Origin of the sequence: Roseburia amylophila, assembly GCF_025567465.1 — a bacterium.
Taxonomy (GTDB): domain Bacteria; phylum Bacillota; class Clostridia; order Lachnospirales; family Lachnospiraceae; genus Roseburia_C; species Roseburia_C amylophila.
The window spans coordinates 1-110,067 of sequence record NZ_JAOQKI010000002.1 but is presented as its reverse complement, the minus strand read 5'-3'; the positions used below and the strand labels follow the sequence as shown (position 1 = coordinate 110,067).

The window sequence follows — 110,067 nt, the reverse complement described above, 5'->3', positions numbered from 1 at the left end:
TTGAGCGAACTTCTTTTCTGCTAGACTTTGGTGAGCGCTGCGATAACTTTAGAAAAAATTAATAGTTGTTTCGGGTATTTTCTGATATGATAGAAAAGTAAGAAAAATAAACTTATGAGGAAAGTAAAAGATGAATCCATTAGATTTTAGCAGAATAAAAGACGAGGCACATCCGGAGGATTTTTTAAGTGAGATGAAACCCTTTGGGGATTTGATGATGTATTACCGGTGTGCCATGATGGAAGTGGAAACAAAGTTTAAGGTATTAAATGAGCAGTTTTCCACACAATATAACAGGAATCCGATTGAGTCCATAAAAACAAGACTGAAGAAACCGGCAAGTATTATTGAAAAAATCAAACGGAAGAATATTGGATTTTCCATGAAAGCAATTGAGGAGAATATGTTTGATATTGCGGGAGTGCGTGTCATCTGTTCTTTTCAGGAAGATATTTATACTATGGCAGATTTGCTGCTGCAGCAGGATGATATCATTTTGGTAGAGAAGAAAGATTATATTGCACATCCGAAGGATAACGGATACCGTAGTCTGCATCTGATTGTGGATGTGCCGATATTTTTATCGAACGAGAAGCGCCATATGAAAGTGGAGGTGCAGCTCCGAACCATTGCCATGGATTTCTGGGCGAGTCTTGAGCACAAGCTTCGCTATAAGAAACATATTAATAATTCAGAAGAAATAGCAGATAAATTAAAGCATGTTGCAGATGTAATTACAGAAATGGACTGCGAGATGCAGGATATCCGTCACATGATAGAATTTATAGACGATAATACAGAATCGTAGTATACTATAGATATCTGGCACAAGGAGGAGGTAATAAGATGACAGAGGGTGGACTTCTGATTTTCCTTGGAATTTTAATATTATTTGTAATAATTGTAGCTGTAATAGCGGTAGTAGCCGCAGTATCCGGGGCAGCAGCGGCAATTGCAGATGAGGACAAAGAAGAAGAGTAGAGAAAAAGAACGTTCCTGAATGGAAATTATTCCAGACGGGAACGTCCTTTTTTGTCTTTTACAATGTTATAAATCGATACCAAGTCCTTCAAAAAGCACTTTCATAGAGTCTATTTCAAGAATCAGAATCATGGCACTTTTAATCTGGGTATGGGCAAAACTTAACCGTTCATCAATAAAGAGAACCTGATAATCCAGTTTTGTAAATTCTTTTTCCGGGACAGCCAGAATTTCACCAATGGTACCAAGATGGTTCTGCGGTGGTTCAATATCAATAAAGGTATTTGTCATTTTTGCAATAGAATTTACATAAGCAGCAGTTGTGATGTTTGCCATTTCGCGCAATACGGATAAATCCATATCATTCAGTGAATCAATGGAATCGACATTTTTTTCATAAAAGGTGTTGATAAGCCGGCTGGTAAATTCTTTCTCCACAATCTGAAGCATAACACCATTCATATCACCTTTTACATTTACAGTCATACCAATAGCAGTTTTATCTGCCCCACCAAGATAATCTGCAACTTTGGTATAATCCATCAGGCAGATATTTGGCACTTCAATATCTACCGGTGTATTTAAGAGACCTGCCAGTGCAGTAGCAGCATTACCGGAACCGATGTTGCCAATTTCAGCTAGAACGCTTAAATGCATAGAATCCAGTTCTTTTAAATTTAGCATAGACATAAAAACTCTCCCTTTGTCATTACAGTATAAATTTTTCTCGTTTTTGTTTATTATAACATAGGATACAGGCAATGAGAATGGATTTTTATGGCATTTCGAAAGGAATTATAAAGAATTTTGAAGAGAATTTGAAGAATAAAAATTCTGCTTGTATTCTCCCTTTTTATTTGTTACAATCAGCACAAAGCATATATTCTATTTTTCGAATGGCAAAAGCCAATCTAAATTTCTGGTAACAATTCAATGAATTCTATGCTTTCAAATTCTAATTACAATTAACAAACGCATAGTGCATTGAATGGACGGAACATCAGAGGAAGAAATAGTGTATGCAATCCTGCTTTTCTATGTGCTATGGGAAAAGGAGGAAAAATGAAAACTTTAGAAGAACTGAATCTGGTGGATGACTTTCTGGTAAACAGCCTGACCAGCCACAAAGTTTATGGGGAACAGTCAGCAAGGTATATTTTGGAATGCATTCTGCACCGTCCGATTGGAAAGCTTACAGTGGTGCCGCAACGATTCTTCGGTGGAGAAAATACAGAAGCCCATGGTATCCGGCTGGACGTATATCTGGATGAAGAGAATGGAGAAATTTTTGATATTGAGCCGGACCAGAATGACGGAAAGGGAGATCTCGCAGCACTTCCCCGTAGAGCACGTTTTTATCATGCAAAGATCGATGCAGGAAATTTGCCGGCAGGCGAAGAATATGGAAAGCTTCGAAATGTAATTGTGATTTTTATCACAACCTATGACCCTTTTAGTGAGAACCGAATGGTATATACCATTAAGAATAGCTGTGTAGAAGTGCCGGAATTAGAGTATGAGGATGGTGCAAAGACCATATTCTTGTATACAAGAGGAAAAGAAGGAAACCCACCGGAAGAATTAAAGCAGCTGCTGCATTACATGGAGCATTCGTCCATAGAGAATGCTTCCACCGAAAGCCTGAAAAAGCTTCATCGGATGGTAACTGCAGTAAAGCGGGATGGAGAGGTAGGTCTTGCATATATGAAGAGTTTTGAGCGAGAAGCGAGAATCAGAAGAGAAGGTCAGACACAGGAAATCATAAGACTTGGTCGCAAATTCGGAAAATCAGAGGAAGAGATTTTGGCGTTATTGCAGGAAGAGTTACAGATAAGTGAAGAGTGGGCAAAAGAGTTGTTGGAAAAGTATACTTTATAAAACTCACCCTTGACAAAAGTGCCTGGCAAATTTAATATAATGCCTAGAGATAAAGGTAATGAGAAAGAGGAGTACATCGGTACGGTTCTAAGAGAGGACGGCTCATCGGCTGAAAGGTTGTCTGAATACGACAGATGGAAGGTAGCTTTCGAACCGGAAGACCTAGAAAGCCTGTAACCGGAATCATATAAAAAATTTCAACAAGGCATAAGTTTTCCCGACACTCCACGTTACGGAGAAGAGATATGCATAGATACTATGCATAACGAAGGTGGTACCGCGCTGATTCGCCCTTCTTATCCAGCTGGATAGGGAGGGCTTTTTTCTGCATGAGTATAGTATTTGTGGAAGATAGAATATTTATTTGAGGCATTTCAGTTATCTGAAAGATGTAGGACTTTATCTGACAGGAAATACTAGCTGCTCTAAGGTACATGTTTTTCTTGCTTGCAGGCTGTCTTTCCGTTACTTTGACAGGACGGCGGTACTGTCCGACAGAGGCGGATGCGGGACAGTGCTTGTAGACAGCTTATAGGAAACTAAAATAGCATCCGCATATTGGCGAACAGTGAAGCTGGCTTGTCAAATATTGGAAAGACAGCCTTTATAGCAAAAAGAAAAACATGTGCCTTTAGAACATCAGTATTTCCTATCAAAAGTCCTATACCTTTCAGATGACTGAAATGTCCACTAATAAAGATAGCACTTTTACAAATTACGAAACGTCCAATTTAAAAAAAGGAGAACAATTATGAGCAAAGAACTTGCAAAAACCTACGACCCAAAAGGGATTGAAGACCGACTTTATAAGAAATGGGAAAACAATGGATATTTCCATGCACAGGCTGACCGCAGCAAGAAACCGTTTACCATTGTAATGCCGCCGCCAAATATTACCGGACAGCTTCATATGGGACATGCATTGGATAATACCATGCAGGATATATTAATCCGTTACAAGAGAATGCAGGGATATAATGCATTATGGCAGCCGGGAACAGACCATGCAGCCATTGCAACAGAGGTAAAGGTTATTGATTCCTTAAAGAAGCAGGGAATTGACAAGAATGACCTCGGAAGAGAAGGCTTCTTAGAAAAATGCTGGGAGTGGAAGGATGAGTATGGCAGCCGCATCATCAACCAGTTAAAGAAAATGGGTTCTTCCGCGGACTGGAGTAGAGAACGTTTTACCATGGATAAAGGATGCTCTGATGCAGTTCTTGAAGTATTTATAAAATTATATGAAAAAGGTCTTATTTATAAAGGCTCCCGTATTGTAAACTGGTGTCCTGTCTGCAAGACATCTATTTCCGATGCCGAGGTAGAACATGAAGAACAGGATGGCTTCTTCTGGCATATCAATTATCCGGTAGTAGGAGAAGCGGGAAGATTCGTAGAAATCGCAACCACCCGTCCGGAGACTTTATTTGGTGATACTGCAGTAGCAGTAAATCCGGATGATGAACGTTATCAGGATATTATCGGAAAAATGTTAAAGCTTCCGATGACAGACCGTGAGATTCCGGTTATTGCAGACTCCTATGTAGATAAAGAATTTGGAACCGGATGTGTAAAGATTACACCGGCTCATGACCCGAACGACTTTGAAGTTGGAAAACGTCATAATCTGGAAGAAATCGTTGTTATCAATGATGATGCAACCATGAACAGCAAAGCCGGCAAATATGCGGGCATGGACAGATACGAATGCCGGAAAGCACTGGTAGAGGATTTAGAGAAGGAAGGACTTTTGGTAAAAGTTGTTCCGCATTCCCATAACGTAGGAACCCATGACCGCTGTGGCACAACCGTAGAGCCAATGATTAAACAGCAGTGGTTTGTAAAAATGGATGATTTAATCAAACCGGCAGTAGAAGGTGTAAAGAATGGAGATATCAAGCTCCTTCCAAAACGTATGGAGAAAACCTACTTTAACTGGACGGATAATATCCGTGACTGGTGTATTTCCAGACAGCTCTGGTGGGGACATCGTATTCCTGCATATTACTGTGATGAATGCGGAGAAATGGTAGTATCTAAGAATGCACCGGAGAAATGTCCGAAGTGCGGCTGCACCCATATGACACAGGATCCGGATACTCTGGATACCTGGTTCTCTTCTGCATTATGGCCATTCTCAACCTTAGGCTGGCCGGAGAAAACAGAAGACTTAGATTATTTCTATCCGAATGATGTATTAGTAACCGGATACGATATTATTTTCTTCTGGGTAATCCGTATGATTTTCTCAGGATATGAGCAGATGGGCAAAGCACCATTCCATACTGTATTATTCCATGGACTGGTTCGTGATTCCCAGGGCCGTAAGATGAGTAAATCTCTTGGAAATGGAATTGACCCGTTAGAGGTTATTGATAAATATGGTGCAGATGCCTTGAGACTGACACTGATTACCGGAAATGCACCGGGAAATGATATGCGTTTCTACTGGGAGCGTGTAGAAGCATCCCGTAACTTTGCCAATAAAGTGTGGAATGCATCCCGTTTCATTATGATGAACTTAGAGGGTATGGAAGTAACAAAGCCTGCAATTTCTGACCTGGCACCGGAAGATAAATGGATTCTTTCAGCAGTTAATACATTGACCAAAGAAGTAACAGAAAATATGGATAAATTCGAACTTGGTATTGCAGTACAGAAAGTATATGACTTTATCTGGGATGAATTCTGTGACTGGTATATCGAGATTGCCAAAGTTCGTACTTATAAGAAAGACGAGGATGCCAGGGCTGCCAACAGTGCACTCTGGACACTTCGTACTGTATTAGGACAGGCATTAAAATTATTACATCCATATATGCCATTTATCACAGAAGAAATCTACTGTACCTTAAATCCGCAGGAAGAGACCATTATGCTGGCTGACTGGCCGGTTTACAAAGAAGAGTGGAATTTCTCGGCAGAAGAAGAGATGCTTGCTCATGTAAAAGAGCTGGTAAAAGGCATCCGTAACTTAAGAACAGAGATGGATGTTCCACCATCCAGAAAGGCAAAGGTATTTATCGTATCTGAAGACAAAGCACTTTGTGAGACCTTCGAGAGCATGAAGAAAACATACCAGAATCTTATCAGTGCCAGCGAGATTGATGTCCAGTCCGATAAGGCAGGCATCGGAGAAGATGCAGTATCCGTAGTTATTCCGGGAGCTGTTGTATACATGCCGTTGGAAGACTTGGTAGATATGGAAAAAGAAAAAGAGCGTCTTTTGAAAGAAGAAGAGCGTCTTAAGAAAGAACTTGCCCGCTCCCACGGCATGTTAAATAATGAGAAGTTTGTAAGCAAGGCACCTGCTGCAAAGATTCAGGAAGAGAAAGATAAGCTTGCAAAATATGAGCAGATGATGGCTACCGTACAGGAGCGTCTGGCTCAGATGAAATAGTTACAAAAGTTAAAAGACAGGTATTGTCGATTCGCCGCAGTTTCTGCGGCGAAAACTTTTTATGGAAACAGGATAACCTCTTGAAAAAATTTTCCACTATATTATACTTAGAAAAGTGGTGACAAAAATGACTTATGAAGAGATTTGCAATTATATATATGAAATACCAAAGTTCACAAAGAAAAACAGTTTAGAGCATACGAAAGAAATGCTGCAGAGACTTTCTATCAGAGAGCATCAGTTTGAAATCATCCATGTGGCAGGAAGCAATGGCAAAGGAAGTGTCTGTGCATTTATCAATCAGGTGCTGGTGGAACATGGATGTGAAGTGGGACTCTTTACTTCTCCGCACCTTGTATGCATGGAAGAACGTTTCGTAATCAATGGCGAAAAGTGCAGTCAGGAAGAATTTGTAGAAAGCTTTGAGGCAGTGCAGAAGGTGGTAGAGCAGATGGAAGCAGAAGGACTGCCGCATCCAGCATTTTTTGAATATCTTTTTGCCATGGGCATGTATCTTTTTCAGAAGCGGAAAGTACATTATCTTATTTTAGAGACCGGACTTGGCGGAAGGTTAGATGCAACGAATGTATTTGAGGAACCGTTGCTTACGATTATTACATCTATCAGTCTCGAACATACACAGATTTTAGGAGATTCCATTGAAGCAATTGCAGGAGAAAAGGCAGGGATTATCAAAGAAGGCGTTCCTGTTATCTTTGATGGAAGTAATGAAACAGCGGCAGAAGTGATAAGGCAGACTGCAAGGGCAAAAAGAGCACCTTATTACTGTATTTCTTTAGAAAGTCTTAAAATTCATAAAATAACCGGGAAAACTATTGATTTTTGTTATACCAATGGGTATGATGTTGTTGATTTGAAAATCCCGTTTCCGGCAGAATATCAGATGATGAATGCGTCACTGGCATATCGGGCGTTATCTGTCCTTCAGGTGGAAACCGGAATTGGAAAAGCAGAGATTATCTCTGCAATGGAACATACCAGATGGATGGGCAGAATGCAGCAGGCAGAACCATTTATCTATTTTGACGGAGCACATAATGCAGATGGTATAGCCCACTTTGTGAAAAATGTGCAGAAGATTGCGGAAGAAAAGCCGGTTCTTCTTTTTTCCATGATGGAAGAGAAGAATCATAAAGAAGCAGTAAAAGTACTGTGCAAGGAAGTTTCGTGGGATAGTATTGTGCTGACCCGCATCCCGGACAGCCGTGGAATAGACCCATTGAAATTGCAGGATGAATTTATGGCAAACGACCGGGAAACAGTAGTAATAGAAGACTGTGCACAGGCATACAGATATGTAAAGGAATACAGGAAGGACAACCAGATGGTATTCTGTGCGGGTTCCCTGTATTTGATTGGAGAATTGGAAAAGATAGCAGGAGGAAATGAAGCATGATAGATTTTGAAGAAGAATTAAAGAAATTCAAACCAAGCCTGGAAGTAGAAGAGGCAGAGGAAGCTATTTACAATCAGGACTTAACGGATATGACAGACATTTTAAGAGAAATGATGAAAGAAGCAAGACGACAGTAGAATTCGTTAAGTGAGGTAAAGTATGAAATGTTATAATTGCGGAGCAGATCTGACAGGGGACAACCGTTGTCCGAACTGTGGAATTGACGTAAAAGTATATAAGAAAATTGTGATGACCTCTAATTATTATTATAATCAGGGATTAGAGCGAAGCAATGTCCGTGATTTATCCGGAGCGATTGAAAGTCTTAAGAAGAGTCTTCGGTTTGATAAGACGAACATTCAGGCAAGAAATCTCCTGGGACTGGTACTTTTTGAGACCGGTGAGGCGGTATCTGCCATGGGTGAATGGGTGATTAGTAAGAGCCTTCAGCCAAAGGATAATGATGCAGGACGTTATCTGGACGCTGTGCAGAAGAATCCGGCACAGTTAGAAACGGTAAATCAGACCATTAAGAAATACAATCAGGCATTGTTATATTGCAGACAGAATAGTACAGATCTTGCAATTATCCAGTTGAAGAAGGTATTGTCCTTAAACCCGAAACTGGTAAAGGGACATCAGCTGCTGGCTCTTTTGTACATGAAAGAGAATAAATTCGAGCAGGCAAAGAAGTCATTGCGGGCAGCTATGAAAATTGATTCCAGCAATACGATTACACTGCGTTACATGAAAGAGACCAATCAGATGCTGCGCAGTGCCAACAGCAGTAAGAAGAAAAAGAAAGAAGATGACCTTATTTCCTATAAGAGTGGAAATGACCTCATTATCCAGCCGACAAAATTCAAAGATACTTCAGGTTTTGCCACGATACTGACCATTTTGCTTGGGGTGGCAATTGGTGTTGCAGTCACCTGTTTCCTTGTAGTGCCAAGTGTAAGACAGAAGGCAAAGAGTGATGCCAATACATCAGTGATTCAGGCAAATGATACCATAACCACGAAGAATCAGCAGATTACCAATCTGGAAAATCAGATTGATGACCTGAACCAGCAGGTGTCTTCTGCAAAAAGCGATTCCGAGGAGACTTCCAATAAGATTAACAGCTATGACCAGCTGCTTTCAGCATATAAATCCTTCCAGGAGGGAGATATTACAGCAGCAGGAGATGCACTTTCCGGTGTGAAGGAAGAAAACCTTTCCGATACCGCAAAGGAAATTTATCAGAATATCAACGCAACTGTAAATGACCAGTATCTTCAGGTGACTTATGCAGACAGTTATCAGGCATACAGTAATTATAACTATGAAGAAGCGAAGACCGGATTTGAAAAGGTAGTAGAGATGGATGAGACATATCAGGATGGCAATGCGATTTATTATCTGGCACAGACCTACCGGAATCTGGGCGAGAATGAAAAAGCCATCGAATACTATCAGAAAGTGATTGATGGTTATCCGAATACGGAACGTGCAGCCAATTCTTCCCGCTATCTGGAAGAATTACAGAATGCAGAACAGTAACAGAATAAAGAAAAACAGTTTACAAAAGACGTCAGGCAGATTGCCGGGCGTCTTTTGTAGTTTACAGGAAATTGCTTTCCTGTAAACTACAAAACGCACCGCGAGGATGCACACTGCGGCGTATAAGGTAGATGTCGCAAGCGACCGCCGCAGGCGCGAGAATGTGCCAGGGCACATTCTTTTTACGTAATGTATATGGAGGATAGAAGAATGGAATTTAAGTATGAATTAGAAAATGGATGTCTTACCATCCGGGTGCCAAAGGAGTTGGATCATCATTGCGCCACACAGCTGCGGGCAGAGGCAGATTTACTGATTGATTCTTACCGGGTTAACAAACTGGTTTTTGATTTTGCCGGTACAGAATTTATGGACAGCTCAGGGATTGGCGTGGTAATCGGAAGGTGCCGGAACATGAATTACAGCGGCGGAAAAGTGGTGGCAGAGAATATGAATGAGCGGATCCGGAAAATTTTTGTGGTATCAGGTCTGCATAAACTGGTTCAGATGAAAGAAGGGGAGAAGAAGTAGGTATGAAAATGGAGGCTATAAATATGGGAAGAAGAAATAAGATGAAACTGGAATTTGAGGCATTATCCGTAAATGAAGGATTTGCCAGAGTAGCGGTAGCAGCATTTTGCGCCCAGATGAATCCCACACTGGATGAGTTAGAGGATATTAAAACTGCGGTATCGGAGGCGGTAACCAATGCCATTATCCATGGTTATGAAGAAAAGGAAGGAACGGTAGTGATGCAGTGCTGTCTTTCCGGAAGTACCGTACATATTACCGTAAAAGACAGCGGGAAGGGAATTGCTGATATTGAACGGGCAAAGGAGCCGTTTTTTACAACAAGGCCGGAGCTGGAGCGGTCCGGTATGGGCTTTTCTTTTATGGAGGCTTTCATGGATGAAGTAGAAGTACGGTCAAAGGTCGGAGAAGGAACTGTTATAAAAATGAAAAAAAATCTGGTGCGGGAAAGTTAAGTGGAGAATGGAACAGACAATTGCTTATATCAAACGGGCACACAAAGGGGATAAGCAGGCAAGAGATACGCTGGTGCTTGGAAATCAGGGGCTGGTCTGGAGTGTGGTACAAAGATTTTTAGGAAGAGGACATGATAAAGAAGAACTGTTTCAGATCGGATGCATTGGACTGATGAAGGCAGTGGATAAATTTGATGTAAGTTATGAGGTATGCTTTTCCACTTATGCAGTGCCGGTGATTATGGGAGAAATACGCCGCTTCTTAAGGGATGATGGCATGGTGAAGGTCAGCAGGAGCATGAAAGAAAAAGGCTATCTTATCAGCAATGCAAGAAAGGAACTGACAGACATGCTTGGAAGGGAGCCGGAGTTAAAGGAACTGGCAGAAAAAACCGGGCTTTCGGAGGAAGAGATTGTCCTTGCAGTGGAAGCCAATGGAGAAGTAGAATCCATTTACCAGAGCGTCTATCAGTCGGATGGCAGTGAAATCTATCTGTTGGACCGGTTAAAGGATAAGAAGAATGCGCAGGAAGAACTGGAAAATAAGCTTCTGATAGAAGAATTGCTGCAACAGTTATCCGGAAGGGAGCAGCAGCTGATTAAGATGCGTTATTTTGAAAATGCCACGCAAAGCCAGATTGCTGCAAAGCTTGGCACCAGTCAGGTACAGGTCAGCCGCATGGAGAAGAAAATATTACTGCAGATGAGAAAATACATGAGTCAGGGTTGACAAACAAAGGGGGTGGAAATATACTAAAAAAGGATTAAGCGAGATTCCCTTGTCAAAGTGTTCCGGCTTTGATGGGGTTTTTTTTTACAGGAAATGAAGAGAAAGGAAGTGGAAAGATGATTAAGTACTATTGCAGTGAACAGAACCGTATCACCGAAATTGAATCACCAGGGGAGGATTGCTGGATATCCCTTGTAAATCCAACAGAGGCAGAAGTCGCAGCAATGGTAAATCAGTATGGAATTGATGCAGATGCCATGCGTTCCGCACTGGATACGGACGAGCGCTCGCGTATTGAAACAGACGAGAATTATACCATGGTATTGGTTAATATCCCGAATATTGAAACCCATAATGATAAGGAACTTTATGATACCATTCCACTTTCTATTTTTGTGGTAAAAAAAGCAGTCATTACAGTAAGCCTTGAGAAGACTCCAATATTAGAAGCATTTGCTAATGGCACGGTGCGGGATTTTAATCCTGCCATGCGTTCCCGTTTTGTGCTTCAGATTTTGTATCGGACATCCTCTCTTTTCTTACAGTACTTAAGAAGTATTGACCGCCAGAGTGAAATTGTGGAAAACAAGCTGCACAAGTCCACACAGAACCGGGAGTTAATTGAACTTTTGAAATTGGAAAAGAGTCTGGTTTACTTTACGACAGCACTCCGCTCCAATGAGGTAGTACTGGAAAAATTATTTAAAAATGACAATATTAAAAAATATCAGGAAGATGAAGAACTTCTTGAGGATGTTATTGTTGAAAACAAGCAGGCAATTGAGATGGCAAATATTTACAGCGGCATTTTGAGTGGAATGATGGATGCTTTTGCATCAGTTATTTCCAACAATCTGAATGTGGTAATGAAGGTGCTTGCCATAATTACAGCTGTACTTTCTGTTCCGACTATGATATTCTCAGCGTATGGCATGAATGTGGCTGCAAAGGGAATGCCATTTGCAGAGAGTCCGTATGGATTTCTTATTATCGTATTAATCGCAGTGGTATGCAGTCTCATTGTTGCATTAATCTTTGCTAAGACAAAGATGTTTAAATAAAAGTAGGAGATGGAAGGTAATATGTACGACAATTATGTGTTTGATCTGTATGGAACACTGGTAGATATCCACACAGAGGAAAACGATGCCAAGGTATGGGAAAAACTGAGTCTGTTTTACGGATTTCATGGAGCTTTATATGACCCGCAGGAATTACAGGAATCTTATCTGGCATTGATTCAAAGCAAAGAGACAGATTTAAAGGGAGAGTTGGAAAAGGAACCACACTATGCCCATGAGGCATTTCCGGAGATTCGTATTGAAGAAGTATTCAAAGAGCTTTATGCGAAGAAGGGGATAAAGGCTGATGATGCGCTGGCCGTTCATACCGGACAGTTCTTCCGGGTACTGACCATGGAGTATGTGCGGATTTATGATGGCGTAAGAGAATTATTAAAAGCATTGAAAAAATGTGGTAAAAAGGTATATCTTTTATCCAATGCCCAGAGAATCTTTACGGAATATGAGATGAATTATTTGGATATTACAAAATATTTTGACGATATTTTAATTTCATCCGATTATGGAACCAAGAAACCGGACATCCGTTTTTTTGAACAACTGATAGAAAAGTATCATCTGGATGTGAAGAAAACACTGATGATAGGAAATGATGTACGCTGTGACATCAACGGGGCCAAAGAGGCAGGTCTTGACACTTTTTACATTCATTCGAATATTTCTCCAAAAGATGACAAAAAGCCGGACAGTACCTATTACCTGCCTGCAATGGATATGAAAAAAGTAAAAGAACTTATCCTGCAAAACGCTTCCGGTACTCACGGGGTGTAACATAAAAGCGTTTCTTAAACAGCCGGTTGAAGTAAGAGAGGTTGTCAAAGCCTACTTCAGCGGCAATGTCTAATATAGAAGCTTCAGACGAAATAAGCAGCCGGCTGGCCATGGTCAGCCGGTAATCATTTAAATATTCTGTAAAAGTAGTTCCCATGGTATTTTTGAAAAACTTCATAAAATGAGACTGGCTTAAGTCCAGCGCATCTGCCATTTCTTCAATGGAAATTTTACTGGCATAATTTGTCTCAATATATTTAATGATGCGTTTCATCTTTTCCAGGGATTTCTGGTTCTTGCGGGAGGCACTTGTTTCGCAGCAGTTAGAAATCAGAATGGAAAAGAGCAGGAAAAGCTGTCCTTTAATTACAAGCTGGAAGGCCGGGGGATTGGTCCTGCAGACTTCATCCGCAGCATTGATACAGCCGGCAACCTCGTTATAGAATGGCATACCCGGTGTAAAATGTGTGGTAAGCCGCAGTGTGCCGTCTAAAAGCGGTGTAAAGTAGCGGCTGTTACAGATGTCTGTCTGTTTGGCAAGGAGCATTTCCAGTTTAAAAATAATATTAATATATTCCATTTTGTAATCGAGATACTGTTCAATGGAATGAACCTGTCCCGGAAGAATCAGAAGAATACTTCCTTCCTGAACCGGGTATTCTTCCAAATCTACGGTAATCAGTCCGCAGCCTTTTTTGATGTAGATAATTTCCGTTTCATCATGCCAGTGGGCAGGCACCCGCTCAAAATCTAAGGGAATTGAACAGGGATAGGTGATATATGGGAAACTTTCTGAACCATGTGATTTCTTTTCCTGGTAATTTTCATATTCGAGAATATTCATGGGAAACGCCTTTCGTCAAAATGTACAAAAAAGTGATTTTTTCTAAAATCACCGAAATATGATAGTATTGTACCACTTTTGACCGGTATATTACAAGAAAATGTAAAAGAAATGTTAGATAATGCATACATAAGAGAACGAACTGAATTCAAATTTTACGGAGGGTCAAAAATGAATTTACAGGAAATCGTAACAAAGAAATATAACAAGGGAATTGCTGATTGCTCTAATGAAGAATTATACTTCGCATTATTAGAGATGACAAAAGCAATGGCTGAGAAGAAAGAAAACCACAACGGAAAGAAAAAATTATATTATATTTCCGCAGAGTTCTTAATTGGAAAACTTCTCTCCAACAACCTGATTAATTTAGGTGTATATGATGAAGTGAGAGATGTACTTGCAGCAAATGGCAAAGACATCTGTGCAATTGAAGAGGTTGAGCCGGAACCATCACTTGGTAACGGTGGTCTTGGAAGACTTGCAGCATGCTTCCTTGATTCTATTGCAACATTAGGATTAAACGGTGATGGAGTTGGACTTAACTATCATTACGGATTATTCAAACAGGTATTTGAAAACAACCTTCAGAAAGAAACCAAGAATCCTTGGATTCAGGATGAAAGCTGGCTGACAAAGACAGATAAGAGCTATCAGGTACAGTTTGGTGGATTTAATGTAACTTCAAAATTATATGATATTGATGTTACCGGATATGAAAACACAACCAACAAGCTTCATTTATTCGATATCGAAACAGTAGATGAGAGCATCGTTGGGGATGGAATTGACTTTGACAAAGAGGATATCAAGAAAAACCTGACATTATTCTTATATCCGGATGACAGCGATGACAAGGGACGTCTCCTTCGTGTTTACCAGCAGTACTTCATGGTAAGCAACGCTGCACAGTTAATCTTAGATGAGGCAGTAGAAAGAGGATGTAACTTACATGATCTTGCTGATTATGCAGTAATCCAGATTAATGATACCCATCCATCTATGGTAATCCCGGAGATGATTCGTCTGTTAATGGAAAGAGGAATCGGCATGGACGAGGCTATTGCAATCGTTTCCAAGTGTTGTGCATATACCAATCACACCATCTTAGCAGAAGCATTAGAGAAATGGCCAATCTCTTTCTTAGAGAAAGTTGTTCCACAGTTAATGCCAATCATCTACGAATTAAACAACCGTGTAGTTGCTAAATATGATGACAAGTCTGTATACATCATTGATGATGAAAAACGTGTACACATGGCTCATATGGATATCCACTACGGATTCAGCGTAAATGGTGTTGCATACCTTCATACAGAAATCTTAAAAGATTCTGAGTTAAATAACTTCTACAAGATTTATCCTGAGAAGTTCAATAACAAGACAAACGGTATCACATTCCGTCGTTGGTTATTACACTGTGATAAGGGATTGACATCCTTAATCGAAGAACTGATTGGACCAGGATTCAAGAAAGATGCAATGGAACTGGAAAAATTAGGACAGTTCGTAAATGATGATGCAGTATTAGATAAATTACTTGCAATCAAGACTGAGAACAAAGTTGTTCTTAAGAACTACTTAAAGGCAACACAGAACATCGACTTAGATGAGAACTCAGTATTTGATATTCAGATTAAGAGATTACATGAGTACAAGAGACAGCAGATGAATGCACTCTATGTAATTAACAAATATTTTGAAATCAAAGCAGGAAAGAAACCGGCAAGAAAGATTACTGCAATCTTTGGTGCAAAGGCAGCTCCGGCTTACATCATTGCAAAAGACATTATCCATTTAATTCTCTGCTTACAGCAGTTAATTGCAAATGACCCGGAAGTAAGTCCGTACTTACAGGTTGTTATGGTAGAGAACTACAATGTTACTTTAGCTGAGAAATTAATCCCGGCAGCAGATATCCATGAGCAGATTTCCTTAGCTTCTAAAGAGGCATCCGGAACATCTAACATGAAGTTCATGTTAAATGGTGCAGTAGCAATCGGAACCATGGACGGAGCAAACGTAGAAATGCATCAGTTAGTAGGAGATGATAACATCTACATCTTTGGAGAGTCTTCTGACGAAGTAATTGAGCATTACGCAAAAGCTGATTATGTATCACGCAAGTATTATGATAATGATGCAGATATCAAACGTGCAATCGACTTCATCGTAAGTGATGAAATGAAAGCAATCGGAAATGCAGAGAACTTAGAGAGACTTTTCAATGAGTTAATCAACAAAGACTGGTTCATGACTCTTCCGGATTTCGAATCTTATCGTGCAAAGAAAGATGAAATGCTTGCAGATTATGAAGATAGAAAAGCATGGGCAAAAATGATGCTGACAAACATCAGCAAAGCCGGCTTCTTCTCATCTGACCGTACAATTGAGCAGTACAACAAAGATATTTGGAAATTAGACTAAATTTTGATAAAAGTATTCTCCAACCTTTAAAAACAATGAGGGACAGATAGAAATATCTGTCCCTTGTTGCGTTTTATGAAATACGACTTAGAGCTTCAATCCCTTTAACAGTGCGCCAAGGCTGGTAGAAGCACTTTCATCAGAGGTGTAGGCGGATAAGTCTTCTTTTTCTTCTACAGAAGTATCTACCATTTCTTCTTCCAATGCACGCATGCTTAAGCTGATTTTGCCATCGTTGGTATTTAAAAGCTTGGCTTTTACATGCTGTCCTTCCTTTAATACTTCGGAAGGCTTATTGATACGGCGTTCACAAATCTGGGAAATGTGGACAAGTCCCGTAAGTCCGTCCCCAAGGTTGATAAATGCACCATATGGCATCAGGCTTTCCACGGTTCCTTCTACAATACTGCCCGGAACTAACATGGCAATCTTGTGATTCCTCTCTTCTGCTTCTTTTTCAAGAGCAACGGATTTACCGGAGAGCACCAGACGGTCATCTTCCTCATCGACAGTAATGACACGGACTTCTAATTCTTTGCCAACATAGCTTTCGGTATCTTCTACATAGGCTGTGGTAATCTGTGAAGCCGGAATAAATCCGCGAATGCCATAAAGGTATGCAACCACACCGGCTTTTACCGCCTCACTGACCTTTACGGTAACAATGGTTTCGTTTTCCAACAGCTCTTTTAACTTATCCCAGGCAAGCACTTCGTTGGCTTCTTTCATGGAAAGTAAAATGTTGCCTTCTCCATCATCCCGGCGGATGACCGTTGCTTCTAAGACATCTCCCGGATGAATGTGCTCGTCAATGACAAAGGAGGGGTCGTTGCTGACTTCATCTGCTTTGATGATTCCCGGGGCATAATACTTTAAGTCCAATGTGATGGCGTCTTCATCCACAGAGATAACGGTTCCGGTTAAGATGTCTCCTTCGTTGATTTTCCGGAAGGAAGCCTCAAGCTCTGCTTCAAAGTCCTGCATGGTTTCTTTTGCTTCGTTTTCTGACATAGTAAAACCTCTTTTCTTATCTGATTCTGGTTAGGCGATTGCGAAAGGGGACAGGAGCTGCCGGTAAAGAAGTTTTGCGGTATTCCAAGACACTGTTTTTCGGATGATGAAATACCACCGTTCTAAGTGGTTCGTTTTTCTTTTTACGATAAAAACAGTCTTTTCCATGTTTGAGCAGAATCGGGACACTGTCCGTCAAAGTACGGATGCCTGATAAGGGCTGTTAGGGGCACCCGGAATTTCATCTGGCAGCAGGCAACGCTGGTACAGGGATGTACCAGCGAGGCACAATTGAACATGGATGTGAATTTGTGCCGGTTGCCAGATGAAAGAAAAAGTATGCCGAAATTCCCAGTGCCCCTTGCAGACATTATGTGGCATCCGCCCTTGATGGACAGTGCCCCGATTCTGTCAAAGCAAGTGAAAAGATAGTTTATAATCAAGAAAAATAAACCACTAAGAACGGTTGGCATTTCACATCAAAGAAAATCAGATTCCCTTGGAATGCCGCAAAATTTTTTTGCCGGAATCCTTTCTGTCCCGCTTCGCAATCGCCTAACCATATGCATGAGAATAACTCATGATTTTTCTTGCAGTGTATCACAGGAAACGAAGAAAAACAAGCCGGGGCGAGGTTGAAAGAAGAGTCTTAATTTGCTATACTAAAGCGGATGAAAGCGAGGCAATTATGAAGAAAATAAAATATATGGCAGTTGTACTTGCCACAGGACTACTGTTGGCCGGCTGTGAGGAGGATGAGACACAGAATAATAAAGATGCATATCGGCAGATAGGCATCAACTGTATGCAGGAGGGTGACTATGAGGGCGCCATTGATGCATTTCAGAATGCACTGGACCAGTCGCTGGCAGTTGTGGGAGAAGAAGAAATAGATACCTGTTATTATAAAGCAGCAGCACAGTATGCCGCAGGAAAGAAAGAGGATGCCATTGAGACCTATCAGGCATTAATCAATTATGACAAGAAAAATGCCCAGGCATATTTCCTGTTAGGAGAACTGTACCGGAAAGAAAATGACATGGATAAAGCAAAAGAAAATTTTAATCTGGCAGCACAGTATGCCGGCAGTGACTATGAAATGTATATTGCTTTGTACCAGGAGTGTTATGCCGCAGGAATGCAGACCGAAGGTCAGGAGTATCTGAAAAAAGGTATTGAAGCAGGTGGTAAATCAGCGGAGGACTATGCCCAGAGAGGCAGAATTTATCTATTACTGGGAGATTATGATAATGCGGAAACAGAGCTTACGACAGCCATTAATAAAAAGAGCACGGAAGCTTCTTTGTATATGGCACAGCTCTATGAAGTGAAAGGCGAAGATGAGAAGGCAGCCGGATTATATAAAGAATATATCGATGAAAATCAGGATAATCCGACAGCATTGGTCTGTCTGGGAGGAATGGAATTAGAAAAAGGTAATTATGACAGTGCAATAAACTATCTTAAGATGGCACTGGATTTAGATGCAGGCTCACAGAAGCAGGAGGCGCAGCGTAATCTGATACTGGCATATGAACAGAGCGGAGATTTCGCATCTGCAAAAAGCGAGATGGAGGATTATACAAAGAATTATCCGAATGACGAAGAAGCTGCCCGGGAATACTTGTTTTTGATGACACGTTAAGCAAAAAGGGCAAAATGTATGGGACAGGAAAACGAGGGAAAAAGGCAGAGAGGAACAATACGAAAATGAGCGAAACCTATGAGATTATCGTGCTGGATTTAGATGGCACCTTAACCAATTCAAAGAAAGTCATTACACCAAAGACGAAAGACGCACTGATGCGGATTCAAAAAGAAGGGAAAAAAGTAGTGCTGGCATCCGGCCGTCCTACCGGGGGCATCGTAAAGCTGGCAGACGAACTGGATTTGAAGAGCTATGGCGGATTTGTACTGGCATTTAATGGTGGAAAGATTATTAATTATGAGACCGGAGAGATTGTATACAATAAGACAATACCGGTAGAACTGGTGCCGGCAGTGTATGAGCAGGCATGCAGACTGGGTGTGGGCGTGCTTACTTATAAAGGAAATACCATCATCCATGGAAACGGAGTGAATGAATACAGCAGTATCGAGGCAAAAATTAACGGAATGCCGATGGAAGAGGTAGATAATTTCGCAGAATATGTAGATTATCCGGTAAATAAATTCCTGATGACAGGAGAACCGGAAAAGATTGCAAAAGCACAGGATGTGATGCGGCAGACCTTTGGAGAACAATTAAACATTTTCCGCTCAGAACCGTTTTTCTTAGAAATTGTTCCACCATCCATTGATAAGGCTTATTCTCTTGGAAAACTGTTAGAATATCTGGGAGAAAAGAAGGAGCAGATGATCTGCTGTGGAGATGGCTTTAATGACAAGTCTATGATTGCATTTGCCGGGCTTGGTGTGGCAATGGCAAACGCACAGCCGGAGGTAAAAGAGGTCGCAGATTATATTACCACTTCCAATGATGAAGACGGAGTGGCGCTTGTAATAGACAAATTCATGTAAGGAAGGCGTATGGCATGCAGAAAATAACAGAACTATTGTCAAAGGGAAAATCACCATATCATGTAACAGAATGGACAGGAAAGCAGTTACAGGAGGCAGGGTATGAAGAATTAAAGCTGCAGGAATCCTGGCGGCTTCATGCAGGCGGTAAATACTATGTAAGACCGTATTCCGGTATGGTAGCAGCATTCGCTGTTCCGGAACAGCTGGACAGAAAGACGGCACTCCGCCTGATGCTGGCCCATACAGATTTTCCATGTTTTAAAATAAAACCGAATCCTGAAGTGAAGACGAAGGATTACAGGCAGTTAAATGTGGAGCCATATGGCGGTATGCTCAAAAATACATGGTTTGACCGTCCACTTGGAATTTATGGGAAAGTGGTATTAGAATCGGAACATCCATTTGCACCGGAAGTAAAGCTTTTCGGAAGTGAGGAACCGGCAGCAGTGATTCCGTCATTAGCACCACACCTGAACCGTGAGGCAGGCGGAAAACAGGAATATGATATGCAAAGAGAACTGCTTCCACTGCTTGGAATAGAGCAGGACGGAGACGTTACAGAGAATTTTTTCACGGATTACTTAAAAGAACAGTTTGGGGCAGAGGCAAATAAGGTTTTAAGCTATGATTTATTCCTTACCAATATGGATGAACCGGAATTAATAGGAAGTGATAAGAAGCTTCTTTCTTCTCCGAGAATCGATAATCTGGCATCGGTAGCAGCAATTCTGGAGACAATGTGTGAAAAAACGACCGGAGATTCACTGGTTGTGGCAGGATTATTTGATAATGAGGAAATCGGCAGCCGCTCCAAGCAGGGAGCAGACAGCAGTCTTCTTAAGGATATCATAATGAAGATTGGTGCAGCCTTTGGAATGGCAGAAACAGAGGTAAATGATATGCTCCGGGGAGGCTTTCTCTTGTCTATAGACGGAGCTCATGCCGTACACCCGAATTACACAAATAAATCAGATATTACGAATGATGTGATATTGGGAAAAGGAATTACCGTAAAGACTTCTGCCAGCCAGCGGTATCTTTCTGACAGTGAGGCAACAGCGGTGGTGATGCAGCTTTGTAAAAAGACAGATATTCCATATCAGGTGCAGGTAAACCGTTCCGGCATGCCGGGTGGACAGACCCTTGGACCGATTGTGGTTTCCTATCTGCCGATGCAGGGAGCGGATATTGGAATTCCGATGCTTGCCATGCATTCTGCAAGAGAACTGGCAGATATGAGAGATTATCAGGCATTGGTAATGTTTTTGAAAATATTTTCTGCATAAAGAAATTGCAAAAAAAGTTGAATTTTTTGGAAAAATATCACAAAATGTCGTTGACAATCGGTAAGATTCAGTACAAAATTAGTAGTATAGCGTAATGCACAGAAAGTGCATTGATTGGAGGAAATATATGGCATTGGGAAAGAATAAAAAAATTATAAATCTGGTTCAGTCAATCAGTGAGATGAAAGAAGAGAATTATGCTGCAGGTTCACCGGAACTGCAGAATATGTATGAACGCATGAGCGCTGGCAGACGTCAGCTTGCACAGGTATATGGGGAAGATATGCAGGCAGTTATGACAATGAGTGCCTTAGGCCTGAAAGTTGGACATGATACCGTAAAGATGACAACGACAGCAGAGGATGTCAATACAGCAACAAAGGCAATCCATGATGCAGCAGCAGAAACATCCAGTATTGCAGAGGAAGTAAGAAATGCCCATGAGGGTCTGACCAATACAATTGTTGATGTATCAGAGAAAACTACTGATATTTATAAGAAGATAGAGAATGGCCAGGAAGAACTGACAGCTATCCGGGATTTATCCAAAGATGCAATCTCAGAATCCACAGAAATGAAGAAGAATATGGATGCATTGATGGATGTTATCAATCATATGAATGAAGTCATTGAAGGTATCAATGCAATTTCCGAACAGACCAACCTGCTGGCATTGAACGCATCAATCGAGGCAGCAAGAGCAGGAGAAGCAGGAAAGGGATTTGCCGTTGTAGCGGAAGAAATCCGTCAGCTGGCAGAGGGAACCAAACAGTTAACCGGAAATATGGGTGAATTCGTAGAAGGAATCCGCGATGCTTCTGAGAAGAGTTCTAAGAGTGTGGATGTTGCAATTACATCTCTTGACAATATTGATCAGAAGATTAATGCTGTATGGAATATTAATGACGAGAACAAGAAAAATGTTGGAACCATCAGCGAATCGATTGGTTCCCTTGCTGGTATCAGTGAAGAAATCAGCAGCTCCATGAATGTGCTGGAAACCCAGGTGTCCTGTATTGAAGACCAGTGCGGTAATCTCAGCAATGATGCAGAATTGCTGACCGTTATAAATGGAAATTTAAAAGGTTCGGTAGAACCATTAACCCAGGTTGAAACGGGTATGGATAATGTGGCGAAGGTTATAGGAGAAATGAGCCGTGATGCATTTTACCGTATGGATAATGCAGTTTTTGATGCTTATGTACAAAAAGCAATGGAAGCACATAGGGCATGGCTTGAGACTTTACATACCATGGTAACTGAGAAGAATGTCCTTACGTTACAATTTGATGATACAAAATGCGGCTTTGGTCATTTTTACTATTCCATGCATCCGGAAAATCCGGCAATTGCACCGGTCTGGAATGCACTGGCAGAGAAACACAGAAGATTCCATGGATATGGAAAAGAAGTGCAGCAGGCACTGTTTGATGAGAACGCGGAAAAAGCAGAAGAAATTTATCTGGAAGCAGAGAAATGCTCAAATGAATTACAGAATGATTTTGCTGCAATTTTAAATATTTCTGCAGGATTATCCCAGAACGGACAGAGTGTGTTTGCATAAACAGAAAGTAAGAAAAGGATATTTTATGCCTGAATTTTTTGAAAACAATGAAATGGAAGAAAGAGTCATCCTGGTTGGCGTAAGCAGCCAGGATGGCGATGATACAGAAGACTCCCTGGATGAATTGGAGGAGCTGGTGAAGACTGCCGGAGCAGTAACGGTGGGCAGGGTAATCCAGAACCGTCAGACAATACATCCGGGGCTTTATATTGGTAGCGGAAAAGTAGAAGAGCTGCTGGATGAAATTGCATGGACCAATGCAACAGGAATTGTCTGCGATGACGAACTAAGCCCGGCACAGCTTCGGAATCTTTCAGATACCCTGAACGTAAAAGTGATGGACAGAACCTTAATTATCCTTGATATTTTTGCTGCCAGAGCATCTACCAGTGAAGGAAAGATACAGGTGGAACTGGCACAGCTTCGTTACCGCATGAGTCGTCTTTCCGGCATAGGAAAGAGTATGTCAAGGCTGGGAGGAGGAATTGGAACGAGAGGTCCGGGAGAGAAAAAGTTAGAGGTAGACCGTCGTCTGATTGCATCAAGAATCAGCCAGCTCAAACGGGAGTTAGAGGAAGTGAAACGGCACCGGGAAGTGAATCGTGTGGCAAGACAGCGGAATCATGTTCCGGTGGCAGCGATTGTAGGGTATACCAATGCCGGTAAATCAACCCTTTTAAATGCTCTGACCGGAGCTGGAATTCTTGCAGAGGATAAACTTTTTGCAACCTTAGACCCGACTACCAGAATGTTAGAACTTCCGGGAAGCCAGAAGCTTTTGCTTACGGATACGGTAGGGTTTATCCGAAAACTGCCGCATCATCTGATTGATGCCTTCCGTAGTACTTTAGAGGAAGCTAAGTATGCAGATTTTATCATTCATGTGGTGGATGCATCCAATCCACAGGCTGCCAAGCAGATGCATATTGTATATGAGACATTGCACCAGTTAGAGGTTACAGATAAAAAGATATTGACATTGTTTAATAAGCAGGATGCTATTACAGACCGGGAACCATTGCGGGATGGCAGGGCAGATATTACTTTACGGGTATCTGCAGCAAGAGGTGATGGACTAGAAGAACTGAAAGACTGCCTCGCCCGGATACTACGGGAGAACAAACGATATCTTGAGACAGTGCTGCCATATGACAAGGGTGGATTGCTGCAGCAGATAAGAGAAACAGGAGAATTAATAGCAGAAGAATATCTGCCGGAGGGAATCCGTATAGAAGCATATGTACCTCCGGAGCTATTTGAGAAAATACATGCATGAGCAGATTGCCCCAGAACTGCTTGTATGCTAAAATAGGAGCAACAGGAGGTATTCCACATGACAATCTTAATAAAAGGTGGCCGCATTTTAGATCCGGCTACGAAAACAGATGATGTAATGGACCTTTTCATAGAAGATGGAGTCATTACCAAAAGAGGAAAAAATATCAAGAAAAAGGCAGAGAAGACTATCGATGCCAAAGGACTGTATGTAATGCCGGGACTCGTTGATATGCATGTGCATTTGCGGGATCCAGGATTTACTCATAAGGGTGATGTTGAAACAGAAACCCGTTCCGCAGCAAGAGGCGGATATACCACGGTACTTGCAATGCCAAATACCAAGCCGGTGGTAGATAATGCTGATGTGGTACGTTATGTACATCATAAGGCAGAAAGTGTCGGACTGGTGCATGTATTACAGGTTGGTGCTGTAACAAAAGGACAGCAGGGAGAGGAATTAGCTGACATCAAAGAGATGGTGGAGGCAGGAAGCCCTGCAATCAGTGAAGATGGCAAATCAGTCATGAATTCACTTCTTGCAAGAGATGCCATGCTGGTAGCAAGAGACTGTAACATTCCGGTACTGTCACATTGCGAAGATAAGAATCTGGTTGGCTCCGGCGTGGTCAACGAGGATGAGAATGCAAAACGGTGGGGACTGGCTGGAATTACCAATTCCGTAGAAGATATCATGATTGCAAGAAATATCCTGTTATCCAAAGATACCGGTGCACACCTGCATCTTTGCCACTGCTCCACAAAGAACAGTGTAATCATGGTAAAATATGCCAAGTTAGAGCATATTCCGGTATCCGCAGAGGTATGTCCGCATCATTTTACACTGACATCAGATGATATGGTAGAGGGAGATACTAATTATAAGATGAATCCGCCACTCCGCCGGAAAGATGATGTGGAGGCATTGAAAAAGGGACTTTCCGACGGAACCATGGAAGTCATTTCTACAGACCATGCACCGCATACAGCAGATGAAAAAAATAGCAGCATGGTAAAGGCACCATTCGGAATCGTTGGAATGGAAACTGCAGCAGCACTGACTTATACAGAACTCGTGCTGGGTGGATACTTAACACCGATGCAGATGGTAGAGAAGATGAGCTATAACCCGGCACAGATTCTTCATTTGAAGAAAGGAACTTTGGAAGAGGGAAGAATGGCAGATGTCATGCTTTTTGATCCGGAATGCACTTATGCCATTGATAAGAACAAGTTCTGGTCGAAAGCAAAGAATACACCATTCCACAGCAGAAAAGTAACCGGTAAAGTAATGATGACTATCTGTGACGGCAAAATTGTATATGATGCAGCAGAAGAATAAGAAAAAGAAAGGCTTAAAGATATGATTAACAAATTAATTAAAAAAATCGAGAAAACCCATGCACCAATCGTTGTCGGCTTAGATCCGATGTTAGATTATGTTCCGGAACATATTAAGGCAGCAGCATTTAAGGAGCATGGTGAGACTTTAGAGGGTGCAGCAGAAGCAATCTGGCAGTTTAACAAAGCAATTGTAGATGCCACTTATGATCTGATTCCTGCTGTAAAACCACAGATTGCCATGTATGAGCAGTTTGGAACAGAGGGTGTGAAAGCATATCAGAAGACAGTAGATTACTGCCACTCCAAAGACCTTGTGGTAATCGGAGATGTAAAACGTGGCGATATCGGTTCTACATCCGCAGCTTATGCAGTGGGACATCTTGGTAAAGTCCAGGTGGGAAGTAAGAAGCTTTCTGCTTTTGATGAAGACTTTGCAACCGTTAATCCATATCTTGGTTCAGACGGAATCAAGCCTTTCCTGGAAGTATGTAAAGAAGAGAAAAAAGGTATCTTCATTTTAGTTAAGACCAGCAATCCATCCAGTGGAGAATTCCAGGACAGATTAATTGATGGCAGACCACTGTATGAATATGTCGGTGAAAAGGTAGCACAGTGGGGCGAAGAAGTCATGGGAGATAACTACAGCTATGTGGGAGCAGTAGTAGGAGCAACCTATCCGGAGATAGGAAAAGTCCTTCGTAAAGTAATGCCAAAGAGCTTTATCCTGGTTCCGGGATACGGTGCCCAGGGTGGAAAAGGAGCGGACTTAGTACATTACTTCGACGAAAACGGACTGGGTGCAATTGTCAATTCATCCCGTGGAATCATTGCAGCATATAAGCAGGAGGCTTATGCATCTTTTGGAGCAGAACATTTTGCAGATGCATCCAGAGCAGCAGTAGAGGCAATGATAAAAGATATCGATGGAGCTTTACAGGCAAGATAGGAGAAGAAGATGGCAGAGAAGTTTAAAGAACAGGCGATTATTATCCGCCAGGAAGAAATTGCGGATGACATTTACAGTATGTGGCTGCGTACGGAAGAGATTGCAGCGCATGCAAAAGCAGGTCAGTTTGTATCTGTATATTGTAATGAAGGAAGCAGGCTGCTTCCAAGACCAATCAGTATCTGTGAAATTGATAAAAAGGATAATGCCATCCGTCTGGTATACCGTAAAGTTGGAAAGGGAACAGAAGAGTTTTCCGGTATGCATACCGGCGGAATTCTTAATATAACAGGACCGCTGGGAAATGGATTTCCGAAGAAAGAAAAGAAAGCGTTCTTAATTGGGGGTGGAATTGGTATTCCGCCAATGTTAGAGCTGGCAAAAGAAATGGACTGTGAAAAGCAGATGGTACTTGGTTTCCGGGATGAGCTTTTCCTGATGGATGAATTTCGTGAAGAAGGAGAAGTCTATGTGGCAACTGAGGACGGAAGTGCCGGGACAGAAGGAAATGTATTGGATGCCATCCGTGAAAATGGGCTGACAGCAGATATTATCTATGCCTGCGGACCAAAGCCGATGCTGGCAGCTATTAAGGAATATGCAAAAGAGAAACAGATTGAGTGCTGGATTTCCATGGAAGAACGTATGGCTTGTGGAATCGGAGCCTGTTTAGCCTGCGTGTGCCAGTCTAAGGACAAGGACGAACATTCCAATGTCAATAACAAACGTGTATGTAAAGAAGGACCGGTTTTCCGGGCTGAGGAGGTGGAACTTTAATGAATACAAGAGTAAATCTGGCAGGAGTATTATTGAAGAACCCGATTATGACAGCATCCGGAACCTTTGGCTCCGGTCAGGAATACAGTGAATTTGTAGATTTGAATAAACTGGGTGCAGTAGTGACGAAAGGTGTTGCCAATGTACCATGGCCGGGGAATCCGACCCCTCGTGTGGCAGAAGTGTACGGTGGAATGTTAAATGCTATCGGTTTACAGAATCCTGGTATTGATGTATTTGTACAGCGTGATATTCCATTTCTTACCCACTATGACACACGCATTATTGTAAATGTTTGTGGAAAAACAGCCTCCGATTATATAGAAGTTGTGGAAAGACTGGCCGAACAGCCGGTAGATATGCTGGAAATCAATATTTCCTGCCCAAATGTCAAAGAAGGCGGTATTGCCTTTGGACAGAATGCAGCTTCTGTAGAAGAAATTACAAAAGAAGTGAAAAAATATGCAAGACAGCCGGTTATTATGAAATTGAGCCCGAATGTAACGGATATTACAGAGATGGCAAAAGCGGCAGAAGCAGGCGGAGCAGATGTGATTTCCCTGATTAATACACTGACTGGAATGAAGATTGATGTAAACCGCAGAAAATTTGCTTTAGCAAACAGAACTGGTGGGATGTCCGGACCGGCAGTGCATCCAATTGCAGTGCGTATGGTATATCAGGCAGCCCAGGCAGTGAATATTCCGATTATCGGAATGGGAGGTGTACAGAGCACTGAAGATGCATTGGAACTGATACTGGCAGGAGCAACCGCAGTATCTGTGGGAACTGCAAACTTTACTAATCCTACCGCAACGATTGATATTATCAATGGTATACAGGATTATATGGAAAATAATGGAGTTGAAGATATCAATGAACTGATTGGTGCAGTCACTGATTAATGGGACTGTTTTTGGTGCTGCCGGAGAGATAAAATGATGTCCAGGGATAAAATGTAAGTAATGTAATTGACGGAAAGGATAGAAACAGTGGAAAAGATTTGGAATTTCTTTGAAAATCTTAATGAACTTGTATATGTCTCAGATGTTGATACCTATGAGCTTGTGTATATGAACCGGAAAACACGGGAAAACTTTGGATTTCAGACCCAGGAGGAAATAAAAGGAAAGAAATGTTATGAGGTGATGCAGCATAATGCCGCCCCTTGTAGTATGTGCAATAATCAGGAACTGGTAGAAGGTGAGTTTAAAGAATGGAAGTATTATAATCCGGTTCTTGGCAAACATCTGTTGTTGAAGGATACTATGCTGGAACAGGATGGTCGACGTTACCGGGTAGAAATTGCACTGGATGTCAGCAACGAAGAAAAACAGGGAAGTCTGATTCAAAACTATGAAAATATGGAGGCTATTATAAATGAGGGCATAAGAATTTCGTTAAATGCCCCTACGTCAGAACAGTCGCTGGAAATTATTCTGGAATATCTTGGAAAGGCATTGAATGGAGAACGTACCTATATTTTTGAAAAAAACTTATTGGGAAATGACGATAACACCTATGAATGGGTAGCGAATGGTATCAGGCCTGAGAAAGATAATTTGCAGAATGTTCCGGCTGAAGTATGCGAGAACTGGTACCGCAATTTTAGGGAAGGCAAAAATATTATCATTGGTAATCTGGAAAATATACGTGAGAGTGATCCACTGCAGTATGAGAATCTGAAACAACAGAATATTTCAACGCTGGTAGTAGTTCCACTGTATGAAGGGCAGAAAATCATCGGTTTTTATGGAGTTGATAATCCTCCCGAAAAAATGTTGGATTATACTTCTAATATGCTTCAGATTATGGGATATTTTATTGTCTCCAGCATCAGAAGGCGTAATCTGGTGCGGGAATTGGAACGGATGAGCTATAGTGACCAGCTTACGAAACTTGGAAACCGGTTTGCCATGGAACAGTATGTTACAGATGCATCAGGGACTTCAGGCTTTGGTGTGGTGTATTGCGATATTACAGGACTGAAAAGGGTAAATGATACTTTAGGTCATCAGGCAGGTGACCAGCTCATTCTGCGTGCCGGCGAATTACTCCGTGAGGAATTTTCAGACTATGGACTGTTCCGTATTGGAGGGGATGAACTTCTGGCACTGTGTGCAGGTATCGGAGAAGAGGAACTGAAGCAGCGGATAGAACGTATGAAGGCTGGCATGAAGAAAAAAGATGTAGTAATGGCAGTCGGATCAGTATGGCAGGAAAGCTGGGAGCGTGGATTTGACCTCTTGCTGATGGAAGCTGAACGCAGAATGTATCAGGAAAAAGCAGCTTATTATAATAATGCCGGTATAGACCGGCGACATTAAGAAAAACGCATTGAGGTTTTCAGGGAAGTATGGTAGCATAAGAAATTAGGTAAAAGAAAAAAGTGTGTAGTAATTCGTAGGAAGGATACGCCAAATATCAAGAGTGGCAGTGAATTCGTCCATGTGTTTGTAGAGATACAGATGCATGGACTTTTTTTATTTTGGTTACCGGCACAGAGCAGTGAACAGCCGATAGAAGCTGGAAAACAGGAGCAAATGGAGCCGGAAGAGAATGAGTTTCTGGATTGCTCGTTTGGTGTGTCATCCGTGTGGGCTTGCTTTTTATTCGGATATTCGTATATAATGTATTGTATTGAGTATTATCCATGCGGATCCTCTCCGCATTGGAATTGGAAGCATCCGCAAAAAGGAAGTGAACGCTATGACCTGCGACGAGGCTTTATACCGCCAATATCTGAGCGGCGACGACGAAGGACTCAATGCCCTGATGAAAAAATACGGCGACCCCCTGACCCTGTATATCGACGGCTATCTGCACGACGTTCACGAGTCCGAAGAGCTGATGCTGGACGTTTTCGCCTATCTGTTCACGAAAAAGCCCCGCATCCGGGACGGCGGCCTCAAGGCGTATCTCTATAAGGCGGCGCGGCACATGGCGCTGCGCCACAAGAGCAAACGAAAGCCACTGTTTAGCCTTGATGCGCTGACCAACGAGCCGGACGGACGGCTGCTGACGGAGGAGATCATCCGGACGGAGGAGCGAAACCGCATTCTGCATTTCTGCATGAGCGAAATGAACCCGGACTATCGGGAAGTCCTGTATCTCACCTATTTTGAGGATATGAGCTACGCACAGGCGGCGGAGGTCACGGGAAAAACGGTAAAACAGATCACCAACATGGTGTATCGCGGAAAAGAGAGCCTACGAAGGCTCTTAGAACGGGAGGGAATCACAAATGCGGAGTCATGAGGAACGGGTCACGGAGACCAAGCGGCGCATTGCTAAAATTGAACAGGAGAAACGGCTGCGGCGCAATACGATCACCATGGCTTCCGCTGTGGCGGCGTGCCTTGTGCTGCTCATAGGCGCGTCCCTCGCCATGCCCGGCATTGCCGCAAGCATCCAGACAGGCGATTATTGCGGCTTTGAAACTGCGGCAAGCATCTTTCACAGCGGCGTAGCTTTGGGATATATTGTCATCGGGCTTCTGGCGTTTTTACTGGGCGTGTGCGTGACCGTTTTGTGCTTCCGGCTGCGGCAGATGAACCGTGAGGACGGGCAGGACAAAGAAAGCGAGGGAATTCATGGAGCTGATTGAGAACCTGCTGCAATTACTGACCACATTCGTCGGTGCGCTACTTTCGGGTATCTCTTGCCGAAAAAGTGGGCGGCAGGCGTACTTCCTGCTGCTGTGCTTCTACGGCTGCTTTGCCCTCGGTGCGCTCTACTGGACGCTGTATCTGCTGCTGTTCGATACCACGCCGCGGGTCTTTTATGTGTCGGAGTTCGGCTGGGTGGCCAGCGTAATTTTCCTACGCATTTTGCAGGCCACGCTGACCGGAACAAATGAGCGCAGTTTCCACTGCCGCAGGGCATGGCTTGCGCCTGTGTTCGGCGTGCCGCTGCTGGCGTTCTACTGCACTTTCGGGGACATTTTCTCCAACCTGATCTGGTGCGGCATGATGATATGGCTCTCCTTCTGCGCCATTCGAGGGCTTGCCTATGCGAAAACGCAGACGGGCACAGCGCGGAATATGCGGTGGTTTCACATCGGCGTGCTGTGCTTTGTGTACGCAGAATACCTGCTGTGGACGGCGGGCTGCTTCTGGCCGGATACCTCTCCGGCAAGTCCAACCTTCTGGTGCGATATGCTGCTGACGCTTGCGATTCTGGGGCTGCTGCCTGCCACGAGAGAGGCGGTGGAAGCATGACCTACATCGAAAACATCTTCATCTGCATGGTATCTCCCCTGCTGGTGGCCGCTCTGTGCATGGGCAGGCGGCAGCTCCGCTTCTTCCTGTTCTGCATTGCCGGAATGGGGGTGTGCCTGCTCTCGGCCTATATCAACACCTTCCTCGCGGCGGTGTGTCAGGCGGACGCCCTTGCCGCCACGGCGGAGATCGCGCCGGTGGTGGAGGAAATGATGAAGCTGCTGCCGCTGATGTTCTATCTGCTGGTGTTTGAGCCGGAGGGGGATAAAATCAAGGCTGCCGCCATCACGGTTGCCCTCACTTTCGCCACCTTTGAAAATGTGTGCTATCTCATCCAGAACGGCGCGGACCGCTTCTCCTTCATCTTCTTCCGGGGCTTCGGCACGGGCGCGATGCACGTCCTCTGCGGCTTGATCGTGGGCGGCGGGCTTGCCTACATGTGGCGGCGGACGTGGCTGAAGGTTGCAGGCACCTGTGGGCTGCTGGGCGCAGCCATCACCCTCCATGCCATCTACAATCTGCTCATCGCCTACGGCGGCGCGGCGCAGTACATCGCCTACGCCCTGCCGGTGCTGCTGGTGGCGGCAGGAAGGCTATCCGTTTTCCGATTATCACGGAAGTAATAACCGAATATCCACTCTTTGAGAGCTGCTTTTTGGCAGCTCTCAAATTTTTGTGAAAAATTATGCGTTTTGGGTGAGAGTTTTTTCGTTTTTTTGTACCTATATAAGTGAAAGGGTTTTTATCACAGTTTCAGACAAACCGGAAGGGGGGTTCAAACGAAATGTACGATACCGCAAGACGGGTCGCACTCGTCAAGCAGCGGGTGCGGGAAAACAACCGCCGAAGGCAGCAACGCGGCATATATGGACTGAGCGCCGCGTGTATGCTGCTGTTCGCGGTGCTGATGCAGGCGGCAGACGCATTTGCAGTGCAGGGACAGACCGCCGCATGGGGCAGCTTCGGCGCGATGCTTCTGCGGGAGGACGCAGGCGGCTATGTGCTGGTGGGCGTCGTCTCCTTTGCTGCGGCGGCAGCGATCACTGCGCTGTGCTTTCGGCTCAGAAACAGAGAAAACTGTAGAAAAGGCGGAGAGGATAAGCCCGCCCGACACGAAAAGGAGGAGAAAAGCCAATGAAAAAACGAATACTCAGTATCTTGCTTCTATGCTGCATGGTGCTGACCATGCTGCCGACAACTGCGTTTGCATCGGTGAGCGATTCGCTGGGCAACACACCTGAGGAAAATCAGGCGATTTTGGAGCAGCTCGCCGACCTGACTGGCGGTAGCAGCGACCAGGTGCTTTCCATGCTGAACGCTTTGGGGCTGCTGGATGAAGACGGCAATTTCAAGGTGGATCAAACCATCACGCTGGACGGCCAGGTGTTGACACTGGCGGCCGTCATGGAACTGCTGGAAAATCCCGCCACGGATCTCACCCGTATAGCCGACGTGGATGGGACTCCGGTGGCGCTGGGCGATTTGAAGACCATGATCCAAATCGAACAGGAGCTGCAGCGGATCAAGGACACCTATTTCTCCGGCAGGGAGTTTACTGGGGAAGCACTGGAGAATCTCAACAGCCTGATGGAGCAGCTGGAGCTGCAGGGTATCAGTTTGCAGTATTCCGCCTCTGCCACAAAGCCTGAGGGCGTTGAGACGGTGGATATGAGCGGCATGATGAGCCAAACACTGGAGAGACAAGCAAACAACGAATGGAAATCCGGGACTTTTACTGTATACCGCGGAAAACCGGCCGGCTTTTCCTACCGCATTCAAGGAGGCCAGCTCAGCAAGTATATCACCGATGTGGAGGTCTCGATAGGCGAGACGAGTAAGGTCGTCGAGCAAAGCGACGGGTCCTACAAGCTGACCTATGACGTAGGCGAAACTTACAGTTTAGGTGGTTGTAAAATCACTGTCAAGGTTCAAACCAATGGAGGGAACCCAGACTGGCTCAAGGATTCTTATTCCTATGGCGACCTGCTGGGGATGATCGAATTTTACGATGCGGAAAATCTGGTGTTCTATGACGGCGCCGCTTATGCCGACCACTGTCAGCTCAAGCTAAAAAAGACGGTTGACGCCCCCGCAATAAAAACATCAATGACCGCGCCGGACTATGAGAAAACATACAAAAGTGAAGGCACAATACAGGGGGATATGTATATTCCTTTGCTGGCGGATGAATACAATGCCGGCGAGGGTGCCAAAAATCCGGATTTCGTTGCACTAAGCGATACCATCGGAATTCTGGAGGGCGCCCGCAACTCGGTGCTTCCCGGCGGCTCATCCAAATTTTATCAGCCATACCAAATCGACGCCAGCATCAAGTTTGACTGGAACCCCGGCAAAGAGACCTATACCGGCCCTGCGCCGTATGGCTATGATAGTGCCACACAACCCCATGCCCCGTTCTATCTGATGGAGTACAAGTTCGATGAAGCAGATCTGACGCCCACCAGCGGCGACAGAAAGAAACCGGGGAACTGTACGATTCAAAAGGGCAGTACGGTCAAAATCTCCCTGCAGTCTACCACGCAAAACAGAGGGGATCAGAAGTACTGGCTGCCCTTCCGACTGTATATGAAGAGTGTAATTGACGACCAACCATATGCCTCCGCCACCGTCAATACCAGCAGCGTCACCGCCAGGCTGTTGGACACGGACGCCCCCATCATTCAAAGCGTCACGGCCCCGGCGGGAACCTATGCCAGCGGACAGCATGTGCCCATCACAGTTACCTTTAACGAGTTCGTGGATCTTAGAAACGCCAGCGTGACCATCAATGGCAAAGAGTATACCGCCGCTGCTCTTTCCATGAACAACTACGGTGTCACGGCAATGCTCTGGTACCCGGTGCAGGATGCGGATGCCACCACGGTCACCGTCAATGGTATGACCGGTGTGGAAGATGTTTTCGGCCATATGCTGGATACCACACTCTATCAAGGCGATTCGATTATCGACGTTACGCTGAAGAGCGTCTTGATGCGCAACGCTTCCACCGAACTGACGGCCACCTACGCCAACGGCAAGGCATCGTTCACGATGCAGGCCAACATGGCGCAGGACTACGAGACCGCATACAGCAATTATCACACCCCGGAAGGAACAGAGCCGAAGGAAGCCCCTTTCCGCCTCGAGCTGAGGTACGACTCCGCGGTTGAACCAATCCATCTGCAGGTCTATCTGGACACAGAGAAGGAAGCCTTCACCATTAGCGACTACGCAATCGCACCCGCGGCTAACACCCGCACCTATACGGTGACGCTGCAGGCCAACGAGGGCACGAAAGACGCTCCTGACTGGGTGAATGTTCTTCCCCTGACCCGGCAGTTCACGGTGCCAAAGAAAGTTTCCGCGCACACGGTGACCATCGTCCCGGAAGCGAATGACGCCGACTATACGATTTCCCTCGGCGAAACCACCCGCCCCACGCTTAGGGCCGAGGTTTTTGGGGAAGGCGGTGAGCAGGCAAGCTACACCACCGGCAAATGGAGCAGCAGTGACACGCTCATTGCCACCATCAACGAGGATACCGGCGTTGTTGCCACCACAGGAACCAAGGTGGGAGCCGTCACCTTTACCTTTACGGCGGACAACGGGACTGAGGACGCTACCGATGATGTGACGGGCGAGTCAGAGCCCTATACCGTGACGGCAGGCGATTCCTTAGCACTGGTGATTCCCGGCGGATCGTCCATCGTGACGCGGGTAAATCAGCCCGCCACCGTGCTGTGGAGCTCCAACGCCGCGCTGATGGCACCGGACAAAGAGTTCAATTACAGGATTGACCTGTATGAGGGCAACTACGCGAATGAGGCGGCGCTGAGCGGCCTCAATCCCGTTGCGACTTATACCGCCGGCAAGGATAAAAACAGCGTGCGGATCGAGGAGAATGTGCTCTCCAGGCTCTCCAACGGCGATACCCCTGCCTACACGGTATTGGTCTCCATGCCGCACCCCAACGCCGAGGGTGAGAACGTCCGCCTGTCGGCACTTGCCTGGATCATCGTGCAGGCACCACCTGCCACAGCCAAGCTGACACCGCCCCAGAGCATTTACCTCACGGATACCGACAGCGCCGTCAATATCGACTGGTCGGTGGAAAACGCCACTGACGGGGCCTCTCAACAGCCCACGCTGACCATTACCCGGGTCACAGAGGACAACACCACCCAAGAGGTGGCCAGAGAGAGCCTATCCGGTACCTCCGGAAGCTTCTCCCTGTCATTGCAGAGTGTGAAGGACGGCAATCTAAAGGACACCTATCAAGTGGTTTTAAGCGTGGAGAACCCTGGTGAGGAATCTCCCAGCACAGACTCCTTCCCCCTGTATGTCTACGATGCCGACGCACTGAAGGTGCAGGACGACAAAGGAGACACGATTTCTAAGCTGACCATGGACAATACCTCCAAGGTCAGCGGCAGCCTGCCCACTGATACAGCTGAAATTTTGCAGCTGCGCCAGGAGTTGGGGCTGATCGAGTACATAGGCATCAACTATGACGAGTACGGATGGAACTCCTTTAAAGACGGCATCCGGTGGCTCTCCAGCAACAACAATGCCATTTCCGTCAACTACAAGCAGGGCGGACTGTATGAGGACATCAGAAACTTCTCCTTTGATTCCTACCTTCCCGAAACCAAAATGGCGCTGTCCGGCTTGGCCAACGGTACCGCAACCGTCACGGCTACCCATGCCGCCACGGGCATGCGTGCCGATGTACAGGTGACAGCGAAAACGCTGCAAAATAAGTTCTATCTCTTCCAGCTGACGCCTGCAGCGGAAACTACGCTGCAATACACCGATGGCAAAGGTGTGTCCAAAACGGTCACGACCAACAGTGAAGGCGTGCTGGCGCTTTACGAACCCAACGGAATCGCCAGTGAGGTGTCTCTGCAGTCCGGCTCCGGCGCGGATATTTATCTGGGCACCATCTATAAAGAAAATCTGCGTTCCGGCGAGCAGGATGCCACAAAACTGCAGCTTTATCCCTTGAATACCTTCAGCCTTCGGCGAGTCGCCCGGGCATCTGTGACGCTCATCACGCCGGGCGGCGATCCGCTGGCGAACAAGACGGTGACCGTTCGCGGTGGCGTTTATAAAAACGGAGGCTACTGCGAGACAGCTCTGCTGGGCTCCGGGGCAGGAGCACTTGTCAGCGGCATCACCGGCGACACCTATACCACGGATGCGGAGGGAAATATAACCGTCTATCTGGATTCCACCCAGTTCTGGTCGGCCGAAAAGGGCGAGTGCAACACCACGGTGCTTTCCGCTCTGGATCAGCTGGAGTACATTCTGGAGATCAGCGCAATTGACGGCGACAAGTACTATCCGCTGCTGCTGACCGTCAACGGCAAGCTGGGCGTGGATGATGTAATGCGCACCGCAGAGGGCGTTGTCTCTCTGGAGTGCGTGCCGGAAGGGGAGGAAAACAAACCCTTCATTGTGGCGCAAAGCGTTGATTACGGTCTTGCCAACGGTCAGAAGGTGGATGTCCGCAACTCGACTGGGAAGATTGGCCCTAACAGCAGCTTTAAAACAGCAACCCTGCACACCACCATGTTCCTCTGGGGCGAGAAGATTGCCAACGCGAAGAATTACAGTCTCAAGCTGGCGGACGAATACGGCGTTCTTCCTGCCGCCCAGAGCAGCAGTACCACGCAGTATCCCTTCTCATCCATCCCTGTAGCGGAAAACGATCTGACCCTCACCGAGGCCACCATGACCACCTCTGGATGGATCGCCGACGGCAAGGATGTAGGTATGAAAACGCAGCTGAGCCTGAACGGCAGCCTGCTGCAAGAGAAAATAATGCCCTTCCGGGTCGTTGATCTGACCCGAGTGCCCAAGGTGACAGAGGATGAGCGCGTCACCGGTATTCTGCTGACGATGAAGGACTCCAGTGGAGTGAATGACGTTGACTTTGGCGGAGTGGGCGATAGTAACATTCTCAAGGTGCTGACCGGACGGCTGGATGATCTGAGCGGTCCGGTGGACACATCCGTGTTCAAAATGATTATCACCCCTAGCGAAGATCCCTCCGTGTTCCGTGCCATGATTTGGGCCGGGTACAATACGCTGGAGATGGAGGACATGGACTATTCCGAGGACGGCGTGGCCTTGGGTGCGAATGTGCTGACACAGAACCTGGAAGTGGGCGTGCCCGGGACCGGGGATCTGAGTCAGATGGCCAAAGGCACCTATAATCCCGAGGGGGAGTACAAAGCCAACTCCATGGCCGGCAAGGTCACCAACACGGATCTCAACTTGCAGTTGGAGGGCTTTTACGAAGCGGAAATCCGCTATAACGCCGAAAAAAAGGAGTGGGAGGTTTTCACCGTAGGCGGCGGCTTTACCGCCGGCGTTGGCGTGGGCTTCACCTTCAGCGTGAACGCCATGGCTGGCCCCGTACCGTTGACAGCAACCTTTGAGCTGGGTGGTGCCATTCAGCTGGATTTCCGTACCGCAGTGCGCTACGGCCGGCAGGGCGAGGGTACAGAGCTTGCCTGGAGCGATCCAACGGCCACGGCAGTGAATGACTTTTTGACCACGCTGCGTATCAACGCCTATGTCCACGCGTTTGGCGGCATTGGATTTGACTATTCGGTCGTGGCGCTGAAGATCGGCCTATTCGGCAATTTGGATGTGGATAGTCAGAATAAGTTCCTTTCCCGCGCCTATCTTGCCGACGAGACAAAGCGCCAGATCAACGGTCAGGCCCTGGGGATCCAAAGCGAAGTGGGAATCAAATTTGTGGCCAACTTCCTGTTTATCTCCTACGAGGCGGTGATCGCCTCCGGAACCCTTGGAGCTACCAGGACTTTTAATGACTGGAAAACAATCGACAACTACTGGAATAACGCCACCAGTGGGCTGAGCCTTGCCTCGCTGCGGATGGCGGCGGCCCAGAGCGGAATGCAGGTGGCTTCTGGCAGTGCAACGCTCCAAAGCCGGGACTATCTGGAGCAATATGCCCGTACTTGGGGCCAGCCCCAGCAGCGGATGATGCTGTTCTCTCTGAACTCCACCAGTGGGCTGGAAAACATCCAGACCAATGCCAACCCCACATCCTATCCACAGCTCAGCGATGACGGGAAGGTATTGGCCTACATCAACGACGGCAACAGCAGCAGTATTTACGACAGCCGGGCGCATTTCTCCACCCTCAATGGCGGCGTCTATACTCTCTCCAGTGAAATTGACGCTTCCACAGAGTTCCCCGGCTACGGTGACACGAGCGTTTCTTTGTCTGGCACTGGCAGCTTCGCGGCGGCGGCTTGGGTTCGCATGGGCACCGACCTGCCGGGTAAAAATGCCGGTGATTCCGTGACATTGGAAGAGCAAAACCTGCTGATGAACAGCACGGAAATCGTAGTGTCCGTCTATGACGGCACAACCTGGACTTCCACCCGCCTAACCAACGACGGCATGCCGGATCTGGCCCCAGCCACGGCAGTGGGCGGCGACGGCAAGGCCATCGTGTTCTGGCGCAGCGTCTACACCCCCGATCCCGGTACGCAGGACAGCAACAACCTGCTGAACTTCACGACCAGAGATTGTATCATGTACCGTTGCTATGACAGCAGTAACGGCACCTGGAGCGAGTCCAAAATGCTTTATAACGGTGCTACTGGCAGCGTGAAGGCGTTGCAGGCGGCCATGCTGCCCGACGGAACCGCTATGGCGGTTTACTCGCTGGACCGCAGCGGAACCGGAGATACCTCCGCCTACGAGATCGCCTATTGTACCGTGGCTGCTGACGGAACTCCCGGTACAGCCATGCTGGCGACCTGTGACAGCAATCTTGACGAAAACCCCCAGGTCGTTGCAGCCAACTTCGGCAGCGGGGATGACCGATTTGTCATCGGTTGGCATAGTGTCCGAGACGGCAGCAGCGATATCCAGCTGTTGGCTGTGGACGGCAGCGGCACCATGTCCAACAGTTTCCCCGGCTCTCTGTCTGCCCTGACCAGCAGCGGCAACGCCGTCGTGGGCGGAGACTTCCGCTTCGCTTCCCTCAGTGGGGATCATCGCAGCCTCAATGATCTTACCATCGTCTGGAATGAGACTGTCAATGATGCCAACGGCGCGGTAGATCACGGCATTTTGAAGGCGGCCAAGCTGCGCTATGCCACAAATACCTACACTCTGTCTGCACCATTGGAACTGGCAGAGCTGCCGGATCGCACGCTGGCTGACCATTTTGATGCCTATGTCAGCGGCACCAATCAGGTGCAGGCTGCCATTCAGGCAACCCGGTATGACGATAAAAACCCAGAGGTAATCGGCGGCGTGACCGTTCCGGGGGAGGAAACGATCCTCTATACTGCTACCTCTAATTTTATCACCGATGCGGTGGCTGTGGAACAGATCGGTGTGGATTATGCAACGCTGGCATTGAACAGCCTGACACCCATTCGCTTTACCATCCGCAACACCGGGCTGAACGATGTGACAAGCTTAACGGTCAGCCTTGACAGCGGGGAAACCGTCACCCTTACGGAAACACTGCTGCCCAATGAAAGCACCACCCTTACCGTCTGGCACCATGTGAAGGATCGCGTGACCGACCCGAGCTATACCATCACCGCCGCCGGCGGCATCAACGAAAACGGCACAGTGTATCTGGATTATCCAGACATTGGCATCTCGCAAATGGAAGTGATTGCGGAGAGTGCCGGCAAACGCACGGTGCGCATGACCCTATATAATTCCTCTGCCGCCACGCTGGCCGGCGGAAAGAACCGCGAGGTGAAGCTTGCGTTCTATGCGGACGATCTGCATACCCAATCTGCAGCGGTAGACTGCGCCACAAACGGCGTATCGGTTCGCGATAATGAAATTACCATTTCCGAAGACAGCGCCCTCGCCCGCATCGATCAGGGAACCTTTACACTGGACCTGACCTATGATCTGGGCGGGTATATGACATCCATTGGCAAAACCGAGATCCCCAATGTGGGTACCTATCTGTACGCCGAGGCGTGGGTGGAAGGTCAGATCGGTGGAACAGGAAGCAATCAGCGCCTGCCGGAGTATGACGGCAGTGACAGCGAGGCCAGCGTCCATATGACCGGCGCACTGGCCCGCACCGGAGAGCGGATGACTATGGATGTGACACAGGGGAACGACGGCAACGGTCACAGCACCGCCGCCATTACCCTGCGCAACAACTCCCTGCAGTCTCAGACTAGCGCAACGCTGGTGGCCACGCTGCTGGATGCTGCCGGGACCGTTCTGGAAACGAAAAAGACCAGTATTGGCGGTGCCATCTCCGGGGAAACCTTCCGGACGGAAACCGTCACCTTCTCCCAGCTTGGCACCCGCGTAGTGGTGCGAGTCGCAGTGCCCGGTAATGACCTTCTGACCTTTGAAGGTCTGGCAGTGGGGATCGGCGATTTTACCGCCAACGGAACGAACTATACCTATACGCTGCAAAATGATAGCGGAGCAACATCTACGCTAGTCACAGCGGTGTCTGGAAACGGCGAGCCCGTGAGCATCAACGGACAGGCTCTGTCCACCGGCGGCAGCGCAACCGTTGCCATCCCCGACAGCGGCACAACCGACATTGTCGTGGAAATCGGTGCTAAAACCTACACGCTGACGATTCTGCGCAATAGTGGCACAGGCGGCGGTGAGCATACTCACAGCTACGGCAGCGAGTGGAAGTACGACGCCGACAACCACTGGCATGAGTGCTCCTGCGGTGACAAGGACGATGTTGCAGTACATAGCTTCAAGTGGGTGGTAGATAAGGAAGCGACCGCAACCCTAAAGGGCTCCAGGCATGAGGAGTGCAAGGTTTGCGGCTACAAGAAGGCGGCAGTTGAGATTCCGGCTGCCGGCTCCACAACAAAACCGACCGATCCTACGCAAACCAACCCGGACACCGGCGCAGAAAGCCCGAAAACCGGTGACAACAGCAATATGATCCTCTGGATCGCACTGCTGTTTATCAGCGGCGGCGCAGTAATCGGCATCAACGTTTACAGCAAAAAGAAGAAAGAAAACGCTGAATAAATCAGCTGCGAACCTTTGAGCAAAGGGCGGTGACGGACATTGCCGTCATCGCCCTTTCGCTTGGACTGGAGAAGAACCACATGATGCAGGATTATCAATCGAACCGCCCCATCAGGCAGCAACCGCCGGGACGATTCACGAACAAGTCAGATCAAACGGTAGAGAGAATCAGAAAAAGGAAGAAAAAACAGACGCAGCGCCGTATGGTGCTTTGCGGTGCGATCGCCGCACTGGAGCTGCCCTCCATATCCTACGATTTCGCCTATACCATCGACGGCAACAAGCTCATGATCGATTACGCCAACGAGTCGGTGCGGGATTCCGAATATGAATTTACCGTTGATGGAAATACCCTTACCTTGATCGGTGGCGAGGGCACGGTCGGCAGGACATACGAGCTGAGCGGAGTATGCGTTACAAGATGTCCGCCTATGATGATTTTACGGAGGAATATGATTATCGTGTGAAATACAACAGAACACACAGATAACAGGGTGGAGATTGTATGGAATTTTAAAGAGATATGATTGTGAAAGAGGTTATTAAAATTTCACAAATTAATTAGTAGGCAGGAGGTGTTTTTTCGTGTATACTATAACCAGAGGTCAGAAATACAGGAAGAACACCGAAGAGATTTGGAGGTGATAAGAATGCTGACAAAGCAACAAAAACACGAGCAGGATATGCAGAGAATAAGAGAATTTCGCCTGTTTGATGACGATTTTTTGAAGAAATGCTTTGAAGATCATGATGAATGTGCGGAGCTTGTTCTGCGTATTATAATGAATAAAGAGGACCTTAAGGTTCTTCATTCTAAAACGGAATATGTCATCCAGAATTTGCAGGGGCGTTCCGTTAGGCTGGATGTAAAGGCTACGGATTCTGAGAATAAGGAATACGATATAGAGGTGCAGCGAGCGGATAAGGGAGCAGGACGAAAGCGTGCAAGACACAACAGCAGTATGTTGGATGCCAATGCACTTGCACCACAGGAAGATGTCAATTTTCTTCCGGAAACATATGTGATATTTATTACGGAGCATGATGTGATAGGAAAAGGAGAGCCGATATACAGAGTAGAGAGAAAAATTCTGGAAACCGATGAATTTTTTGATGATGGTTCCCACATCCTGTATGTGAATGGAGCATATCGAGGGGATTCGGATATCGGGAAGCTGATGCATGATTTTTCCTGTACCGATGCGGATGATATGTTTTATGGAAAACTGGCAGACAGAGTCAGATACTTCAAGGAAGATGCGAAAGGAGTTGAGAGTATGTGCAAAGCAATTGAAGAAATGAGAAATCAGGAGCGTGAAGAAGTAACACGTGAGTTCGTTGTTCGTATGATTCGTGATGGCGAAACATCCGTTGAGAAAATGGCACGTTATTCCGGCTTGTCTTTGGATGAAGTGAAAGAAATCGTAAAGCAGGAAGCAGTTCTTGCCTGATTATAAGGTGTGCGTATGGGGCAGAGAAATCTGCTCCATATTTGTTGTAAAGGAAGAAAAACAATTTTCAGATACCACTTCGAACGGTGGAAGAGTGGGAAGCAAAACAAGAAGGAACACGATGATACTGTTTGAGGTCACAGTTTGTGACCTCAAAAGAAGGGAGAGGTGGAAGAAGATATATATGTCAGCTCTTACAATGTCAACCATAAGATTTAATGGAATGGAAAGTTGACTTGAAACCAGAACTGTCATATGAGAATAGATTTGGAAACAATGAATATGAACAATGAATATGATGATTTGTCAGTTGAAAAAAAGTGAATTTGGTGGTATGCTAAGAAAGTATATCTATGCTTAACTTTTTGGTTTGCTGAACAAATCAGAAAGGATTGATATATATGGGTAAATCGTTAAATGGTACAGTTGTGGCACAGTAAAGCAAAATTTAAAATACAAAATGCCGAAGAATGGCTTAAAATCAGGAGGTTTTAATAAAATGGAAGCATATAAAAAAGAGTTTATCGAATTTATGGTGGAGAGTGAGGTTTTGAAGTTTGGTGACTTTACATTAAAGAGTGGAAGAAAGTCACCATTTTTTATGAATGCAGGTGCATATGTAACCGGTTCACAGTTATCCCGCCTTGGAGAATATTATGCAAAAGCAATTCACGACCACTATGGTACTGATTTTGATGTACTGTTTGGACCGGCATATAAGGGAATTCCGCTTTCTGTTGCAACAACAATCGCATTCAGTCGTCTTTATGGCAAAGAGATTCGCTACTGTTCTAACCGTAAAGAAGTAAAAGACCATGGCGATACCGGAATTTTGCTTGGAAGCAAAATCAAAGATGGTGACCGTGTTGTTATTATTGAGGATGTAACGACATCCGGAAAATCTATTCAGGAGACATTCCCAATCATTCAGGCACAGGGAGATGTAACCATTCTTGGACTGATGGTATCCTTAAACCGTATGGAAAAAGGACTTGAGACAGACAAATGTGCACTCGATGAGATTCAGGAGAAATATGGTTTCCCTGCAAATGCAATTGTCAGCATGGCAGATGTGGTAGAGTGTTTATACAACCGTCCATGCCAGGGCAGGCTTATCATTGATGATAAGATGAAAGAAGCAATTGATAAATATTATGAGCAGTATGGGGCAAAATAAACAGCAAAAATGAAATGGGGAAAAGAAATTGAGTCAGAAGACGAGAAAACTGCTTCGTATCGGAGCATGGATTTTATTCGTAATATATCTGGGTCTGCTTTGCTATTTCCTGTTCTTCTCAGAAATGATGGGAAGAACCTATTCCGAAAGAAGCTACCATTATAATCTTATGCCCTTAAAAGAAATCAAGCGGTTTATTATTTACCGGAAGGCACTGGGCGCGAAAGCAGTCTGCTTTAACCTTCTGGGAAATATTGTCGCTTTTATTCCTTATGGAATGCTTCTGCCATTACTGGCACATAACCAGAGAAAGTTCTACCGGGTAGTGCTTTTGAGTTTTGACTTCAGTCTGCTGGTAGAACTGGTACAGCTTGTATCCAAGGTAGGAAGCTTTGATGTAGATGATCTGATTTTAAATACCATCGGCGGGGCAATTGGATATGTTGGATTTTTGCTGGCAAATCATATCCGGTGTCACAAATTTGAGCAGAAAGAATAGACTTCGGTACAAAATGTATCGGGAGAAAGAACATGAGAAAAAGACGAAGAGGATACAGAAAATATAAATTTACAGAAAAGACACTTTCAAAAAGAGGAATTACAGCACTTGTTCTGGCACTACTGTCACTGGTCAGTTTTGTGGTGATGGTAGTTCTTGCATTCAGAAGTGCCGGTAATTTAAGCATATACATAGCCTGCTATGGAATCCTTGCCTTTTTTGCAGCATTAGCCGCAGTGATTCTTGCAATCATAAGCCTGAAGGAGGAAAATTCATTTCGCAGCATTCCGTATGCTGCTACATTTTTGTCAATTTTTTCACTGCTTATCTGGATTGCTGTCTATGCAGGCGGTATTCTGTTGTAGGCAAAATTAGAAATATAAAGGATAGAAAGTATGGAATATCAGAATTTAAACGCAGAAGAAAGAGAAGCAATTACAGAACGACTGGATTTGGTGACGGAGCGGATACATGAACTTGCGGCAGAACCGGAGGTTTGTGAGCCGTTCCGTGCTTATTTTAAAGGAACAGCAGCATTTATTGTAAAAACGGAAGAAGTATTGCGGCAGGTATTAAATGACAGCTTCTGCAGCCAGAGCAGGGAAACATTACAGAAGATAAATGAAGCATTGTATGAGGACATTCTGCCGGAACATTATAAAGAAAGCTATGCCAACCCGGATTATGCCTGTGAAACCCTGGGCGAGGAATACGGCACACTCCTTAGCATGCTCTATGCAGAGCTTCGGAGCCTGATTCCTTATGCTTATGAGGGCGATGTGGAAGCCTATACCTGCTTCTGTGAATTGTTTATCCAGGTTTATACCTGTTTTAATGACGAAGAGGGAACAACCCCGAAAGAAGTGCAGCAGGCAATTTACTGGTTTTTCCACGATTACAGTGAATTGTTTACCGAGCGCAGCGTCTGTGAAATGGTAGATGCCAGCCGGGATTTCTTTACCCGGATAGTAATGGATTCTGATTTACAGGATTTAAAATACCTTTATTATTATGGAGAGCCTATCGGAGAAAATGAAATCCGTATGGCAGAGTATATGAACCAGCTTCCGCAGGAGAAGATTCAGGCAATGGCGGATACTTATACGGAAGGCTACCGGATTGGATTTGTTACTACCGGAAAAGACTTATCCATAAAATCTACCGTAAATGTGGAGTATGCCATCGGAATGGAACGTATGGTGCGGGCAGCAATTGCAAATTTTGAGAAGATGGGATTAAAACCGACGATTTACCGGGAGGCGTTTTCTTCCTTCCGTAACCGCGGCAACTCCAAGCGGGGCTGCTATGCGACTTCTGTGAACCGTCAGTTTGATTATGACCATAAAGCAGATAAAGCAGTATATTTAGACAAAGCCTTTGTGGAACGCCGATTAGAGACACTCCGGACTGTATATGAAGATAAGAAAGAACTTGCAGCAGGCTACGCAGGTCCGGCTGTAATCGAGGTGTTCGGAGAAACGTTATTTGAACCGGAAAATAAAAAAACTGCCTGCCATTACAGCGACAAGCAGAATGAATTAAATGTCTATTATGCGTCACAGGCTGGGCAGATTACCAATCAGTATATTAAGGGAGAGGAAAGAAGCTTTACGATTATTGCTTATCCGCTCCCGCAGATTGGCAGCAACTTTGAAGAAATTTTTGATAAGACGGTAGAATTAAATACACTGGATTATACCCTGTACCGGGATATGCAGGCGAAAATTATTGAAGTATTAGACCAGGGAGTCAGGGCACATATCAGAGGAAAAGGCGATAACGAAACAGATATGACAGTGGAATTATACCGCCTTAAGAATCCACAGAAAGAGACTATCTTTGAAAATTGCGTGGCAGATGTCAATATTCCGGTAGGGGAAGTGTTTACTTCACCGGTGCTGACCGGAACCCACGGAGTACTGCATGTATCTTATGTCTATCTTAACGGACTCCGTTATGAGAACCTGAAAATGACGTTTGAAGATGGAAAAGTTGTGGATTACAGCTGCAGTAATTTTGACAGTGAAGAAGAGAACCGGAAATATATTTATGATAACGTACTGATGCATCATGATACGCTGCCGTTAGGGGAGTTCGCTATCGGAACCAATACCACGGCATACCGGATGGCAAAGGACTTTGATATTGCAGATAAATTGCCGATTCTGATTGCAGAGAAGACAGGTCCACATTTTGCAGTGGGAGATACCTGTTATTCCCAGGCGGAGGATACGCCGGTTTATAATCCGGATGGAAAAGAAATTGTGGCAAGGGATAATGAAATCTCAATTCTTCGGAAAGAAGACGAAAGTAAGGCATACTTTAACTGCCATACGGATATTACGATACCGTATGATGAATTAGACTGCATTTATATCGAACGGGCAGATGGCAGTACCGGGGATATTATAAGAGATGGCAGGTTTGTAGTACCGGGCACAGAAAAACTGAATGAGCCGTTGGAAAATAAGACTTCATTTCCGGCGTAAAACAGTGTATACTAAAAGGACAAGTATCTATGAGAAAAGGAGAAAGAAAATGGCAAAAGTAGGAATTGTAATGGGCAGTGATTCAGATATGCCTGTAATGGCAAAAGCAGCAGATATTTTGGAACAGCTTGGAATCGAGTATGAGATGACAATTATTTCCGCACATCGTGAGCCGGATGTATTTTTTGAATATGCAAAGAGCGCAGAGAGCAAAGGATTTAAAGTAATTATCGCAGGAGCAGGAATGGCAGCACATCTTCCGGGAATGTGTGCAGCAATCTTCCCTATGCCGGTAATCGGAATTCCAATGCATACCACATCTTTAGGCGGAAGAGATTCTCTTTATTCTATCGTACAGATGCCGACCGGTATTCCGGTAGCAACCGTTGCAATCAATGGTGGCGCAAATGCAGGAATTCTTGCAGCAAAGATTCTTGCAACATCAGATGATGCATTATTGGCACGATTAAAAGAATATTCTAAGAATTTAAAAGAGCAGGTAGAAGCAAAGGATAAGAAGCTTCAGGAAGTCGGCTATAAAGAATACATGAAATAGCAGGCACAAGTGAGTCAACACGCTTTTAGAGCTGGCGAGTGGAGAAATCATTAGGTAAGAACAGTGAAATAGAGGAAAAAAGAAAAGGGTAGAGAGAAAAAAGTTTTAAAATAAGGTTGAGGAGAATACGAATGAAAACAACACTGATTATTATGGCGGCAGGCATTGGCTCCCGTTTTGGCGGCGGAATTAAGCAGCTTGAGAAAATGGGACCGAACGGCGAGATTATTATGGACTATTCCATTTATGACGCGGTGGAAGCAGGTTTTGATAAGGTTGTATTTATCATTCGCAAGGATATTGAGGCGGATTTTAAAGAAATCATTGGAAACAGAATCGGAAAACAGGTAGAAGTAGATTATGTATTCCAGGATATCAATGATATACCGGAAGGCTTTACAGTGCCGGAAGGCAGAACAAAACCATGGGGAACCGGTCAGGCAGTATTATGCTGCAAAGGCGTAGTGAAGGAACCATTTTTAGTCATCAATGCAGATGATTATTACGGAAAAGAAGCATTTGTAAAGATGCATGATTTTCTGGTAAATCATGAAGAGGATAAGGAAAGATTCCGCCTTGGAATGGCTGGATATGTCCTGAAGAACACACTGAGTGATAACGGAACCGTTACCCGTGGTGTCTGTGTGGTAGATGAAAAGAGTGGTTATCTTGAAAAAATTTTAGAGACACACAGCATCTATGCCGATGAAAAAGGAAAAGTACATTGTGAAGAAGCTGATGTGGCAGAATGGATTCACCCGGATGTAAATGTATCTATGAACATGTGGGCTGGCTATCCGGATTTTATTGATTATCTGGAAGAGGGCTTCCGTGAGTTCTTGGCACATATTGAAGACAATCCGATGAAGAAAGAGTATCTGCTGCCAAATATTGTGGAATTGCTTTTGAATCAGGATAAGGCAACCGTAAAAGTTTATGAGACAGCAGACCGCTGGTTTGGAGTTACTTATTTAGAGGACAAACCATTTGTTGTGGATTCCATCCGCGGACTGATTAAAGACGGTGTCTATCCGGAAAATCTTTGGGCATAGAATTGGAGGATTGTAACATGAAAAAGAAGAGAATTGTGATTGCATTAGGACATGAAGCATTGGGAACAACACTTCCGGAACAGAAGAAAGCAACCAAGCTTACCGCAAAAGCAATCGGAGATTATATTAAGGATGACTGTCAGGTAGTTCTTTCCCACAGCAATGGACCACAGGTGGGAATGATACATACTGCAATGGCTGAATTCGCAAGAATTTATCCGGAATATACTGCTACTCCGATGTCTGTCTGCTCTGCTATGAGTCAGGGCTATATCGGATACGATTTGCAGAATGCCATTCGTACCGAATTATTAAACCGTGGAATTTACAAACCGGTATCTACTGTTTTAACACAGGTAACCGTAGACCCATACGATGAAGCATTTTATCATCCAACCAAAATTATCGGCCGTGTCATGACAGAGGAAGAGGCAGAAGCAGAAGAGAAGAAAGGTAACCATACGGTAAAACAGGGCGATGGATACCGCCGTATCGTAGCAGCTCCAAAGCCAATGGACATCGTAGAAATTGATGCCATCCGTGCACTTTCCGATGCAGACCAGGTAGTAATTGCCTGTGGTGGTGGCGGTATTCCTGTATTAGAGCAGGATAATAATCTAAAAGGTGCCAGCGCAGTCATTGAAAAAGACCTTGCAGCAGGCAGACTTGCAGAGCTTTTAGACGCTGACCAGCTTATTATCTTAACCAGTGTTGAGCATGTGTGTTTAAATTATGGCACAGCCAATGAACAGCCATTGGATGAGATGACAGTAGAAGAAGCAAAACAGTATATGGACGAGGGTCAGTTTGAAGAAGGAACCATGCTTCCGAAGATTCAGGCAGCAATCGATTACATTGGTAATTCTGCAGTCCGTTCCGTACTGATTGCCAACTTGGAGGAAGCATTAGATGGCGTCAGCGGATTAAAGGGAACTTTGATTCATAAGTAAGATGATATAAGGGAAATGTGAGGAAATCTATGAGAACATCAGAAAGAAGCACATTCCATAAGGGCAGCAGGCACTCGGCAGTTACCGTATGCCTGTTGCTTGTTATGTGTCTGGTATTTCTGACCGCTTGCGGGAAGGATAAAAAAGACGATACAGTTGCGAATGTGAATACCGAAGAAACATTAACAAATACAGAGGTACCAACAACAGAAAGTGTAATTGACACCGAAGAAGTTGTAGATACGGAAACAGAAACAGAGACGGAAACAGAGCATGTTCCGGCAGTATTGAATCCGGATACGGTAGTTTATGCAGAAGAGACTGTTTATACGACAACAAGAGTCAATGTGAGAGTAGAACCTTCTACCGATGCAGAGGTTTATAAGAAATTATCTGCGGGAAAAGAACTTACCCGCACTGCAAATGATGGAAGCTGGAGCCAGGTTTCATTGGATGAAGGAACTTATTATATAGCATCCGATTATCTGACCACAGAGAAGCCGCAGGAGCCGGTAGCATTGACTGGAAGTGCAGGAACCGGAATTACATCCGGAAGCGGCGGACATGTCATCTGCATTGACCCGGGACATCAGAGCAGAGGAGACAGTACACCGGAGCCGGTAGCACCGGGATCTTCTGAGACCAAGGCAAGAGTAACCGGAGGAACATCCGGTGTTGCAACCGGACAGACAGAGTATCAGCTTAATTTATCCGTCAGCTTAAAATTGCGGGATGAACTGGTAGCAAGAGGTTATACCGTAGTCATGACAAGAGAAACCAATGATGTGAATCTCAGTAACAGCGAGCGGGCAGCCATTGCAACCAATGCGGGAGCAGAAGCATTTGTCCGTATACATGCCAATGGATCTACCAACAGCGGAGCCAATGGAGCTATGACAATCTGCCAGACGGCGTCCAATCCGTATGTAGGAAGCTTTTACAGCCAGAGCCGTTCTCTTTCCCAGAATATACTGGATAGTCTGTGTGCACAGACCGGTGCAAAAAAGGAATATGTGTGGGAGACTGATACCATGAGTGGAATTAACTGGAGTACCGTACCGGTAACAATTGTAGAAATGGGATATATGACAAATCCCACCGAAGATTCCAATATGGCAACGGACTCTTATCAGACTCAGATTGCACAGGGAATCGCCAATGGGATTGATGCTTATTTTGCCGGTAATTAGGCAAGATAATTAATGACAGCAAAGAGAATGAGATCTTCTTTTGGAGAAGCATTTGCAATGCTGTGGGACTCTCCGCTTTTGCAGACGCAGGTATCACCGGCTTCTAAAGCAACGATGGTTCCGTTATCGTCATAGGCTGCATGACCGGAGAGAATGGTGATGATTTCTTCTTCCCCTTCATGCATATGCTTTCCGAGAGAACAGCCCGGTCTTAAGATGAGTTTTGCAATCATCTTGGCTGGGCTTTCATAGTCTATAGGATTGACGGAACGGATAATTTCAACAGTGCCGGTTCCGCCTTTCATATTTTCGTTAAAAATATGTTTTAATTCAGATGCTCTATGATACATATATTACCTCCTGAATAGTTGTGCTATGCATTACAGTATAGTCAGTGAGCAGTCAAATGTAAATATGTATTGTGATAGAAAATTATTGCCAATAAGAATGAAAAAGAAATACAGGAGACCTTTATGAATTTATTATCAGCAGAGAATATAACCAAGACATTTACCGGAAGAAAGTTATTTTCCAATGCCTCCTTTTATTTGCAGGAAGGAGAGAAAGTCGGAATTGTGGGAATTAACGGAACCGGAAAATCCACTTTACTGAAAATGCTGGCAGGCTTAGAGGAACCGGATGCCGGAGAAATCACCAAGGCAAATCATGCGGTAATCCGCTATCTTCCGCAGATGCCGGAATTTGGGGAAGAAGAGACGGTCTTAGAAAGTGTACTGGTAGCGGCACACCGGAAAAATCAGGCAGATGCTTCCGGGGAAGATTATCAGATGTGGAATTTAGAGAGCAAGGCAAAGTCCATGCTCACAAGACTTGGCGTATATAATTTTGAAGAAAAGACGAAAAACTTATCCGGTGGAGAAAGAAAACGTCTGGCTCTTGTGGCAGTACTTTTAACACCCTGCGATATTCTGCTGTTAGACGAGCCTACCAACCACCTGGATGCAGATATGGCAGAGTGGCTGGAAGGGTATTTAAAGGGCTTTAAGGGAACACTGATTATGGTAACCCATGACCGGTATTTTCTGGACAGCGTATGTAACCGTATTGCAGAAATTGATAAAGGCTCCATTTACAGTTATCAGGAAAATTATTCCGGTTATCTGAATCTGAAGCAGGAGCGTATGGATATGGCAGTTGCCGGGGAACGGAAGCGGCAGTCCATCCTTCGCAAGGAGATCGCCTGGATGCAGCGGGGCGCAAGGGCAAGGTCTACCAAGCAGAAAGCCCATATCAAACGTTATGAGAATCTTAGAGACCAGTCGGGACCACAGTTTGATAAGCAGGTGGAATTAAGCTCGGTTTCCAGCCGTATGGGAAAGACGACGGTAGAGCTTCATCATATCAGTAAATCCTATGGAGAAAAAAAGCTGATTGAGGATTTTTCCTATATCTTTCTTAAGAATGACAGAGTCGGATTTGTGGGACATAATGGATGCGGTAAGACCACTTTGATGAAGATTATCGATGGCAGGGTAAAGCCGGATGCCGGAGAACTGGTTATCGGACAGACCATAAAGATAGGCTATTATTCCCAGGAGATTGAAAAGGATGCATCGGCGGGAGTTGCCTATATGGATCCGTCTTTAAAGGTTATTGAATATATCCGCAATACTGCAGAATATGTCCGGACAGAGGATGGACTGGTATCCGCATCAGCCATGTTGGAGCGTTTCTTATTCCCACCGGAAGAACAGTATGGCGTTATCGGAAAACTTTCCGGTGGAGAAAAGCGGAGACTGAATCTGCTTCGTGTATTGATGGAAGCACCGAATGTACTGATTTTAGACGAGCCGACCAATGATCTTGATATTACCACACTGGCAATCTTAGAGGATTATCTTGATAATTATGATGGAATCGTCATTACAGTATCCCATGACCGGTATTTCCTTGACCGTATCGCAAAGCGGATTTTTGCATTTGAACAGGGAAACATAAGACAGTATGAGGGCGGTTATACGGATTATCTTGCCAAGCGACCGGAGGATGAGACAGCAGTGGGAAATGCAGGCACAGAGACTTCCGGGAAGAAAGCAGACCAGACGGAAAACGCAGATGCCACAGAGAATGCCGAAAAGAAGGATTCCAGGGCGACCTGGAAGAGCGGCAGGAAGTTGAAATTTACCTGGCAGGAGCAGAAGGATTATGAGACCATCGAGGACGATATTGCAGCTTTGGAAGCAAAGTTAGAAGAACTGGATGAGAAGATGGGAAGCTTTGCCAGTGATTTTGTAAAATTAAATGAGCTGACCCAGGAGAAGATAAAAGTGGAAGATGAATTAGAGCATAAGATGGAACGATGGGAATATTTAGAAGAACTGAATGCCAGAATAAAGGCTCAGGACAGGTAGGAGATAAGGCTATGGAGAAGGGAAAAAACAGTAAGAATATTATGGATTATGCAACGGTTACACTCTTAGATGCAGAGAATGCCATTGAAATCATCGACCAGACAAAGCTGCCGGGAACGATAGAACTGATCCGGTTAAAGAGTGCACAGGAAATCTGGAATGCCATTTATTTATTGAAAGTCCGTGGCGCACCGGCAATAGGTGTGGCAGCAGGCTTTGGCATTTATCTTCTGGCAAAAGAAATTGAAACAGAGGATTATGAAGTCTTTTATGAAGCTTTTCAGAAACAGAAAGAATATTTGAATTCTTCCCGTCCGACCGCAGTCAATCTCTCCTGGGCATTAAACCGGATGGAGAAAGTCTGTATTGCAAATAAAAATAAGCCGGTTGCAGAGATAAAGGAATTGCTTCATAAAGAAGCCCTTGAGATTCAGGAAGAAGATATCCGGGTCTGCAAAAGTATCGGAGAACACGGGCTGACACTGGTGAAGCCGGGTGATGGCATTTTGACCCATTGCAATGCCGGACAGCTTGCCACCAGTAAATATGGGACTGCTACAGCACCGATTTATCTGGGGGAAGAAAGAGGTTATCATTTTCATGTATTTGCAGATGAGACAAGACCTCTTTTGCAGGGGGCGAGACTTACTTCTTTTGAACTGCATGCAGCAGGGGTGGATGTGACCCTGATTTGTGATAATATGTCTGGCACCGTCATGAAACAGGGACTGGTACAGGCAGTATTTGTAGGCTGCGACCGGGTGGCAGCCAATGGAGATACGGCAAATAAAATCGGAACCTCCGTTGTGGCAACGGTAGCAAAGCGGTATCATGTACCTTTTTATGTCTGTGCACCGACCTCTACCATTGACTTAAATACAGCAACCGGAGATGACATCTGCATTGAAGAGCGTCCGGCAGAGGAAGTGACGGAGATGTGGTATCAGGAGCGGATGGCACCGGAAGGCGTCAAAGTATACAATCTGGCATTTGATGTGACAGACCACGATTTAATCAGCGGAATTGTAACAGAGTATGGAATCGCAAGAGAGCCATATACGGAGAGTTTAAAAGAAATCCTTTCGAAGAGAAATGCATAAGGTATCAATTTTTGTGCAAACTGATATCTTGAAAAGTATCTATCAGTAAGGTATGATAGTAATAATGAGGTTTTAATAAAAATATGGGCGGTGTCGATTACGTACACCGCCTGTTTAGCGGAAAGAGGGAATAGAAATGGCAATAAAGTTTCAGAAAGAGCCAATGAATGCACATTCATCCATAAAGCATGTAATCGGCGTAGTCAGCGGTAAAGGTGGTGTTGGAAAATCTTTTGTCACAGCATCCATGGCAGCCGCTATGCGTAAGAAAGGTTATGAAGTAGGTATTATGGATGCCGACATTACCGGACCATCCATTCCAAAGATGTATGGAATTCACGGAAAAGCAGTCGGAGATGGAAAAGAGATTCTTCCGGCAGTGGCAGAAGACGGAACCAGGATTATGTCTGTAAATTTATTGGTTGATACAGAAGAAACACCGGTTGTATGGCGTGGACCAGTCGTTGCCGGCGTGGTAAAGCAGTTCTGGAGTGACGTGGTATGGGGTGACATTGATTACCTTTTCGTAGATATGCCACCGGGAACCGGAGATGTTCCACTGACTGTATTCCAGTCTCTTCCGGTAGAAGGAATCATTATCGTAACTTCTCCGCAGGAACTGGTTCAGATGATTGTAAAGAAAGCATATAACATGGCAGGGATGATGAATGTTCCTGTCCTTGGAATCGTTGAAAATTACAGCTATTTAAAATGTCCGGATTGTGGAAAAGAGATTTCTTTATTTGGAGAAAGCCATATTGATGAAATCGCAGCAGACCTTGATTTGTCCGTTCTCGGAAAACTTCCATTGGATCCGGCATATGCAAAAGCTGCTGATGCAGGACAATTTTATACTATGGACAACCCATATATTGCCAAAGCAATTGAGGCGTTGGAACAAATTTAGATAATAACAGGTAATCTGCCATTTCGGTGGGTTACCTGTTTTATGCGGGAAAATATGTTTCCCGTAGTTAAAGCGGATGCAGCATAGCAACAGAAAAATGCATGAAAAGCACCGCAGACGTGGAAAATATAATTCCACGGATATCACACATTATATTTTAAGGAGGAGCTTTCGTTATGAACGAACGAAAAGACGCAATTCGCGACGCACGGACACTTGGTGTTCCAAAGATGCTGTTGTTAGGACTTCAGCACATGTTCGCAATGTTTGGCGCAACCATTCTTGTGCCGATTCTGGTGAACAGCTATTTTGAGGGAGAAGGTCTTTCCGTACAGGTTACGTTAATCTGTGCTGGTCTTGGAACTTTATTCTTCCACCTTTGTACCAAATTAAAAGTACCTGCATTCTTAGGTTCATCTTTTGCATTTTTAGGAGGATTTTCTACAATTGCACAGTTGGATACCGGAATCTTTGCAGACATGACCATGGGAGAGAAGCTTCCATATGCCTGTGGTGGTATTGTTGTCGCAGGAGCTTTATATCTGATTCTTGCACTTGTTATCAAAGTCGTAGGAGTAAAGAAAGTAATGCGTTTCCTGCCACCTGTTGTAACAGGACCAATCATCATCTGTATCGGCCTTTCCCTTGCACCATCTGCAGTAAACAATGCATCCACCAACTGGATTCTTGCACTGATTGCACTGGCAGTTATCATTATCTTTAACATCTGGGGAAAAGGAATGTTCCGCATTATCCCAATTCTTTTAGGTGTTGTCATTTCCTATGCAGCAGCACTGATTATGCAGGCAGCAGGACTGACTAATCCGGATGGAAGTGCTATCTTAAACTTTACCGAAGTAGCATCTGCAAGCTGGGTAGGACTTCCTCCATTCCAGTTATGCAAATTTAACCTGACTGCAATCTTGGTTATGGCACCAATCGCACTGGCAACTATGATGGAGCATATCGGAGATATGTCTGCAATTTCTGCAACTGTTGGTGAGAACTTCATCGAAGATCCGGGACTTCACAGAACCTTAATCGGTGACGGACTTGCAACCGCATTTGCAGGTATGGTTGGTGGTCCTGCAAATACTACATATGGTGAGAATACCGGTGTATTGGAATTAAGCCGTGTGCATGACCCTAGAGTGATCCGTATTGCAGCTGTATTTGCAGTTATCTTAAGCTTTATTCCGAAAATAGCTGAAATCATTGGTTCTATGCCATCTGCAATCATCGGTGGTGTCAGCTTCATGCTTTATGGTATGATTTCTGCAATCGGTGTCAGAAATGTAGTAGAAAATCACGTTGATTTCACCAAATCCCGTAACTTAATCATTGCAGCAGTAATCTTAGTCAGCGGACTTGGATTTTCCAATGGACTTACCTTTACCATTGCAGGAACCAGCATTACTTTAACCGGACTTGCAATCGCAGCCTTAGCCGGAATTATCTTAAATGCAATCTTACCTGGTAAAGATTATCATTTCGGAGATGATCCAAAGGCAGATGCCAACCGTGGACTTGATATGAATCCGATTCAGGAAGAAGATATTCAGTAAGAAACAGAAAGCAATTCATTTAGAAAGAAACAGGTCATATCCAGCTTGTGAGGGCTGGGGTGACCTGTTTTGCGTTGCTTTGGAATAGCTGGCGTTTAGTTTTTTAATATTTCATTAAGTTGTTTCGAAATCAAAGGAAACACGGTATACTATAAGCAGCAGTAAAAGTGATGAAAATGTGGAGAAAGAAGAGGAACATATCATGTTAGAACAGTTATTACATATAGATGGGCAGATTTTATTATGGATACAGGAGTATCTGCGATTCCCGGCACTGACTTCTGTGATGAAGGATATTACGAATCTTGGAAATGCGGGAATCTTATGGATTCTGATAACCATTGTGCTTTTGCTGGACAAGAAGACGAGAAACGTAGGCTATATGTCGGCACTGGCATTAATTGGTTCGTTAATTGTAGACAATATTTTACTTAAAAATCTGGTGGCAAGAACCAGACCCTATGAAGTGATTGATGGATTGAAGCTTTTAATTGAAAAGCAGTCAGATTATTCTTTCCCATCGGGACATACCGGAAGTTCTTTCGCATCAGCAATTGTATTATGGAAAGAGCTTCCTAGAAAATATGGAGTAATGGCATTAATTGTAGCTGTTCTGATTGCATATTCACGGTTATATGTAGGGGTGCATTATCCATCGGATGTGTTGGCAGGAGTGGTGATTGGAGCCGTACTGGCGTTAGTTTCGGTATGGCTGGTAAAAAAGATTCAGGGGCAGAAGAAACTTGTGAAGTAAGAGAAACATTTCTGAACTAGAGACAAAAAATAGAGAATGATAGGAAACAGAGAAGAGCCAGAAAACAGAAAGCAGACTCAAAGCAGGAGGAGAAGGATGGAATTACAGCAGGCGGTGGAATTATCAAAGCGGGTTCAAAATGAAATCAAAAAAAGCGTAAAAGGAAAAGATGATTGTATCAGAAAGGCATTCTGTGCAATTTTAGCAGGAGGACATATTTTAATTGAAGATGTACCGGGAGTGGGAAAGACAACGCTGGCACTGGCTTTTTCGAGGGCATTGAGCCTTGAAAATCACAGAGTACAGTTTACACCGGATGTACTGCCGGCAGATATTTTGGGATTTTCTATGTATGATAAGGAGCAGGGCGGCTTTTATTATCATCCGGGTGCAGTCATGTGCAATCTGTTTTTGGCAGATGAAATCAACCGTACTTCTCCAAAGACCCAGTCAGCCCTGTTAGAGGTTATGGAAGAGGGAAAAGTGACGGTAGATGGCATCAGTCATCCGGTTCCGAAACCATTTCTTGTAATGGCAACCCAGAATCCGAAGGGAAGTGCCGGGACACAGATGCTGCCGGAATCCCAGTTAGACCGTTTCATGATTTGTATGAGCATGGGATACCCGGATTTGAAAAGTGAGATTGAGATTGCCAAAGGAAAGAGCATCGGACAGAGCTATGAGAGTATAGAAGGTGTGATGACAGGGGCGCAGCTGCAGGCAATGAAAGAAACCGTAGAAAATATTTTTATACATGACAGAATTTATGAATATATGATGGCGTTGATTCATGCCACCAGAAAAAATCCTTATATTGAGCTGGGCGTCAGTCCGCGTGGAATGGTGGCACTGACGAAAATGGTGCGTGCCAATGCATTTTTAAATGAGAGAGATTATGTGATTCCGGCTGATGTGGAGGATGTTTTTTATGATGTCACAAAGCATAGAATCGTATTAAATACCAAAGCACGGGTCACCGGGGTGTCCGGGGAAGCAGTTCTTGAAAAAATTATGGAAGATACCACAAAACCAACTTCGTTTAAGGGAAAAGAGTAGCCTATGGCAACAGGACTGATACTTGTACTTATTGTTGGTGCATTAGGATATCTTGGAATCATTTATACCAGCCCGGCATTGATACTTTTGTCGATTTGCTGCGGAGTAATGCTGTTTTTAGGCTATGGCTATATTTTATATATGATGTTTCGGGTAAAATGCCGGATTCAGATTCCGATTGTTATGGCAGAGCAGGAAGAAGGCGTTATGATCTGTGCGGTGACGGAAAACCGGAGCAGGCTGCCATTGCCGAAGGTGGTATACCGGATCGATTATCAGAACTCTTTTGGCAGGAAAAAGAGAAAGTTATCCATACAGACGGCAGCGGATGCAAAGAGCAGCAGCCGGATGAGCGTGGAGGTAGCAGCAAAAAGCAGTGGAAATTATACATTCCGGCTGGTTCGGGTAAGATTTTATGGCCTGCTTGGAATCGGCTATCTGACCAGGTATGTGCGCTATGAGGAACGGCTTTCCATTATGCCAAAGATAACACCGGTAATGATAGAGGTGGGATTAGCTTCCCGGTATTTTCAGGGAGAAGCGGAAGTATATGATGATAAAACCGGAGGAGATGATGTATCGGAGGTATTTCAGATCCGTTCCTTTCAGCCGGGAGATAAAATCCAGAATATCCACTGGAAGTTATCAGCAAAAGAAGATGAGCTGATGGTTCGGGAAAACAGTCTGCCGATGGGCTGTCCGGTGGTGATTCTTCTTGACATCAGCGGAGGGCAGAAAGAGACGGAGAAGCAGAGAAACCACTTTTTTGAAATGGTAATTTCGATTTCTTTTGGACTGGTGGAAAAACAGTGCCCTCATTATATTGCCTGGTATGATGAAAAGGAACATGACCTCATCCGGGTAAGGGTAGATACAGAAGAGAAGGTATATTATTTTATTCTGCTTTTGTATGGAGCGGTTCAGAGCCGGGAAAAGATGGATATTGCACTTTTATATCAGGAGAACTACCGGGGTGAGACAGCAGTTACAAAGATAGAAATGAACCTTGCAGGAAAACTTATTGTGGCAGGAACGGAAATAGAAGATTTCGCAAAAGCGGAGATTAGAGTATGAGAAAAAAGAAGAAAACATATGCATCGGTTATGAAAAAGACTGGAAACATACGGTATTCGCAGAAAGGACGGCGGGCAGGAAAAATTGCATTGCCGCCGCAGGTCATGCGTGTGGGAATGCAGAGCCTGCTGGCTGTGCTTTGGGAGATTGCCTTGTTCTTTATATTTGGAGACATCTTTCTGACTAACCGGTTTGAAAAGCCTGCATTGATATGGGTTTCTGTTTCTGCGGTAGCATTGACGGTTTCTTTTTCCTATTTTAAGAAGGCGGACAAGTGGCTGCTGCCTGTGGGAGAACTGCTGGTGGGACTGGTGCTTGGCAGGAAGGAACTTTATCCCGGGATGGCAGGACTGATCCGGCTGGTAGTGCAGAAAATCAATATGTACTATAATGTGCAGATTGTATCCGGATTTGAACGGTATCTTGATTTAAATCCGGTGGTAGAAGTAACAGCATGGCTGTTAGTTATCTTGTCTATTCTGCAGATTTATTTTCTGGTGGTAAGAAAACGGCTGGCTGGAGTGTTGATTCCACCGCTACTTCTTATAATGCTGGATTTTGCGGTGGGCTATGCACCATCAAAGCGGGCATTGATTTGTTTCTCACTGGCTGCGGCAGGAAGCTTTGGTTACCGGGCTGCCGGCCGGGTGGAATTAAAGCAGTTGGAATATCTAAGGCAGAAAGCAGTATGCCTTTTTCTGGTGGTGGCGGTAGTTGTTTCTTCGCTGGTATTTAGAGTGGCAGAACCGAAAGCCAAAGAAATGGTGGCAAGAAGAAGTGAAATTGAAAAAACTGCGCAGGATATGGTAACAGAAATGGCAATGACAGCTGCCAATCTTTTGGCAGAAATTCCTTTTGGTAAAGATATTTTCTCCTTCCATCAGCCGGGACGGGTCAGCAATATGGCACCGGAATTTGAGGACAAGCCGGTTATGGAAGTGACTGCTTATCAGATACCGGATGATACGGTATATTTAAGAGGTTATGTAGGCGATTATTACAAAAATGGAAGCTGGAAGACTTATGATTCCAGTGATTTTGTGACTGCCATGCAGGAAGTGGACAGCAGTCTTAAGGAACAGACCGCGGGACAACAGGTACAGAATATTCTGGCATATACCCAGAGCTATTATACCTATTACTGGGATACCATTTACCGGGTGCAGTATTTTGATGAGAAAGACCCCTATGCATACCTGCCATACTATACGTTGGCAAGCTATTATCAGGATGAACGGCAACCCGCCGGGGTTCTTATGGATGGAGACCGTACTGTGCTCCGGAATGGCAATGACGTTCTGGAAGTAGACGGAACCATAAGAAACAGCATGTCACATCTTTATATGAATGCTTTGTTTACTGCAGATTTGGCAGATGGTGCTTATGTGAACCGGAATGAGACACTGAGCGAATCTGAAGTAAATGAAATTATAGAGAATATGAATAGCTGGCGGTATGATTTGGCTGGGTTTAACAGTAAATTACCGGAAGACGAATGGGCATTTATAAAGAAATATAATAAGTATACGGAAAAGTATATGTATGTGCCGGAAAATCTCACAAGAATCCGGGAACTGGGAAATCAGTTGGAAGCGGAGTATGAAAGAGACTATTCGGATTTTGTAGATAACCGATTTACTGTGAATGGTACTTATTATGATGATATTTATAACTTTAAGGAAATCTATGCAGTCTATCTGGTGAAACGGGAACTGGCGAAGTGTAACTATAATCTGGATTTGGACAATGTGCCATGGGGACAGGATGTAACAGAACATTTTCTGTTTGATACGAAGGAAGGCTTCTGTCAGCATTTTGCCAGTGCGGGAACACTGCTTCTGCGGCAGATGGGAATTAAGGCACGGTATGTCAGCGGCTATGCTGTAAGTACATCGAAGTTTAAGAAGGACAGTGATGGTAATTATACGGCAGAGGTTCTTGATAATCAGGCACATGCCTGGACGGAAATCTATATAGACAGTGTTGGCTGGGTGCCGGTGGAAATGACGCCGGGAAATAAAACCGGCATTGACCGTCTGGAGATTCAGCAGGAAAGTGACAGCATTACCATCCGGATGAATGATGGCAGAACAGCAGACCTAATTACGCTGGAGCGAAGTGATTATCAGGACAGTTCCAAAGATGACAGTCAGTCGGATTTATCCGGCAGCGGAATGCCAAATACGGAAAATCAGAATACAAAAAATCAAAACATAGAAAGTCAGGATACAGAAAACCCAGATACAGAAAACCAGGATACGGAAAATCAGGGCACGGAAAACCGGAATACAGAAAATTCCATGCAGGATGGCAATAAGGCAGGAAAACAGAATCAAAAGGGAAGCCGTTTAAAGGTCATTTTGCTTGTTGTGGTAATCATCATTCTGCTTCTTACAGCAGGTATCTGGTATTACTTAAGAGAGATAGAAGGAAAACGGAAGAAGGGAACACATAGTTACAAGCATATCATCCGTTGGAATTCAAACCAGATTTATCGCATTTTACGGCGGAAGGGAATTGTAAATGCTAAAGTACAATCCGACCGGACATTCCGGGAACAGCTTTTAAATTATGGGGGCTGGAGCATGGAAGAAAAGGAGCGTTATCTTCAGATTCTTGAAGTGGCAGCGTATAGCCATAAGAAACTTACCAGAGAGGATGTGCAGTTTGTACAGAAGCTTTACCGGAAACTGAAAGAATAAAAAGAGAAGCTTTGCAAAAAAACAACAGCCGCGCCAGTGTATACACTGATACGGCTGTTGCGCTGGCATTATACGGTTTCCGGTTCGTCGTAATCAACGCCAAAGGTTTCTACGGTAACGGTTTTCATTCGCTGGTCTTCCATTGGACGGTCGCTGTAGTCGGTTGCAACTTCTGCGATTTTATTTACCACATCCATGCCTTCAATGATTTTACCGAAAGCAGCGTAAGCACCATCTAAGTGTGGAGCATCCTTATGCATGATAAAGAACTGGGAGCCGGCAGAGTTTGGCATCATGGAACGTGCCATGGAAAGAACGCCTGCAGAATGCTTTAAGTCATTGGCAAAGCCGTTCTGTGCAAATTCACCCTTGATACCATATCCTGGACCGCCCATTCCGGTTCCTTCCGGGTCACCACCCTGAATCATAAAACCGTTGATGACACGATGGAAGATAAGTCCATCATAAAATCCCTTGTTGACAAGGCTGATAAAGTTATTTACTGTGTTAGGAGCAACCTGCGGATATAATTCCGCTTTCATAATATCTCCGTTTTCCATTTCAAATGTAATAATAGGATTCTGAGCCATTGTAAGATACCTCATTTCTGTTCATTGAATTCATCCTGCATAACAGAATGTAGTTCTACTATAGCGGAAAAAGGCTTTTTTGTAAAGAAAGAGAGAAGGAAATATGTGTCACTGGAATACTGTAAACTGGAACTGTATCATACGAAAAGAAACATTAGAAGAAAAAATTTCTGAAGAAGAGAAACATGCATTAAGCCGCCTGCAAAAAGAACTGTCAGAGCAGAAAAAAGTGGAACTTCTTTTTACAGATGCTGATTTGGAAAAAGATATCACATTTTTCCTGAGCGGACATCATGTAAAGCCGGAGGAATGTATGCTGCTTGCAACAGAACCGGAAGAAGTGGCATGGGCGAAAAAGGATGTAGATTCTGACTCAGACCAGCTTACCATCATTGGCTATGAAGTACCGGATTTTTCAAAACAGATGCCTTTAAGCAATGTGGATATGCTGCTTCTTGGATTGGAAGAAGTGGATACAGAATTTTTACTTCGGACATTTCAGCGGAAACACCATCTGCCGTGGCGGATATTAGAGACAAAGCGGTGCTATCTGAGAGAGATTACGTTAGATGACATGGACGATTTATTTGATTTATATAATAAGAAGGGAATCACCGATTATATCGAGCCCCTTTACGAAAGACAGGAAGAGGAGGAGTACCAGAGAGCATATATTGAAAATATGTATGGCTACTATGGATATGGCATGTGGCTGGCAAAGGAAAGAGGTACCCACCGGCTGATTGGAAGAGCCGGAATCGACTATCGCATGCTGGGAGAAGAAGAAATTATTGAGATGGGTTATGTCATTGCACCGGAATACCAGAGGCAGGGTTATGCATATGAGGTCTGTCAGGCAATCATGGCATGGGTAAAAAATAATCTTGATTTTCGAAGAATTGACTGTCTGGTGGAGCCGGGGAATGAAGCATCGTTGGGACTGCTTCATAAACTTGGCTTTCAGGAAACAGAGAAGATAAATCAGGATGGAAAAATATTCCGACATTTTCGGTATTTTTATCCGTGATTGGAAAGTTAAGCGGCAGGAGACATTTTTATACATAATATAAATCTTTTTTTCATATATAGTACAAAGCGAAACTGTATCCGGAACATGATATAAAAAATAAGTTACGGATGCAGGCGTAAGGTACGAAGATGGATGGAGGATATATGGGAAAAGAGAAGGTGGCAGGAAAAGGAAATCTTTTTACGACAATGGGCAAAGTGTTGCTGGTCATGTATATTCTGACGGGAATACTGCTTTTTATTCTGGCGGCAGTCTTATATAAAATGGAATTAAGCGAAGCTGCGGTAAATATCAGCATTATCATAAGCTATATTGTAGTGGGATTTGTCGGCGGCTTCATCATTGGAAAGATTAAGAAGAGCCGGAAATATCTGTGGGGAGCCGTGATGGGGCTATTATATTTTGCAGTGCTGCTCATTGTGTCCCTGATATTGAAAAAGGGACTGGATTCCGGAATGCAGCACATCCTTACAACACTGATTTTATGCACTGCTTCGGGAACTGTGGGAGGAATGCTCAGTTAAAAAAAGTGCTTTTCTTATGAAAGACTATGTGTTATACTAACTAGAGGTATTTTTTCGAAAGGAGATAACGAGATGAAACATATTAAGACCTTGAATACAAGAAAGTTACAGAATACAGTAAAGAAGGGCGGATGCGGCGAGTGCCAGACATCTTGTCAGTCAGCATGCAAGACTTCCTGTACTGTAGGAAACCAGACTTGCGAGCATTGCAAATAATTACCAGAAGTTCAGATTGAGAACGAACGAAACGACCGTACGCCTGCGCGGACGGTCGTTATAATGTTGTAAGAAAGTGAGGAAATATTGTAGTGGTTCACCAGTATAAAAACAACGGCTATAATATTGTCCTGGATGTAAACAGCGGCGCCATCCATATTGTGGATGACTTAACCTATGATGTCATTGCATTGTGGGAAGAGACAAGCCGTGAAGAAATCATACAGAGACTGAATAAGACCTATGATGAGGCGGAGATAAAAGAAGCAATTGAAGAGATAGAGGAATTGCAGAAGAACGGAGATTTGTTCACACCGGATGATTATGAAGAATACATCGGTGATGTAACAAAGCGTCCTACTGTAGTAAAAGCACTGTGTCTGCATATTGCCCATGATTGTAACCTTGCCTGCAGATACTGTTTTGCAGAAGAGGGAGAATATCACGGCAGACGTGCGTTAATGTCCTATGAAGTAGGAAAGGCTGCATTGGATTTCCTGATTGCCAATTCCGGCAACCGCCGGAACTTAGAGGTGGATTTCTTCGGTGGAGAACCTACCTTAAACTTCCAGGTGGTAAAAGATTTAGTAGCATATGGAAGAGAGCAGGAAAAAATACATAATAAGAATTTCCGGTTTACACTGACCACAAATGGCGTTCTTTTAAATGATGATATTATGGAGTTCGCTAATAAAGAGATGGACAATGTTGTATTAAGTATTGACGGAAGAAAAGAAGTCAATGATTATATGCGTCCGTTCCGTGGTGGTCAGGGAAGCTATGATGTGATTGTTCCGAAATTCCAGAAATTTGCAGACAGCAGAAATCAGGAACGCTACTACGTGCGCGGAACCTATACCCATCATAATTTAGATTTTTCCAAGGATGTACTGCATCTGGCAGACCTTGGGTTTAAGCAGATTTCCGTAGAACCGGTTGTGGCACAGGAGACAGATGATTATGCCATCCGTGAGGAAGACCTGCCACAGCTTTTTGCAGAATATGATGCACTGGCAAAAGAGATGGTAAAACGGAAAAAAGAAGGAAAAGCATTCAACTTCTTCCACTTTATGATTGATTTGGAGGGTGGTCCTTGTGTTGCCAAGAGACTTTCCGGATGTGGTTCCGGAACTGAGTATCTGGCAGTAACACCTTGGGGAGACTTATATCCATGTCATCAGTTTGTTGGAAATGAAGATTTCCTGATGGGAAATGTTTTTGAAGGCTTAAAACGTACCGATATCCGGGATTCCTTTAAGAGCTGTAATGTTTATTCCAAGGAAAAATGCAGAGAGTGTTTTGCAAGATTCTACTGTAGCGGTGGATGTGCAGCGAACTCTTATAATTTCCATGGTGATATTCATAATACCTATGACATTGGTTGTGCATTACAGAAGAAACGTGTGGAATGCGCAATTATGATAAAAGCCGCAGAGGCGGAAATTTAAGTCAGGAGAAAGGAAGAAGAAAATGAAGAAAAGTAAGGGCGTAGCCATATTACTTGCAGTTCTCTTGGTTTTAGCAGGACTGTCGTATTATGCGTCTATCATCTTATCTTCAACCGGAAAAGGTGAAGATAAGAACATTAAGCTTGGATTGGACTTGGCAGGTGGTGTCAGCATCACATATCAGGTAGAATCTGAGAATCCGACTTCCGAGCAGATGAAGGATACTATTTACAAGCTTCAGAAGCGTGTGGAAGGCTACAGTACAGAAGCATCTGTATATCAGGAAGGTGATGACCGTATCACCGTTGAAATTCCAGGAGTAAAGGATGCCAACAAGATTCTGGACGAACTTGGAAAACCGGGTTCCTTAGAGTTCCGGGATCCGGACGGAAATGTTTACATGACTGGTAATGATGTAAAGGATGCACAGGCTGCAACACAGCAGGACAACCTTGGCAACAAGCAGTATGTGGTCCAGCTTACACTTACGGATGAAGGCGCACAGAAATTTGCAGATGCAACCACTGCCAATGTTGGAAAGGTCTGCCCAATTGTATATGATGATGAGGCAATCAGTACTCCTCGTGTAAAAGAAGCAATTACCGGCGGAAGCGCAGTAATCGATGGAATGAGTTCCTATGAAGAAGCAGAGACTTTAGCTTCTAACATCCGTATCGGTTCTCTTTCCTTAGAGTTATCTGAGTTACAGTCCCAGATAGTAGCAGCACAGCTTGGTACAGAAGCAATATCAACGGCATTAAAGGCAGCAGCAATCGGTCTTGCCCTGATTGCGGTATTCATGATTGCTTACTACTGGATTTCCGGTGTGGCAGCAACCATAGCACTTGGAATTTATACTACAATGGTAGTTGCAGTTATTTATCTTTTTGAAATTACACTTACCCTTCCGGGTATCGCAGGTATCATCCTTTCCATTGGTATGGCGGTAGATGCAAATGTTATTATCTTCGCCCGTATCAGGGAAGAAATTGCATCCGGCAAGACTGTTTCGACAGCAATTAAGACCGGATTCCAGAAAGCGTTATCTGCAATTTTAGACGGAAATATCACCACCCTGATTGCTGCAGCAGTGCTGGCATTTAAGGGAAGCGGTTTCGTAAAAGGATTTGCTTATACACTGGCAATCGGTATCGTTTTATCTATGTTTACCGCATTAGTTGTAACAAGACTGGTATTACATGGACTGTATGTAATTGGTTTCCGTGATGCAAAATTCTATGGAAGACAGAAAGACCGCCGTCCAATGCATTTTATTGCAAAACGCCACGTATTTTTTATTGTTTCAGCAGTAATTATTATTGCCGGATTTGTGGGAATGGGCGTAAACAAAGCCAATGGCAAGGGCGCATTGAACTTAAGCCTTGAATTTGTCGGTGGTACATCTACAACCGTAGATATGGGTAAAGATTATACTCTTGCAGAATTAGATTCTGAAGTAATTCCTCTGATTGAGGATGTGACTGGAGATTCCAGTGTACAGGCTCAGAAGGTAGAAGGAAGTACACAGGTTGTATTTAAGACCAGAAGCCTTGATTTGGACGAAAGAGAGCAGTTAAATACTACATTAGAAGAAAATCTTGGTGTAGATACTTCAACTGTTTCCTCTACCAATATCAGTTCCACTATCAGTGGTGAAATGACAAAAGATGCAGTCTGGGCAGTAGTAATTGCAACAATCTGTATGCTGGTTTATATCTGGTTCCGGTTTAAAGACATTCGTTTTGCAACCTCTGCTATTTTAGCACTGATTCATGATGTACTGGTTATTTTAACCTGTTACTCTCTGCTGCGGCTGTCTGTAGGAAGCACATTTATTGCAGTAATGCTGACAATCATCGGATATTCCATCAATGATACCATCGTTATCTTTGACCGAATCCGTGAGAATATGCATCTGGTAAGAAATGTGGATAAGGAAAGCTTAACCGAAATAGCTGACCGCTCCATTTCCCAGACAATTTCACGAAGCTTAAATACTTCAATTACAACCTTTGTAATGGTATTCCTGCTTTATATCCTTGGAGTTGCATCCATTAAAGATTTCTCACTTCCTCTTATGGTAGGTATTGTGAGCGGAACTTATTCTTCTATCTGTATTGCAACAGAGCTGTGGTTTGTATTCAAAACACGCTTTGCAAAGAAGAATGCATAAGTAACAGAAATGATTTCCCCTCTTCTGATTTGGAAGAGGGGATTTTTACATTTGGGCGTTGTTTAAAAATTAATATCCGGGGATTGCAAAAGGATAGAAGAGATTTGTTACAATAATATTACGTTGATTCGCAGCAGATTATCTTTCGTTATGAAATACCACAGTTCTAAAATGCGTGTTTTTCTTTTGGTTATGAAAACAGTCTTTCCAATGTTTGCCAGAATAGCTACACGGTTCGTCGAAGTACAGATGCCTGATAAGGGCTGTTAGGGGCACTGGGAATTTCATCTGGCAACAGGCAACGCTGGTACAGGGATGTACCAGCGAGGCACATTTGAACATGGACGTGAATTTGTGCCGGTTGCCAGAAGAAAGTATAATTATGCCGAAATTCCCTGTGCCCCTTGCAGGCTTTATGCGGCATCTGTTCTCGACGGACAGTGCAGCTATTCAGTCAAAGCAACCGGAAAGACAGTTTATCAGCAAGAAAAACACGCTTTCTAAGAACTGCTGGCATTTCATAACGGATAAAGATAATCCGCTGTAAATCTCCGTAATATTTTCCAGCAAAGATTATTTCCTTTTGCAATCGCCGAAAATTAATGTTTGAAAAAGGAGAAAAGAATGACTACAATTCAGAAAATAGCAATTGCATATGCAATAATTGCAAATATTGTTGGGCTATCCGTCATGGGAATAGATAAACGCAGAGCCATCTGTCATAAATGGCGTATTCCAGAAAAAACATTATTTCTGGTAAGCATACTGGGAGGAAGCATTGGAACATGGACAGGTATGTATCTGTTCCGTCATAAGACAAAGCATTGGTACTTTGTAATAGGAATGCCATGTATACTGATTGTGCAACTGGTTTTATACTATTATTTTTGGTAAAAATATTTTCAAACCGGGATAGGCGTGATAAAATATATCAAATAGAAATGAGATATGGATAATAGGTGAGCAACAGTATCAGGGAGAAATGCAAATTATGGCAGGAATGATGGAGTTAAATGGCTGCCGGATTATTGTAAAGGAAATTGCCGGCGGGAAGATGGTATTAGATACAAGAATTAAATCGTATGATCCGATCCGTAAAGTAGTAAAGGTTAGTGCAGGAAGCCTTGACAACCGGATGGAGCATGCGGTGACGGTTATCATATTTGGACCGAATGGGAGCCTGGTAGAAGCTGCCGGTAATCTTCGGAAGGTTATAATTGCCAATGAAGTAGAAATCGAGCTGGGCAGGAGTAAGAATGGTGAGAAGCGGAAGCATGCCCGTTATCCCTTAAAAGAAAAGGGATATATAGAATCTGTTATTGTGGATGGAACATTAATTGAATTGCAGAAGCCAATTGAAATGGAAACCTGTAATATCAGTGGAAATGGAATTCTGATTCAGACAATGGCAGGAAGCGGGACAATTGGAACGGAACTGCGGATTTGTGTGAAACTTGGAGATACAATGTTACAGAAGACATATCGGATTGTCCGGATACAGAATGCAAATCTTAAGACAGAAGAGTATGGCTGCATGATGATTCGTGACAGGAATATATAAGGGCGGAGTGACAGAATGAGACTTAGAAAAATTCCAATTGATTTTTTATGGGAAGGCCTGGAACTTTCCGGAGATATTTATAATGACAGAGGTTCGGTGCTGCTTTTGAAACGGGGCGAAGTCCTGACACAGGACCGGTTAGATAAACTTTCCAAGTTTGAACGTGGTGGATATATTACAACCAGTGAGGAAACTTATCAGGAAATTCTCAACAGTGGAAAAGCACCAAGAGCTGCATTGCAGAGAGTATACGAAGAAGCAGTCGGCTATACAGCATTAAAAAACGATGTAGACAGTATTTTTTCTGTAACCAGAAATGCTTCCGAAATTAATATGGAAGCAACGGAGACTGTTACAAAGGATATTTTTACTAAGATTAAGGTATTGGATTTTCCTAAAATATTTCAGTGTATTGATGCACCGAGAGAGATGGATGAGAATTTGCAGCGCCATTCCCTGAACGTAGCATTTACCAATGGTGTTATCGGGCAGTGGCTGAAGCTTCCGGAACCGATGATTAAAAAGCTGGTATGCGCCGGATTAGTGCACGATATCGGAAAGACGAAGATACCGGAAGAAATCTTAAATGCACCGAGAAGACTTACGGAAGAAGAATTTGAAATCATAAAAGCTCATCCCGTTTATTCATATGAGCTGCTTTGGGATAATGTAGATGAAGATATCCGGTTAGCGGCAAGACATCATCATGAGCGGCTGGATGGAAAGGGTTATCCGGATCAGATTGCAGGAGATGAGATTTCTCTGCTGGCAAGGATTACCGCCATTTCCGATGTGTATGATGCCATGATTTCCCAGAGAAGTTATAAGGAATCCATGATTCCTTTTGATGTGTTGGAGAAATTTAAAAAGGGCGAATTTCCGGGACTGGATGAACGCCTGGTAGACTTATTTGTGAAAAATATGGTGGCAAATTACCGGGATGTAAAGGTACAGATGTCCGATGGAAGAATCGGTGTGGTGCGTTACATTCCACCAAATGACCTGAATCATCCGATTATCAACTGCAATCATGATGTCAGTCAGACAGATGATAAATGGTATTGCGTCTGCATTGCAAATCAGACAGGAAAATAGATTTTGCATAAATAAAAACCTCTTTACCAGAAAACTGGTAAGGAGGTTTATTATTTATAGGCTTTGTTTCAGGCAGGTTTTGATATCATCGGAAGCATTGCTGATTGGCTTTATGTGGAAGGTATCGGTAAGATACTGCAGCACATTTGGACTGATGAAGGCAGGAAGCGTTGGACCTAAATAAATATCATGAATGCCAAGGCTTAAAAGGGCAAGCAGGTCAGCAACCGCTTTCTGTTCATACCAGGATATAATCAGTGACAGTGGAAGTCCGTTTACGTCCGTTTCAAAAGCATCTGCAAGTGCAGTAGCAATGCGGATGGCAGAGTAGACATCATTACATTGTCCCACATCCAAAAGACGTGGCAGTCCGGCTACTTCACCAAAATCTAGTTTATTAAAACGGTATTTTCCGCAGGCAAGCGTTAGAATCATACAGTCGGATGGAACCATTTGGGCAAAGTCAGTGTAGTAATTTCGTCCCGGACGGGCACCGTCACAGCCACCGATAAGGAAGAAATGGCGGATTTGTCCGCTTTTAACAGCTTCCACAAGCTGTGGGGCATAGCTTAAGGCAGCGTGGTGTCCGAAACCTACCAGAATCTCTTTTGCCGGCTGGTCTTCCTGGAAACCGCCAAGTTCAATTGCCTGTTTTATGATTTCACTGAAATCTTTGTCTCCATTTTCTTTCCGACCGACATGTTTCACACCATCCCAGCCTACTACATTCGTGCTGTAAATCCTGTCTTTGTAGGAATCTCTCGGGCGCATCAGGCAGTTGGTGGTCATCAGGATACAGCCGGGAATGTTGTCAAACTGTTTCTGCTGATCCTGCCAGGCTCCACCGAAGTTACCTACAAGATGAGAATATTTTTTCAGTCCATCATAACCGTGGCAGGGCAGCATTTCACCATGGGTATAGATGTTGATGCCGGTGCCTTCCGTCTGCTTCAACAGCATTTCCAAATCATTTAAGTCGTGGCCGGAGACAATGATAAATGGCCCTTTTTTAATAGTAACATTTACCTTATGCGGGGAAGGATTGCCATAAATAGTGGTATTGGCATCGTCCAGTTTTTTCATGACTTCAATAGCCATTTCACCGGTACGCATGGTCAGACGGATCAGGTCTTCGACAGTCAGCCGGTCATCGGTAATGGCTTCTAATGCCAGTATATAAAAGTCATCCACTTCATCACTGAAGTAACCTAATTCTCTTGCCTGATGACCATAGGCACTGATACCTTTTAAACCGTAGAGAATAGTTTGACGGAGGGAGCGGATGTCTGGGTCTAAGGATTTGTCATACATAATGCCCGCCATAGGAGCATCCTTTAACATATCCGTTTTTGAATCCGGCAGATGATAGGTGGCATGGAGTGTGGAATTCGAAATTTCACCTACCAAATTGTGAAGCTCTTCTTTGATTTGCTGTGATTGCCGGAGCAGTGCCACATGTACATCTGCATCAAAATTTACATTGGTAAGTGTCGTAAAAAGTACATTTTCAATAAAGCTTACAATCGATTTGTCCATATGTTGTCCCTGCTCCACCAGCACTTTTCCGTAGCAGCTGATCCCCTTTATCTGAAAAATAAGTAAATCCTGCAGGTTGGCAATTTCCGGTGTCTTTCCGCATACGCCAAGCTTTGTACAGCCTTTGCCACCGGCTGTCTGTTCACACTGATAGCAGAACATTTCATAATTTAAATCCATGTTATTTCCCATACGATAATCTCCTTTTATAGAAAATTTTTTGGACGATTGCGAAAAGATATATTTTTCTTTCAAAATTTTTACTATAGAAGGGTATTGGAAGTTTGCACCGAAATACCGTAGTTCTAAAAGGTATGTTTTGCTTGTGGCGATAAAAATAGTCTTTCCAATGTTTGACAGCAGAGCTGCATGGTTCGTCAATTACGGATGCATGGTAAGGGCTGTTAGGGGCACTTAGAATTTCATTCGTCCTTTGGCAACGCTGGCACAGGGATGTGCCAGCGAGGCGCAACTGAACATGGATGTGAATTTGCACCGGTTGCCGGAACATAAAACTTCAATACCGAAATTCTTAGTGCCCCTTGCAGGCGTTATGTTGCATCCGCAATTGACGGACAATACAGCTACGCAGTCAAAGCAACGGAAAGACAATTTACAATCAAGCAAAACATACACTTTAAGAACTTCTGGCATTTCAGCACAAATTACTTCCAATGCCCTTCTATATTTAAAATTTTTGAAATAAATTCTTACGTTCTTTTTCATAATCGCCTAAGAAAAGTTTAGATATCGGCATTAGCATGAGCCGGGAAAAGGAATATTATGCATGAAGAAATAGAGTAGATAAAATAGAAAGTTGACAATGGAATAAAATCTGACTAAAATACTTAGGAACCGAACTAATTAGAAATAGTAATAAGTTTAAAGAAAGGAACAGATTTGCCATGGAAACAGGAAAGGTAATTAATAAAATATCCAACCGGCTCCGCAGACGATCTAAGAAAATACAGGAATCTATCGGAATCAGCGGAGCAAAGGGTAACATTTTAAATTATATTCTGGTGGAATCAGAAAACCATCCGGTATACCAGAAAGAAATTGAGGAAGAATTTGGCTTGCGTCCGTCTACTGCAACAGAGACTTTAAAGAATCTTGAGCAGGCAGAACTAATCTGCCGGGTGCCGGAATCAGAGGATGGAAGATATAAGAAGATTGTTTTTACAGAACAGGCGCGGAAGATTGAACATATTCTGCGAAAGGAAATTACGGAATCGGAAGAACTTTTATTACAGGGAATTACGGAAGAAGAAAGAAAAGAATTTTTAAGAATTGCAGAGAAGATGCTTCGGAATCTGGAATGAGAAATTTAAAGTTACAAGAGGTCGATGAGTGGCTTTGGAAAGCAGATTTTACCGGTAGAAAGGAAGGGTTACAATGGATGAAAATGAATTGATGGGCAGCATGAAGGTGTCGAAGGCAGTAGCAAAGATGGCAATTCCAAGTGTTATCAGCAGTCTGGTTACTGTCGTTTATAATATGGCGGATACGTTTTTCGTAGGGCAGACAGGGGATCCGTTGCAGGTGGCTGCGGTCAGTCAGACGAATCCGATTTTTATATTATTTATGGCATTTGCCAATATGTTTGGTATGGGCGGAAGCGCAGCGGCATCTATGGCATTGGGCGAAAAGAAGGAAAAAAGAGTAAAGCAGGTTTCTTCTTTTATTACCTATGCATCACTTATCGTGGGAATTGTTTTTGCTGTAATTTTACTGGCTGGAATGCAGCCGGTTTTACAATTGTTTGGAGCAGATGCAGATACTTATGAACTGGCGAAAGGATACACAACATACATTTCTTATGGTGCACCGTTTATTATCTGGTCTGCGGCAGCAAGCTTTGTTGTGCGTTCGGACGGAGCCAGCCGGGAAGCTATGACAGGAAGTATGATAGGAACCGTGGCCAATATTATTTTAGACCCGATATTTATCAGTGGATTTGGTATGGGTGCAGCAGGCACAGCCATTGCAACGACTATTGGAAATATAATGGCGAGTGTATATTATCTTTGGTATTTCTGTAGAAAGAGCAGGAACATGTCTATGGCATTCCGGTATTTTAAATGTGGGGACAGAATTCTGTCCCAGGTATGCTCGGCAGGACTTCCAACAGCTATTTTTTCTGCATTGATGAGCATTTCTACGATTATTTTAAACCAGATTCTGGTGGCATATGGAAATGCACCGGTAGCGGCTATTGGAATTGTATTTAAGGCAAATATGTTTATCACATTTTTACAGATGGGACTGGCAAATGGAGTACAACCGTTATTAGGCTATAGTTACGGTGCAGGGAACAGGGAGCGTTTTATTACAGTGGAACGTTATACGAAGAAATGCTGTCTGATTGTAGGTGTATTGGCGACAGCACTGTTTTTCTTTTTCCGGGAGCCGATTATCCGCCTGTTTATTTCTGATACAGAGGTCATAAATTATGGTGTGGAAATGCTGATTGCTTATATGATTTCCGGTCCGGTCATTGGCATTTTATTTATGAATATGAACTGTATGCAGTCTACCGGAAATGCACTTCCGGCAACGATTCTTTCTATATTGAGACAGGGCGTACTTTTGATTCCGGTGCTTTACGGCTTGAATGCATTGCTCGGTCTGCACGGTGTTATCTACGGACAGGCACTGACGGATTATGTGGCAGTTCTCCTTTCTATTGTAATCTGGCGGTGGAAACGCAGGAAAACTTTATAGGAGAAAACGGTCAGGTTGCCTTTTTCACAGGTTGGTGCTATGCTGACGATAGTAGATTGGCAGAGTAAGTGGAGGAGAAGGCATGGAGCAGAATGTTCAGAAAGCAGAACAGATGAAATACCGGCTGGCAGATGCCATGAAGCAGTGTATGGCGAAGATGCCGATAGAACGGATTACAGTCAGGCAGATTGTGGAACTGAGCGGAACGACAAGACAGACATTTTACCGTCATTTTCAGGATAAATATGATCTGATAAACTGGTATTTTGACAAAATTTTAGCAGAATCCTTTGAACATATGGGAGAGGGAAAGACGGTATACGAGGGGCTGGTAAAGAAATTTGAATATATTGAGCAGGAAAAATTATTTTTCCGGGCTGCATTTAAATCAGACAGCCAGAACTGCTTAAGAGACCATGATTTTGAACTGATTACCCGGTTTTATACGGATAAGATAGAAAAGAAATCAGGACAGAAATTATCGGAGCATCTTCATTTCCTTCTGGAAATGTATTGCCAGGGTTCAGTTTATATGACAATTCAGTGGGTGCTTGGAAGAAAGAAGGCTACACCGAAGGAACTGGCAAAGGCACTGACGGAAGCGGTGCCGGCGGAACTGAAAGCGGTATTTGAAAAATTGCAGATGATATAGTGGTGAAGGATGATGATTGAGAGTGGAATTTGCCCATGACAGATATTGAAAAATCAAGTGACAGAGTTGCCTTTTTGTAACTTTCTATTTGTCTTTTTCATTGGTAAAATAGAGGTATCAATAAAGGACAAAGGAGAAGATAAAATGGCAAACAGAATTATGTTAAATGAGACTTCCTACCATGGTGCAGGAGCAATTAAAGAAATCGCAAACGAGGCAAAGGCAAGAGCATTTAAGAAAGCATTTGTCTGTTCCGACCCGGATTTGATTAAGTTTGGTGTAACATCCAAAGTAACCGATGTATTGGATGAAGCAGGACTTGCTTATGAAATCTATTCAGATATTAAGGCAAATCCTACCATTCAGAACGTACAGCATGGTGTGGAAGCATTTAAAGCATCAAAAGCAGATTATATCATTGCAATTGGTGGTGGTTCTTCTATGGATACATCAAAAGCAATTGGTATCATTATTGCAAATCCGGAATTTGAGGATGTCAGAAGCTTAGAGGGTGTAGCTCCGACAAAGAAGCCTTGTGTTCCGATTATTGCTGTACCGACAACAGCCGGAACTGCAGCAGAAGTTACCATTAACTATGTAATTACAGATGTAGAGCGTAAGAGAAAATTTGTATGTGTAGACCCGCATGATATGCCGGTTATCGCAGTAATTGACCCGGAGATGATGTCATCTATGCCAAAGGGACTGACTGCTTCCACCGGAATGGATGCACTGACACATGCCATTGAAGGATATACTACAAAGGCTGCATGGGAAATGACTGATATGTTTCATTTGAAAGCGATTGAAATTATCAGCAGATCTTTAAGAAGTGCAGTTGCCAATGAAAAAGAAGGCCGTGAAGGAATGGCATTAGGACAGTATATTGCAGGAATGGGATTTTCTAATGTAGGACTTGGAATTGCACATTCCATGGCACATACATTAGGTGCTGTATATGATACTCCACATGGAGTTGCCTGTGCAATGATGCTTCCAATCGTAATGGAATACAACGCAGAATGCACTGGTGAGAAATATCGTGAGATTGCAAGAGCAATGGGTGTAAAAGGCGTTGATGATATGTCTGTAGAAGAATACAGAAAGGCAGCCATTGATGCGGTACAGCAGTTATCTGTAGATGTTGGAATTCCAACAAAATTAGAGGCATTAAAGGAAGAAGACTTAGAATTCCTTGCAGAATCCGCTTTTGCTGATGCCTGTGCACCGGGCAATCCAAAGGATACAAATGTAGAGGATTTGAAAGCTTTATTCCGTAAACTGATGTAATCAGAAGCTTGGAAAATATATGATAGAAGAAAAAGATAACAGACTCCCGGAGCATCGGAAAAACGATGTTCCGGGAGTTCTTTATGAAAAATTTATTTGCGTCTGATAGGATGGAACCGTATAATGAAATTGGATTGATATTCAATAGAGCATACTTTGTGAAGGGTTTGAGAGAGGAATCGGAAACAAAGGAGGCTATTAATCTGAACAGCGAAATTACAAATGCAGTAAAAGCTGCAAGAAATCGGGCACAATATGATGAATGTGCCAAAAGACTCTTAGGACAAAAAAGTATTCTGGCGCATATTTTGGTGAATACTGTGGATGAATTTAAAGGTATGAATCCCAAGGATGTGATACCGTATATTGAAGGAGAACCACAGGTTGGTGTTGTGCCCATAGAACCGGGACTTACAAATGCAAGCGATATGGCAGGACATATTGGCGGATTTAATTCAGAAAATGCAGAAATAAATGAAGGAACGGTCAGGTTTGATATTGTTTTTTATGTGCGCATGAGAGATGGAATTTCTCAAATTATAGTAAATATTGAAGCTCAGAAGAACAAACCTGTTACATATAAAATATTGAACCGGGCGATATTCTATGTAAGCAGGCTTATTTCATCCCAAAAGGAACGTGATTTTTGGCATTCGGATTATGATGACATAAAACGGGTATTTAGTATCTGGATTTGCATGAATATGGATATGAATTCGCTGAGTTATATTCATCTGATGAAAGAAGATATCGTAAATGAATATGACTGGGAAGGAAATATAGACCTTTTGAATATTGTATTGCTTGGTGTAACAAATGAAGTTCCCAAAAGAGAGAAACGCTATGAGCTGCATCGGCTGATAAGCACACTTTTGTCAAATGAAATAGAAGCAGAAGAAAAATTAAATATAATAGAACTGGAATATCAGATTCCGGTAAGTGAAGAATTGAGAGAGGAAGTGAACCTGATGTGTAATCTGAGTGAAGGAATAGAAGAAAGAGCAGCAGAAAAGGCTGCAGAAAAGACATTAAGAGAAACAAATAAAAAAGTAATTACCAATATGCACAGGAAGGGCTATACCTTAGAACAGATAGCAGAGATTGTGGAAATCAAACCGGAGGAAGTAGGAAAAATCATAGAAGAAGAATCTATGTCAGTATAGAATAGAGAGAGGAAAAGAAAAATGGCAGCACAGTTAGCGTTTGCAAGTGATTATATGGAAGGAGCTCATCCGGCAATTCTCAAGAAGTTAGCGGAGACAAATCTGATAAAAAGTGCCGGATACGGACTGGATGAATATTCGGAAACTGCAAGGGAAAAGATTCGGAAGGCTTGCAATGCACCGGAGGCAGAGGTGCATTTTCTGGTGGGAGGAACGCAGACCAATGCCACGGTAATTGGTGCCCTGTTAGCATCCTGTCAGGGAGTGATTGCGGCAGAGACCGGACATGTCAGTTCCCATGAGGCAGGAGCTATTGAAGCGGGTGGACATAAAGTATTGACGATTCCGCAGACAGACGGAAAAATCAGCGCAGAAAAGGTAGAAGAAGTCTTAAATACATTTAAAGAGGATGGCAACCGTGATCATATGGTGATGCCGGGAATGGTATACATTTCCCAGCCGACAGAATATGGAACCTTATATAACCGGCAGGAATTAGAAGCATTAAGTAAAGTATGCCGCAGCAATGGTATTCCACTTTATTTAGATGGAGCAAGACTGGCTTATGCACTGGCATGTTCGGCGAATGATGTGACATTAGAAGATATTGCAGCATGCTGCGATGCCTTTTATATCGGAGGAACAAAATGCGGTGCATTGTTTGGAGAGGCAGTGGTATTTCCGAAGCCAGGACTTATTCCGCATTTCTTTACCATTGTAAAACAGCATGGAGCACTGCTTGCTAAGGGACGGATACTTGGCATCCAGTTTGATGTCTTATTTGAAAATGATTTGTATGAGCATATCGGAGAGCCGGCAATTGCAGCGGCAGATAAGATTCGGGAAGGCTTAAAGGAAAATGGAATTGAGCTTTATCTGGATGCTCCCACCAATCAGGTATTTTGTGTGGTAGACAATGCATTTATGGAAAAGCTTGCGCAAAAAGTTGAATTCAGCTTCTGGGAGAAAAAGGATGAGACGCATACGGTAATTCGTTTTGCAACCAGTTGGGCAACGACAATGGAAGACGTGGATGAGCTGATAAAATTGATTAAACAGATAAATGAGTAGATGAATGATAGACGGATAAACAGATAATGAATAAAAAGGATGGAATGAGGATTTAAAAGATGTGGGCAATACTAATGATAGTACTGTTTTTCAGTGCGTTTGCAGGAATCATCTATCTGATAAACCGGATTGGAAAATTTGGTTTCCTGAATAAAATAACAAAAGGAAAAAAGTGGCTGCGCATCCTAATTAGTGCGGTTTTGGTATGTGGAATCACCGTAATACTCTGGGTAGCGTGGGGTTCGATGAATGCTATAGTATGCATTATGCATCTGATTATATTCTGGCTTATCAGTGACGGAATTTTTGCACTGATAAAAAAACGCCGGAAGAGATCTTTGAAAAGATATTATGCCGGAGCTGTGGCACTTGTATTTACCATAGGATATCTTGGAAGCGGCTGGTATCTGGCACATCATGTATGGGAGACGGACTATCAGATTCAGACGGATAAGGAAGTAGGAAGCCTTCGGGTGGCAGTATTTGCAGATTCCCATGTAGGGACAACTTTTCATGGGGAAGGCTTTGCCGAGCATATGAAAACCATAGAGGAGCAGCACCCGGATGTGGTTCTGATTGTGGGAGACTTTGTGGATGATGATACGACAAAAGAAGATATGATAGCCTGCTGCAAAGCATTAGGAGAGCTTGATACGACTTATGGTGTATATTATGTCTTTGGAAATCATGATAAAGGATATTATCCGCCGGAATACCGGGGCTATGATGGAAATGATTTGATAGTGGAATTAGAAAAAAATCAGGTACATGTTCTGCAGGATGAGGTAGAACTGATTGCGGATAAATTCTATATAATAGGAAGACAGGATAAATCCGAAGAATATGCAGAAAAAAGAGCCACAATGGAAGAACTGACGGCAAACCTTGATCCGGATAAATTCTCCATTGTATTAGACCATCAGCCACAGGATTATGCAGCGCAGCAGAATGTCAATGTGGATCTGGTTCTTTCCGGACATACCCACGGTGGACAGCTATTCCCGCTGATGACCATTGAGAATCTTACGAAAATGACACCGGATGACCGTGTCTATGGATATGAGCAGAGAGAAAATACGAATTTTATTGTAACATCAGGAATTTCCGACTGGGCGATTAAGTTTAAAACGGGATGTAAGTCGGAGTATCTTATGATTGATATTGAAAGAAAATAAAAGAGGTGTATATGAAAAAGTTATTTTTGTATTTGACGGAATTTTTTGCAGGAATGTCAGTGATGGCAGTAGAGTTAGGTGCAAGCAGATTACTTGCACCATATTTTAGTTCTTCCCAGATAGTCTGGACAATCATTATCGGAACCATTATGATTGCCATGGCATTGGGAAATATTTATGGCGGAAGGACGGCAGACAAATCACCGAACCCGGATAAACTGTATGGAAGAATTATCATTGCCGCAATCTGGATTGCATTAATTCCGGTAGTGGGAAAATATATTATCATAGGAATATCAGCCCTTTTAATCTTTGCGGTAAATAATAATTTCCTGATTATTGCAGCTTTTGCAGCCTGCATGGTAATTTTCGTATTTCCGCTGTTTCTGTTGGGAACGGTAACACCATCCCTGGTAAAATATTCTGTTGATAATTTAGATGACAACGGAAAGACAGTAGGTACCTTAGGGGCATTTAACACCATCGGAAGCATCATTGGAACCTTTATCCCAACCTTTGTGACAATTCCGGCAGTAGGAACATCCGTTACATTTCTTATCTTTGCGGGAATTTTACTGGCATTATCCATCGTATATTTTATCAATGCGCATACCGGAAAGAAGAAAATAGTTGCATCTATTCTGATATTTGCACTGTGCTGCGGGTTTGGATATTCCGACTCATTTGCATTCTGGGAAAATAATCTGACCTATGAGGGGGAATCCGTATATAACTATCTTCAGGTATACGAAAATCAGGACAAGGTGTCCTTATCCACCAATGTGTTATTCGGTGTGCAGTCTGTGTATATGAAGCAGGATGAACTGACCGGCATGTATTATGATTATGCCATGGCGGCACCGCTTATGTTAAAAGACAAAGAAATATCAGACATGGATGTGCTGATTCTTGGAATGGGAACCGGTACTTATGCAACCCAGTGCCGGAAATATTTTGGAGATATGAATGTGGAAGGTGTTGAAATTGATGAGAAGATTACAAAGCTTTCCAGACAGTATTTTTCACTTTCGGAGGATGTGCCGGTAACGACTTATGATGGAAGAGCATTTTTAAATGCATCCGATAAGAAATACGATGTCATTATGGTAGATGCTTATCAGGATATTACGATTCCGTTTCAGATGTCTTCCGTTGAATTTTTTACGCTGGTAAAAGAGCATTTAAATGAAAATGGCGTAATGGTGGTGAATATGAACATGCGTGGGCAGAAAGAAGGAAATATTAACCAGTATCTTTCCGACACCATAGGAAGTGTATTTGGAACAGAATATACTGTGGATGTGGCAGGCTCTACAAACCGGGAACTGTTTGCATCCGACAATGGAGAAATTTTAAAGAATCTTTCTAACAACATTTCCAAGCTTGAAAATCAGGAGTTAAAGGGAATGATGACAGAGGTATTGGCAGATACCGTTTCCTATGAAAAGGGCGATTATATTCTTACAGATGATAAGGCACCGGTGGAACTTCTTGGAATGCAGGTGATTGATGAGATGATAAAAGATGAAGTTGCATATTATAAGGGCGTTTATAAAGAGGAAGGGCTGAAAGGACTGCTGAATTCCTTTTAAATATAAGAAAAATATAAATTAACAAAAATTGTCTGAAAATTTTAGCACTCACCTCTTGACAGTGCTAATAATGCGTGCTATATTTATGCTTGGAAACAGAAATAACAGGAATTCGTTCATAGCACAGTGGGAAATGAGGTGAAAGATATGAACATTCAGAAATTTACACAGAAGTCAATGGAAGCAATCCAGGATTGCGAAAAATTAGCATATGAATATGGCAATCAGGAAATCGAGCAGGAACATCTTTTAGTGGCATTACTGCAGCAGGAAGATGGACTGATTTTAAAACTGATTGAGAAAATGGAAATCCAGAAGGAGCATTTTGTAGACAATGCAATCCGCCATCTGGAAGCAAGAACCAAGGTGTCCGGCGGCCAGGTTTATGTCGGCCAGGCATTGAATAAGGTATTGATTAGTGCAGAGGATGAGGCAAAGCAGATGGGAGATGATTATGTCTCCGTAGAGCATCTGTTTTTATCCTTGTTAAAATATCCGAACCCTGCATTAAAGGAAATTTTTAAGGAATATGGTATTACAAGAGACCGTTTCCTGCAGGCACTGTCTACGGTGCGTGGCAACCAGCGTGTGACCTCCGATAATCCGGAAGCTACTTATGATACCTTAAATAAATATGGTTATGATATGGTAGAGAGGGCGAGAGACCAGAAGCTGGATCCGGTCATCGGACGAGATGCAGAAATCCGGAATGTAGTGCGAATTTTGTCCCGTAAGACGAAAAACAATCCGGTACTGATTGGCGAACCCGGTGTAGGTAAAACCGCAGTTGTAGAGGGACTGGCACAACGGATTGTACGTGGTGATGTTCCGGAAGGATTAAAGGATAAGAAGCTCTTTGCACTGGATATGGGTGCATTGGTAGCCGGAGCAAAATACCGTGGTGAATTTGAGGAACGTCTGAAAGCAGTATTGGATGAAGTAAAGAAATCCGAAGGACAGATTATCCTCTTTATCGATGAGCTGCATACCATTGTCGGTGCAGGAAAAACCGATGGAGCCATGGATGCCGGACAGCTTTTAAAACCAATGCTTGCCCGTGGAGAACTGCATTGTATCGGTGCTACCACATTGGATGAGTACCGGGAATACATTGAAAAGGATGCCGCATTGGAACGAAGATTCCAGCCGGTTATGGTAGACGAACCAACGGTAGAAGATACTATTTCTATCCTGCGTGGATTAAAGGAGAGGTATGAAGTATTCCATGGAGTAAAGATTACTGATAGTGCACTGGTTTCCGCAGCAGTGCTTTCGAACCGTTATATCTCAGACCGGTTCTTACCGGATAAGGCAATTGACCTGGTGGATGAAGCCTGTGCACTGATTAAGACAGAGCTTGATTCCATGCCAACCGAGTTAGACGAACTGAACCGTCGTGTCATGCAGTTAGAGATTGAAGAGACTGCATTGAAAAAAGAGGATGACCGTCTGAGCCAGGAGCGTCTGGCAGACTTACAGAAAGAGTTAGCAGAGCTTCGGAGTGAGTTCCAGAATAAGAAGGCACAGTGGGACAATGAAAAGAAATCCGTAGAGAAAGTCCAGAAGCTGCGTGAGGATTTGGAAAGCCTGAAAAATGAAATCCAGCAGGCAGAGCAGAGCTATGATTTAAATAAAGCGGCAGAATTAAAATATGGTAAGCTGCCGCAGTTACAGCAGCAGTTGGAAATTGAAGAAGAGAAAGTCAAAGGTGAAGATTTATCACTGGTACATGAAAGTGTCAGCGAAGAAGAAATCGCAAAGATTATCTCCCGCTGGACCGGAATCCCGGTAGCAAAACTGACTGAGAGCGAACGAAATAAGACACTGCACCTTGATGAAGAACTGCATAAACGTGTCATTGGACAGGACGAGGGCGTTACCAAGGTAACAGAAGCAATCATCCGTTCCAAAGCCGGAATCAAAGACCCGAGCAAGCCAATCGGTTCTTTCCTGTTCTTAGGACCAACCGGTGTAGGTAAGACAGAGCTTGCCAAAGCATTAGCAAGCTGCCTTTTCGATGATGAATCTAATATGGTCCGTCTCGATATGAGCGAGTATATGGAGAAATATTCCGTCTCCCGTCTGATTGGAGCACCTCCTGGATATGTGGGCTATGATGAAGGTGGTCAGCTGACGGAGGCAGTCCGCCGGAAACCGTATTCCGTAGTCCTCTTTGATGAGGTGGAAAAAGCACATCCGGATGTCTTTAATGTACTGCTTCAGGTACTGGATGACGGACGAATTACTGATTCCCAGGGACGTACCGTAGACTTTAAGAATACCATTATTATCATGACTTCTAACTTAGGCTCCATGCATCTGCTGGAGGGCATTGACGAAAATGGCGAGATTCGTCCGGAAGCAGAAGAAGCTGTCATGGAAGAACTGAAGGGTAACTTCCGGCCGGAATTTTTAAACCGTCTGGATGAAATCATTATGTTCAAGCCGCTGACCAAAGACAACATCGGCAACATTATCAAGTTACTGATGGAAGATCTGAATAAACGTCTTGCAGACCGTGAACTGAAAGTGGAACTGACCAAGGCTGCCGAGGATTATATTACCGAGAAAGGTTATGACCCGGTATATGGTGCAAGACCACTGAAACGTTTCCTGCAGAAATATGTGGAGACATTGGCAGCAAAATTGATTCTTGCAGATAAAGTCAGAGAGGGAGATACCATTCTTATCGACCTTACCGATGGAGAACTGACTGCCAGCGCAAAACCGGCGACCGCCTGAAATGGTTCAAGCCTGACATAATAAGAAATGCAGTTGCTGCATATATTGTCAGGAGAGCAGAAAAGTAACGGTGTAAAATGAGTCGAATCCGAAAAGCATTGATATGGATGAATCTGGCACTGGCGGTATTGGTAATTGCCGCCGGAGCCTGTCGGATCCGTGTCAATCATCTGGTAAATGCAGAGAGCATGAATATAAAGAAAACAAGTGGAATAAAAGAGGTTGCATTGACATTTGACGATGGACCAAGCCCGGAATGTACGAAAGATTTACTGGAAGGGCTGAAGGAGCGCAATGTCAAAGCAACCTTTTTTGTAATCGGAGAGAAAGCAGAGGCATATCCGGATTTGATAAAGAAAATTCAGGATGATGGGCATATCATAGGAAACCATTCCTATACCCATGTGAACCTTGGCATCTTATCGAAGAAAGATGCCTGTGAGCAGATTCGAAAGACCAATGATGTCATTTATCAGATTACCGGGGAATATCCGCAGTTTTTGCGTTCTCCTTTCGGAAGCACCCAGAAGAATCTGGACTGTCAGATGAATATGATAGAGGTGCTCTGGGATGTAGACCCAAGGGACTGGGAGGTGCAGAATAAGGAAAAAGTCGTCAATAAAGTAATGACGGATGTCAAAGATGGTGATATTATTTTATTACATGACGGTTATGACAGCAGTATGCTGGCAGCCTTTGAGATTATTGACCGGCTGCAGGCACAGGGTTATGAATTTGTAACGGTAGATAAGCTGATATTTGAGTTACCTTGAGAAAAAAGAATGTTTCAATGGATTTTTTGTGTGTTTTCACTGGAAAATCGAGAAAAAATACCAGAATAGACTTGTCAAAAGACAAAAATTAAGGTATGGTATCTTAGGATGAAATGAATTATTTTAAAGCTCAAATGTCATTTTGAAACCAAAAAAGTATAAAAATGAAGAAAAATAAGAGTAAAAATGCAAGATTCGTTTTGAAATTATGCAAGGAGCAAAAATGGATTTATTTGATTACATGCGGGAACAGAATATGGAAAAAGAGTCTCCCCTTGCGGCAAGACTTCGTCCCACGACCTTAGACGAAGTAGTCGGGCAGGAACATATTATCGGAAAGGACAAGCTGTTATATCGTGCCATTAAAGCAGATAAGTTAAGTTCTATTCTTTTCTATGGACCGCCGGGAACCGGAAAGACCACGCTGGCAAAAGTGATTGCCAATACCACCAGTGCTGAATTCCTTCAGATGAATGCTACATCTGCAGGAAAGAAGGACATGGAGGAAGTGGTGCAGCAGGCAAAGAACAATCAGGGAATGTATGGAAAGAAAACGATTCTTTTCATCGACGAGATTCATCGTTTTAATAAAGGACAGCAGGACTACCTTCTGCCTTTTGTAGAAGACGGAACGATTATCCTGATTGGTGCCACAACGGAAAATCCATATTTTGAAGTCAATGGAGCTTTACTATCCCGTTCCATTATTTTTGAACTGCATGCACTGGAAAAAGAAGATATTAAGAAGCTTTTGGTGCGGGCAGTTACTGATAAGGAAAAAGGAATGGGTGCATATCAGGCAGTCATCGATGAGGATGCACTGGAATTCATGGCAGATGTTGCCAATGGAGATGCAAGGGCAGCCCTTACCGCCATTGAACTTGGAATCTTAACCACACCACGAAGCGAAGACGGACTTATCCATATTACAATCGATGTGGCACAGGAATGTATCCAGAAGCGTGTAGTGAAATATGATAAGGCAGGAGATAATCATTATGATACGATTTCTGCATTTATCAAAAGTATCCGTGGAACAGACCCGGATGCAGCCCTTTATTACCTTGCAAGAATGTTATATGCAGGAGAAGATATCCGTTTCATCGCAAGAAGAATCATGATCAGTGCGGCAGAGGATGTTGGTACAGCAGACCCGATGGCATTGAATGTAGCGGTTTCTGCAGCACAGGCAGTAGAACGCATCGGTATGCCGGAGGCACAGATTATTCTTGCAGAAGCAGTTGCCTATGTGGCAAGTGCACCAAAGAGTAATGCATCCTATATGGGACTGAATCGTGCGATGGATGTGGTAGAACATACCAAAACGGCACCGATACCAAATCACTTAAAGGATGCACATTATAAATCCGCCGGAAAATTAGGACATGGTCTGGGTTATCTTTATTCCCATGATTACCCGCACCACTATGTCAGACAGCAGTATCTTCCGGACGGGCTGACGGATTCGGTATTTTATGAGCCGACCGACAATGGAAAAGAAAAAGAAATCGCCCAGTGGCTTCACTGGTTAAAAGAAAATGATGAATGATACAGGAGGAAGGAATAAGATGCAGTCTTATCAGGAAATGTCAAAAGAAGAATTGTATAAGGTAAAGGAAGGTCTTGAAAAAGAATATGCAAAATACAAGGGAATGGGTCTTTCTTTAAATATGGCAAGAGGAAAGCCGGCAGCAACCCAGCTCGACCTTGTTATGCCGATGCTGGATGTATTAAACAGCAGCAGTGAATTAATTGCAGAAGATGGTACAGATTGTAGAAATTATGGAGAATTAAAAGGAATTCCGGAAGCAAGAAAATTAATTGCAGATATGGTAGGAAGCACACCTGACCATGTTTTTGTATACGGTAATTCCAGCTTAAATGTTATGTACGATACCGTATCCCGTTCCTTTACCCACGGTGTCATGGGAAGTACACCATGGTGCAAACTGGATAAAGTAAAATTCTTATGTCCGGTACCGGGTTATGACCGTCATTTCGGAGTAACAGAATTTTTCGGTGTAGAAATGGTAAATGTACCGATGACTTCCGAAGGACCGGATATGGATATGGTAGAGCGTCTGGTAAGCAGCGATGATTCCATTAAAGGAATCTGGTGTGTACCAAAATATTCCAATCCTCAGGGAATCACTTATTCCGATGAAACTGTCCGCCGTATGGCAGCATTAAAGCCGGCAGCAGAAGACTTCCGTATTTACTGGGACAATGCCTATGTAGTACATCATCTCTATGAAGATGAGCAGGATGACCTTTTAGATATCATCAGCGAATGTGAGAAAGCCGGCAACCCGGATATGGTATATGAATTCTGCTCTACATCAAAGGTAAGCTTCCCGGGAAGCGGTATTGCAGCAATCGTAACTTCCAAGGCAAACCTTGACTTCATTGAAAAACAGTTTACGATGCAGACCATCGGACATGATAAGATTAATCAGCTTCGTCATGTACGTTATTTCAAAAATATTGACGGAATCAATGCACATATGATGAAACAGGCAGCAATTATGCGTCCGAAGTTTGAAATGGTAGAAAGAACATTGCAGGATGAATTAGGCGAGCTTGGAATCGGTTCCTGGATTAGCCCGAAGGGTGGATACTTCATCTGCTTTAATACTTTACCGGGATGTGCAAAGAGTGTTGTTGCCAAAGCAAAAGAAGCAGGCGTTGTTTTGACACCGGCAGGAGCACCTTTCCCTTATGGAAAAGACTCGGAGGATTCTGTTATCCGTATTGCACCAAGCTTCCCGACTATGGAAGAACTTGAGACAGCAACTAAAATTTTTGTACTTTGCGTCAAACTTGCAAGCGTAGAAAAACTGCTTGCAGAATAGAAAGAATCATATGAAACAGGAAAAAAGACAGGGAATTTTATTTATTATAGGAGCAGGCTTCTTCTTTGCGCTGATGACATTTTTTGTCCGGCTTTCAGGAGACCTGCCTACGATGGAAAAGGCTTTTTTCCGAAATGCAGTAGCTGCCGTTGTGGCAGCTTTTCTGCTCATCCGGGCAAAAGAGCCATTCTATGCACCAAAAAAAAGCTGGGGCGGACTCTTCATGCGAAGCTTCTGCGGAACGGTAGGATTAATCTGTAATTTCTATGCCATTGACCGGCTGAATATTGCAGATGCCAATATGTTAAATAAGTTATCACCTTTCTTTGCAATTATTATGTCAACCTTTATCTTAAAGGAAAAGGCAAATAAAGTAGAATGGGGAGCAGTCGTGCTGGCATTTACCGGAGCACTGCTTGTCATTAAGCCATCCTTTGATATACAGTTTGTTTACGGACTGATTGGAGCACTGGGCGGACTGGGTGCAGGAATTGCTTATACCTATGTGCGTAAATTAGGGAAAATGGGAGTGAAGGGACCGGTTATCGTCCTTTGTTTTTCACTCTTTTCCTGTGTTGTCACATTGCCGTTTTTCATCATCGGATATAAGCCTATGAGCATGACACAGTTTGTCTGCCTTATGCTGGCTGGCGTATGTGCAGCAGGCGGACAGATCTGCATTACCACAGCATATACGAAAGCACCGGCAAAAGCGATATCTGTTTTTGATTACACCCAGATTATCTTTGCGGCACTTCTTGGCATTCTGTTCCTGGACCAGATACCGGATGCCCTCAGTGTTGCAGGCTATATTGTAATCATTGGAACTGCCATATTTAAGTGGCAGTATAATATGAAACACGACACCTAGAAAAGGGAACTGGAAAAGATATTTGAAAATGCACTTTTTTACGGTAATGCGTAAAAATACTGTTGCGTTGAATCAGGCTATCACTTATAATGATACTCAAAGTAAATTTATTGGGCGATTGCGAAATTGGATAACCAGTCTTTCAAATTTTTCTATAGAAAGGGCATTGGAGTCTGCACTGAAATCCCGTAGTTCTAAAAGGTATATTTTGCTTGATGCGATAAAAACAGTCTTTCCAATGTTTGACATCGTCGCTGCATTGTTCGTCAACTTCAGAAGCATGATAAGGGCTGTTAGGGGCACTTAGAATTTCGTCTGTTCTTTGGCAACGCTGGCACAGGGACGTGCCAGCGAGGCGCAATTGAACATGGATGTGAATTTGCGCCGGTTGCCGGAATGTACGATGTCCATGCCGAAATTCTTAGTGCTCCTTGCAGGCTTTATGCCGCATCTGCAGTTGGCGGACAGTACAGCGACCCCGTCAAAGCAACGGAAAGACAGTTTACAATCAAGCAAAACATACACTTAAGAACTGCTGGCATTCCAGTACAAATAACTCCAAATCCCCTTTCATAGCAAAATTTTGAAAGAAAAGCTGTCCCCTTTCGCAATCGCCTAAAGAAAATCACATAGAGAAGGAGAAGAAACATGTATACATTAGAAGATATTCAGGCAGTGGACATGGAAGTTGCAGATGCCATTACCAAAGAATTTGACCGTCAGAACAGCCACATTGAGCTGATCGCATCTGAGAACTGGGTAAGTCCGGCAGTAATGTCAGCAATGGGCAGTGTAATGACTAATAAATATGCAGAAGGCTATCCGGGAAAGAGATATTACGGCGGATGTGACTGCGTTGATATTGTAGAGAACCTGGCAATTGAGAGAGCAAAAGAGCTGTTTGGCTGTGACTATGTAAATGTACAGCCACATTCCGGTGCACAGGCAAACATGGCTGTACAGTTTGCTATTTTAAAACCGGGTGATACCGTAATGGGAATGAACTTAGACCATGGTGGACATTTAACACACGGAAGTCCGGTAAACTTCTCCGGAACATATTTCCATATTGTGCCTTATGGTGTAAATGACGAAGGCTTCATTGACTATGACAATGTTATGCAGATTGCAATGGAATGTAAGCCAAAGATGATTATTGCAGGTGCATCCGCATATGCAAGAACCATTGATTTCAAGAAATTCCGTGAAATTGCAGATGCCTGTGGTGCAGTTCTTATGGTTGATATGGCACATATCGCAGGACTTGTTGCAGCAGGACTTCATCCAAGCCCAATCCCATATGCAGATGTTGTAACAACAACAACCCATAAGACCTTAAGAGGACCAAGAGGCGGAATGATTCTCTGCAATCAGGAAGCAGCAGATAAATATAACTTTAATAAGGCAGTATTTCCGGGAATCCAGGGTGGACCTTTAATGCATGTCATTGCAGCAAAGGCAGTCTGCTTAAAAGAAGCGTTACAGCCGGAATTCAAGGTATATCAGCAGGGTATTATTGATAATGCCCAGGCACTTTGCAAGGGATTATTAAGCCGTGATATCAAGATTGTATCCGGCGGAACTGACAACCATCTGATGTTAGTAGACCTTACTAATTATGATTTGACAGGTAAGGCAGTAGAAAAATTATTAGATGCTGTAAACATCACATGTAATAAGAATACTATTCCGAATGATCCGAAGTCTCCATTCGTAACCAGCGGCGTTCGTCTTGGTACTGCAGCTGTTACATCAAGAGGCATGAATACAGAAGATATGGACAAGATTGCAGAGGCAATTGCCATGATGATTAAAGAGGGCGAGGCAGCTTCTGAGAAAGCAAGAGCAATTGTAGCAGAATTAACTGCAAAATATCCTCTGAAATAAATCGTAAAAATTTTTGTCGGGAAATTAATGATTTCTTAAGAAATCTTAGGAATTATCCACGCTGTATTTCAAATAAGAAAATGATAAAATAGTCGTAAAGTATGAAAGCTTTACGGCTATTTTTTTCGAAGTCAGGCACCCATAAAAAGCTGCCAACGGCAGTTTCTACAGGTAAAAGGCAGGAAAAAGGAATTATTCAGGAGGAGACAGATGAGCAAAAAGAAGGTAGGCATTATTATTGGAGTTATTGCAGCGGCAGTAGTTGCAGCCGGAGTAGGATTCTATTTCCTAAAGGGAAGAAGCAGCGGTGGAAATTCTGCAGACAAGGTATATGTAGAAAAAGTATCTGCAATTATGAACCAGTCAGCAGGAATCAATAATCGTTACAGTGGTGTGGTAGAACCACAGGAGACCTTAGAGATAAATAAGGATTCCGAACGTAAAGTAAAGGAAGTATACGTTTCTGTTGGTGATGAAGTAGAAGAGGGAACCGTATTATTTTCTTATGATACAGAAGATCTGCAGATGCAGATAGACCAGGCAAAGCTTGAGATGGAAGGCATTGCAAATGACATTTCCAATTCAAATGCACAGATTGCAGAATTGCAGAAAGAAAAAGCAAGCGCACCGGAAGACCAGCAGTTTGAATATACCACACAGATTCAGACACTGCAGACTTCCATTAAGCAGTCAGAATACAACAAGAAAAGCAAACAGGCAGAGATTGACAAATACCAGAAATCCATCGACAACTCAGAAGTAACCAGTAAGATGGCTGGTGTTGTAAAAGAAATCAATGAAAACGGGGTGGATCCCAATGGAAATACTGCAGCATATATGAAAATATTAGCGACAGGCGAGTACCGTGTAAAAGGAACGATTGATGAGACTTCTGTAGGAACAATTTCAGAGGGAACACCGGTTATTTTACGTTCCAGATTAGATGAGACGCAGACCTGGACAGGAAGTATTTCCAAGATTGATACTGAAAGCACCCAGACGGACAGTAATTCTTCTTATATGTATGATGGAGGCAGTTCTGGAGATTCTGCGTCTAAGTATTCATTCTATGTTACTTTGGACAGTACAGACGGACTGATGTTAGGACAGCATTTATATATAGAGCCGGATTACGGACAGGGCGAGGTTGAAGAAAAGGAAGGAGTCTGGCTGTACGGCTATTATATTGTGCAGGATGATGGAGACCCATATGTATGGGCAGCAGACAAGAAGAACAGACTGGAAAAACGCAAGGTAGAATTAGGCGAGTATGATGAGAATCTCGATGAATATGAGATTAAATCCGGACTTTCTGAAGATGACCTGATTGCATTCCCGATGCAGGGACTGTATGAGGGTGTAACAGCAGTTACCAATATGGAAGAAGTAGATTATTCTTCTCCGTTATATAATCAGGAATCTACAGATGATTCCGGTATGGACGAAGGAATGTATGATGAATACGGAACTGAATCTATGGATGAAGGCATGTATAATACTGACGGAACCGAATACATGGACGAAGGAATGTATGATGAAGCCGGAACTGAATTTACAGATGGCGGTGAGTCAGGTGCGACAGATTCGGAGGTGGTTGAATGATTCTGAATCTGCAGCATATCTATAAAGATTACAATCAGGATAAACTGGTAGTTCCGGTATTGAAGGATGTATCTTTACAGGTAGAAGAAGGAGAATATGTTGCTATCATGGGACCGTCCGGTTCCGGGAAGACAACATTGATGAATATTATCGGGTGTCTGGACAGACCGACTTCCGGAACCTATGAACTGGCAGGAAAGGATGTCTTAAACTTAAAAGACCGTGAGATGTCTGCTGCCCGACTGAACAGTATTGGATTTGTATTTCAGAGTTTTCAGCTGATGCCAAGGGAAAGTGCACTGGATAACGTATCACTTCCACTGAGCTATGCCGGTGTAAAGAAGAAAGAACGGAAAGAAAGAGCACAGAAGGCATTGGAGCGTGTAGGATTAGGAGACCGTTCCGGGTTCCGTCCGACACAGCTTTCTGGTGGACAGAAGCAGAGAGTAGCAATTGCCCGTGCCATGGTAAATAATCCGAAGATTTTACTGGCAGACGAGCCGACCGGAGCATTGGACCAGAAATCAGGTAAACAGATTATGGAATTGTTCCAGAGCCTGAATGATGAGGGCGTTACCATTGTCATGATTACCCACGATATTAACATTGCAAAACAGGCAAAGAGAATCCTCCATATAGTAGACGGAGAAATATTTACAGACGATGAGGAGGGCAAGGCATGAAAAAGAAAGTTGTAATTGCAATTCTAATCGTAGTTTTAGCCGGAGGTGGAATCACCGGAGGAGTAGTAGGATACCGGGCATACCAGAATAGTAAGCTGGTAGCAGAGGTACAGTCAGTATCCATGTTAAATACTGGTTCCTGGGGTGACAGCATGGAAAGTGACGGAACCGTGACCAATGGACAGCAGCAGGATGTTTATGTCAGCACAGAGCAGATCATTCAGAAAGTGTTTGTAACAGAAGGACAGGAAGTATCCGAAGGTGACCCGCTGTTACAATATGATATGACCAATATTGACCTGGCAATTGAGATGAAGAAATTAGACATCCAGACAATCGAAAATAATAGTGCTGTAGCACAGAAGGAATTGGAAAAGCTTAAAAATACCAAGCCAATCAGCAATGCCACAACAAGTACACCGTCTGTAGACAGTGTGACGCCATCAGCACCGGAAACACCATCTACGGATACTTCTGTAACCACACCGGATACGGTAGAAGAGAAGAACGGAGATGCCTATAATTATATTTCAACAACGGCGCAGCCATATACCGGAGATGGAAGCCAGGAGAATCCATACCGCTTCTTATGTACAAAGGAAGCATATGTCTATGGAAGCTATCTGAATACATTGAAAAGTGAGGGGAAGGTTGCGGTATTTGAAATTCATGACGGAAATACCGTAGCCGGAACCTTAATCAGTGCATGGACAAAAGTCGGTGCAGCTTTAGAGGAAGCAGACCCGGATGCAAAATGGTATGTTATTGATGGAAGTAAAGTAATTAATGAGCCGGATGTCCCGGATACCCCGGTCGAACCGGTTGTACCGGATACACCATCTGTACCGGATGATAACCAGCAGAGCGGATATACAGCAGATGAACTGGCAAAAGAGATTGCGGATAAAGAAAAAGAACTGACTAAGCTTGATCTGGATAAAAGAAAAGCGGAGCTTGCGTTGAAACAGATGGAAAGCCAGTCAGAAGATGGAATGGTTTATGCTGAGTTTAATGGTACCGTAAAGAAAGCAGGAGATCCGGATAATCTTCCAAATGATGGAAGTGCATTTTTGACACTTTCCGGTTCAGATGGTCTATATGTAAAAGGAACTCTAAATGAGCTTGCATTGGAACAGGTGAAAGTCGGACAGAGTGTTACAGCAACCTCCTGGAGCACCGGAATGGTATTTGATGCAACAATAACAGAGATTAATGATTACCCGGAGGATTCCAATGGCTATTATTATGGCAATGGCAATCCGAATGCATCCTATTATGGCTATACCGCATATATTGAAGACAGCACTGGACTTAGCAATGGAGACAACTTAAGTCTTTCCATTAATCTTGGTGGAGATGAAGATTCTTCCGATAAGATTTATCTGGATAAAGCATATGTGCGTAAGGAAGATGGTAAGAGCTATGTCATGAAGGATGATGGAACTGGTCATCTTGTAAAACAGTATGTGAAGACAGGAAAGACCATATATGGATATGCAGTAGAAATTAAATCCGGAGTTACAATGGATGATTATCTTGCTTTTCCATATGGTAAGACAGCAAAAGAAGGAGTCAAAACCAATAAGGATGAAGATTCCGGAACTGTAATGTATTAGTAGGAGGGACGAACATGTTAGAAAATTTAAGATTATCTTTTCAGGGTATCTGGTCACACAAGATGCGTTCCTTCTTAACTATGCTGGGTATTATTATTGGTATTGCAGCGATTATTGCAATTGTATCTACGATTAAAGGAACGAATGAACAGATTGAGCAGAACCTGATTGGCGCAGGTGATAACAATGTTACAGTGCAGTTGTATCAGGGAGATTATTCCATGGATTTTTCCTATGGAAGTGTACCGGGTGGAATTCCGGTAATTACAAATGAAGCACTGGAGCAGATTAAAGATCTGGATGAAGTAGAGGATGCATCTTTATTCCTTTCCAGACAGGATTATGATGGAGCATACTATAAAAATACTTCTCTTTCCGGCGGTTATATTATGGGAGTAGACAATGGCTACTTTAATACTGCGGGAATGATTATGAAGAGCGGACGCTGCTTTACCGAAGAGGACTACAGTGATTTTGCAAAGGTCGCAATCTTAGATGAAGATTCTGCAGAAGCATTATTTCAGGGTGAGAATCCAATTGGAAAGACCATTGAGATTAAGCAGCAGCCATATATTGTTGTAGGAATTGCAACCAAGAGCGAGCAGTTCGAGCCGGTTATCAATTCCATTGATGATTATTATACTTATTCCCAGGACAGCAGTGGTAAGATTTATGTACCATCTGTAACCTGGCCGATTATCTATCGTTATGACGAACCACAGCAGGTTCTCATTAAAGCAAAGAGCACCAGCGATATGACCAATGCAGGAAAGAAGAGTGCTGATATTTTAAATGGCTATCTCGCAACATCGGATGATACCATTAAGTACAAATCCGATGACTTACTGGAGCAGGCAAAACAAATTCAGCAGTTGAGCCAGTCCACCAATACCATGTTAATCTGGATTGCCGGAATTTCCCTTCTGGTTGGCGGTATCGGTGTAATGAATATCATGCTGGTATCCGTAACAGAGCGTACCAGTGAGATTGGTCTGAAGAAAGCAATCGGAGCAAGAAAGTCTGTTATCTTAGGACAGTTCTTAACCGAGGCAGCCGTACTTACCAGCTTAGGCGGATTGATTGGAGTTCTGGTGGGAATCATATTAGCTGAGATTATCTCGAAACTTAGTACCACACCGGTTGCCATCAGTGCACCGGCAGCCGTAGGCGGCGTGGTATTCTCCATGATTATCGGAATTATTTTCGGTCTTCTGCCATCCTATAAGGCAGCAAACTTAGACCCAATCGAGGCATTGCGTCACGAGTAAAAAATAGAAAAAGTGTAAAAAAAGAGGAAAATTCAGATTTCATTGAATTTTCCTCTTTTTAGGTTTTACTGTCATGATGTAAATGAGTTGTTTTTATATCAGAAAGACCAAGAAAATAATCAGAAGAAACTTGATAGTAATGGCAAAGCTTCAGAAGATGACGGATAGGAAGCTCGTTAGCACCACGTTCGTAACGGGCATACATGGTCTGGGAAGTTCCGAGAACGTCGGCAATTTCCTGCTGGGTTTTGTCATGGTCTTCGCGTAAATTACGCATTCGCTGTATATAATCCATATAATCTCCAAATCTGAAAATAAATCCGGAATTTTTCAAAAATAAATTTATATAATTCTCAAAAAATCCAGAATATATCCTAAAAATAATATGTCTTGCAGAGGACTTTTTTAATTTATCATAATAAAGATGTTTACTATTGATTTTAGTAAATATATGTACTAAAATAGAGAGCAGTTCAAATGATAAAAGGAAGATAAACAGGAAAGGCGGACATTTATGAAAAACAGAAAGATTTCAACAGCAATAGCGGAAAAAGTTATGACAGGAGTATTAACGATACTTATGGCAATATCAGTTACAGCCTGCGGCAGCACGAAGGAGCAGGAAAATTCAGCTGCCACAGAAGTGACCGAAGCAGTTGTCACAACTGAGACAGAGAGCGAGACAGCAACGGAGGCAAAGGTAGAAAATGAGATCGTGACAGAGACCGAGGCTGTGACGGAGACAGAAACGGAGGAGCCGGTGCTGTTTCGGGTGAAGGTTACAAGTGAAAATGGAGCATATTTAACAGACCAGCCAAGTGACAAAGAGTATCACGATTTTATTTTGACGGATTATGGAACCGAGTTTGATGTATTAGAAGTTTTTAATAATGAGGCAGAAGGATATACCTTTTATAGGGTTAATTGGAATGGACATAGAGAGTTTTTGTGGGATAGAGATGCAACAGTTATCGACTAACCATACATTCATCACATTTTTCAGCAACACAGTATTTTAGATATAAAGAACTGCAAAAATTTTGTTAAAAGAAAAATCGCTTAGACCGTGAATGTGCCAAGGCACATTCTTTTTCCAGAAATGAACATGGATATAGTAAAAAGTAACAAAAATCCCTTCCGAATTTTGTTATGGGTTTTATGGTTTTACGATGGTTTACGATGGGTTTACGAATGGAAAACTTGATAATATAGTCAAATCATGATATGATGTGACTATAATATAGGCGGAGGTGTTTTTTATGCATGCATTACAGGAAACAATACGACCATCTGCAGATTTAAGAAATCATTATAGTGAAATTTCAAAACAATGCAGAGAAGAAAATGAAGCGGTTATAATCACAGTAAATGGTCGTGGTGATACAGTCTCTCTTTCGTATGAGGAATATAAAAGAATGAAGTCAAGAATAGAACTTTTGGAAATTCTTACAGAAGCGGAAGATGATGTAAAGAATGGTAGAGTAGCACCGGTTCGTGAAACATTTGATGATTTAAGACAAATGCTTGGGGAGGAATAGAATTATTGAAATATGAAGTTGTTCGTACAGAAACGGCAGATGCGCAGATTAGAAAAATCGTATTGTATATAGCCGAAAATTTTGGTAATAAGGTTGCACTGGAAAAATTAGAAGAACTGGAACAGAATATTCTTGATTTGGCAGTTCATCCATTAAAGGGGGGAGAAACGCATTATCTGGTATTGAAAAGACAAGGGTATCGGGTGTTGATATTGGAAAAAAATCTGGTTTTCTATAAGATAAATGAAGAAAATAAAAGAGTTATAATCTATGCTGTTGTTGACCAACGCCAGGATTACTTAAATATAATCAGAGGATTGTAGAATCCCCTTGCGTAAATCCACTCCCCGCGCTATAATAGGAAACAGAGTAAAAACAGCGTTTGACGAAAGCTAAGATTGACGGAATAATTCAGAGAGCTGGCGGCTGGTGTGAGCCGGTATTAGGAAGCAATTGGTCCACTTTCGGAGGCTGGTGGTGAAAGCCACGGGTTCGTACCCCTTATGATACGCAATGAAGTGGTCGCAGGCAAAGAAGAGAAGACGTAAAAAGAGATGCGGCAAAATGGGTGGCAACGCGGAACGGTAGATAAGCCTTTCGTCCCATGTATGAAAATGCATGGGATGGAAGGCATTTTTTTACTTTACAGGAAATTGCTTTTCTGTAAAGTAAAAATCGCATGCTTACGAATCAATCCTATAAAATTTTCAAAAAAAGCACATGATATCAAAGAAGGAGAACAAAGATGATTGATTTAAAATTCTTACGGGAAAATCCGGACATCGTAAAAGAGAACATTAAGAAGAAATTCCAGGATCACAAATTGCCACTGGTAGACGAGGTAATTGAGTTAGATGAGCAGGCAAGAAGTGCACAGCAGGAAGCAGATGCATTACGTGCAAACCGTAACAGTATTTCCAAGCAGATTGGTGCATTGATGGGACAGGGCAAGAAAGACGAAGCTATGGCATTAAAAGAGCAGGTAAGCAAAGATGCAGCCCGCCTTGCAGAGTTAGAAGAGCAGGAAAAAGATTTACAGGAAAAGATTACCAGGATTATGATGACAATTCCAAACATCATAGACCCATCCGTTCCGATTGGAAAAGATGATTCCTGTAACGTAGAAATTGAAAAATTTGGTGAGCCGGTTGTTCCGGATTTTGAAATCCCATATCATACCGATATCATGGATCGTTTCCATGGTATTGATTTGGACGCAGCAGGAAAAGTTGCGGGAAATGGCTTCTACTATCTGATGGGAGACATTGCAAGAGTACATTCTGCAGTTATTTCTTATGCAAGAGATTTCATGATTGACCGTGGATTCACATACTGTGTACCACCATTTATGATTCGGAGCAATGTTGTAACCGGTGTTATGAGTTTTGATGAAATGGATGCCATGATGTATAAAATCGAAGGTGAGGATTTGTATCTGATTGGTACTTCTGAGCATTCCATGATTGGTAAATTCATTGATACCATCAATGATGAAGAAAAACTTCCATATACCCTGACCAGCTACTCTCCATGTTTCCGTAAAGAAAAAGGAGCACATGGTATTGAAGAACGTGGTGTATATCGTATCCACCAGTTTGAGAAGCAGGAAATGATTGTTGTATGTAAGCCGGAAGAGTCCAAAGAGTGGTATGACAAGCTCTGGAAGAATACCGTAGATTTGTTCCGCAGCTTAGATATTCCGGTACGTACCCTTGAGTGCTGTTCCGGAGACTTAGCAGACTTGAAAGTGAAATCCTGTGACGTAGAAGCATGGTCTCCACGTCAGAAGAAATACTTCGAAGTAGGAAGCTGCTCTAACTTAGGCGATGCACAGGCAAGAAGACTGAAAATTCGTGTCAAAGGCAAGGATGGAAATAAATATTTCGCACATACCTTAAATAATACTGTAGTTGCACCACCTCGTATGCTGATTGCGTTCTTAGAGAACAACCTCAATGCGGACGGAAGCGTAAATATTCCAAAGGCATTGCAGCCATATATGGGTGGAAAAGAAAAACTGATTCCACTGGATTAATTGAAAATAAGAATTTTGGAAACTGATTTTGAAAAAATAAGTTTCAAATAGTGAGAAAATCAAAAGAAACAGGAAACTGTGTTTTGTGTATAAAATTCACAAGACACAGTTTCTTTTTTATGAAGAACTATTGTGAAAAGTGTGATAATTATTGATAAAAATAACCGGATATTGTATAATATATACAAATACTGTGATGAATCACGACAAAAAACAACCTGTGAGGGGAGCAATACAGGTATCATACAAAGGAGGGGCACATGGCAGAACCAAGAGAATTGATTCTGAAACTTGGTCAGAAGATTACAGACCGAATCGGAGTAAAAGTTACGGAAAATGACCCGGAATACTGGGGCTTGGCAAGTGTAGTGACGGATGAGATGGCAGAAGTTGCACTGGCAATGAAAGTCAGAGTACCGGTTACCGCAGCAGAAGTAGCAAAGAAATGTAAGAAGAGCGTAGAGCGGACCGAAGAACTCTTAGAAGAAATGAGTGTCATTGGAGTCATTGAGTACAACTGGGAGAACGAAGACCATCACAAACAGTATGTACTTCCAATGTTCGTACCGGGATGCGCAGAATTCATGGTAATGAACAAAGAGCAGGTGGAAGAGCATACAGAAATCGCAGATTTCTTTGAGCAGATGGCAAGACTTCCACTGGAGAAAGTAACACCGATGGTTCCGCTGGGTGGAGCAGGAATCGGAATGCATGTTATTCCGGTAGAGAAAGCAATCCCGGCAAACCAGCAGTCGGCAAGCGTGGAGCATATTTCCCACTGGCTCAATAAATATGATAAATATTCCGTTGGCGCATGTTCCTGCAGACGGCAACAGCGAATCCGTGGGGAGGGAACCGGAGACTTAGAGGATGATTTATGTATTGGTGTCGGTGATATGGCAGATTACTGTGTAGAGACCGGAAAGGGCCGTTACATTGATTATGATGAAGTAATGGAGATTCTGCAGCGAGCAGAGGATAATGGCTATGTCCATCAGATTACCAACATTGATGGAGAAGATAAAATCTTTGCAATCTGTAACTGTGCAGTCGGTGTATGTAATGCATTGCGTACATCCCAGCTTTTCAACACACCGAATATGTCACGCTCCGCATACCGTGCCAGCGTAGAGCCGGAGAAATGTGTAGCCTGCGGAAGATGTGTAGAGTACTGTCCGGCTGGTGCAGCAAAGCTCGGACAGAAATTATGCACCAAAGATGGCGGACATATTACCTATCCGCAGCAGGAGCTTCCGGATACCACCAAGTGGGGACCGGAAAAATGGAATCCAAATTACAGGGATGATAACCAGATTAACTGTTATGACACCGGTACCGCACCATGTAAGACAGCATGTCCGGCACATCTTCCAGTACAGGGATATATTAAAATGGCATCTCAGGGAAGATATCTGGATGCATTGAAGCTGATTAAGACGGAGAATCCGTTCCCGGCAGTATGTGGAGCAATCTGTAACCGCCGCTGCGAAGATGCATGTACCAGGGGAACCATTGACCAGGCAGTAGCTATTGATGAAATCAAGAAATTCATTGCGGAACAGGAGCTCCATGCAGAGAAGCGTTATATTCCACCAATGTTGAATTATTCTGGAAAGCCTTTTGAGGAGAAGGTAGCAGTAATCGGAGCAGGACCGGCAGGGATGTCAGCCGCATTCTATTTAAAGAAAATGGGTTATCCGGTTACTGTATTTGAAAAAGAAAAAAGACCGGGTGGTATGCTGATGAACGGTATTCCATCTTTCCGTCTGGAAAAAGATGTGATCAATGCAGAAATCGATGTGCTGCGCGAGATGGGAGTAGAATTCAAGTGCGGCGTAGAAGTTGGCGAGGACATTACCATAGCACAGCTGCGTGAACAGGGGTATAAAGCATTTTACATAGCAATTGGTGCACAGGGCGGACGTATGACCGGAGTACCGGGAGAAGACGCCGTAGGCGTAGAAACCGGAGTAGACTTCTTGCGTTGTGTCAATTTAAATGAAGAAGGCGTGAAATTATCCGGCAAGACCGTAGTAATCGGTGGAGGAAATGTAGCAGTAGACGTTGCAAGAACCGCACTTCGTACCGGATCTTCCGATGTATCCATGTTCTGTCTGGAATCAAGAGATATTATGCCGGCAGCCGATGATGAGGTGGCAGAGGCAGAAGAAGAGGGCATTGTGGTAAATAATTCCTGGGGACCAAAGGAAATCCTTACCGAGAATGGCAAAGTAACCGCAGTGGTATTCAAAAAATGTATCTCTGTACTGGATGAGAATAAACGGTTTTCACCAAAATATGACGAAGAAGAATTATTAACCGTTTCTTGTGACCAGGTATTATTATCCATTGGACAGTCTATTAAGTGGGGGGCTTTATTAGAAGGAACCAAAGTGGAATTTAATCCGAACGGAACCTTAAAGGCAGACCCGGTAACATATCAGACCGCAGAGCCGGATATCTTTACCGGTGGAGATAACTATACCGGACCAAGATTTGCCATTGATGCCATTGCAGCAGGAAAAGAAGGCTGTGTATCTATTCACCGTTTTGTTCATGAAGGACAGAGCCTTACTTTGGGACGTAACAGAAGACAGTTCATTGAGCTGGATAAAGACAATATTAAAGTTGAGACCTTTGACAATGCAAAACGTCAGGTGCCGGGACATAAGGCTGGAGATGCAAAGCATACCTTCCGTGATTTACGAAGCACCTTTACCGAGGAGCAGGTACAGAAGGAAGCAAACCGCTGCTTAGGCTGTGGTGCTACCGTAGTAGACCCGAATAAGTGTATCGGCTGTGGAATCTGTACAACGAAGTGCGAATTTGACGCCATCCACTTAAGCCGTGACCTGCCGGATGCAAGCCGCATGGTAAAATCAGAAGACAAGTTAAAGGCAATCTTCCCATATATGTTAAAGCGTGAGATTAAGATTAAATTCAAAGGCAGGAAGAAATAAAAAGCAGGATGTGAGTGTATGCATGAACTGGGAATTATCATTCATATTTCCAAAACATTAAAGGAAGTAGCAGAAGAAAATGAAGTGACGAAGATAGGTTCTGTTACGCTGGAAGTTGGAGAGGTCAGCGGAATTGTCCCGGAATACCTTTTAGACTGCTGGGACTATTACCGGAAGAAATCGGACCTGTTATCGGAATCGGAATTGCGTATCGAGACGCTTCCGGCGGTAACCATGTGCGAGAATTGCAAAAAGACTTATCCGACTGTAAAATTCGGCAGACAGTGCCCGTACTGTAAGAGTGATGACACCTATCTGCTGACGGGAAATGAATGCAGTATCAAAGAAATGGAGGCCTGCTGAGGCAGGCTTTCCAATAAATAATTTACCAAAGAAAGAAGGGGTTAAAATGTTGTTTCATGTTTATGGAGGAAATGGAATTTATCAGTGGATTGCCATGCTGGCAGTCTTAGCCGGACTTATTTTATTAAATGAGTTTGCAAGAAGAACCAAGTTTGGTGGACTTATGATGTTTGGAATTATTCCGCTGGCACTTACCGTTTACTTTGTTGTAATTGCAGTATGCGCAGGACAGGGCGTAGAATGGGCCGTAAATAACCAGACACATCTTTATATGAATGGATGGTTCCATTACGCAAAACTGTATGCAGCACTTGCCGGATGTATCGGCTTTATGATGATTAAGTATGAATGGGGTATTGGAAAGAAACAGTGGTTCCGCGCATTCCCATTTGTAATCGTAGCAATTAATATTTTGATTGCAGTAGCCAGCGATTTCGAATCCGCAATCAACGGCTGGTATTCCTGGTGGTTATCTTCCGAAGATGTATGGCTTTATGGTGGCTGGCACAACGTAATGAACGGAATCGCAGGAATCTTAAATATCCTTTGCATGACAGGCTGGTGGAAAGTATATTCCTCCAAAGACAAGAAGGATATGATCTGGCCGGATATGATCTGGGTTTACATTGTAGTATATGATATCTGGAACTTTGCTTATACCTACAATTGTCTGCCAACCCACTCCTGGTTCTGTGGTGTAGCACTGCTTTTAGCACCTACTATTGCAGCATTAATCTGGAACAAGGGTGGCTGGATTATGAACCGTGCAAATACACTGGCAATCTGGTGTATGTTTGCTCAGATTTTTCCACTGTTTCAGGAGACTACTGCCGATGGAACAACCTATTATCCATGGGCAACCGTTTCCAGACAGTATGCAGACGGAACGGTAAATGGCATTGTAGCAGGAACTTCGAACAACGCAGATCCGACCGCAATGACCATCGTCAGCGCACTGGCACTGATTGTAAATGCCATTGCATTAGGATACATCATTTACAAATCGGTAAAGAACAAGAAGAATCCGTATACCAACGAAGTATTTACAGACTTCAAGTATTATAAAGATGCACTGGCAAGAGCAGATGTAAAATAAGATATAATTGAGGAACTGGAAATGAAAGTAATTGAAGTAAAAAGAAGTATATTTGAAAATAATGATAAGGATGCTGCCAGCTTAAGAGAACAGTTAAAGGGAGAGAAAACATTTCTCTTAAATCTGATGTCTTCACCGGGAAGTGGCAAGACTTCTACTCTGGTGCCAACGGTCAATGAGCTGTTAAAGGACTACCGGGTAGGAGTCATGGAAGCGGATATTGATTCCGATGTAGATGCATGGACGATTGCTGATAAGACAAAGGCAAAGGTTGTGCAGCTTCATACCGGCGGTATGTGCCATCTGGATGCAGACATGACCAGACAGGGCTTGAAGGAGCTTGGCACTGAGGATGTAGATATTGCTATCCTTGAAAATGTGGGGAACCTTGTCTGCCCGGCAGAATTTGATACCGGAGCAGTGAAGAATGCAATGATTTTGTCCGTACCGGAAGGACACGACAAGCCATTGAAATATCCATTAATCTTTACCGTATGCGATGCACTTATTATCAATAAAATTGATGTGCTGCCATATTTTGACTTTGATATGGATAAGGTAAAGGAGTATGCATGGAAACGGAATCCGAATCTTAAGATATTCCCAATCTCCGCAAAGACCGGAGAGGGAATGGAAGCATGGTACTCCTGGCTGAAAGAAGAAGCAGATAAATGGATGAAATAAAGTATCCTTTTGGGTGAGAAAACAGCCGGAAATATCGCAAAAGAACTAACAAAAGAACAAAAAATAATTAATTGATTAAAAAATGCCCTTGCAATAGGGATAAAAAAGTGCTATAGTCCTAGCTATAGACGAAGATGTCAAAAACACGAAAACGTGTTTTTGGCATCTTTTTTTACTTTACAGGAAATTGCTTTCCTGTAAAGTAAAAAACGCTCCGCGAGGATGCACACTGCGGCGTATAAGGTAGATGTCGCAAGCGACCGCCGCAGGTGCGAGAATGTGCCAAGGCACATTCTTTATTCCGTGAGTAGCGAGAAAAGAAGGAGGATTAGATATGAATACTGGAGATACAGCCTTTATGCTGATTGCAACAGCACTTGTGTTTTTTATGACACCGGGACTTGCATTTTTCTATGGAGGTCTTGTACGAAGAAAGAATGTATGTAACACGATGATGGCATGTGTGGCAATTATGGGATTGTCGGTAGTGCTTTGGACACTGTTTGGTTATTCCCTTGCATTTGGTGGCAACCATGGAGGTATCATCGGAGATTTCCGCTGGATAGCCTTGAATGGTGTAGGCTGGGAAGCAGGTCCTTATGCAGATACCATTCCACATCTTTTATTCTGTGCGTTCCAGATGATGTTTGCCATGATTACACCGGCACTGATTACCGGTTCCTTAGTAGGAAGAATGAAGTTTAAGGCACTGTTTCTCTTTGTAACACTATGGTCCTTTGTTGTATATTATCCACTGGCACATATGGTCTGGGGAGAAGGTGGACTTTTAGCAGCCATTGGTTCTGTTGATTTCGCCGGAGGAGATGTGGTACATATCAGCTCCGGAGTCAGTGCATTGGTTCTGGCAATCATACTTGGAAGAAGACGTGGCTATGAGCAGGTAACTTATCGTATTCATAATATCCCGTTTGTTGTATTAGGAGCATCCCTTTTATGGTTTGGCTGGTTTGGCTTTAATGCAGGAAGTGCGCTGGCAGCCGACGGACTGGCAGCCCATGCATTTATGACATCTGCAATTTCTGCAGCAGCAGCCTTATTATCCTGGATGTTTATAGACGTTATGAAAGAAGGAAAGCCAACCCTGGTAGGTGCATCCACCGGACTTGTAGTAGGACTTGTGGCAATTACACCGGGAGCAGGATTTGTTCCAATCTGGTCAGCATTTATTATAGGAGCTTTGGTCAGCCCGATTTGTTACTTCGGAGTGGCACTTATTAAGAAGAAACTGAAAATCGATGATGCACTGGATGCTTTCGGATGCCATGGAATCGGTGGTATCTGGGGCGGAATCGCTACCGGAATTTTTGCACAGAAATCCATTAACAGTACTGCAAAATGGGATGGTCTGGTGTTTGGAGATTACCGTCTTTTCCTGGCACAGCTGGAAGGAATTTTAATTACCATTGTAATTGCAGTAGTTGGTACCCTGCTTTGTGTGGCAGTGGTAAGAATCTTTACACCACTTCGTGTAAGCTTAAAAGAAGAACAGCTTGGACTGGATGTAACCCAGCATGGCGAAAATGCTTACCCAAGCTTCAACGGATTAGACCAGTAGGATAGAAAAGGAGATAATCAGATATGATGATTAAAATAGATGCAATTGTACGGGAAGAAAAATTCGAAGATGTAAAAGCAGCATTAAATGCCATCGAAGTCAACGGTATTACAGTATCGCAGGTTATGGGCTGCGGTGTGCAGAGAGGATATAAGGAAATCGTCCGGGGCATGGAAGTGGCAGTGCAGATGCTTCCGAAAATCAAATTTGAAATCGTAGTATCTTCCGAGGAATGGGAACAAAAGACCATCGAAGCCATTCAGAAGGCAGCCTTTACCGGAGAAGTCGGTGATGGCAAAATCTTCAGCTATGAGATTCGCTCCGCCCAGAAAATCCGTACCGGAGAGACCGGCTATGACGCATTACAGAGCAACGATTAAAGGAAGGATAGATTAAAAAAGTAATACAAAATTGATTAAATTTAGACCTTGACATTAAATTTAAAAGGGAGTAAAAACAATAATTAAATAATTCATATGAGGAGGAATTTGAAAATGAATGGTTTAGTTATTGTATTAATAGCCATCGTATTGTTGGCTGCCGGTTATTTACTTTATGGACGCTGGCTGGCTAAGAAATGGGGAATCGACCCGAAAGCTGAAACCCCTGCAGTAAAATATGAAGACGGAGAGGACTTTGTTCCTTCATCCAGATTTACCGTATTCTCACATCAGTTCTCATCTATCGCTGGTGCAGGTCCTGTAACGGGACCAATCCTTGCCAGTGTGTTCGGATGGGTACCGGTATTCTTATGGATAGTAGTTGGTGGATTGTTCTTTGGAGCAGTACAGGACTTCGGTGCTCTGTACGCATCAGTTAAGAACGAAGGAAAATCCATGGGTATGATTATTGAAAAGTACATCGGTAAGATGGGAAGAAAACTTTTCATGTTATTCTGCTGGTTATTTACCCTTTTGGTAATCGCAGCATTTACAGATATGGTTGCCGGAACCTTCAATGCATATCCGGCAGGTGATGGTAATGCTGTATATGCTAACGGTGCAGCAGCAACCGTTTCCATGTTATTTATTGGTGTTGCAGTTATCCTTGGTATTATCTTAAAGAAAGCACCAAAGATGAACGAAATCGTAAAAGGTATCGTTGCAATTGCATTAATCGTAGTAATGTTTGCAGTAGGCATGAAACTTCCAATCTATACCAATAAGACCATGTGGATCTACATTATCATGATTTACTTATTCTTGGCATCGGTACTTCCAATGTGGCTTTTGATGCAGCCAAGAGATTATATGACAACCTTTATGCTTCTTGGTATGATTATCGGCGCAGTTGTTGGTGTAGTAGTTGCACATCCTGCAATGCAGTTAAATGCATTTAACGGATTCGTTTTAACCGGAGCAGACGGAAGCAAATCTTATCTGTTCCCGACCTTATTTGTAACCATTGCCTGCGGTGCTGTTTCCGGATTCCACAGTCTGGTATCTTCTGAGACATCATCTAAGACCATCCGCAATGAAAAAGATATGCCTATGGTTGGTTATGGTGCAATGGTAGTAGAGTCATTACTTGGAATTATCGTATTGGTCGTTGTTGGTGCAGTAGCTGTAAATGGTACAAAACCAGATGGAACACCATTTGCAATCTTCTCATCCGGTGTTGCCGGTTTCCTTGAAATGTTAGGTGTACCAAATGATGTGGCAACTGTATTTATGACCATGTGTGTATCTGCATTAGCACTTACTTCACTGGATTCTGTAGCACGTATCGGAAGAATGTCCTTCCAGGAATTATTCTATGAGGATACAACAGACCCTGCAAAAATGGGTGGTGTCCGCAAAGTATTAACCAATAAATATTTTGCAACAATCGTAACCTTATTCTTTGGATACTTATTAACACTGGGCGGATACAACAATGTATGGCCGCTGTTTGGTTCCGCAAACCAGTTGCTTGCAGCACTTGTTTTGATTGCACTGGCTGTATTCTTAAAGACTACCGGACGTACCGGCTGGACGCTGTATGTACCAATGGTAAGCATGCTGGCAGTAACCTTTACTGCACTGGTTCAGAAACTCATTGCACTGGTAAGCAATGTAATGAATGGAACTGCAGTATTCTTAGTAGATGGATTGCAGCTCATTGTTGCAGTTCTTCTGATGGTATTAGGTGTTATGGTAGCAGCAAGCTGCTTTACCAAACTATTAAAGACCAAAAAACAGGAAGAAGCATAAGTTGAATAGAAATTAAATTGAAATTTTTAAATGGAAATTACATTTACTTCTTTTCAAATGGGGAAAAATAAGATACAATCTTGAGTTATGAGATAGTAAAGGAGCAAATGACGATGATTAAGGTAGTTAAATTTGGTGGAAGTTCACTTGCAAGTGCAACGCAGTTTGCAAAAGTAGGCAGGATTATCACATCAGACCCGGAACGCCGCTATGTTGTACCAAGTGCACCGGGAAAACGAAATTCCAAAGATACCAAGGTAACAGATATGTTATATGCATGTTATGCTCTGGCGGAAAATGATGAGGATTTCGATAAGGAATTAAAAAAGATTGCAGAACGTTATGATTCCATTATTAACGGATTGAACTTAAAGCTTTCTCTGAAAGATGAGTTTGAAGTAATTGCGAAGAACTTTGCAGCCAAGGCAGGTTCTGATTATGCAGCTTCCAGAGGCGAATATTTAAATGGTATTGTAATGGCGAACTATTTAGGCTATGAATTTGTGGATGCGGCAGAAGTGATTTTCTTTGATAAAGATGGTAACTTTGATGCAGACAAGACAGATAAAGTGTTGAGCAAACGTCTTTCCAAGGTTGAACGTGCTGTAGTTCCTGGATTTTACGGTTCCATGCCGGACGGAAGTGTTAAGACCTTCTCCAGAGGAGGCTCTGACATTACAGGATCTATTGTTGCAAAAGCAGTACATGCAACAGCATATGAGAACTGGACTGATGTATCCGGATTCCTGATTGCAGACCCAAGAATTATTGACAATCCGGAACCAATTAAAGTAATTACATACCGTGAGTTAAGAGAGCTTTCCTACATGGGAGCAAGCGTATTGCATGAAGATGCAGTATTCCCGGTTCGTAAAGCCGGTATTCCAATTAATATCCGTAATACCAATGCACCGGAAGACGAAGGAACATGGATTGTGGAAACAACCTGTCACCAGTCCAAATATACCATTACCGGTATTGCAGGAAAGAAAGGCTTCGTATCTGTAAATATTGATAAAGATATGATGAATTCAGAAGTTGGTTTTGGACGTAAAGTACTTTCTGCGTTTGAAGAAAACGGTATTAACTTTGAACATATGCCATCCGGTATTGATACCATGACCGTATTTGTACATCAGCCGGAATTCGAAGGCAAAGAACAGGCAGTTGTATCTGCAATTCACCGTCTTGCAAAGCCGGACAGCGTAGAATTAGAGTCCAACATCGCCCTGATTGCAGTTGTAGGACGTGGTATGCGTTCCACCAGAGGAACATCCGGAAGAATCTTCTCAGCACTGGCACATGCAAATGTCAATGTTAAGATGATTGACCAGGGGTCATCTGAGTTAAATATTATCATCGGAGTAAGTAATTCTGATTTTGAAAATGCCATCAAGGCAATTTATGATATTTTCGTAACAACACAGTTATAAGAAAACTGAAGAAAATATATAAAGAAGATGTAGAAAAAGAGACCTGTTATTTTGAGGTGACCCCTCAAAGTTAGACTTTTACGAGGCGACTTCGGTCGTCTCGTTTTTCTTTATGCAGCTAAA

The 110,067-nt window shown here is 43.4% G+C and carries 93 protein-coding genes; 86 read left to right on the top strand and 7 right to left on the bottom strand.

Features of this window, described 5'->3' with window-relative positions; genetic code table 11:
• Positions 1-130: 130 nt before the first annotated feature.
• Positions 131-808 carry a GTP pyrophosphokinase gene (locus OCV43_RS01930; RefSeq protein WP_117840515.1) on the top strand — a complete coding sequence of 226 codons (678 nt, stop codon included), beginning with the start codon at positions 131-133 and terminating at the stop codon, positions 806-808.
• A gap of 38 nt (positions 809-846) precedes the next feature.
• Entirely contained in the window at positions 847-981 is a 135-nt protein-coding gene (locus tag OCV43_RS01925) for a hypothetical protein (RefSeq protein WP_022244432.1), read from the top strand.
• Between the two features lie 66 nt (positions 982-1,047).
• On the opposite strand, the gene OCV43_RS01920 is transcribed toward OCV43_RS01925, so the two are convergent.
• Entirely contained in the window at positions 1,048-1,671 is a 624-nt protein-coding gene (locus OCV43_RS01920) for a chemotaxis protein CheC (protein WP_262623270.1), read from the bottom strand.
• A 372-nt stretch (positions 1,672-2,043) separates the two neighbouring features.
• Here OCV43_RS01920 and OCV43_RS01915 point away from each other — a divergent pair, with 372 nt between their 5' ends.
• The 10 genes from OCV43_RS01915 to OCV43_RS01870 all read left to right on the top strand — a co-directional run bounded on the left by OCV43_RS01915 (position 2,044) and on the right by OCV43_RS01870 (position 12,787).
• A complete protein-coding gene (locus tag OCV43_RS01915) occupies positions 2,044-2,859 on the top strand; it encodes an Rpn family recombination-promoting nuclease/putative transposase (RefSeq protein ID WP_262623269.1) in 816 nt (271 codons plus the stop codon).
• A 751-nt stretch (positions 2,860-3,610) separates the two neighbouring features.
• Positions 3,611-6,259, top strand: a complete 2,649-nt coding sequence (locus OCV43_RS01910; protein ID WP_262623268.1) for a valine--tRNA ligase — start codon at positions 3,611-3,613, stop codon at positions 6,257-6,259.
• Between the two features lie 127 nt (positions 6,260-6,386).
• Positions 6,387-7,676: a bifunctional folylpolyglutamate synthase/dihydrofolate synthase gene (locus tag OCV43_RS01905; protein ID WP_022244428.1), complete on the top strand. Its 1,290-nt coding sequence runs from the start codon at positions 6,387-6,389 to the stop codon at positions 7,674-7,676.
• Positions 7,673-7,813, top strand: coding sequence for a hypothetical protein (locus tag OCV43_RS01900; protein ID WP_022244427.1), 141 nt, complete (start codon positions 7,673-7,675; stop codon positions 7,811-7,813). Before OCV43_RS01905 ends, OCV43_RS01900 begins: the two co-directional genes overlap by 4 nt.
• A gap of 22 nt (positions 7,814-7,835) precedes the next feature.
• Positions 7,836-9,218: a tetratricopeptide repeat protein gene (locus tag OCV43_RS01895; protein WP_262623267.1), complete on the top strand. Its 1,383-nt coding sequence runs from the start codon at positions 7,836-7,838 to the stop codon at positions 9,216-9,218.
• A 210-nt stretch (positions 9,219-9,428) separates the two neighbouring features.
• Positions 9,429-9,749 (top strand): STAS domain-containing protein, encoded by a 321-nt coding sequence (locus OCV43_RS01890; protein ID WP_022244425.1) that lies wholly within the window; start codon positions 9,429-9,431, stop codon positions 9,747-9,749.
• Between the two features lie 23 nt (positions 9,750-9,772).
• Positions 9,773-10,204, top strand: coding sequence for an anti-sigma F factor (spoIIAB, locus tag OCV43_RS01885; protein ID WP_118056711.1), 432 nt, complete (start codon positions 9,773-9,775; stop codon positions 10,202-10,204).
• 7 nt (positions 10,205-10,211) lie between these two features.
• A complete protein-coding gene (locus tag OCV43_RS01880) occupies positions 10,212-10,934 on the top strand; it encodes a SigF/SigG family RNA polymerase sporulation sigma factor (RefSeq protein WP_118056454.1) in 723 nt (240 codons plus the stop codon).
• Between the two features lie 116 nt (positions 10,935-11,050).
• Positions 11,051-11,995, top strand: coding sequence for a magnesium transporter CorA family protein (locus OCV43_RS01875; RefSeq protein ID WP_022244422.1), 945 nt, complete (start codon positions 11,051-11,053; stop codon positions 11,993-11,995).
• Positions 11,996-12,016: 21 nt separating this feature from the next.
• The gene (locus OCV43_RS01870; RefSeq protein WP_242986066.1) at positions 12,017-12,787 is read left to right on the top strand and encodes an HAD family hydrolase; all 771 of its coding nucleotides are present in this window, start codon (positions 12,017-12,019) and stop codon (positions 12,785-12,787) included.
• Here OCV43_RS01870 and OCV43_RS01865 read toward each other — a convergent pair.
• Positions 12,750-13,631: an AraC family transcriptional regulator gene (locus OCV43_RS01865; RefSeq protein ID WP_117946466.1), complete on the bottom strand. Its 882-nt coding sequence runs from the start codon at positions 13,629-13,631 to the stop codon at positions 12,750-12,752. The two genes, OCV43_RS01870 and OCV43_RS01865, sit on opposite strands and share 38 nt — an antisense overlap.
• A 171-nt stretch (positions 13,632-13,802) precedes the next feature.
• Here OCV43_RS01865 and OCV43_RS01860 point away from each other — a divergent pair, with 171 nt between their 5' ends.
• The gene (locus OCV43_RS01860; protein WP_022244419.1) at positions 13,803-16,058 is read left to right on the top strand and encodes a glycogen/starch/alpha-glucan phosphorylase; all 2,256 of its coding nucleotides are present in this window, start codon (positions 13,803-13,805) and stop codon (positions 16,056-16,058) included.
• An 87-nt stretch (positions 16,059-16,145) separates the two neighbouring features.
• Here the strand turns inward: OCV43_RS01860 and OCV43_RS01855 are convergent, their stop codons facing one another.
• Positions 16,146-17,069, bottom strand: a complete 924-nt coding sequence (locus OCV43_RS01855) for a 30S ribosomal protein S1 (RefSeq protein ID WP_117697476.1) — start codon at positions 17,067-17,069, stop codon at positions 16,146-16,148.
• A gap of 688 nt (positions 17,070-17,757) precedes the next feature.
• On the opposite strand from OCV43_RS01855, the gene OCV43_RS01850 reads away from it, so the two are divergent.
• The 27 genes from OCV43_RS01850 (at position 17,758) to OCV43_RS01720 (ending at position 50,403) form a co-directional block, all read left to right on the top strand.
• Positions 17,758-18,714: a tetratricopeptide repeat protein gene (locus OCV43_RS01850; protein WP_227710220.1), complete on the top strand. Its 957-nt coding sequence runs from the start codon at positions 17,758-17,760 to the stop codon at positions 18,712-18,714.
• Between the two features lie 65 nt (positions 18,715-18,779).
• Entirely contained in the window at positions 18,780-19,589 is an 810-nt protein-coding gene (locus tag OCV43_RS01845; protein ID WP_262623266.1) for a Cof-type HAD-IIB family hydrolase, read from the top strand.
• A gap of 14 nt (positions 19,590-19,603) precedes the next feature.
• On the top strand, positions 19,604-20,878 hold the full coding sequence (locus OCV43_RS01840) for a M18 family aminopeptidase (protein ID WP_262623265.1): 1,275 nt from the start codon (positions 19,604-19,606) through the stop codon (positions 20,876-20,878).
• Between the two features lie 127 nt (positions 20,879-21,005).
• Positions 21,006-22,442 carry a methyl-accepting chemotaxis protein gene (locus tag OCV43_RS01835; RefSeq protein WP_262623264.1) on the top strand — a complete coding sequence of 479 codons (1,437 nt, stop codon included), beginning with the start codon at positions 21,006-21,008 and terminating at the stop codon, positions 22,440-22,442.
• A gap of 25 nt (positions 22,443-22,467) precedes the next feature.
• Positions 22,468-23,718: a GTPase HflX gene (hflX, locus tag OCV43_RS01830; RefSeq protein WP_262623263.1), complete on the top strand. Its 1,251-nt coding sequence runs from the start codon at positions 22,468-22,470 to the stop codon at positions 23,716-23,718.
• A gap of 57 nt (positions 23,719-23,775) precedes the next feature.
• The gene (locus tag OCV43_RS01825) at positions 23,776-25,059 is read left to right on the top strand and encodes a dihydroorotase (protein ID WP_227701058.1); all 1,284 of its coding nucleotides are present in this window, start codon (positions 23,776-23,778) and stop codon (positions 25,057-25,059) included.
• 21 nt (positions 25,060-25,080) lie between these two features.
• Positions 25,081-26,007, top strand: a complete 927-nt coding sequence (gene pyrF / locus OCV43_RS01820; protein ID WP_118664908.1) for an orotidine-5'-phosphate decarboxylase — start codon at positions 25,081-25,083, stop codon at positions 26,005-26,007.
• 9 nt (positions 26,008-26,016) lie between these two features.
• Entirely contained in the window at positions 26,017-26,784 is a 768-nt protein-coding gene (locus tag OCV43_RS01815) for a dihydroorotate dehydrogenase electron transfer subunit (protein ID WP_262623262.1), read from the top strand.
• Positions 26,784-27,689, top strand: a complete 906-nt coding sequence (locus tag OCV43_RS01810; RefSeq protein WP_022244409.1) for a dihydroorotate dehydrogenase — start codon at positions 26,784-26,786, stop codon at positions 27,687-27,689. Before OCV43_RS01815 ends, OCV43_RS01810 begins: the two co-directional genes overlap by 1 nt.
• Positions 27,690-27,776: 87 nt before the next feature.
• Positions 27,777-29,111, top strand: coding sequence for a sensor domain-containing diguanylate cyclase (locus OCV43_RS01805; RefSeq protein ID WP_262623261.1), 1,335 nt, complete (start codon positions 27,777-27,779; stop codon positions 29,109-29,111).
• Between the two features lie 382 nt (positions 29,112-29,493).
• Entirely contained in the window at positions 29,494-30,042 is a 549-nt protein-coding gene (locus OCV43_RS01800) for an RNA polymerase sigma factor (protein WP_022244407.1), read from the top strand.
• Positions 30,029-30,391, top strand: a complete 363-nt coding sequence (locus OCV43_RS01795; protein ID WP_022244406.1) for a DUF4179 domain-containing protein — start codon at positions 30,029-30,031, stop codon at positions 30,389-30,391. The genes OCV43_RS01800 and OCV43_RS01795 overlap by 14 nt, the downstream gene beginning before the upstream one ends.
• A complete protein-coding gene (locus OCV43_RS01790; RefSeq protein ID WP_022244405.1) occupies positions 30,378-31,004 on the top strand; it encodes a hypothetical protein in 627 nt (208 codons plus the stop codon). The genes OCV43_RS01795 and OCV43_RS01790 overlap by 14 nt, the downstream gene beginning before the upstream one ends.
• Entirely contained in the window at positions 31,001-31,627 is a 627-nt protein-coding gene (locus OCV43_RS01785) for a PrsW family glutamic-type intramembrane protease (protein ID WP_227710226.1), read from the top strand. The genes OCV43_RS01790 and OCV43_RS01785 overlap by 4 nt, the downstream gene beginning before the upstream one ends.
• A 161-nt stretch (positions 31,628-31,788) precedes the next feature.
• Positions 31,789-32,142 (top strand): hypothetical protein, encoded by a 354-nt coding sequence (locus OCV43_RS01780; RefSeq protein WP_022242566.1) that lies wholly within the window; start codon positions 31,789-31,791, stop codon positions 32,140-32,142.
• Entirely contained in the window at positions 32,139-41,039 is an 8,901-nt protein-coding gene (locus tag OCV43_RS01775) for a cell wall anchor protein (RefSeq protein ID WP_262623260.1), read from the top strand. The genes OCV43_RS01780 and OCV43_RS01775 overlap by 4 nt, the downstream gene beginning before the upstream one ends.
• A gap of 80 nt (positions 41,040-41,119) precedes the next feature.
• Positions 41,120-41,506, top strand: a complete 387-nt coding sequence (locus OCV43_RS01770; RefSeq protein ID WP_227701064.1) for a DUF5640 domain-containing protein — start codon at positions 41,120-41,122, stop codon at positions 41,504-41,506.
• Between the two features lie 183 nt (positions 41,507-41,689).
• On the top strand, positions 41,690-42,490 hold the full coding sequence (locus OCV43_RS01765; protein ID WP_022244160.1) for a PD-(D/E)XK nuclease family transposase: 801 nt from the start codon (positions 41,690-41,692) through the stop codon (positions 42,488-42,490).
• Positions 42,483-42,725 (top strand): hypothetical protein, encoded by a 243-nt coding sequence (locus tag OCV43_RS01760; protein WP_118056440.1) that lies wholly within the window; start codon positions 42,483-42,485, stop codon positions 42,723-42,725. The genes OCV43_RS01765 and OCV43_RS01760 overlap by 8 nt, the downstream gene beginning before the upstream one ends.
• 264 nt (positions 42,726-42,989) lie before the next feature.
• Complete coding sequence (pyrE, locus tag OCV43_RS01755) at positions 42,990-43,667, top strand: orotate phosphoribosyltransferase (RefSeq protein ID WP_022244161.1); 678 nt, start codon at positions 42,990-42,992, stop codon at positions 43,665-43,667.
• A gap of 28 nt (positions 43,668-43,695) precedes the next feature.
• On the top strand, positions 43,696-44,166 hold the full coding sequence (locus OCV43_RS01750; RefSeq protein ID WP_262623259.1) for a VanZ family protein: 471 nt from the start codon (positions 43,696-43,698) through the stop codon (positions 44,164-44,166).
• Positions 44,167-44,198: 32 nt separating this feature from the next.
• The gene (locus tag OCV43_RS01745; protein ID WP_022244163.1) at positions 44,199-44,531 is read left to right on the top strand and encodes a DUF6142 family protein; all 333 of its coding nucleotides are present in this window, start codon (positions 44,199-44,201) and stop codon (positions 44,529-44,531) included.
• Positions 44,532-44,561: 30 nt separating this feature from the next.
• Positions 44,562-46,655 carry an aminopeptidase gene (locus tag OCV43_RS01740; RefSeq protein ID WP_262623258.1) on the top strand — a complete coding sequence of 698 codons (2,094 nt, stop codon included), beginning with the start codon at positions 44,562-44,564 and terminating at the stop codon, positions 46,653-46,655.
• A gap of 49 nt (positions 46,656-46,704) precedes the next feature.
• Entirely contained in the window at positions 46,705-47,211 is a 507-nt protein-coding gene (gene purE / locus OCV43_RS01735; protein ID WP_022244165.1) for a 5-(carboxyamino)imidazole ribonucleotide mutase, read from the top strand.
• 131 nt (positions 47,212-47,342) lie between these two features.
• Positions 47,343-48,263, top strand: a complete 921-nt coding sequence (locus OCV43_RS01730) for a sugar phosphate nucleotidyltransferase (protein WP_262623257.1) — start codon at positions 47,343-47,345, stop codon at positions 48,261-48,263.
• Positions 48,264-48,280: 17 nt separating this feature from the next.
• Positions 48,281-49,213, top strand: coding sequence for a carbamate kinase (gene arcC / locus OCV43_RS01725; RefSeq protein WP_117840556.1), 933 nt, complete (start codon positions 48,281-48,283; stop codon positions 49,211-49,213).
• 29 nt (positions 49,214-49,242) lie between these two features.
• Positions 49,243-50,403 (top strand): N-acetylmuramoyl-L-alanine amidase, encoded by a 1,161-nt coding sequence (locus tag OCV43_RS01720; RefSeq protein WP_262623256.1) that lies wholly within the window; start codon positions 49,243-49,245, stop codon positions 50,401-50,403.
• Here OCV43_RS01720 and OCV43_RS01715 read toward each other — a convergent pair.
• Positions 50,400-50,753 (bottom strand): cupin domain-containing protein, encoded by a 354-nt coding sequence (locus tag OCV43_RS01715; RefSeq protein ID WP_022244169.1) that lies wholly within the window; start codon positions 50,751-50,753, stop codon positions 50,400-50,402. The two genes, OCV43_RS01720 and OCV43_RS01715, sit on opposite strands and share 4 nt — an antisense overlap.
• 123 nt (positions 50,754-50,876) lie before the next feature.
• On the opposite strand from OCV43_RS01715, the gene OCV43_RS01710 reads away from it, so the two are divergent.
• From OCV43_RS01710 to OCV43_RS01675, 8 genes are all read left to right on the top strand, one after another.
• A complete protein-coding gene (locus OCV43_RS01710) occupies positions 50,877-52,775 on the top strand; it encodes an ABC-F family ATP-binding cassette domain-containing protein (protein WP_262623255.1) in 1,899 nt (632 codons plus the stop codon).
• A gap of 11 nt (positions 52,776-52,786) precedes the next feature.
• A complete protein-coding gene (mtnA, locus tag OCV43_RS01705) occupies positions 52,787-53,875 on the top strand; it encodes an S-methyl-5-thioribose-1-phosphate isomerase (protein WP_262623254.1) in 1,089 nt (362 codons plus the stop codon).
• A 136-nt stretch (positions 53,876-54,011) separates the two neighbouring features.
• The gene (locus tag OCV43_RS01700) at positions 54,012-54,782 is read left to right on the top strand and encodes an Mrp/NBP35 family ATP-binding protein (protein ID WP_022244172.1); all 771 of its coding nucleotides are present in this window, start codon (positions 54,012-54,014) and stop codon (positions 54,780-54,782) included.
• Between the two features lie 176 nt (positions 54,783-54,958).
• Positions 54,959-56,347: a uracil-xanthine permease family protein gene (locus tag OCV43_RS01695; protein WP_262623252.1), complete on the top strand. Its 1,389-nt coding sequence runs from the start codon at positions 54,959-54,961 to the stop codon at positions 56,345-56,347.
• A gap of 202 nt (positions 56,348-56,549) precedes the next feature.
• A complete protein-coding gene (locus OCV43_RS01690) occupies positions 56,550-57,101 on the top strand; it encodes a phosphatase PAP2 family protein (RefSeq protein ID WP_262623251.1) in 552 nt (183 codons plus the stop codon).
• A 96-nt stretch (positions 57,102-57,197) separates the two neighbouring features.
• Positions 57,198-58,157 (top strand): AAA family ATPase, encoded by a 960-nt coding sequence (locus OCV43_RS01685; protein ID WP_262623250.1) that lies wholly within the window; start codon positions 57,198-57,200, stop codon positions 58,155-58,157.
• Between the two features lie 3 nt (positions 58,158-58,160).
• Positions 58,161-59,231 carry a DUF58 domain-containing protein gene (locus OCV43_RS01680; RefSeq protein ID WP_262623249.1) on the top strand — a complete coding sequence of 357 codons (1,071 nt, stop codon included), beginning with the start codon at positions 58,161-58,163 and terminating at the stop codon, positions 59,229-59,231.
• On the top strand, positions 59,228-61,933 hold the full coding sequence (locus OCV43_RS01675) for a transglutaminase-like domain-containing protein (RefSeq protein WP_262623248.1): 2,706 nt from the start codon (positions 59,228-59,230) through the stop codon (positions 61,931-61,933). The genes OCV43_RS01680 and OCV43_RS01675 overlap by 4 nt, the downstream gene beginning before the upstream one ends.
• 68 nt (positions 61,934-62,001) lie before the next feature.
• On the opposite strand, the gene OCV43_RS01670 is transcribed toward OCV43_RS01675, so the two are convergent.
• The gene (locus OCV43_RS01670; RefSeq protein ID WP_117840572.1) at positions 62,002-62,523 is read right to left on the bottom strand and encodes a peptidylprolyl isomerase; all 522 of its coding nucleotides are present in this window, start codon (positions 62,521-62,523) and stop codon (positions 62,002-62,004) included.
• Positions 62,524-62,626: 103 nt separating this feature from the next.
• Between OCV43_RS01670 and OCV43_RS01665 the strand changes: the two genes are divergently transcribed.
• The 8 genes from OCV43_RS01665 (at position 62,627) to OCV43_RS01630 (ending at position 70,570) form a co-directional block, all read left to right on the top strand.
• On the top strand, positions 62,627-63,550 hold the full coding sequence (locus tag OCV43_RS01665; protein ID WP_262623247.1) for a GNAT family N-acetyltransferase: 924 nt from the start codon (positions 62,627-62,629) through the stop codon (positions 63,548-63,550).
• A 146-nt stretch (positions 63,551-63,696) separates the two neighbouring features.
• Positions 63,697-64,077, top strand: a complete 381-nt coding sequence (locus OCV43_RS01660; RefSeq protein WP_022244180.1) for a TIGR04086 family membrane protein — start codon at positions 63,697-63,699, stop codon at positions 64,075-64,077.
• 72 nt (positions 64,078-64,149) lie between these two features.
• Positions 64,150-64,293: a six-cysteine ranthipeptide SCIFF gene (gene scfA / locus OCV43_RS01655; protein ID WP_022244181.1), complete on the top strand. Its 144-nt coding sequence runs from the start codon at positions 64,150-64,152 to the stop codon at positions 64,291-64,293.
• Between the two features lie 92 nt (positions 64,294-64,385).
• Complete coding sequence (gene scfB, locus OCV43_RS01650) at positions 64,386-65,741, top strand: thioether cross-link-forming SCIFF peptide maturase (RefSeq protein ID WP_022244182.1); 1,356 nt, start codon at positions 64,386-64,388, stop codon at positions 65,739-65,741.
• A gap of 22 nt (positions 65,742-65,763) precedes the next feature.
• Positions 65,764-67,914: a protein translocase subunit SecD gene (secD, locus tag OCV43_RS01645; RefSeq protein WP_117697530.1), complete on the top strand. Its 2,151-nt coding sequence runs from the start codon at positions 65,764-65,766 to the stop codon at positions 67,912-67,914.
• Between the two features lie 624 nt (positions 67,915-68,538).
• Positions 68,539-68,808 carry a DUF1294 domain-containing protein gene (locus OCV43_RS01640; protein WP_262623246.1) on the top strand — a complete coding sequence of 90 codons (270 nt, stop codon included), beginning with the start codon at positions 68,539-68,541 and terminating at the stop codon, positions 68,806-68,808.
• 97 nt (positions 68,809-68,905) lie between these two features.
• Entirely contained in the window at positions 68,906-69,475 is a 570-nt protein-coding gene (locus OCV43_RS01635) for a PilZ domain-containing protein (protein WP_262623245.1), read from the top strand.
• A gap of 15 nt (positions 69,476-69,490) precedes the next feature.
• Entirely contained in the window at positions 69,491-70,570 is a 1,080-nt protein-coding gene (locus tag OCV43_RS01630; RefSeq protein WP_262623244.1) for an HD-GYP domain-containing protein, read from the top strand.
• Positions 70,571-70,624: 54 nt separating this feature from the next.
• Here the strand turns inward: OCV43_RS01630 and hcp are convergent, their stop codons facing one another.
• A complete protein-coding gene (gene hcp / locus OCV43_RS01625; protein ID WP_262623243.1) occupies positions 70,625-72,298 on the bottom strand; it encodes a hydroxylamine reductase in 1,674 nt (557 codons plus the stop codon).
• 713 nt (positions 72,299-73,011) lie between these two features.
• On the opposite strand from hcp, the gene OCV43_RS01620 reads away from it, so the two are divergent.
• The 18 genes from OCV43_RS01620 (at position 73,012) to OCV43_RS01535 (ending at position 96,067) form a co-directional block, all read left to right on the top strand.
• Positions 73,012-73,428 (top strand): MarR family winged helix-turn-helix transcriptional regulator, encoded by a 417-nt coding sequence (locus OCV43_RS01620; RefSeq protein ID WP_022243914.1) that lies wholly within the window; start codon positions 73,012-73,014, stop codon positions 73,426-73,428.
• 73 nt (positions 73,429-73,501) lie between these two features.
• Positions 73,502-74,830, top strand: a complete 1,329-nt coding sequence (locus OCV43_RS01615) for an MATE family efflux transporter (protein WP_262623242.1) — start codon at positions 73,502-73,504, stop codon at positions 74,828-74,830.
• Positions 74,831-74,912: 82 nt separating this feature from the next.
• Entirely contained in the window at positions 74,913-75,482 is a 570-nt protein-coding gene (locus OCV43_RS01610) for a TetR/AcrR family transcriptional regulator C-terminal domain-containing protein (RefSeq protein ID WP_262623241.1), read from the top strand.
• A gap of 144 nt (positions 75,483-75,626) precedes the next feature.
• The gene (gene fucO, locus OCV43_RS01605; protein WP_022243917.1) at positions 75,627-76,772 is read left to right on the top strand and encodes a lactaldehyde reductase; all 1,146 of its coding nucleotides are present in this window, start codon (positions 75,627-75,629) and stop codon (positions 76,770-76,772) included.
• 203 nt (positions 76,773-76,975) lie between these two features.
• Positions 76,976-77,935: an Rpn family recombination-promoting nuclease/putative transposase gene (locus tag OCV43_RS01600; protein ID WP_262623325.1), complete on the top strand. Its 960-nt coding sequence runs from the start codon at positions 76,976-76,978 to the stop codon at positions 77,933-77,935.
• Positions 77,936-77,956: 21 nt separating this feature from the next.
• Positions 77,957-79,006, top strand: a complete 1,050-nt coding sequence (locus tag OCV43_RS01595; RefSeq protein ID WP_262623240.1) for a threonine aldolase family protein — start codon at positions 77,957-77,959, stop codon at positions 79,004-79,006.
• Positions 79,007-79,065: 59 nt separating this feature from the next.
• Positions 79,066-80,181, top strand: a complete 1,116-nt coding sequence (locus tag OCV43_RS01590) for a metallophosphoesterase (protein WP_262623239.1) — start codon at positions 79,066-79,068, stop codon at positions 80,179-80,181.
• A gap of 11 nt (positions 80,182-80,192) precedes the next feature.
• Positions 80,193-81,773, top strand: coding sequence for a spermidine synthase (locus OCV43_RS01585; RefSeq protein ID WP_242988696.1), 1,581 nt, complete (start codon positions 80,193-80,195; stop codon positions 81,771-81,773).
• Positions 81,774-81,920: 147 nt separating this feature from the next.
• Positions 81,921-84,515, top strand: coding sequence for an ATP-dependent chaperone ClpB (gene clpB / locus OCV43_RS01580; RefSeq protein ID WP_022243920.1), 2,595 nt, complete (start codon positions 81,921-81,923; stop codon positions 84,513-84,515).
• A 77-nt stretch (positions 84,516-84,592) separates the two neighbouring features.
• Complete coding sequence (locus OCV43_RS01575) at positions 84,593-85,288, top strand: polysaccharide deacetylase family protein (protein ID WP_262623238.1); 696 nt, start codon at positions 84,593-84,595, stop codon at positions 85,286-85,288.
• 223 nt (positions 85,289-85,511) lie between these two features.
• Positions 85,512-86,837, top strand: a complete 1,326-nt coding sequence (locus OCV43_RS01570) for a replication-associated recombination protein A (RefSeq protein ID WP_022243922.1) — start codon at positions 85,512-85,514, stop codon at positions 86,835-86,837.
• Positions 86,838-86,856: 19 nt separating this feature from the next.
• A complete protein-coding gene (locus OCV43_RS01565; protein WP_262623237.1) occupies positions 86,857-88,140 on the top strand; it encodes an aspartate aminotransferase type Ic in 1,284 nt (427 codons plus the stop codon).
• A gap of 10 nt (positions 88,141-88,150) precedes the next feature.
• Positions 88,151-89,011, top strand: coding sequence for a DMT family transporter (locus OCV43_RS01560; RefSeq protein ID WP_262623236.1), 861 nt, complete (start codon positions 88,151-88,153; stop codon positions 89,009-89,011).
• A 648-nt stretch (positions 89,012-89,659) separates the two neighbouring features.
• Entirely contained in the window at positions 89,660-90,898 is a 1,239-nt protein-coding gene (gene glyA, locus OCV43_RS01555; protein ID WP_022243925.1) for a serine hydroxymethyltransferase, read from the top strand.
• Between the two features lie 210 nt (positions 90,899-91,108).
• Positions 91,109-92,500, top strand: coding sequence for an efflux RND transporter periplasmic adaptor subunit (locus OCV43_RS01550; RefSeq protein WP_262623235.1), 1,392 nt, complete (start codon positions 91,109-91,111; stop codon positions 92,498-92,500).
• The gene (locus OCV43_RS01545) at positions 92,497-93,183 is read left to right on the top strand and encodes an ABC transporter ATP-binding protein (RefSeq protein WP_262623234.1); all 687 of its coding nucleotides are present in this window, start codon (positions 92,497-92,499) and stop codon (positions 93,181-93,183) included. Before OCV43_RS01550 ends, OCV43_RS01545 begins: the two co-directional genes overlap by 4 nt.
• Positions 93,180-94,799, top strand: a complete 1,620-nt coding sequence (locus tag OCV43_RS01540) for an efflux RND transporter periplasmic adaptor subunit (RefSeq protein WP_262623233.1) — start codon at positions 93,180-93,182, stop codon at positions 94,797-94,799. Before OCV43_RS01545 ends, OCV43_RS01540 begins: the two co-directional genes overlap by 4 nt.
• Before the next feature lie 14 nt (positions 94,800-94,813).
• Positions 94,814-96,067, top strand: coding sequence for an ABC transporter permease (locus tag OCV43_RS01535; protein WP_262623232.1), 1,254 nt, complete (start codon positions 94,814-94,816; stop codon positions 96,065-96,067).
• 58 nt (positions 96,068-96,125) lie between these two features.
• Here OCV43_RS01535 and OCV43_RS01530 read toward each other — a convergent pair whose 3' ends face one another.
• Positions 96,126-96,344, bottom strand: coding sequence for a helix-turn-helix domain-containing protein (locus OCV43_RS01530; protein WP_331494955.1), 219 nt, complete (start codon positions 96,342-96,344; stop codon positions 96,126-96,128).
• A gap of 237 nt (positions 96,345-96,581) precedes the next feature.
• Here OCV43_RS01530 and OCV43_RS01525 point away from each other — a divergent pair, with 237 nt between their 5' ends.
• The 12 genes from OCV43_RS01525 (at position 96,582) to OCV43_RS01470 (ending at position 109,944) form a co-directional block, all read left to right on the top strand.
• Positions 96,582-97,046: a hypothetical protein gene (locus tag OCV43_RS01525; protein WP_262623230.1), complete on the top strand. Its 465-nt coding sequence runs from the start codon at positions 96,582-96,584 to the stop codon at positions 97,044-97,046.
• Between the two features lie 280 nt (positions 97,047-97,326).
• Positions 97,327-97,605 (top strand): type II toxin-antitoxin system Phd/YefM family antitoxin, encoded by a 279-nt coding sequence (locus tag OCV43_RS01520; protein WP_022243932.1) that lies wholly within the window; start codon positions 97,327-97,329, stop codon positions 97,603-97,605.
• Positions 97,606-97,610: 5 nt separating this feature from the next.
• Positions 97,611-97,928, top strand: a complete 318-nt coding sequence (locus OCV43_RS01515; protein ID WP_117947828.1) for a type II toxin-antitoxin system RelE/ParE family toxin — start codon at positions 97,611-97,613, stop codon at positions 97,926-97,928.
• A 422-nt stretch (positions 97,929-98,350) separates the two neighbouring features.
• Positions 98,351-99,640, top strand: a complete 1,290-nt coding sequence (serS, locus tag OCV43_RS01510) for a serine--tRNA ligase (protein ID WP_022243934.1) — start codon at positions 98,351-98,353, stop codon at positions 99,638-99,640.
• Between the two features lie 260 nt (positions 99,641-99,900).
• Positions 99,901-102,600, top strand: a complete 2,700-nt coding sequence (locus tag OCV43_RS01505; protein WP_262623229.1) for an FAD-dependent oxidoreductase — start codon at positions 99,901-99,903, stop codon at positions 102,598-102,600.
• An 18-nt stretch (positions 102,601-102,618) separates the two neighbouring features.
• The gene (locus tag OCV43_RS01500; protein ID WP_262623228.1) at positions 102,619-102,963 is read left to right on the top strand and encodes a hydrogenase maturation nickel metallochaperone HypA; all 345 of its coding nucleotides are present in this window, start codon (positions 102,619-102,621) and stop codon (positions 102,961-102,963) included.
• Between the two features lie 46 nt (positions 102,964-103,009).
• A complete protein-coding gene (locus tag OCV43_RS01495; protein WP_022243937.1) occupies positions 103,010-104,059 on the top strand; it encodes a DUF5692 family protein in 1,050 nt (349 codons plus the stop codon).
• A gap of 21 nt (positions 104,060-104,080) precedes the next feature.
• Positions 104,081-104,743: a hydrogenase nickel incorporation protein HypB gene (gene hypB / locus OCV43_RS01490; protein ID WP_022243938.1), complete on the top strand. Its 663-nt coding sequence runs from the start codon at positions 104,081-104,083 to the stop codon at positions 104,741-104,743.
• Positions 104,744-105,077: 334 nt separating this feature from the next.
• Entirely contained in the window at positions 105,078-106,319 is a 1,242-nt protein-coding gene (locus OCV43_RS01485; protein ID WP_262623227.1) for an ammonium transporter, read from the top strand.
• 23 nt (positions 106,320-106,342) lie between these two features.
• Positions 106,343-106,699, top strand: a complete 357-nt coding sequence (locus OCV43_RS01480; RefSeq protein WP_262623226.1) for a P-II family nitrogen regulator — start codon at positions 106,343-106,345, stop codon at positions 106,697-106,699.
• 114 nt (positions 106,700-106,813) lie between these two features.
• The gene (locus tag OCV43_RS01475; RefSeq protein WP_262623225.1) at positions 106,814-108,511 is read left to right on the top strand and encodes a carbon starvation CstA family protein; all 1,698 of its coding nucleotides are present in this window, start codon (positions 106,814-106,816) and stop codon (positions 108,509-108,511) included.
• 113 nt (positions 108,512-108,624) lie between these two features.
• Positions 108,625-109,944: an aspartate kinase gene (locus tag OCV43_RS01470; protein ID WP_262623224.1), complete on the top strand. Its 1,320-nt coding sequence runs from the start codon at positions 108,625-108,627 to the stop codon at positions 109,942-109,944.
• Positions 109,945-110,067 lie beyond the last annotated feature (123 nt).

Bases quoted from the DNA above. Each gene is read 5' to 3' on its own strand.
- OCV43_RS01485 (WP_262623227.1), top strand. From the start codon at position 105,078: ATGAATACTGGAGATACAGCCTTTATGCTGATTGCAACAGCACTTGTG.
- fucO (WP_022243917.1), top strand. From the start codon at position 75,627: ATGGCAAACAGAATTATGTTAAATGAGACTTCCTACCATGGTGCAGGA.
- OCV43_RS01550 (WP_262623235.1), top strand. From the start codon at position 91,109: ATGAGCAAAAAGAAGGTAGGCATTATTATTGGAGTTATTGCAGCGGCA.
- hflX (WP_262623263.1), top strand. From the start codon at position 22,468: ATGCCTGAATTTTTTGAAAACAATGAAATGGAAGAAAGAGTCATCCTG.
- OCV43_RS01930 (WP_117840515.1), top strand. From the start codon at position 131: ATGAATCCATTAGATTTTAGCAGAATAAAAGACGAGGCACATCCGGAG.
- OCV43_RS01610 (WP_262623241.1), top strand. From the start codon at position 74,913: ATGGAGCAGAATGTTCAGAAAGCAGAACAGATGAAATACCGGCTGGCA.
- scfA (WP_022244181.1), top strand. From the start codon at position 64,150: ATGAAACATATTAAGACCTTGAATACAAGAAAGTTACAGAATACAGTA.
- OCV43_RS01575 (WP_262623238.1), top strand. From the start codon at position 84,593: ATGAGTCGAATCCGAAAAGCATTGATATGGATGAATCTGGCACTGGCG.
- OCV43_RS01800 (WP_022244407.1), top strand. From the start codon at position 29,494: ATGACCTGCGACGAGGCTTTATACCGCCAATATCTGAGCGGCGACGAC.
- hypB (WP_022243938.1), top strand. From the start codon at position 104,081: ATGAAAGTAATTGAAGTAAAAAGAAGTATATTTGAAAATAATGATAAG.
- OCV43_RS01850 (WP_227710220.1), top strand. From the start codon at position 17,758: ATGAAGAAAATAAAATATATGGCAGTTGTACTTGCCACAGGACTACTG.
- OCV43_RS01585 (WP_242988696.1), top strand. From the start codon at position 80,193: ATGAAAAAGTTATTTTTGTATTTGACGGAATTTTTTGCAGGAATGTCA.
- OCV43_RS01535 (WP_262623232.1), top strand. From the start codon at position 94,814: ATGTTAGAAAATTTAAGATTATCTTTTCAGGGTATCTGGTCACACAAG.
- OCV43_RS01865 (WP_117946466.1), bottom strand. From the start codon at position 13,631: ATGAATATTCTCGAATATGAAAATTACCAGGAAAAGAAATCACATGGT.
- OCV43_RS01500 (WP_262623228.1), top strand. From the start codon at position 102,619: ATGCATGAACTGGGAATTATCATTCATATTTCCAAAACATTAAAGGAA.
- OCV43_RS01900 (WP_022244427.1), top strand. From the start codon at position 7,673: ATGATAGATTTTGAAGAAGAATTAAAGAAATTCAAACCAAGCCTGGAA.
- spoIIAB (WP_118056711.1), top strand. From the start codon at position 9,773: ATGGGAAGAAGAAATAAGATGAAACTGGAATTTGAGGCATTATCCGTA.
- glyA (WP_022243925.1), top strand. From the start codon at position 89,660: ATGTATACATTAGAAGATATTCAGGCAGTGGACATGGAAGTTGCAGAT.
- OCV43_RS01910 (WP_262623268.1), top strand. From the start codon at position 3,611: ATGAGCAAAGAACTTGCAAAAACCTACGACCCAAAAGGGATTGAAGAC.
- OCV43_RS01505 (WP_262623229.1), top strand. From the start codon at position 99,901: ATGGCAGAACCAAGAGAATTGATTCTGAAACTTGGTCAGAAGATTACA.
- OCV43_RS01890 (WP_022244425.1), top strand. From the start codon at position 9,429: ATGGAATTTAAGTATGAATTAGAAAATGGATGTCTTACCATCCGGGTG.
- clpB (WP_022243920.1), top strand. From the start codon at position 81,921: ATGAACATTCAGAAATTTACACAGAAGTCAATGGAAGCAATCCAGGAT.
- OCV43_RS01875 (WP_022244422.1), top strand. From the start codon at position 11,051: ATGATTAAGTACTATTGCAGTGAACAGAACCGTATCACCGAAATTGAA.
- secD (WP_117697530.1), top strand. From the start codon at position 65,764: ATGAAGAAAAGTAAGGGCGTAGCCATATTACTTGCAGTTCTCTTGGTT.
- OCV43_RS01630 (WP_262623244.1), top strand. From the start codon at position 69,491: ATGAGACTTAGAAAAATTCCAATTGATTTTTTATGGGAAGGCCTGGAA.
- OCV43_RS01595 (WP_262623240.1), top strand. From the start codon at position 77,957: ATGGCAGCACAGTTAGCGTTTGCAAGTGATTATATGGAAGGAGCTCAT.
- hcp (WP_262623243.1), bottom strand. From the start codon at position 72,298: ATGGGAAATAACATGGATTTAAATTATGAAATGTTCTGCTATCAGTGT.
- OCV43_RS01695 (WP_262623252.1), top strand. From the start codon at position 54,959: ATGAACGAACGAAAAGACGCAATTCGCGACGCACGGACACTTGGTGTT.
- OCV43_RS01665 (WP_262623247.1), top strand. From the start codon at position 62,627: ATGTGTCACTGGAATACTGTAAACTGGAACTGTATCATACGAAAAGAA.
- OCV43_RS01845 (WP_262623266.1), top strand. From the start codon at position 18,780: ATGAGCGAAACCTATGAGATTATCGTGCTGGATTTAGATGGCACCTTA.
- OCV43_RS01870 (WP_242986066.1), top strand. From the start codon at position 12,017: ATGTACGACAATTATGTGTTTGATCTGTATGGAACACTGGTAGATATC.
- OCV43_RS01520 (WP_022243932.1), top strand. From the start codon at position 97,327: ATGCATGCATTACAGGAAACAATACGACCATCTGCAGATTTAAGAAAT.
- OCV43_RS01660 (WP_022244180.1), top strand. From the start codon at position 63,697: ATGGGAAAAGAGAAGGTGGCAGGAAAAGGAAATCTTTTTACGACAATG.
- pyrF (WP_118664908.1), top strand. From the start codon at position 25,081: ATGATTAACAAATTAATTAAAAAAATCGAGAAAACCCATGCACCAATC.
- OCV43_RS01685 (WP_262623250.1), top strand. From the start codon at position 57,198: ATGGAATTACAGCAGGCGGTGGAATTATCAAAGCGGGTTCAAAATGAA.
- OCV43_RS01855 (WP_117697476.1), bottom strand. From the start codon at position 17,069: ATGTCAGAAAACGAAGCAAAAGAAACCATGCAGGACTTTGAAGCAGAG.
- OCV43_RS01825 (WP_227701058.1), top strand. From the start codon at position 23,776: ATGACAATCTTAATAAAAGGTGGCCGCATTTTAGATCCGGCTACGAAA.
- OCV43_RS01840 (WP_262623265.1), top strand. From the start codon at position 19,604: ATGCAGAAAATAACAGAACTATTGTCAAAGGGAAAATCACCATATCAT.
- OCV43_RS01745 (WP_022244163.1), top strand. From the start codon at position 44,199: ATGAGAAAAAGACGAAGAGGATACAGAAAATATAAATTTACAGAAAAG.
- OCV43_RS01470 (WP_262623224.1), top strand. From the start codon at position 108,625: ATGATTAAGGTAGTTAAATTTGGTGGAAGTTCACTTGCAAGTGCAACG.
- OCV43_RS01880 (WP_118056454.1), top strand. From the start codon at position 10,212: ATGGAACAGACAATTGCTTATATCAAACGGGCACACAAAGGGGATAAG.
- OCV43_RS01480 (WP_262623226.1), top strand. From the start codon at position 106,343: ATGATGATTAAAATAGATGCAATTGTACGGGAAGAAAAATTCGAAGAT.
- OCV43_RS01700 (WP_022244172.1), top strand. From the start codon at position 54,012: ATGGCAATAAAGTTTCAGAAAGAGCCAATGAATGCACATTCATCCATA.
- OCV43_RS01795 (WP_022244406.1), top strand. From the start codon at position 30,029: ATGCGGAGTCATGAGGAACGGGTCACGGAGACCAAGCGGCGCATTGCT.
- OCV43_RS01565 (WP_262623237.1), top strand. From the start codon at position 86,857: ATGCAGTCTTATCAGGAAATGTCAAAAGAAGAATTGTATAAGGTAAAG.
- OCV43_RS01815 (WP_262623262.1), top strand. From the start codon at position 26,017: ATGGCAGAGAAGTTTAAAGAACAGGCGATTATTATCCGCCAGGAAGAA.
- OCV43_RS01810 (WP_022244409.1), top strand. From the start codon at position 26,784: ATGAATACAAGAGTAAATCTGGCAGGAGTATTATTGAAGAACCCGATT.
- serS (WP_022243934.1), top strand. From the start codon at position 98,351: ATGATTGATTTAAAATTCTTACGGGAAAATCCGGACATCGTAAAAGAG.
- OCV43_RS01765 (WP_022244160.1), top strand. From the start codon at position 41,690: ATGCTGACAAAGCAACAAAAACACGAGCAGGATATGCAGAGAATAAGA.
- OCV43_RS01635 (WP_262623245.1), top strand. From the start codon at position 68,906: ATGGCAGGAATGATGGAGTTAAATGGCTGCCGGATTATTGTAAAGGAA.
- OCV43_RS01790 (WP_022244405.1), top strand. From the start codon at position 30,378: ATGGAGCTGATTGAGAACCTGCTGCAATTACTGACCACATTCGTCGGT.
- OCV43_RS01675 (WP_262623248.1), top strand. From the start codon at position 59,228: ATGAGAAAAAAGAAGAAAACATATGCATCGGTTATGAAAAAGACTGGA.
- OCV43_RS01540 (WP_262623233.1), top strand. From the start codon at position 93,180: ATGAAAAAGAAAGTTGTAATTGCAATTCTAATCGTAGTTTTAGCCGGA.
- OCV43_RS01895 (WP_262623267.1), top strand. From the start codon at position 7,836: ATGAAATGTTATAATTGCGGAGCAGATCTGACAGGGGACAACCGTTGT.
- OCV43_RS01640 (WP_262623246.1), top strand. From the start codon at position 68,539: ATGACTACAATTCAGAAAATAGCAATTGCATATGCAATAATTGCAAAT.
- OCV43_RS01920 (WP_262623270.1), bottom strand. From the start codon at position 1,671: ATGTCTATGCTAAATTTAAAAGAACTGGATTCTATGCATTTAAGCGTT.
- OCV43_RS01620 (WP_022243914.1), top strand. From the start codon at position 73,012: ATGGAAACAGGAAAGGTAATTAATAAAATATCCAACCGGCTCCGCAGA.
- OCV43_RS01680 (WP_262623249.1), top strand. From the start codon at position 58,161: ATGGCAACAGGACTGATACTTGTACTTATTGTTGGTGCATTAGGATAT.
- OCV43_RS01730 (WP_262623257.1), top strand. From the start codon at position 47,343: ATGAAAACAACACTGATTATTATGGCGGCAGGCATTGGCTCCCGTTTT.
- OCV43_RS01475 (WP_262623225.1), top strand. From the start codon at position 106,814: ATGAATGGTTTAGTTATTGTATTAATAGCCATCGTATTGTTGGCTGCC.
- OCV43_RS01715 (WP_022244169.1), bottom strand. From the start codon at position 50,753: ATGTATCATAGAGCATCTGAATTAAAACATATTTTTAACGAAAATATG.
- OCV43_RS01740 (WP_262623258.1), top strand. From the start codon at position 44,562: ATGGAATATCAGAATTTAAACGCAGAAGAAAGAGAAGCAATTACAGAA.
- arcC (WP_117840556.1), top strand. From the start codon at position 48,281: ATGAAAAAGAAGAGAATTGTGATTGCATTAGGACATGAAGCATTGGGA.
- OCV43_RS01590 (WP_262623239.1), top strand. From the start codon at position 79,066: ATGTGGGCAATACTAATGATAGTACTGTTTTTCAGTGCGTTTGCAGGA.
- OCV43_RS01835 (WP_262623264.1), top strand. From the start codon at position 21,006: ATGGCATTGGGAAAGAATAAAAAAATTATAAATCTGGTTCAGTCAATC.
- OCV43_RS01495 (WP_022243937.1), top strand. From the start codon at position 103,010: ATGTTGTTTCATGTTTATGGAGGAAATGGAATTTATCAGTGGATTGCC.
- OCV43_RS01615 (WP_262623242.1), top strand. From the start codon at position 73,502: ATGGATGAAAATGAATTGATGGGCAGCATGAAGGTGTCGAAGGCAGTA.
- OCV43_RS01720 (WP_262623256.1), top strand. From the start codon at position 49,243: ATGAGAACATCAGAAAGAAGCACATTCCATAAGGGCAGCAGGCACTCG.
- OCV43_RS01770 (WP_227701064.1), top strand. From the start codon at position 41,120: ATGATGCAGGATTATCAATCGAACCGCCCCATCAGGCAGCAACCGCCG.
- OCV43_RS01530 (WP_331494955.1), bottom strand. From the start codon at position 96,344: ATGCGTAATTTACGCGAAGACCATGACAAAACCCAGCAGGAAATTGCC.
- OCV43_RS01775 (WP_262623260.1), top strand. From the start codon at position 32,139: ATGAAAAAACGAATACTCAGTATCTTGCTTCTATGCTGCATGGTGCTG.
- OCV43_RS01560 (WP_262623236.1), top strand. From the start codon at position 88,151: ATGAAACAGGAAAAAAGACAGGGAATTTTATTTATTATAGGAGCAGGC.
- OCV43_RS01670 (WP_117840572.1), bottom strand. From the start codon at position 62,523: ATGGCTCAGAATCCTATTATTACATTTGAAATGGAAAACGGAGATATT.
- OCV43_RS01925 (WP_022244432.1), top strand. From the start codon at position 847: ATGACAGAGGGTGGACTTCTGATTTTCCTTGGAATTTTAATATTATTT.
- OCV43_RS01545 (WP_262623234.1), top strand. From the start codon at position 92,497: ATGATTCTGAATCTGCAGCATATCTATAAAGATTACAATCAGGATAAA.
- OCV43_RS01525 (WP_262623230.1), top strand. From the start codon at position 96,582: ATGAAAAACAGAAAGATTTCAACAGCAATAGCGGAAAAAGTTATGACA.
- OCV43_RS01860 (WP_022244419.1), top strand. From the start codon at position 13,803: ATGAATTTACAGGAAATCGTAACAAAGAAATATAACAAGGGAATTGCT.
- OCV43_RS01710 (WP_262623255.1), top strand. From the start codon at position 50,877: ATGAATTTATTATCAGCAGAGAATATAACCAAGACATTTACCGGAAGA.
- OCV43_RS01570 (WP_022243922.1), top strand. From the start codon at position 85,512: ATGGATTTATTTGATTACATGCGGGAACAGAATATGGAAAAAGAGTCT.
- OCV43_RS01915 (WP_262623269.1), top strand. From the start codon at position 2,044: ATGAAAACTTTAGAAGAACTGAATCTGGTGGATGACTTTCTGGTAAAC.
- pyrE (WP_022244161.1), top strand. From the start codon at position 42,990: ATGGAAGCATATAAAAAAGAGTTTATCGAATTTATGGTGGAGAGTGAG.
- mtnA (WP_262623254.1), top strand. From the start codon at position 52,787: ATGGAGAAGGGAAAAAACAGTAAGAATATTATGGATTATGCAACGGTT.
- OCV43_RS01690 (WP_262623251.1), top strand. From the start codon at position 56,550: ATGTTAGAACAGTTATTACATATAGATGGGCAGATTTTATTATGGATA.
- OCV43_RS01780 (WP_022242566.1), top strand. From the start codon at position 31,789: ATGTACGATACCGCAAGACGGGTCGCACTCGTCAAGCAGCGGGTGCGG.
- OCV43_RS01785 (WP_227710226.1), top strand. From the start codon at position 31,001: ATGACCTACATCGAAAACATCTTCATCTGCATGGTATCTCCCCTGCTG.
- purE (WP_022244165.1), top strand. From the start codon at position 46,705: ATGGCAAAAGTAGGAATTGTAATGGGCAGTGATTCAGATATGCCTGTA.
- OCV43_RS01905 (WP_022244428.1), top strand. From the start codon at position 6,387: ATGACTTATGAAGAGATTTGCAATTATATATATGAAATACCAAAGTTC.